General features: G+C 69.8%; 90 protein-coding genes (1 of these 90 running past the window's edge). 43 read left to right on the top strand and 47 right to left on the bottom strand.

Going from position 1 to position 92782, the window contains the following annotated elements:
• Positions 1-274: sugar transferase (locus ASF20_RS08660; protein WP_200927202.1), on the top strand; the 274-nt coding region annotated here is incomplete at its 5' end.
• 139 nt (positions 275-413) lie between these two features.
• On the opposite strand, the gene ASF20_RS08655 is transcribed toward ASF20_RS08660, so the two are convergent.
• Both ASF20_RS08655 and ASF20_RS23925 read right to left on the bottom strand, forming a co-directional pair.
• The gene (locus ASF20_RS08655; RefSeq protein WP_056272996.1) at positions 414-638 is read right to left on the bottom strand and encodes a hypothetical protein; all 225 of its coding nucleotides are present in this window, start codon (positions 636-638) and stop codon (positions 414-416) included.
• Between the two features lie 26 nt (positions 639-664).
• Entirely contained in the window at positions 665-805 is a 141-nt protein-coding gene (locus ASF20_RS23925) for a hypothetical protein (RefSeq protein ID WP_156647996.1), read from the bottom strand.
• Positions 806-1010: 205 nt separating this feature from the next.
• Here ASF20_RS23925 and ASF20_RS08650 point away from each other — a divergent pair, with 205 nt between their 5' ends.
• Together ASF20_RS08650 and mutS are read left to right on the top strand one after the other, a co-directional pair.
• Complete coding sequence (locus tag ASF20_RS08650) at positions 1011-1304, top strand: hypothetical protein (RefSeq protein ID WP_056273737.1); 294 nt, start codon at positions 1011-1013, stop codon at positions 1302-1304.
• A 160-nt stretch (positions 1305-1464) separates the two neighbouring features.
• The gene (gene mutS / locus ASF20_RS08645) at positions 1465-4218 is read left to right on the top strand and encodes a DNA mismatch repair protein MutS (RefSeq protein WP_056272995.1); all 2754 of its coding nucleotides are present in this window, start codon (positions 1465-1467) and stop codon (positions 4216-4218) included.
• A 91-nt stretch (positions 4219-4309) separates the two neighbouring features.
• Here the strand turns inward: mutS and ASF20_RS08640 are convergent, their stop codons facing one another.
• On the bottom strand, positions 4310-4840 hold the full coding sequence (locus ASF20_RS08640; RefSeq protein ID WP_056272992.1) for a TIGR02281 family clan AA aspartic protease: 531 nt from the start codon (positions 4838-4840) through the stop codon (positions 4310-4312).
• Positions 4841-5554: 714 nt separating this feature from the next.
• On the opposite strand from ASF20_RS08640, the gene ASF20_RS08635 reads away from it, so the two are divergent.
• The 5 genes from ASF20_RS08635 (at position 5555) to ASF20_RS08615 (ending at position 9914) form a co-directional block, all read left to right on the top strand.
• The gene (locus ASF20_RS08635) at positions 5555-5782 is read left to right on the top strand and encodes a hypothetical protein (RefSeq protein WP_056272990.1); all 228 of its coding nucleotides are present in this window, start codon (positions 5555-5557) and stop codon (positions 5780-5782) included.
• A gap of 459 nt (positions 5783-6241) precedes the next feature.
• The gene (locus tag ASF20_RS08630) at positions 6242-6934 is read left to right on the top strand and encodes a 50S ribosomal protein L25/general stress protein Ctc (protein WP_056210838.1); all 693 of its coding nucleotides are present in this window, start codon (positions 6242-6244) and stop codon (positions 6932-6934) included.
• 126 nt (positions 6935-7060) lie between these two features.
• Positions 7061-7669, top strand: a complete 609-nt coding sequence (gene pth, locus ASF20_RS08625) for an aminoacyl-tRNA hydrolase (protein WP_056210839.1) — start codon at positions 7061-7063, stop codon at positions 7667-7669.
• Between the two features lie 67 nt (positions 7670-7736).
• On the top strand, positions 7737-8834 hold the full coding sequence (gene ychF / locus ASF20_RS08620; RefSeq protein ID WP_056272986.1) for a redox-regulated ATPase YchF: 1098 nt from the start codon (positions 7737-7739) through the stop codon (positions 8832-8834).
• 84 nt (positions 8835-8918) lie between these two features.
• A complete protein-coding gene (locus ASF20_RS08615) occupies positions 8919-9914 on the top strand; it encodes a MaoC family dehydratase (RefSeq protein WP_056272983.1) in 996 nt (331 codons plus the stop codon).
• A 4-nt stretch (positions 9915-9918) separates the two neighbouring features.
• Here ASF20_RS08615 and mtnA read toward each other — a convergent pair whose 3' ends face one another.
• From mtnA to ASF20_RS08595, 4 genes are all read right to left on the bottom strand, one after another.
• Positions 9919-11016, bottom strand: coding sequence for an S-methyl-5-thioribose-1-phosphate isomerase (gene mtnA / locus ASF20_RS08610; RefSeq protein WP_056272980.1), 1098 nt, complete (start codon positions 11014-11016; stop codon positions 9919-9921).
• 118 nt (positions 11017-11134) lie between these two features.
• Entirely contained in the window at positions 11135-12727 is a 1593-nt protein-coding gene (gene serA / locus ASF20_RS08605) for a phosphoglycerate dehydrogenase (RefSeq protein ID WP_056272978.1), read from the bottom strand.
• A gap of 107 nt (positions 12728-12834) precedes the next feature.
• On the bottom strand, positions 12835-14013 hold the full coding sequence (locus ASF20_RS08600; protein ID WP_056272975.1) for a phosphoserine transaminase: 1179 nt from the start codon (positions 14011-14013) through the stop codon (positions 12835-12837).
• 148 nt (positions 14014-14161) lie between these two features.
• A complete protein-coding gene (locus ASF20_RS08595) occupies positions 14162-15055 on the bottom strand; it encodes a LysR family transcriptional regulator (RefSeq protein WP_056272972.1) in 894 nt (297 codons plus the stop codon).
• A gap of 148 nt (positions 15056-15203) precedes the next feature.
• On the opposite strand from ASF20_RS08595, the gene dctA reads away from it, so the two are divergent.
• Positions 15204-16538 (top strand): C4-dicarboxylate transporter DctA, encoded by a 1335-nt coding sequence (gene dctA, locus ASF20_RS08590; RefSeq protein ID WP_056272970.1) that lies wholly within the window; start codon positions 15204-15206, stop codon positions 16536-16538.
• A gap of 59 nt (positions 16539-16597) precedes the next feature.
• A complete protein-coding gene (locus ASF20_RS08585; protein ID WP_056272967.1) occupies positions 16598-17761 on the top strand; it encodes a mandelate racemase/muconate lactonizing enzyme family protein in 1164 nt (387 codons plus the stop codon).
• Positions 17762-17815: 54 nt separating this feature from the next.
• Here the strand turns inward: ASF20_RS08585 and ASF20_RS08580 are convergent, their stop codons facing one another.
• Entirely contained in the window at positions 17816-18571 is a 756-nt protein-coding gene (locus tag ASF20_RS08580) for a dienelactone hydrolase family protein (protein ID WP_056272964.1), read from the bottom strand.
• A 74-nt stretch (positions 18572-18645) separates the two neighbouring features.
• The gene (gene trmD / locus ASF20_RS08575) at positions 18646-19347 is read right to left on the bottom strand and encodes a tRNA (guanosine(37)-N1)-methyltransferase TrmD (RefSeq protein ID WP_056210863.1); all 702 of its coding nucleotides are present in this window, start codon (positions 19345-19347) and stop codon (positions 18646-18648) included.
• Between the two features lie 71 nt (positions 19348-19418).
• Here trmD and ASF20_RS08570 point away from each other — a divergent pair, with 71 nt between their 5' ends.
• Entirely contained in the window at positions 19419-20231 is an 813-nt protein-coding gene (locus ASF20_RS08570) for a methyltransferase domain-containing protein (RefSeq protein ID WP_082501237.1), read from the top strand.
• Between the two features lie 20 nt (positions 20232-20251).
• Here the strand turns inward: ASF20_RS08570 and ASF20_RS08565 are convergent, their stop codons facing one another.
• The 3 genes from ASF20_RS08565 to ASF20_RS08555 all read right to left on the bottom strand — a co-directional run bounded on the left by ASF20_RS08565 (position 20252) and on the right by ASF20_RS08555 (position 22487).
• Complete coding sequence (locus tag ASF20_RS08565; RefSeq protein ID WP_056273731.1) at positions 20252-20773, bottom strand: hypothetical protein; 522 nt, start codon at positions 20771-20773, stop codon at positions 20252-20254.
• Positions 20774-20983: 210 nt separating this feature from the next.
• Positions 20984-22018 (bottom strand): Atu2307/SP_0267 family LLM class monooxygenase, encoded by a 1035-nt coding sequence (locus ASF20_RS08560; RefSeq protein ID WP_056272960.1) that lies wholly within the window; start codon positions 22016-22018, stop codon positions 20984-20986.
• Between the two features lie 67 nt (positions 22019-22085).
• Entirely contained in the window at positions 22086-22487 is a 402-nt protein-coding gene (locus ASF20_RS08555; RefSeq protein ID WP_056272958.1) for a DoxX family protein, read from the bottom strand.
• 125 nt (positions 22488-22612) lie between these two features.
• Here ASF20_RS08555 and ASF20_RS08550 point away from each other — a divergent pair, with 125 nt between their 5' ends.
• The 3 genes from ASF20_RS08550 to ASF20_RS08540 all read left to right on the top strand — a co-directional run bounded on the left by ASF20_RS08550 (position 22613) and on the right by ASF20_RS08540 (position 27420).
• Positions 22613-23515, top strand: a complete 903-nt coding sequence (locus ASF20_RS08550; RefSeq protein ID WP_056272956.1) for a LysR family transcriptional regulator — start codon at positions 22613-22615, stop codon at positions 23513-23515.
• A 206-nt stretch (positions 23516-23721) separates the two neighbouring features.
• Positions 23722-25413 carry a methyl-accepting chemotaxis protein gene (locus tag ASF20_RS08545; RefSeq protein ID WP_056272952.1) on the top strand — a complete coding sequence of 564 codons (1692 nt, stop codon included), beginning with the start codon at positions 23722-23724 and terminating at the stop codon, positions 25411-25413.
• A 459-nt stretch (positions 25414-25872) separates the two neighbouring features.
• Positions 25873-27420: a sensor domain-containing diguanylate cyclase gene (locus tag ASF20_RS08540; protein WP_056272949.1), complete on the top strand. Its 1548-nt coding sequence runs from the start codon at positions 25873-25875 to the stop codon at positions 27418-27420.
• Between the two features lie 118 nt (positions 27421-27538).
• Here ASF20_RS08540 and rimM read toward each other — a convergent pair whose 3' ends face one another.
• The 4 genes from rimM to ASF20_RS08520 all read right to left on the bottom strand — a co-directional run bounded on the left by rimM (position 27539) and on the right by ASF20_RS08520 (position 30528).
• On the bottom strand, positions 27539-28225 hold the full coding sequence (rimM, locus tag ASF20_RS08535) for a ribosome maturation factor RimM (protein ID WP_056210876.1): 687 nt from the start codon (positions 28223-28225) through the stop codon (positions 27539-27541).
• 10 nt (positions 28226-28235) lie between these two features.
• Positions 28236-28598, bottom strand: a complete 363-nt coding sequence (rpsP, locus tag ASF20_RS08530; protein WP_055957770.1) for a 30S ribosomal protein S16 — start codon at positions 28596-28598, stop codon at positions 28236-28238.
• Positions 28599-28702: 104 nt separating this feature from the next.
• The gene (ffh, locus tag ASF20_RS08525; RefSeq protein WP_056272946.1) at positions 28703-30265 is read right to left on the bottom strand and encodes a signal recognition particle protein; all 1563 of its coding nucleotides are present in this window, start codon (positions 30263-30265) and stop codon (positions 28703-28705) included.
• Between the two features lie 38 nt (positions 30266-30303).
• Entirely contained in the window at positions 30304-30528 is a 225-nt protein-coding gene (locus tag ASF20_RS08520; protein ID WP_056210880.1) for a hypothetical protein, read from the bottom strand.
• 253 nt (positions 30529-30781) lie between these two features.
• Here ASF20_RS08520 and ASF20_RS25270 point away from each other — a divergent pair, with 253 nt between their 5' ends.
• Positions 30782-30904 carry a hypothetical protein gene (locus ASF20_RS25270; RefSeq protein WP_274534705.1) on the top strand — a complete coding sequence of 41 codons (123 nt, stop codon included), beginning with the start codon at positions 30782-30784 and terminating at the stop codon, positions 30902-30904.
• A 14-nt stretch (positions 30905-30918) separates the two neighbouring features.
• Here the strand turns inward: ASF20_RS25270 and ASF20_RS08515 are convergent, their stop codons facing one another.
• The 7 genes from ASF20_RS08515 to ASF20_RS08485 form a co-directional block, all read right to left on the bottom strand.
• Positions 30919-32001, bottom strand: a complete 1083-nt coding sequence (locus ASF20_RS08515) for an SAM-dependent methyltransferase (protein ID WP_056272943.1) — start codon at positions 31999-32001, stop codon at positions 30919-30921.
• The gene (gene lgt, locus ASF20_RS08510; protein ID WP_056211418.1) at positions 31998-32894 is read right to left on the bottom strand and encodes a prolipoprotein diacylglyceryl transferase; all 897 of its coding nucleotides are present in this window, start codon (positions 32892-32894) and stop codon (positions 31998-32000) included. Before lgt ends, ASF20_RS08515 begins: the two co-directional genes overlap by 4 nt.
• Before the next feature lie 145 nt (positions 32895-33039).
• Positions 33040-35190, bottom strand: coding sequence for a methyl-accepting chemotaxis protein (locus tag ASF20_RS08505; protein WP_056272941.1), 2151 nt, complete (start codon positions 35188-35190; stop codon positions 33040-33042).
• Between the two features lie 220 nt (positions 35191-35410).
• On the bottom strand, positions 35411-36973 hold the full coding sequence (ilvA, locus tag ASF20_RS08500; RefSeq protein ID WP_082501235.1) for a threonine ammonia-lyase, biosynthetic: 1563 nt from the start codon (positions 36971-36973) through the stop codon (positions 35411-35413).
• 96 nt (positions 36974-37069) lie between these two features.
• Positions 37070-37417: a diacylglycerol kinase gene (locus ASF20_RS08495; RefSeq protein WP_056273729.1), complete on the bottom strand. Its 348-nt coding sequence runs from the start codon at positions 37415-37417 to the stop codon at positions 37070-37072.
• Positions 37418-37431: 14 nt separating this feature from the next.
• Entirely contained in the window at positions 37432-38481 is a 1050-nt protein-coding gene (locus ASF20_RS08490) for an AbrB family transcriptional regulator (RefSeq protein ID WP_056272936.1), read from the bottom strand.
• Positions 38482-38529: 48 nt separating this feature from the next.
• Entirely contained in the window at positions 38530-39504 is a 975-nt protein-coding gene (locus tag ASF20_RS08485) for a LysR substrate-binding domain-containing protein (protein ID WP_056272934.1), read from the bottom strand.
• 150 nt (positions 39505-39654) lie between these two features.
• On the opposite strand from ASF20_RS08485, the gene ASF20_RS08480 reads away from it, so the two are divergent.
• Both ASF20_RS08480 and ASF20_RS08475 read left to right on the top strand, forming a co-directional pair.
• Positions 39655-41244, top strand: a complete 1590-nt coding sequence (locus ASF20_RS08480) for a catalase (protein ID WP_056272931.1) — start codon at positions 39655-39657, stop codon at positions 41242-41244.
• Positions 41245-41685: 441 nt separating this feature from the next.
• A complete protein-coding gene (locus ASF20_RS08475; protein ID WP_156647995.1) occupies positions 41686-43638 on the top strand; it encodes an EAL domain-containing protein in 1953 nt (650 codons plus the stop codon).
• Between the two features lie 94 nt (positions 43639-43732).
• Here ASF20_RS08475 and rplS read toward each other — a convergent pair whose 3' ends face one another.
• Positions 43733-44188, bottom strand: a complete 456-nt coding sequence (gene rplS / locus ASF20_RS08470; RefSeq protein ID WP_056210896.1) for a 50S ribosomal protein L19 — start codon at positions 44186-44188, stop codon at positions 43733-43735.
• A 268-nt stretch (positions 44189-44456) separates the two neighbouring features.
• On the opposite strand from rplS, the gene ASF20_RS08465 reads away from it, so the two are divergent.
• The 10 genes from ASF20_RS08465 (at position 44457) to ASF20_RS08420 (ending at position 54479) form a co-directional block, all read left to right on the top strand.
• The gene (locus ASF20_RS08465) at positions 44457-45023 is read left to right on the top strand and encodes a NifU family protein (protein WP_056272925.1); all 567 of its coding nucleotides are present in this window, start codon (positions 44457-44459) and stop codon (positions 45021-45023) included.
• Between the two features lie 159 nt (positions 45024-45182).
• Positions 45183-45860 carry a tRNA (adenosine(37)-N6)-threonylcarbamoyltransferase complex dimerization subunit type 1 TsaB gene (tsaB, locus tag ASF20_RS08460; RefSeq protein ID WP_056210900.1) on the top strand — a complete coding sequence of 226 codons (678 nt, stop codon included), beginning with the start codon at positions 45183-45185 and terminating at the stop codon, positions 45858-45860.
• Complete coding sequence (locus tag ASF20_RS08455) at positions 45857-46378, top strand: GNAT family N-acetyltransferase (RefSeq protein WP_056272923.1); 522 nt, start codon at positions 45857-45859, stop codon at positions 46376-46378. Before tsaB ends, ASF20_RS08455 begins: the two co-directional genes overlap by 4 nt.
• A gap of 27 nt (positions 46379-46405) precedes the next feature.
• The gene (locus ASF20_RS08450; RefSeq protein ID WP_082501234.1) at positions 46406-47338 is read left to right on the top strand and encodes a lysophospholipid acyltransferase family protein; all 933 of its coding nucleotides are present in this window, start codon (positions 46406-46408) and stop codon (positions 47336-47338) included.
• Positions 47335-48675: a tRNA (N6-isopentenyl adenosine(37)-C2)-methylthiotransferase MiaB gene (gene miaB / locus ASF20_RS08445; protein ID WP_056272920.1), complete on the top strand. Its 1341-nt coding sequence runs from the start codon at positions 47335-47337 to the stop codon at positions 48673-48675. The genes ASF20_RS08450 and miaB overlap by 4 nt, the downstream gene beginning before the upstream one ends.
• Before the next feature lie 147 nt (positions 48676-48822).
• Entirely contained in the window at positions 48823-49932 is a 1110-nt protein-coding gene (locus tag ASF20_RS08440; RefSeq protein ID WP_156648017.1) for a PhoH family protein, read from the top strand.
• A complete protein-coding gene (gene ybeY / locus ASF20_RS08435; RefSeq protein WP_056272914.1) occupies positions 49929-50471 on the top strand; it encodes an rRNA maturation RNase YbeY in 543 nt (180 codons plus the stop codon). Before ASF20_RS08440 ends, ybeY begins: the two co-directional genes overlap by 4 nt.
• Positions 50472-50507: 36 nt before the next feature.
• Positions 50508-51620: a hemolysin family protein gene (locus tag ASF20_RS08430; protein ID WP_056272911.1), complete on the top strand. Its 1113-nt coding sequence runs from the start codon at positions 50508-50510 to the stop codon at positions 51618-51620.
• A 10-nt stretch (positions 51621-51630) separates the two neighbouring features.
• Positions 51631-53307 (top strand): apolipoprotein N-acyltransferase, encoded by a 1677-nt coding sequence (lnt, locus tag ASF20_RS08425; protein ID WP_056272910.1) that lies wholly within the window; start codon positions 51631-51633, stop codon positions 53305-53307.
• Complete coding sequence (locus ASF20_RS08420) at positions 53304-54479, top strand: MFS transporter (protein ID WP_244476359.1); 1176 nt, start codon at positions 53304-53306, stop codon at positions 54477-54479. Before lnt ends, ASF20_RS08420 begins: the two co-directional genes overlap by 4 nt.
• Before the next feature lie 121 nt (positions 54480-54600).
• Here ASF20_RS08420 and ASF20_RS08415 read toward each other — a convergent pair whose 3' ends face one another.
• Positions 54601-56667 carry a protein meaA gene (locus ASF20_RS08415; RefSeq protein WP_056272906.1) on the bottom strand — a complete coding sequence of 689 codons (2067 nt, stop codon included), beginning with the start codon at positions 56665-56667 and terminating at the stop codon, positions 54601-54603.
• Between the two features lie 596 nt (positions 56668-57263).
• On the opposite strand from ASF20_RS08415, the gene ccrA reads away from it, so the two are divergent.
• A complete protein-coding gene (gene ccrA, locus ASF20_RS08410) occupies positions 57264-58541 on the top strand; it encodes a crotonyl-CoA carboxylase/reductase (protein ID WP_056210916.1) in 1278 nt (425 codons plus the stop codon).
• A 54-nt stretch (positions 58542-58595) separates the two neighbouring features.
• On the opposite strand, the gene ASF20_RS24590 is transcribed toward ccrA, so the two are convergent.
• Positions 58596-58763, bottom strand: a complete 168-nt coding sequence (locus ASF20_RS24590) for a hypothetical protein (protein WP_200917632.1) — start codon at positions 58761-58763, stop codon at positions 58596-58598.
• Between the two features lie 177 nt (positions 58764-58940).
• On the opposite strand from ASF20_RS24590, the gene leuD reads away from it, so the two are divergent.
• From leuD to ASF20_RS08390, 4 genes are all read left to right on the top strand, one after another.
• Positions 58941-59543, top strand: coding sequence for a 3-isopropylmalate dehydratase small subunit (leuD, locus tag ASF20_RS08405; RefSeq protein WP_056272904.1), 603 nt, complete (start codon positions 58941-58943; stop codon positions 59541-59543).
• Positions 59544-59714: 171 nt separating this feature from the next.
• Positions 59715-60920: a lytic murein transglycosylase gene (locus tag ASF20_RS08400; RefSeq protein ID WP_082501232.1), complete on the top strand. Its 1206-nt coding sequence runs from the start codon at positions 59715-59717 to the stop codon at positions 60918-60920.
• Positions 60917-61303, top strand: coding sequence for a RidA family protein (locus ASF20_RS08395; RefSeq protein ID WP_056272901.1), 387 nt, complete (start codon positions 60917-60919; stop codon positions 61301-61303). Before ASF20_RS08400 ends, ASF20_RS08395 begins: the two co-directional genes overlap by 4 nt.
• Positions 61304-61317: 14 nt before the next feature.
• A complete protein-coding gene (locus ASF20_RS08390; protein WP_056272899.1) occupies positions 61318-62241 on the top strand; it encodes an NAD-dependent epimerase/dehydratase family protein in 924 nt (307 codons plus the stop codon).
• 61 nt (positions 62242-62302) lie between these two features.
• Here the strand turns inward: ASF20_RS08390 and ASF20_RS08385 are convergent, their stop codons facing one another.
• The 4 genes from ASF20_RS08385 to ASF20_RS08370 all read right to left on the bottom strand — a co-directional run bounded on the left by ASF20_RS08385 (position 62303) and on the right by ASF20_RS08370 (position 65558).
• The gene (locus ASF20_RS08385) at positions 62303-62638 is read right to left on the bottom strand and encodes a hypothetical protein (protein ID WP_056378374.1); all 336 of its coding nucleotides are present in this window, start codon (positions 62636-62638) and stop codon (positions 62303-62305) included.
• Positions 62639-62748: 110 nt separating this feature from the next.
• Positions 62749-63591, bottom strand: coding sequence for a DUF1206 domain-containing protein (locus ASF20_RS08380; RefSeq protein WP_056272893.1), 843 nt, complete (start codon positions 63589-63591; stop codon positions 62749-62751).
• Between the two features lie 24 nt (positions 63592-63615).
• Positions 63616-63960 (bottom strand): hypothetical protein, encoded by a 345-nt coding sequence (locus tag ASF20_RS08375; protein ID WP_056210929.1) that lies wholly within the window; start codon positions 63958-63960, stop codon positions 63616-63618.
• A 152-nt stretch (positions 63961-64112) separates the two neighbouring features.
• Positions 64113-65558: a homospermidine synthase gene (locus tag ASF20_RS08370; RefSeq protein ID WP_056272890.1), complete on the bottom strand. Its 1446-nt coding sequence runs from the start codon at positions 65556-65558 to the stop codon at positions 64113-64115.
• 320 nt (positions 65559-65878) lie between these two features.
• On the opposite strand from ASF20_RS08370, the gene ASF20_RS24585 reads away from it, so the two are divergent.
• Positions 65879-66055: a hypothetical protein gene (locus ASF20_RS24585; protein WP_200917634.1), complete on the top strand. Its 177-nt coding sequence runs from the start codon at positions 65879-65881 to the stop codon at positions 66053-66055.
• Between the two features lie 24 nt (positions 66056-66079).
• On the opposite strand, the gene ASF20_RS08365 is transcribed toward ASF20_RS24585, so the two are convergent.
• The gene (locus tag ASF20_RS08365) at positions 66080-66649 is read right to left on the bottom strand and encodes an N-acetyltransferase (RefSeq protein ID WP_056273719.1); all 570 of its coding nucleotides are present in this window, start codon (positions 66647-66649) and stop codon (positions 66080-66082) included.
• A gap of 155 nt (positions 66650-66804) precedes the next feature.
• Complete coding sequence (locus ASF20_RS08360; protein WP_056272887.1) at positions 66805-67971, bottom strand: type III PLP-dependent enzyme; 1167 nt, start codon at positions 67969-67971, stop codon at positions 66805-66807.
• 675 nt (positions 67972-68646) lie between these two features.
• On the opposite strand from ASF20_RS08360, the gene ASF20_RS24895 reads away from it, so the two are divergent.
• Both ASF20_RS24895 and ASF20_RS24890 read left to right on the top strand, forming a co-directional pair.
• Positions 68647-70221, top strand: a complete 1575-nt coding sequence (locus ASF20_RS24895; RefSeq protein ID WP_056272884.1) for a glucan biosynthesis protein G — start codon at positions 68647-68649, stop codon at positions 70219-70221.
• A complete protein-coding gene (locus tag ASF20_RS24890) occupies positions 70218-70712 on the top strand; it encodes an N-acetyltransferase (protein ID WP_056272881.1) in 495 nt (164 codons plus the stop codon). Before ASF20_RS24895 ends, ASF20_RS24890 begins: the two co-directional genes overlap by 4 nt.
• 66 nt (positions 70713-70778) lie before the next feature.
• Here ASF20_RS24890 and ASF20_RS08345 read toward each other — a convergent pair whose 3' ends face one another.
• Both ASF20_RS08345 and ASF20_RS08340 read right to left on the bottom strand, forming a co-directional pair.
• Positions 70779-71018 carry a hypothetical protein gene (locus ASF20_RS08345; RefSeq protein WP_056211425.1) on the bottom strand — a complete coding sequence of 80 codons (240 nt, stop codon included), beginning with the start codon at positions 71016-71018 and terminating at the stop codon, positions 70779-70781.
• Between the two features lie 140 nt (positions 71019-71158).
• Entirely contained in the window at positions 71159-72037 is an 879-nt protein-coding gene (locus ASF20_RS08340) for an SDR family oxidoreductase (RefSeq protein WP_056272879.1), read from the bottom strand.
• Positions 72038-72144: 107 nt separating this feature from the next.
• Here ASF20_RS08340 and ASF20_RS08335 point away from each other — a divergent pair, with 107 nt between their 5' ends.
• On the top strand, positions 72145-72543 hold the full coding sequence (locus ASF20_RS08335; protein ID WP_056272876.1) for a helix-turn-helix domain-containing protein: 399 nt from the start codon (positions 72145-72147) through the stop codon (positions 72541-72543).
• Between the two features lie 18 nt (positions 72544-72561).
• On the opposite strand, the gene glyS is transcribed toward ASF20_RS08335, so the two are convergent.
• On the bottom strand, positions 72562-74700 hold the full coding sequence (gene glyS, locus ASF20_RS08330; RefSeq protein ID WP_056272874.1) for a glycine--tRNA ligase subunit beta: 2139 nt from the start codon (positions 74698-74700) through the stop codon (positions 72562-72564).
• Between the two features lie 60 nt (positions 74701-74760).
• Positions 74761-75690 carry a glycine--tRNA ligase subunit alpha gene (locus ASF20_RS08325; protein ID WP_056272868.1) on the bottom strand — a complete coding sequence of 310 codons (930 nt, stop codon included), beginning with the start codon at positions 75688-75690 and terminating at the stop codon, positions 74761-74763.
• 212 nt (positions 75691-75902) lie between these two features.
• Here ASF20_RS08325 and ASF20_RS08320 point away from each other — a divergent pair, with 212 nt between their 5' ends.
• On the top strand, positions 75903-76142 hold the full coding sequence (locus ASF20_RS08320; protein ID WP_056272867.1) for a hypothetical protein: 240 nt from the start codon (positions 75903-75905) through the stop codon (positions 76140-76142).
• 20 nt (positions 76143-76162) lie between these two features.
• On the opposite strand, the gene ASF20_RS08315 is transcribed toward ASF20_RS08320, so the two are convergent.
• Positions 76163-77017, bottom strand: a complete 855-nt coding sequence (locus ASF20_RS08315; protein ID WP_056272864.1) for a S49 family peptidase — start codon at positions 77015-77017, stop codon at positions 76163-76165.
• Between the two features lie 191 nt (positions 77018-77208).
• Between ASF20_RS08315 and ASF20_RS08310 the strand changes: the two genes are divergently transcribed.
• Positions 77209-77499: a twin-arginine translocation (Tat) gene (locus tag ASF20_RS08310; protein ID WP_200927201.1), complete on the top strand. Its 291-nt coding sequence runs from the start codon at positions 77209-77211 to the stop codon at positions 77497-77499.
• 9 nt (positions 77500-77508) lie between these two features.
• Here the strand turns inward: ASF20_RS08310 and ASF20_RS08305 are convergent, their stop codons facing one another.
• Together ASF20_RS08305 and ASF20_RS08300 are read right to left on the bottom strand one after the other, a co-directional pair.
• Positions 77509-78279, bottom strand: coding sequence for a methyltransferase (locus ASF20_RS08305; protein ID WP_056272862.1), 771 nt, complete (start codon positions 78277-78279; stop codon positions 77509-77511).
• A complete protein-coding gene (locus ASF20_RS08300) occupies positions 78272-78496 on the bottom strand; it encodes a DUF2007 domain-containing protein (RefSeq protein ID WP_056272859.1) in 225 nt (74 codons plus the stop codon). The genes ASF20_RS08305 and ASF20_RS08300 overlap by 8 nt, the downstream gene beginning before the upstream one ends.
• Before the next feature lie 159 nt (positions 78497-78655).
• Here ASF20_RS08300 and ASF20_RS08295 point away from each other — a divergent pair, with 159 nt between their 5' ends.
• Positions 78656-79675: a polyprenyl synthetase family protein gene (locus tag ASF20_RS08295; protein WP_056210957.1), complete on the top strand. Its 1020-nt coding sequence runs from the start codon at positions 78656-78658 to the stop codon at positions 79673-79675.
• 24 nt (positions 79676-79699) lie between these two features.
• Here ASF20_RS08295 and ASF20_RS08290 read toward each other — a convergent pair whose 3' ends face one another.
• The 4 genes from ASF20_RS08290 to ASF20_RS08275 all read right to left on the bottom strand — a co-directional run bounded on the left by ASF20_RS08290 (position 79700) and on the right by ASF20_RS08275 (position 86107).
• On the bottom strand, positions 79700-81352 hold the full coding sequence (locus ASF20_RS08290) for an EAL domain-containing protein (protein ID WP_082501231.1): 1653 nt from the start codon (positions 81350-81352) through the stop codon (positions 79700-79702).
• 117 nt (positions 81353-81469) lie between these two features.
• Positions 81470-82345: a 4-(cytidine 5'-diphospho)-2-C-methyl-D-erythritol kinase gene (locus ASF20_RS08285; RefSeq protein WP_056273711.1), complete on the bottom strand. Its 876-nt coding sequence runs from the start codon at positions 82343-82345 to the stop codon at positions 81470-81472.
• 81 nt (positions 82346-82426) lie between these two features.
• Complete coding sequence (locus ASF20_RS08280; protein ID WP_056272856.1) at positions 82427-84280, bottom strand: tetratricopeptide repeat protein; 1854 nt, start codon at positions 84278-84280, stop codon at positions 82427-82429.
• A 165-nt stretch (positions 84281-84445) separates the two neighbouring features.
• Positions 84446-86107: an electron transfer flavoprotein-ubiquinone oxidoreductase gene (locus ASF20_RS08275; protein ID WP_056210961.1), complete on the bottom strand. Its 1662-nt coding sequence runs from the start codon at positions 86105-86107 to the stop codon at positions 84446-84448.
• Between the two features lie 238 nt (positions 86108-86345).
• Between ASF20_RS08275 and ASF20_RS08270 the strand changes: the two genes are divergently transcribed.
• From ASF20_RS08270 to moaB, 3 genes are all read left to right on the top strand, one after another.
• The gene (locus tag ASF20_RS08270; protein WP_056272854.1) at positions 86346-87239 is read left to right on the top strand and encodes a uracil-DNA glycosylase; all 894 of its coding nucleotides are present in this window, start codon (positions 86346-86348) and stop codon (positions 87237-87239) included.
• A 103-nt stretch (positions 87240-87342) separates the two neighbouring features.
• Positions 87343-88254, top strand: a complete 912-nt coding sequence (locus ASF20_RS08265; protein WP_056272852.1) for a neutral zinc metallopeptidase — start codon at positions 87343-87345, stop codon at positions 88252-88254.
• Between the two features lie 85 nt (positions 88255-88339).
• Positions 88340-88897 (top strand): molybdenum cofactor biosynthesis protein B, encoded by a 558-nt coding sequence (moaB, locus tag ASF20_RS08260; protein ID WP_056272850.1) that lies wholly within the window; start codon positions 88340-88342, stop codon positions 88895-88897.
• A 30-nt stretch (positions 88898-88927) separates the two neighbouring features.
• Here moaB and ASF20_RS08255 read toward each other — a convergent pair whose 3' ends face one another.
• Positions 88928-89449: a hypothetical protein gene (locus ASF20_RS08255; RefSeq protein WP_056272847.1), complete on the bottom strand. Its 522-nt coding sequence runs from the start codon at positions 89447-89449 to the stop codon at positions 88928-88930.
• A gap of 169 nt (positions 89450-89618) precedes the next feature.
• Between ASF20_RS08255 and ASF20_RS08250 the strand changes: the two genes are divergently transcribed.
• Positions 89619-90743, top strand: coding sequence for a PA0069 family radical SAM protein (locus ASF20_RS08250; RefSeq protein WP_056272845.1), 1125 nt, complete (start codon positions 89619-89621; stop codon positions 90741-90743).
• Here ASF20_RS08250 and ASF20_RS08245 read toward each other — a convergent pair.
• The 3 genes from ASF20_RS08245 to ASF20_RS08235 form a co-directional block, all read right to left on the bottom strand.
• Complete coding sequence (locus tag ASF20_RS08245) at positions 90709-91338, bottom strand: ribonuclease HII (protein ID WP_056272842.1); 630 nt, start codon at positions 91336-91338, stop codon at positions 90709-90711. The two genes, ASF20_RS08250 and ASF20_RS08245, sit on opposite strands and share 35 nt — an antisense overlap.
• A 64-nt stretch (positions 91339-91402) precedes the next feature.
• Complete coding sequence (locus ASF20_RS08240) at positions 91403-92473, bottom strand: glycosyltransferase family 1 protein (protein WP_056272839.1); 1071 nt, start codon at positions 92471-92473, stop codon at positions 91403-91405.
• Positions 92470-92782, bottom strand: partial view of a UDP-2,3-diacylglucosamine diphosphatase gene (locus tag ASF20_RS08235; RefSeq protein WP_056272837.1) — the 3' portion only. Its footprint extends 509 nt past the window's final position; 313 of the gene's 822 nt are visible here — the last part of the coding sequence; its start codon lies beyond the right edge, outside the window; it ends in the stop codon at positions 92470-92472. Before ASF20_RS08235 ends, ASF20_RS08240 begins: the two co-directional genes overlap by 4 nt.

The raw sequence follows: 92782 nt of genomic DNA, 5'->3' as shown, positions 1-92782 counted from the left end.
GGCCCTGGTCGGCCCGCGCCCCCATGCCCTGGCCCACGACCTCTACTACGGCGCCGAGATCCCAACCTACCGCCACCGCTTCGCCGTCAAGCCCGGCATCACCGGCTGGGCCCAGATCAACGGATCGCGCGGGCCCACCCCCACCCTGGCCGACATGCAGCGCCGCGCCGCCCTCGACCTCTGGTACATCGAGAACCAGAGCCTGCGCCTCGACCTCCAGATCCTCCTGCGCACCGTCCTGGCCGAAATCACCCGCCGCACCAACGCCTTCTGAGGCTCACTTCCTCTGTCCGTAGTCTAGCGAGATAAATTTTTGTGCTCGCCCGATACCGATCCCTCGCATCACCCAACGAGCGTGCCGGCCCGTCCCGGGGGTAGGACAAAGCGAAGATCCAGGGATCCGATCTGGCGACCTACGAGGTGAGCGGATTGAAGTGATGAAAGATGCGATGTCGGTCCGTCTCCAGGATTCCATGATCCCGCCGGATCGACCAGACGATCAACCCTTGATTCAAGAATTCGCACGCGACGCGTAAGGCCTCCTCTTCGCCTCGTATGGCGAGATAGACATGCGGCATAATATCCTCCTTGGATAAGCCTGCTTCGACCGGTTCGCTCCAATGGACGGTCCAGGACATCGCCTACTCCTAAAACAAGCCCAATTTTACAGCTGAACGTTCAAGCGGGGATCGGCGAAACGTCGACGGTGGCGTTGCTTCAACAGCGAGTCGGCATCACGCAGCACCGGCACGCGCGCAATGAAGGCGCCAATCGCCGGTGGGACCCGGACAGCGTTCTTTTCCATGAACCTGTCCGGATCTGCCGTCGAAGAGCAATGCATCTGAAGACTGCTCGCTGAGCTGCCCCGCACGCGGGCTTCCATTGTCTCTTTCATCCCAGCAAATCTTCGGAAAGAATGGCATCTTCGATGCCCACGAATGGGAACGGATTCACTTGGAAGGACTTGTTCGCTGGATGCGCAACGGGCGCGTCGACGGAAGATGGAACTCATGACGAAACTTGCGATCGCTCTGGCTGCCAGCACTCTCCTCGGCGCCATCGGACTGACGTCAGCGTCGGCCGCTCCCGTGATGCCAGCGCCTGCCCTTGCCGTCGCCGGTGATCAAGCGGTCGATCAGGTCGCTTATCGCCGTCACCACCGCGGCATGCGCCATCACCGTCATCACCGCCGCATGCACCGCATGCCGCGCTCTCGGATGATGAGCGATCCGAATTCCCGCAATCCGTCGCAGCCCGGCTATCAGCAGCAGAAGGGCAACACCTCAGGCGGCCCGCGCTACTGATCATCGGCGTCGGTCACAGCAGTCCGGTTGATCGTAGGGCCGTCGTGCAGAGCACGTCGGCCCTTTTCACATTCCCCAGCCCTGGCGCTTTTCTGCTTCTCCCCAGGCGAGACGCATCCTCGCGCTGATTCTCCGACGGCCGCTCTGCTATACTGAGCCCATGTCACAGCGCATCGCCCGCTCCGTTGCCACGTCCGGTTCCACTCCCTCGGATTACGCGACCAGTGCGGCCGTCCTTGAGACGGCTGGCGCCACCCCGATGATGGCGCAGTATATCGAGATCAAGGCCGCTAACACCGATTGCCTCCTGTTTTATCGGATGGGCGATTTCTACGAACTGTTCTTCGAGGATGCGGAGATCGCATCCCGCGCCTTAGGGATCGTGCTCACCAAACGGGGGAAGCACGGCGGGACCGACATCCCCATGTGCGGCGTGCCGGTGGATCGTGCCGACGACTACCTCAGCCGCCTCATCGCGCTCGGCCATCGTGTTGCGGTCTGTGCGCAGACGGAAGATCCCGCCGAAGCGAAGAAGCGGGGTCCAAAATCCGTCGTTCGGCGCGAAGTGGTCCGACTTGTCACGCCCGGGACCATCACCGAGGATCGCCTCCTCGATCCGGCTCGTGCGAATATCCTGCTCGCGATCGCCCGTCGTAAGGCGGGTGAAACGGCCTCCGTCTATGGTCTTGCAGCCGTGGACATCTCGACGGGGCGCTTCTCCCTGAGCGAGGTGGCGTCCGGCGAACTCGATTCCGCGATCGCCCGGCACGATCCGCGCGAGATCGTGCTGTCGGAAACCATTCACGCCGATCCGGCGCTCGCCCGGTTGTGGCGCGAATGCTCGGCCCCCGTAACGCCGTTGGCCCAGGCTGAACTCGAACTCTCCGCGGCCGAGCGGCGGCTCAAGGCGCAATTCGGGGTTTCGACTCTGGAAGGTTTCGGCCAGTTCGGGCGGGCCGAGATCGCCGCCGCAGGGGCGGCACTGCTTTACATCGAGCGCACACAGGTCGGTGCGCGTCCGACCCTGTCACCGCCGACTCGAGAGAGTTCCGCCGCGACCCTCTCCATCGATGCATCCACTCGTGCCAATCTCGAACTGACCCGAACCCTATCCGGTGAGCGTAAGGGAAGCCTGCTGGACGCCATCGACCGGACTGTCTCCGCGGGTGGGGCCCGCCTTCTTGCGGAGCACCTCGCCGGCCCCCTGACTGATCTCGAGGCGATCCGGCACCGCCACGCAGCTGTGGAGTTCCTGGTCGATGATGCGCCTACCCGCGCCGCCTTCCGCGACGGCCTCGCAAGAGCGCCGGATCTCGCCCGAGCCCTCTCGCGTCTTGCCTTAGGACGGGGCGGCCCACGTGACCTCGCGGCTCTCCGTGATGGTCTCGACGCGGCGCAGGATCTCGCCAATCGATGTGGGAGCCTGGTGCGTCTGCCGGAGGATCTCTTGGCGGTCGCGACCTGCCTTGCTGCCGTGGACCGCGCCCTGGTGTCGGAACTTCGTGCGGCGCTGGCCGACGACCTCCCCCTGAAGCGTCAAGATGGGGGGTTCGTACGCCACGGCTACGATTCGGAGATCGACGAAAGCCGACTGCTCGGCCAGGATTCACGAAAGGTCATCGCTGCCCTGCAGGCGCGTTACGCCGAGGAGACTGGCTGTCGTACCCTTCGGATCAAACACAACAACATGCTCGGCTACTACATCGAGGTGCCGCAGGGGGTGGGCGAGGCCTGCCTCAAAGGTGTAATGCGCGAGACCTTCATCCATCGCCAGACCATGGTCGATGCGATGCGCTTCACAAGTGTCGAACTCGGCCAGCTCGAAAGTCGGATCTCGGGTGCATCCGACCGGGCACTGGCCTTGGAAAACGCCGTGTTCGATGCCCTCGCCGGACGAGTCCTGATGCAGGCAACCGCTATTGCTGAAGTAGCCGAGGCCCTCGCGCGGCTCGATGTGGCCGCGTCGCACGCCGAACTCGCGGTCGAGCGCGACTGGCGCCGCCCTCTTGTCGATGAAAGCTACGCCTTCGTGGTGGAAGGAGGACGCCATCCCGTGGTGGAGGCGGCGCTCCACCGCTCCGGGGCTCCCTTCATCGCCAACGATTGCGATCTGTCGGGGGAGGGGCGCGGGCGCATCCGCCTGGTGACGGGTCCCAATATGGGCGGCAAGTCGACTTTCCTGCGTCAGAACGCGCTGATTGCCGTCCTGGCGCAGATCGGCGCGTTCGTGCCGGCGGCGCGCGTTCGCCTCGGCGTCGTCGATCGGCTGTTCTCCCGCGTTGGTGCCGCTGACGACCTCGCCCGAGGGCAATCGACCTTCATGGTCGAGATGGTCGAGACCGCTGCGATCCTGAATCAGGCGACCCGTCGCTCCCTCGTGATCTTGGACGAGATCGGTCGCGGCACCGCGACCTTCGATGGCCTCTCCATCGCCTGGGCCTGCCTTGAGCACCTGCACGAGCAGAATGGCGGCCGCGCCCTGTTCGCGACCCACTTCCACGAGCTTACCGCCCTTGGACAGCGCCTTTCCCACCTCGACAACGCGACTCTCCGGGTGGCCGAGCACAAGGGCGAAGTCGTCTTCCTGCATGAAGTGGTGCCGGGCGTGGCCGAGCGCTCCTACGGGTTGCAGGTGGCACGGCTGGCAGGCCTTCCGGCCGGCGTGATCGCCCGCGCGGGTTCGATCCTAAAGCATCTCGAGAAAGCCGAGCGCGACCGACCCTCAAGGCCCCGCATCGACGACTTGCCGCTCTTTGCCAATCTGGCGCCGCCGCCAATGCCGGAGCCGGTCTCCGAAGCGCCCGACGACACCCTGCGCCTCGCCCTCGAAGCCATCGATCCGGACGCGCTAACGCCACGCGAGGCCCTGGAGGCCCTGTACAGGCTCAAAGCTGTGGTCAGCCAGCGCCATTGAGGACGTCTCGGATGGTCTCAGGTGCCGACGACTGGGCCCACGGGCGGGGCCTGATCGTTGACACCTTGGACCCGATGGGACGTCGACAGGGTCACCCCCGCAGGGTGAGGCGGCCTCCATTCATACTGAACTCGTTCAAGCGCTTCAGAAAGGACATGCCGAGGAGGCTGGTGGACAGGCGCCCGCGAGGCATGACCATGCCGTTGACCCCTTGAACGGTGATGGTGCCGATCCGTATTTCGGGAATGCGCACCGGCGCCGCCAGGATGGTACCGTTGGCAGTCTGGACCGGTACGCGGAAATCGTGTTCGCCGACCCGCAAGCCCGCGCGCTCTGCATCCTCGTAAGTGAAGGCGCAGGCTGTTGCACCGGTATCGACCAACATGCGCAGACGCTTCCCGTCGATCACCGCATCGGTCGAGAAGTGTCCTTGCGCATCGGAGAAGAGCGTCAGGGTGCTCGGGCCGCCTCGCACCGATGCGCCCATGGCGCGCTCGCCCAGCGGCGTGGCAATGATGGCAGTCTCCGGGGCCGGCGGACGTTGGAATCGCTCTGCTAGCCCGATGCCCCAGATTGCGGCGGCTGCCGTCACTCCGAGCGCCCATACGATCGGTCGCGTCATAGCACCCATTCCTTCCTCGATGCGGAAGAATAGATCCGCCAGGGTGAACGAGCCGTCGGTTCGGGGTGGGAATCTTCTCGTGATTCGCTGTGACCAAGGCTTATGGTTTCAGAGTCGCTGACGGGATCGATTGATGAGATCGCGCTGCGGCACCGCAATTGCTGACCCTGGATGTCGGCAACCTCGGATAGAAAGGTGTCCTACCCAACGTTGGCAAGTTGCTCGGCGCAGGCCGCCTGCTGGGCCGCGAAGTTCAAACACGCCTACTCTACTGTCGCGGCGATGGCGGGGCTTAATTGGGGTGAACGCGTCGCTTGGGCTGATGCTGCCGAACTGCACACCGATGAAGCCTGGAGCCAAACCTTCGAAACGTGGAATCGGGGCGCGGCCGAGACCTTCCCCGCGACAGAGCGCGTCGCTGCCCGCACCACGGGTGCCCGGGTACTATCTTTCTCCCCGGGCGGGATTGTCGCCGTGAGCAAGCCTGCTGGCTCCGTCTGCGGTCAAGCGAACCACACCCCTCAAAGGCTTGGGTGCACGGCTTGACGCCGGTGGCGCCGACTGAAGGGGACGCGGCCAGCCATACGCATTACCCTCTCATTGATTTCATCGATATCAATTATTAAAATCATCTGTTTGAATGATGGTGCGGTGCAAATACATTGCGATCACCGGACGAGGCATGGACCTCCGGTGAAAAGAAGGAAACCTGTCATGACCAGCCGTATCTTGATTCTCGCGACCCTCGCAACGGCCAGCCTTGCCAATACTGCGATGGCGGACGACCGTACATTCCTTATGCCGCCGCTGTATCGCGAGCAGGCCCGCGCAACGGCCACCGTGCGTCCCGCTTCCGAGTTGACGACGACGCCTTCCCTGACCCCACGCGTGCCTGCCACCCGGCGGGTCATTGCCGAGACCGCTGACGTGTCCGTTCGTTAAGACGACCGCCCCGTGCGTCAGGGCAGTATCTCTCCGATCCGCGCTCCAGTGGGACGTTTCCCATTGGAGCGTTTTCGTCAATGCCTCGTGGCCGAAAGCGAAAGATCTCTCAAATCATCCGATCTAAATTATCCGATCTTTAGATTCGATCAGTAAGATAGCGCGCTCGTGTCTCGGGCCGGGCTCGCCTAGCTGCACGCCGAGATATCGTCAGCCAGGCTTCGGTCCACGATGCGGATCCGGGTCGGATGGATCGCCTTGGGGCGATCGGCTCGCGACCAAATGACCGCGTCCGGACGACGCCTCGGTTGCGCCGCGCGTTACTTGCGGGTATAGGCCGCGCCAGCGCCCGCCAGACACCCTTGGAGGCACGGGCGCTTCGGGGATCGGGGCATGGCCGTCCGTTTCGGGCGGCCTTTCGCGTTTTCCCGAGATTTTCATTTTCAAAAGGATCACGCCATGAGCGCAGTCAAGACGCTTGAGGCCGTGGCACGCGACCGGGTCGGCAAGGGGGCCGCCCGGGCCGTTCGTCGCCAGGGTCAAGTTCCCGCCGTCATCTATGGTGGCGGTCAGGCTCCGCAGTCCATCGCCGTCGACCTGGTCCGCGTCCGCACGCTGATCTACGCTGGTGGCTTCAAGACCACCCTGTTCGAGATCAATGCGGGCGGCAAGAAGACTCGCGCAATCCCGCGCGACTTCCACCTGGATCCGGTGTCCGGCGTGCCGATCCACGTCGATTTTTTGCGCGTCGTCGCCGGCCAGTCGATCACGGTCGAGGTCCCGGTCCACTTCCTGAACGAGGACGCGGCCCCCGGCATCAAGCAGAAGGGCGGCACGCTCAACGTCGTGCTTCACACGCTTGCGCTCGAGGTTGCGCCCGACGCGATCCCGGATGCCATCGAGATCGATCTAACCGGCCGTGATATCGGCGATGCCATCCACATCACCGACGTGAAGCTGCCGTCCGGCGCCACCTTCACCGGTGAGCCCGACGCCACCGTCGCCAACATCGTGCCGCCGACCGTGCTTGGCGCCGAGGTCGAGGCCGAAGAGGCCGCGATCGCCGAGGCGCAGTCCGCCGAGGCCGCCGAGGAGAAGGCCGAAGAAGAGGCCACCGAGGAGGCCGGCGAGGACGAGAAGAAGGAGGATTGAGCCTGGGGCGCAAGCCCTGTCTCACCCCATCCCTGCGGGTGCCCCGGCCATCAGGCCGGGGCATCTCCGTTTCCGGGGACGCCCGCGGCGTTCCGATGCGAAAACCTGTCTGGATCGATTCGCGCAATGCGCCTGATCGTCGGCCTCGGCAATCCCGGCCCACGCTACGCCAGGAACCGCCACAATATCGGCTTCCTCGCCGTGGACGAGATTGCGCGCGTGCACCGCGCCGGACCGTGGCGCCAAAAGTTCCAGGGGGAGATCGCCGAAGTGGCCCTCGGGTCCGAGCGGGCGATCCTGCTGAAGCCGCAGACCTTCATGAACGAATCCGGTCGTGCCGTGCAGGAAGCGCAGCGCTTCTACAAGATCGCCCTCTCTGACGTCATCGTCTTGCACGACGAACTGGATCTCGCCCCGGCCAAGCTGCGGGTGAAGACGGGGGGGGGCAATGCCGGCCACAATGGGCTGCGCTCGATCACGGCGCAATGCGGCAACGATTACCGCCGGGTCCGCCTCGGTATCGGACATCCAGGGGACAAGGCTCTGGTGCACGCCTACGTGCTGAATAACTTCGGCAAGGCGGAGGAGGCTTGGGTCGACGACCTCTGCCGGGCCATCGCCGACCATGCGCCCCTGCTGGCCGGTGGCGAGGATGCGAGCTTTCAGAACAAGGTCCACCTCGCCATGGCGGGGCGCGGCTGGGACGACGTCAAACAGGTCAACGCGCGCGATTGACCGCAGCGGTGACATCGGATTTCACGCGGGCAGCTTTTCAGCGGACCCGCGAACGGACAGGTGACCCATGGGCTTCAAATGCGGCATCGTCGGCCTGCCGAACGTCGGCAAGTCGACCCTTTTCAATGCGCTGACGCAGACGGCGGCGGCGCAGGCGGCGAACTATCCCTTCTGCACGATCGAGCCGAATGTCGGCGAGGTGGCGGTGCCGGATCCGCGTCTCGACGATCTCGCCAGGATCGCAGCCTCGAAGGAAATCATTCCGACCCGGCTCACGTTCGTGGATATCGCCGGCCTCGTGCGCGGCGCCTCGAAGGGCGAAGGCCTGGGGAACCAGTTCCTCGCCAACATCCGCGAGGTCGACGCCATCGCGCATGTGGTCCGCTGCTTCACCGACGGCGACGTGACGCATGTCGAGGGCAAGGTCGACCCAGCGGCCGACATCGAGACGATCGAGACCGAGCTGATGCTCGCCGACCTCGACAGCCTCGAGAAGCGCGTCATCGCTCTCGAGAAGAAGGCCAAGGGCGCCGACAAGGAGGCCAAGGAGACCCTCGATCTCGTCCAGCGTGCCCTGCCGCTGCTGCGCGAAGGCAAGCCCGCGCGCCTCGTGCAGCGTAAGCCCGAGGAGGAGCACCTGTTCCAGAGCCTCGGCTTAATGACGGCGAAACCCGTCCTCTATGTCTGCAACGTCGATGAAGGCGATGCCGACAAGGGCAACGCCTACTCGGATGCCGTGATGGCCCGCGCCAAGGCGGAAGACGCCAAGGCGGTCGTTGTCTCCGCCAAGATCGAGAGCGAGATCGCCGTGATGCCGCTCGGCGACCAGGGCGATTTCCTAGAGGCTGTCGGTCTCGCCGAGCCCGGCCTGAACCGTGTCATCCGCGCCGGCTACGAGCTTCTCGGCCTCATCACCTACTTCACGGTGGGGCCCAAGGAAGCGCGCGCCTGGACCATCGAAAAAGGCACCCGGGCTCCCGCCGCCGCCGGCGTGATCCATACGGACTTCGAGAAGGGGTTCATCCGCGCCGAGACCATCGCCTTCCACGATTATACGAGCCTGAAGGGTGAGGCCGGCGCCAAGGAGGCCGGCAAGTTCCGCCTCGAAGGCAAGGAATACGTGGTGCAGGACGGCGACGTGCTGCATTTCCGCTTCGCCAACTGATCTGACACGGGCGAGGGCGGCCTCGCTCCCGCATCGGCGGGCCGTCCCTCGGCCCGTCGAGTTCCAGCGCCTGAAAGGATCCGCATGACCGGCATCACCTTCGAGGACTTCACGCCCGGTAGGGTGATCGAGGGTGGTCCGCTGACGGTGACGCAAGCCGAGATCATTGCCTTCGCTCAGGAATTCGACCCGCAACCGTTCCACCTCGACCCGGAGGCCGCCAAGGAAACCTTCGTCGGTCAGCTGATCGGCTCCGGCTGGCAGACCGCCGGCTTCGGGATGCGTCTCCTGCAGAAGCATGTCTTCCGCGGCGCTACCTCGATGGGCTCGCCCGGGATTAACGAGCTGCGCTGGCTCCGGCCGGTGCTGCCGGGCGATCGCCTGAGCATCTCGGTCCGGGTCGACACCTGCCGGGCCTCGAACTCGAAGCCGGACCGCGGCTTCGTCGGTTTCGCGATGACCGTCCTGAACGGGGATGGCGAGCGCGTGATGACACAGATCTTCACGGTGATGTTTCCGCGGCGCGGCGTAGCCTCCTTGCCGCCGCGGGCCGTATCGCCTGCGGACGCCGTGCCGTCCGCAGAGCCCGACGATGCCGAACAGCTCCACTTCCTCGAAGCGACACCCATCGGTGCCGTGCGGGATCTCGGCGGCCACAACTTCACGCCGGAGGCGGTCATGGCCTTCGCGCAAGCCTACGACCCGCAGGCGTTCCATCTCGACCCGGAGGCCGCTCAGCACACCCATTTCGGCGCGCTCTGCGCCTCCGGTTGGCATACCGCTGCCGCTTGGATGAAACGTCTCCACATCACCCGCGGCCGCGACATCGCCCATACGGCGAAGACCGGTCCGGTCCCGCAACTCGGTCCCTCACCGGGCTTTCGCGACATGCGCTGGCTGGCGCCGGTCTATGCCGGCGACACGATCCGATACAGCTGTACCCTGATCGACAAGCGCGAGACCGCGTCGCGCCCCGGCTGGGGCCTCGCCTCCCACCAGAACACTGGTGTGAACCAGCGCGGCGAGAAAGTCTTCGCCTTCACTGGCTCTGTGTTCTGGCAATGGGCATCCGACGCCTGAGGCGTCAGGCGGCCTTGCGCCGTTCCGGGTAAAGGCCGAGAAGCCCCTCGGCATCGGCCGCGGCGACGCCGCGCTCCGTGATGAGACCGGTGACGAGGCGTGCCGGCGTCACGTCGAAGGCGGGGTTCGCCACAGGGCTTCCCGGCGAGACAACTTCGACGGTGGCGAAGCCGCCATCGGCCAGACGCCCGGTGAGATGCGTGACCTCGCGTCCGTCGCGCTCCTCGATGGGGATCTCGCGCACGCCGTCGTCCAGGGTCCAATCGATCGTCGAGAAGGGCAGGGCGGCGTAGAACGGCACCTGGTTGTCGCTGGCGGCCAGCGCCTTCAGGTAGGTGCCGATCTTGTTGCAGACGTCACCCGAGGCCGTGGTACGATCAGAGCCGACGATGCAGACGTCGACGGCACCGTGCTGCATGAGGTGACCGCCGGCATTGTCGGCGATGACGGTGTGCGGGACGCCGTGCGCGTTGAGCTCGAACGCCGTCAGGGCCGCGCCCTGGTTCCGAGGGCGGGTCTCGTCCACGAAAACGTGGACCGGCACGCCGGCATCGTGCGCCACGTAGATGGGTGCCAGGGCCGTTCCCCAATCCACTGTCGCGAGCCAGCCGGCGTTGCAGTGGGTCAGTACGTTGATGGTCCGATTCTTTTGTCGATGCAGGTCGCTCAGGATCTGTGCACCATGGACGCCGATGGCGTGGCAACTCTCCACGTCCTCCTCGGCGATGCGGCCGGCCTCCGCGTAGGCGAAGGCTGCGCGCTCGGCCGCCGGCACCGTGCGAAGCTTGGCGGCGACACGGTCGAGGGCCCAGCGCAGGTTGATTGCGGTCGGCCGCGTGGCGGCGAGGATCGCCACGGCCCGGTCGAGCCCGGCTTCGGAGGCATCCGCGCGCAGGCCGAGCGCGAGCCCATAGGCGGCCGTGACACCGATGAGCGGTGCGCCGCGCACGACCATGGTGCGGATCGCCACCGCGGCCTCGTCCAGGGTGGACAGCGTCTTCAGCTCGAAGGCGAAGGGCAGGCGGGTCTGGTCGATCACTGCTACGGAGGCGCCGTCCTCTGCGGGGAAGATGGTGCGGTAGGGCTTGCCGTCGATCTTCATGGGGGGATCCGGATGCTGGCGGTTTCGAGGCCGAGAAGCCTCGTCGTTGGACGGCGTTTACGTCAGAATGCGGTCGGGAGGCCAGCTTGCGGCCCGATCTGTCGAGACCGCAAAATTCTCAGAACCGCAGCGGCCGCACCCGCTTCACCTGTGGGATCGCGGCGATGCTAGCCAGAACGTCCGTCGAGACCGGCGCATCGACGGCGCAGAAACAGATGGCATTGCCGCCCATCCCATCGCGTCCGAGGGCGAACGTCGCCACGTTGACGCCGGCTGCGCCGAGCGCGCTGCCGAAGCGTCCGATGAAGCCCGGCTGGTCGTGATTGCGCACGTACAGCATGTGCTCTGCGAAGGCGGAATCGATCGGAATGGAGCGGATCTCGATCATGCGCGGCTTGCCGTCGTGGAAGACCGTGCCGGCGGCATCGCGGGGCATGTCCTCGGCCTCGACGGTGATGCGGATCACCGATCCGAAATCGGGTGCCCCGCCGGCGCGGGTGACCTCCTCGACACGGATGCCGCGCTCGCGCGCCACCGCCGGGGCGGAGATCATGTTGATGCCCGACAGGACGGGGCGGAGCACGCCGGTGACGGCGGCCGCCGTGAGTGCGCGGGTGTTCATCGCCGCTACCGCGCCTTCATACGTCACCCGGATGCCGTGGATCGGCGCGTCGGTGAGCTGGCCCAGGAACGAGCCGAGGTTCTCGGCCAGCTCCACGAAGGGTCTCAGGCGCGGCGCCTCGTCGGCCGAGATCGACGGCGTGTTGACGGCGTTCACGACGGCGCCCTGCAGGAGGTAGTCCGCCATCTGCTCCGCGATCTGCAGGGCGACGTTCTCCTGCGCCTCCTTCGTCGCGGCGCCGAGATGGGGCGTGCAGACCACGTTCGGATGCCCGAAGAGCGGGTTCTCGTAAGCCGGCTCGGTCGCGAACACGTCGAAGGCGGCGCCCCCGACCCGGCCGGACTCGAGGGCAGCGCGCAGTGCGACCTCGTCGACCAGGCCACCGCGGGCACAGTTGATGATGCGGACGCCCGGCTTCGTCCGCGCCAGGGCGTCGGCCGAGAGGATGTTCCGGGTCCGCTCGGTCAGGGGGACGTGCAGGCTGATCAGGTCGGCCCGCATGAGAAGCGCGTCGAGTTCGCGCTTCTCGACGCCGATCTCGGCGGCGCGCTCCGGCGTGAGGTAGGGATCGTAGGCGATCACCTTGAGCTTGAGACCGATCGCCCGGTCGGCGACGACGGCGCCGATGTTGCCGCAGCCGATGATCCCCAGGGTCTTGCCCGTCAGCTCCGTGCCCATGAAGCGGGCCTTCTCCCAGCGGCCGGCCTGAGTCGAGGCGTCGGCCTGCGGGATCTGCCGGGCGAGGGCGAACATCATCGCGATGGCGTGCTCGGCGGTGGTGATCGCGTTGCCGAAGGGGGTGTTCATCACGATGACGCCGCGGGCGGTGGCCGCCGCCACGTCGACGTTGTCGACCCCGATTCCGGCGCGCCCGACCACCTTCAGACGGTCGGCCCGCGCCAGCAGCTTGGCCGTGACCCTGGTGGTGGAGCGGATCGCGAGACCGTCATAGGCACCGATCAGGGCGGCGCAGGCGTCGCGATCCCGGCCGAGCTCGGGCCGGAAGTCGACGTCGAGGCCGCGGTCGCGCAGGCGCTGCACGGCGGCTTCGGAGAGGGCGTCGGAGATGAGCACCTTGGGCGCGGGCATGGCGGTGTCCGGCTCGGGCGGGGGAGGACCGACGCGCAACGGGGCCGGACAGCGGCTCCGTCGCGCGCACGGTATACGACGCGGGTGACGTCGAGGTCGCGCGGGCGTCAGGCGGCCCGGGCGAGCTTCGCCTTCTCGGACGCGAAGGCCCAGTCGAGCCACGGGGTCAGGGCCTCGAGGTCCGCGGACTCGACCGTGCCGCCGCACCAGATCCTGAGGCCGGCCGGAGCATCCCGGTAGGCGCCGATGTCGAAGGCGATGCCCTCGCGGTCCAGGGTGTCGGCGATGCCCTTGGCGACCGCACCGACGACGGCGTCGCCCATGGCGAGGATGCCCGGGTCGGTGAGGACGAGGCAGATCCCGGTGTTGCTGTAGGTGCCGGGATCGGCCGCGAGGTGGCCGATCCAGGGCGTCCGCGCCACCCAGTCGTGGATGACCCGGGCGTTGGCGTCGGCCCGGGCGTGCAGCGCCGGCAGGCCGCCGATGCGCGCGGCCCATTTCAGGGTATCGAGGTAATCCTCGACCGCCAGCATCGAGGGCGTGTTGATGGTGTCGCCCTTGAAGATGCCCTCGATCAGCTTGCCGTCCTTGGCCAGGCGGAAGACCTTCGGGACCGGCCAGGCGGGGACGTTCGCTTCGATGCGGGCGACGGCGCGGGGCGAGAGCACGATCATGCCGTGCGCGGCCTCGCCGCCCATGACCTTCTGCCAGGAGAAGGTGACGACATCGAGCTTGGCCCAGTCCAGCGGCATCGCGAAGGCCGCCGAGGTGGCGTCGCAGATGGTGACGCCCTCGCGGTCGGCGGCGATCCAGTCGCCGTTGGGCACGCGGACGCCGGCGGCGGTGCCGTTCCAGGTGAAGATGACGTCGTTGCGTCGGGTGTCGACGGCCGACAGGTCGGGCAGGACGCCGTAATCGCCGACATGCACCCGCGGCGCGATCTTCAGTTCCTTCAGGGCGTCGGTGACCCATTCGAGGCCGAAGGCCTCCCAGGCGACGACCTCGACGGTCTTCGGGCCCAGCATCGACCACATCGCCATCTCGACGGCGCCGGTGTCGGAGGCCGGCACGATGCCGATCCGGTAATCGGCCGGCACCTGCAGGACGCTGCGGGTGAGGTCGATGGCCTCCTTGAGCTTGGCCTTGCCGATGGCCGAGCGGTGCGAGCGGCCCAGCGGCGCGTCGGCCAGGGCCTCGAGGCTCCAGCCCGGACGCTTGGTGCAGGGGCCGGAGGAGAAATTCGGCACGCGGGGGCGCGTGGCGGGTCGGTTGGTCACGTGCGTCATCCTTCCAGATGAGAGCTCCTCGTTGGGGAGGAGTGGCCCGCCGACGCCAATGGACCCGCGCCGCACGGGACGCAAGCGGTCGTCCGCCCGGCCGGGATCGGACCGCACACGAGCCGGGGCGAAACGGGTCTCCCGATGACGGCGCGGGTCACGTGTCGCGGAGATAGGCCCAGAGCGCGTCGGCGGCGTGGTTGCGGCACTCCGGCGATCGGAACAGCCGGATCTCGATGGGCACGTCGAAGGGGTCGGGCCCGGCGCGCCGGAGGCGGCCGCGGGCCTGGTCCTCGGCCGCCACCGTCTGCGGCAGCCAGGCGACGCCGTGGCCTTCGCGCGCCATGGTCGTCAGCGTCGCGGCGAGGTGCGAGGTGAAGCGGGTCGCGAGGTGGAGCGACGCGTCCGTCCGGCAGCTCGCGAGGATGCGCCCGAGGCCCGAGGCCTGACTGTAGGCCAGGTAGGGGATCGGGTCGTCGGGCGATCCGGGCAGCGACCAGGTGCCCGCGCCGCCCGGGGCCGGCGCGCAGAGCGGAACGAGGAGGTCGTGCCCGACCCGCACGCTCTTGAACCGGTCCGGATCGAAGCGCGTCGGCGCATCCGCGTGGAAGTGGCAGAGCAGGAAGTGGACCTCGCCCGACAGCATGATCTGCTCGCAGGCTTCCATGCTGTCCGAGACGAGGTTCAGGGTCCCGAGCATCCGGGACTGCATGATCTGCCGGACCCAGCCCGGGAAGAACGTGAAGGACAGGGCGTGCGTCGCCGCGATCGACAGCGTCGCGGTGTCCTGGGCGCCGACCCCCTGCGCCTCCCGCCGCGCCCGCTCGAGGCTCCGCAGCAGGTCCTGGGCCGCCGGCTGGAAGTGGAGTCCGGCCGGCGTCAGCGTCGCCCCCTGCGCCCCGCGCAGGAACAGGGGCGTACCGACCCAGTCCTCCAGGGCCCGGATGCGGCGGCTGAAGGCGGGCTGCGTCACGCTCCGCGCCTCGGCCGCGCGCGAGAACGTCTTCTGCTCGGCCAGCGCGAGGAAGTCCTTCAGCCAGTCCAGGTCCATCCGCCCGTCCGATGCCGTCCCTGCATAGCGCGAACCGAACATGGCATTGGCCGAGCGCGGCTGTCCAGGCGTAAGCAAAACGCCAAGCCCCACAAGAGGGATCACCGAGGAAACTGCCCAGAACGTGGTAGATGAGAGGAAACAGAGCATGAAGTCATGGCTCGGCAGGCTCTATGTTCAGGTCTTCATTGCGATCGTCTTGGGTGGTCTCGTCGGCGTCTTGCTGCCGGAGGTCGCCGTGACGCTCCAGCCCCTGGCCGACGGCTTCATCAAGCTGATCAAGATGCTGCTCGCGCCGGTCATCTTCGGCACCATCGTCGTCGGCATCGCCAAGATGGGCAACATGAAGGAGGTCGGGCGCATCGGCGTGCGGGCGCTCGTCTACTTCGAGGTCGTCTCGACGCTCGCCCTCGTCATCGGCCTCGTCGTGGTCAACCTGATGCAGCCGGGCGTGGGCATGAACATCGACGCCAGCCACATCGACGGCAGCGCCATCGCCGCCTACGCCAAGCGGGCCGAGGCGCAGCCGGGCTTCGTCGGCTTCCTGATGGACATCATCCCCACCACCATCGTGGATGCCTTCGCCAAGGGCGCCATGCTGCAGATCATCCTGATCTCGCTGCTGCTCGGCCTCGCCCTGGTCCAGGCCGGCGAGCGCGGCAAGCCGGTGGTCGCCGTCATCGACAGCCTGCTCGACGCGCTGTTCCGCGTCGTCGCCATGGTGATGCGGCTGGCCCCCATCGGGGCCGGGGCGGGGGTCGCCTTCACCATCGGCAAGTACGGGTTCGGCACCGTCTGGTCGCTCGCCTACCTGATGCTCGGCGTCTACGCCACGTCGATCCTGTTCGTCGTGCTGGTGCTCGGCTCGGTCTGCGCCTGGACCGGGTTCTCCCTCGCCAAGGTGCTGAGCTACTTCAAGGACGAGATCCTCATCACCTTCGGGACCTGCTCCACCGAGGCCGTCATGCCGCGCATGATGGCCAAGCTGGAACGGCTGGGCTGCGAGAAATCCGTCGTCGGCCTGGTGCTGCCCACGGGCTACACCTTCAACGCGGACGGCACCTGCATCTACCTGACCATGGCGGCGATCTTCGTGGCGCAGGCCACCAACACGCCGCTGGGCCTCGGCGACCAGCTCGTCGTCCTCGGGGTGCTGCTCCTGACCTCGAAAGGCTCCGCGGGCGTGGCCGGGGCCGGGTTCGTCACCCTCGCCGCCACCCTGTCGAGCCTCCACACCGTCCCGGTCGCCGGCCTCGTGCTCCTGCTCGGCGTCGACCGCTTCATGAACGAGGCGCGGGCGGTCACCAACCTCATCGGCAACGCGGTGGCCACCATCGCGATCGCCCAGTGGGAGGGCGCCTTCGATCGCGGCAGGGCCGAGGAGGCCTACCGCAACCGGGCCGCCATCGCCGCCGCCGACGTCGTTCCGGCCGAGACCCGGCCGGGACCCGATCGGGCATTGCCCGCCGCGCTCGCCTCCTGAGGCCGCGCCCCCGTCACCCCACCCATTTCCCTCCGTCCAGTGAACCCAGGAGAGTCCCCATGCGCATCGTCGACGTCTGCGAGGTCACCAAGCCGATCGCCTCGCCCATCCGCAACGCCTACATCGACTTCTCGAAGATGACCGCCAGCCTCGTCGCCGTCGTCACCGACGTCGAGCGCGACGGCCGCCGGGTGGTGGGCTACGGCTTCAACTCGAACGGCCGCTACGGCCAGGGCGGCCTCATCCGCGAGCGCTTCCGCAACCGCCTCCTGGAAGCCGACCCCAAGAGCGTGCTGAACGCGGCCGGCGACAACCTCGACCCGCACAAGCTCTGGGCGGCGATGATGACCAACGAGAAGCCCGGCGGCCACGGCGAGCGCTCGGTGGCGGTGGGCACCCTCGACATGGCGATCTGGGACGCGACCGCCAAGATCGCCGGCAAGCCGCTGTTCCGGATGCTCGCCGAGCAGAAGGGCATCGAGGCCGACCCGCGCGTCTTCGTCTACGCGGCGGGCGGCTACTACTATCCGGGCAAGGACGACACCCAGCTGCGCGCCGAGATGCGCAGCTACATCGACCGCGGCTACACCGTGGTGAAGATGAAGATCGGCGGCGTTCCGATCGCGGAGGACCAGCGCCGCATCGAGGCGGTGCTCGCGGAGATCGGCTCGGCCGCGCAGCTCGCCGTCGACGTGAACGGGCGCTTCGACCTCGAGACCGCCATCGCCTACGCCAAGATGCTCCGCCAGTACCCGCTGTTCTGGTACGAGGAGATCGGCGATCCCCTCGACTACGCCCTGCAGGCGGCGATGTCGGAGTTCTATCCGGGTCCGATGGCCACGGGCGAGAACCTGTTCTCGCATCAGGACGCCCGCAACCTCCTGCGCTACGGCGGCATGCGCCCGGACCGCGACTGGCTGCAGTTCGACTGCGCCCTGTCCTACGGCCTGGTGGAGTACCTGCGCACCCTCGACGTGCTGGAGCAGTTCGGCTGGTCGCCGAAGCGCTGCATCCCGCATGGTGGGCACCAGATGTCACTCAACATCGCGGCGGGCCTCGGCCTCGGCGGAAACGAGAGCTATCCGGACCTGTTCCAGCCCTATGGCGGCTTCCCGGACGGGGTGCGGGTCGAGGCCGGGCACATCGTCATGCCCGAGCTTCCCGGCATCGGCTTCGAGGGCAAGTCGGACCTCATCGCGGTGATGCGCGACCTCGCCGCCTGAAGCGGTCGCGTGGGCCGTGCGGGACGGCGGTGTCCCGCGCGGTCCGCGCACGCCTCATGCGCCCGCGCGGGGGCCGTCCGGCAGGGTTCGGCTGAACAGGGCAAGCAGCGCGTCCCATCCCTGCGCGGCGGCCTCGGCGTCGTAGACGGGGAAGTCCGGCATCATCCAGCCGTGGGCGGCCGGGTAGATCCGGGTAGTGTACCGGACGCCCGCCTGCGTCAGGGCCTCCTCCAGGCGCTCGGCCATCGCGGGCGGGTAGCTGCCATCGTTCTCGGCCGCCGCGATGGTGACCTCCGCCCGCAGCTTCGCGACGAACCGGTGCGGGCTCGTCGGTGCGTCGGTGGCGAGGTTGCCGCCGTGGAAGCTGGCCACCGCCGCGAAGCGATCCGGGTTCCGCCCCGCCGCGGCCAGCGCCACGCCGCCACCCATGCAGAAGCCCACGGCACCGACGGTCGCGCCCGCGACGTCGGCGCGCGTATCGAGATAGGCCAGGATCGCGTCCGTATCCCTCGCCGCCTTCTGGGGATCGGTCGTGGCCATCAGCGGGCCGAGGGTTGCGCGGAAGTCGCTGGCGAAGACCTCCCGCGGCACGAAGGGGCCGTAGGGCCCGTAGCGGTAGAAGAGATCCGGCAGGGCGACGACGTAGCCGGCCTCGGACAGGTGCCGGGCCATGTCGCGCATCGCAGGCCGGATTCCCCCGGCATCCATGTAGAGGATCACCGCCGGCCACGGCCCGTGGCCGGGGGGCACCAGGACGTCCATCGGGCAATCCCCGTCGGGCGTCCGGATCGTTACGCGCTCGTTCGGCATCGGCCTCTCCCGGTTCGGATCCCGGCGACTATGCCCGGTGCGGGTGGCGGGGCAACCCGGCCGGAGGCGACGCGTCAGTCCTCGCGGGAGCGTAGCAGGTCGGGTCGGCGCTCCTGGGTGAGGCGCAGGGCCTCGGCCCGGCGCCATCGCGCGATGGCGCCGTGGTTGCCGCCGGTGAGGACGTCCGGGATCGCCCGGCCCTCCCAGTCCCGGGGGCGGGTGTAGTGCGGGTATTCGAGATGGCCCGTCTCGAAGCTCTCCTCCTCGCCGGAGGCGAGCTTGCCCATCACGCCGGGCAGGAGGCGCACGCAGGCGTCGAGCACCACAAGGGCGGCGATCTCGCCGCCGGAGAGGATGTAGTCGCCGATGGAGACCTCCTCGAGGCCGCGCCCGGCGATCACGCGCTCGTCCACGCCCTCGAAGCGGCCGCAGACGACGAGCACGCCGGGCCCCGCGCTCAAGGACCGGACGCGCGCCTGCGTGAGAGGCCGGCCCCGTGGGCTCATCAGGAGCCGGGGCCGGGGATCGTCGGGCGCGCCCGCCGCATCGATGGCGGCGGCGAGGACGTCGCAGCGCAGCACCATGCCGGCGCCGCCCCCGGCGGGGGTGTCGTCCACCGCCCGGTGCCGGCCTAGGCCGTGCTCGCGGATGTCGCGGGCCTCCAGGCTCCAGGTGCCCCGCGCCAGCGCATCCCCGGACAGGGACACCCCGAGCGGCCCCGGAAACATCTCCGGATAGAGGGTGAGGACGGTGGCGTTCCAGGGACTGGCGGTCATGGTGCTTACTGGCGCGCGGAGGCGCGCCGGGTCAACGTGGCACCGATCCGGCGGCGGCGGGTTAAGCCTGCATGGCCGCTTCCCCCTCGCTCCGTCCCCGGCTCCTCGTTGCCCTCGTCCGGACCGTCACCCTGGCGCTGGCCCTGACGGGGTTCGGCCTGTTGCGGCCCGTCCGGGCGGCCGAGCCCCTGGCTCCGGCGGGTACGCCCGCCGCGGCCTTCCCGAAGCCCGACCGGCCGGTGGCCGAGATCGTCGCCCCGCTCTGGGCCTCGGAGGCGCAGCGCGATTCGGTCGACGAGGTCGGGCAGGTGATGCGGCTCATGGGCATCGCGGCCGGCCAGAGTGTCGCCGATATCGGCGCGGGCAGCGGCTACTACACGGTGCGGATGGCCGAGCGGGTCGGTCCCCAGGGACACGTCTACGCCGAGGACGTGACGCCGCGCTACCTGGTAGGGCTGGAGGGGCGCATCGCCAAGAGCGCGCTCACCAACGTCACGGTGGTGCGTGGCGAGCCGCACGATCCACGCCTGCCGCCGGCCTCCCTCGACGCCGCCGTGCTGGTCCACATGTACCACGAGATCGCCCAGCCCTTCGGCCTGCTCCACAACCTCGCGCCGATGATGAAGCCGGGCGGCCGGATCGGGATCGTCGACGCCGACGACGTGCCCTCGCGGCACGGCACGCCGCCGGCGCTGCTCGCCTGCGAATTGACGGCCGCCGGATACCGTCAGACCGGCTTCTCGGTGCTGGAGGGCGGCGTCGGCTACCTCGCGATCTTCGCGGCGCCCGCCGCCGCCGAGCGGCCGAATCCGGGTGCCATCCGGCCCTGCCGGGACGAGACCACCCGGGGCGGCAGAGACGGGGCGGCCCAGCGCGCGCGGTGAGCGCCCGGGCGACGCCGCCGTCAGGCGCTGGTGTCGAGAACCAGGGCCGACGACGCGCTGCTGGTGCGGTTGGTTCCGTTGGCGCCGTAGGCGGACCCGGCGGCCTGGACGCTCTGCAGCTGCTTGATGAAGCTGCTCAGGAGGTCGCTGACCGAGGCGCGCGTGGCGGAGCCGTTCGTCGTGCCGTCATCCGAACCGGACGCCGCGCCGTCCGGCGGCGGACCTGGGGGCGGGCCGCCCGCCTCGCGCGCACCGTCGGCCTGCGACGCGCGCGTGCTCTGCCCGCCGCTGGCGAAGAGGGATTTCAGCGCGCCCGCCTGATCGTCCGTGAGGGTGCCGGCGCTGACCTGATCCGCGATCAGTCCGTCGATCCGGTCCGTCAGGGAGGCCGGATCGCGCGCTGTCGCCGCTCCCCCGGCGGCCTTTCCGCTCGACGACGCGGACAAACCCGTGTCGATCGCGGTGAGGGCCGAGGTGAGGGCGGTGGCGTCCGTGCCGCTCAGGGCGCCGGCGGACAGTTCGCTGGAGATGGTCGACGCCATCTGCTCCTTCATCGCCCCGTGAGGGCGCGGTGGCGGCCGCGGGGCGAAAACCGGGGAGGCCGCGGAGGCGATGGTGCTCATGGGGGCGCACGGGGGTTCGGGGCACCGGGAAAGCCCGGCCGTCGATACGTGGGAAATATACCCACGCGACTCTTAACGGCCGGTTATCCGGGTTTCACGATTCGGCGAGGCGGTGACGGGGCGGGAGCGTCAGGCGGCCGCCGTCAGCCGCGGCTTCACCTCGGTGCCCAGCAGGGCGATGGAGCGCTGCATCGCCTCCGGCTCCTGCATCGCCGAGCTCATCTGGAAGGTGAGGCGGGACAGGCCGCCGAGGACGGCGTCGGCGGCCCGCACCTTCGCGGCGACCGTCTCCGGGGCGCCGATGAGGTAGGACCCGCCGGGCCCGCACATGGCGGCGAACTGCTCCTCGAGGCCGGAACTCGGCCAGCCGCGTTCGGCCCCGATCTTGCCGAACATCGCGGCCCAGCCCGGATAGAACGCCTCCCGGGCCGCGCGGTCGGTGTCGGCGACGAAGCCGATGGCGTGGACGCCGACCTTCAGGGTCTCGGGGGCGTGCCCGGCTCGGCGGCCGGCCTCGCGGTAGAGCTCCACCAGGGGCCGGAAGCGCTCGAAGCGGCCGCCGATGATCGCCACCATCAGGGGCAGGCCGAGGGTGCCGGCGCGGGCGAAGGAGGCCGGCGTCCCGCCCACGCCGACCCAGATCGGGAGGCGCTCCTGGTGCGGGCGCGGGTAGACGCCCTGTCCGGTGAGCGGGGGGCGGAAGCGGCCCCGCCAAGTGACGTGGGTCTGCGCGCGCAGGGCGAGCAGCAGCTCGAGCTTCTCCGCGAACAGGGCGTCGTAGTCCTCGGCCGCGAAGCCGAACAGCGGGTAGGCCTCGCCGAAGGAGCCCCGTCCGACCACCATCTCGGCGCGGCCCCGGGCGATCAGGTCGAGGGTGGCGAAGTCCTGGAAGACCCGCACCGGATCGGCCGCGCTCAGCACGGTCACGGCGCTGGTCAGGCGGATGCGACGGGTGCGGGCAGCCGCGGCCGCCAGGATGACGGCGGGGGCGGCGTCGAGGAACTCCGCCCGGTGATGCTCGCCGATGCCGAACACGTCGAGGCCGGAGCGGTCGGCGGCTTTGACCTCGTCGAGCAGGCGTTCCATGCGCTCGGCCGCCGAGAGGGTCCGGCCCGTCTTCGGATCGGGGAGGGTGACGGCGAAGCTGTCGATGCCGATGTCCATGGTGGGGTTTCTCGCGGGCGGGGGCGACGTGACGCGGGGGCGACGGGCAGCGAAGGGTTTCCGCCGATCAGCGCCGCAGGCCCAGGACCGAGCGGGTCTGGTCCCGGCGCAGCCAGGCCAGGGTCGCGGTCAGGACGAGGAGCACCGCGGCCGGGGCGGCGGGCGTGGGCAGGACGACCAGGTGGGCGATCACGGCGCCCACCATGGTGGCGGCGAGCCAGAGGGCGGCGAGGCCCGCGAAGCCCGGGATCAGCAGGGCGACGGCGCCGGCGACCTCCACGAGGCTGGTGACGATCCGGAACCACTGGCCGACGCCGATGAGGTCGTAGACCTGCACCATCATCGGCGCGCTGGCGAGCTTGGCGCCGCCCGCCGCGAGGAAGACGAGGGCGAGGAGACCCTGCAGCGCCCAGGCCGAGACGGTGCGGGCGCGCGTGGGAGCGGGAGAGGCGGTGAGGGCGAGGGTCATGGGGGATCATCCGGGTCTGCGATCGCCGGGGCCGGAGCGGCTCGGCTGTGAGTCCCGATCTAGGTGGTGGCCTTCTCTCAGCGAAGCCTCTATCATTCGATGCGTCCCATCACCCAGGCAGATGGATGCTCGACCCGCTCACCCTCGATCAGCTCCGCACCTTCGTGGCCGCCGTGGACACCGGCAGCTTCTCGGCCGCCGGACGCAAGCTCGGACGCGCGCAGTCCCTGGTGAGCCAGTCCCTGGCCAACCTGGAAGCGCAGTCGGGGGTGAAGCTGTTCGACCGCGCCAGCCGGTACCCGGTGCTGACCGAGGCCGGGCGCGTGCTCCTGGCCCATGCGCGCGCCACGGTGGCGGCCGCCGAGACCTTCAAGGCGCAGGCCCGCGACCTCGCCGGCGGCCTGGAGCCGGAGGTGAGCATCGTCCTCGACGTGCTGTTTCCGATCCAGGTGGTGACGCAGGCGGTCGCGGCCTTCCAGCCGGCCTTCCCCGAGACGCCCCTGCGCATTCAGGTCGAGACCCTGGGGGCGGTGATCGCGCCGGTCCTCGACGGACGCTGCGCCTTCGCGGTGGCGGGGGCGACGCCCCTGTTGCCTCCCGAACTTGCCCGCGAGCCCCTGCGGCAGATCGAACTCGTGATGGTCGCGGCGCCCGCTCACCCGCTCGCCCGCCGGACCGGCCCGATCGCCACCGCCGACCTCGCCGAACAGGTCCAGCTCGTTCTGACCGACCGCAGCGACCTGACCAAGGGGCGGGAATTCGGCGTGTTCTCGCCGCGCACCTGGCGGCTCGCCGACCTCGGATCGAAGCACGCCTTCCTGCGCTCCGGCCTCGGTTGGGGCGGCATGCCCCTGGACGTGGTGGCCGAGGATCTCGCCAACGGTCAGCTCGTGCGCCTCGACGTCGCCGCCCTGCCGAAGGGCGGTCTGTTCCTGCCGATGTGGGCCGTCTACCCGATGGAGCGTCCGCCGGGCCCGGCCGGCCGCTGGCTCATCGGCCAGCTCCGCGACGTCTCCCCGGGCGCCTGATCCGGGGCAGGCGAGTGGGCCTCGGCCGCGCTCGCGCCGAGCTGGATCGGGGATGATCCGCGGCTTCGAGCGGTCTCGGATCGATCCGCACCACCGGGCTTCTCGAAATGACGGGTTTCAGTTCATCTAGAAGACGAAATCCTCCGCAATCTCCATCAAACTTTAATCGGCGTGCTGGATCTTGACCGAAAAATCGGGGTGCTCCCATGTCATTTTTATCCAGGGTCAAGATTTTACCGAAGCTGGGAGCCATCGTAGCGCTCATCGCCCTAATGGTCGGCGTCTGTGTCTGGTTCGCTCAGGGGCGCATGACGGAGATCGACGATGCCTATAGTCTGTTCATCTCGCGCGATGCCAAGGGTGCGGCGACCGCCCGCCGGGTGAACCGGCTCGTTTTCGAGATGAATTACTGGGTCTACCGGGTCATCGCGGAAACCGACGACGCCCAGATGAAGGCGGCCAATGACGGATTCGAGGCCACGCTCGCGCCGATGCGCCAGGCCCTCGCCGACCTGCGTCTGCAGGCCCCGTCCTTCGGCACCCGCGTCGAGGCGCAGACCGCGCGCGTCGAGCGGTTCGTGCAAGACGTGTCCGAGGTCCGCCGGCTGGGGACGGCGAACCGGAACGCGGAGGCCATCGTTCTGGTGCACCGCGCCATCGACCCGACCTTCGCCCTCATGGTCCAGGAAGGCAGCCAGCTCGGCGAGGACATCGCCGCGTCGATGGAGAAGGGCTCGGCCGATTTGACCGCCCAGACCAATGCCACCCGCCACAGCCTGATCCTGTTCAGCACCCTCGGCATGCTCGCCGGCCTCCTGACCGCCGCCTTCGTGGGCATCCTGGGGATCACCCGGCCGCTGGCCAGCCTGGTCGGCGTTCTCGAGCGCATGGCGCAGGGCTCCTTCGAGGCGACGATCCCGGAGGCGTGCCGCGGCGACGAGGTCGGCGCGGTCGCCCGCGCGGTTGAGGGCATCAAGACGATGGTGGCGCAGAAGGCGGCCGAGCAGGCCGAGATCCGCCGCATCGCCGACGCGGCCGCGGTGACGGAACGCAGGCGCACGATGATCGAGCTTGCGGACGACTTCGAGCGCGCCGTGGGCGGCATCGTCGGTCTCGTCTCGTCCTCGGCGACGGAGTTGCAGGCGACGGCCCAGCAGATGACTGCGACGGCCCAGGAGACGGCGGCCCAGTCCAGCCAGGTCGCGGCGGCGGCCGAGGAGGCCGCGTCGAACGTCGGCACCGTGGCGGCCGCCGCCGAGGAACTCGGCTCCTCGGTCCAGGAAATCGGCCGACAGGTTCAGGGCTCGGCGGGGCTCGCGCAGGCGGCCGTCGGCGAGGCGGATCAGACGGGCCAGCTCGTCCAGGCCCTGCGGACCACCTCGGCCCGAATCGGCGACATGGTCGGGCTGATCTCGAACATCGCCGGGCAGACCAACCTGCTGGCACTGAACGCCACCATCGAGGCGGCGCGGGCCGGCGAAGCGGGGCGGGGTTTCGCGGTGGTTGCCACGGAGGTCAAGGAGCTGGCCGGGCAGACCGCCCGGGCGACGGAGGAGATCGCGCGCCAGATCGGCGAGATCCAGGGCGTCACCGACCAGGCGGTCTCCGCGATCGGGGGCATCACCGGCCGGATCCGCGAGATCGACGGAATGGCGAGCGGCATCGCCGCGGCGGTCGAGCAGCAGGGGGCCGCCACCCAGGAGATCGTGCGCAACGTCGCCCAGGCGGCCCAGGGCACGAGCGAGGTCACCGGCAACATCTCGGGCGTGGCCAGGGCCTCGGAGGAGACCGGTGCGGCGGCCACGCAGGTGCTCGCCTCGGCCTCCGAGCTGTCGCGCCAGTCCGAGCACCTCGGCGCCGAGGTGAGCCGGTTCCTCTCGGGCGTCCGCGCCGCCTGAGACCCCGTTCGGTGAATGGCCTCGGGTGGCTCGGTCGGATCAGGACCCCTCTTCCGTGCGGGCGAGGGCCGGGGTGAGGGGCATGCCCCATCCGACGCGGTTCCACACTCCACCCCGTCCCTCTCCGTCCTGGAGAGGGGACCCTCGCGTGACAGGTGCCGTCGGACTCGACCGGAGCGGGCATGCGGCAGCCCAGGCGGGGCCTGATTCGGCCGGGGCCATGCCCTTCCTCCGGGTCGGATCGCCGCGTCATGTGACCCGAAAAGGTGCCCCACCGGGCCCCCCAGGCCGCGGAACCGCCCGGCGGCTCCCGGCCTCGGCGTCCCGAAGTGGTTTGCTGAGACAAATGGGCTCCGGCGTCACCGCGTCGGTTTCCGGCTTGGGGACCGACAAGCTCTGCTTAGGACTTTCCGTGGCATCTGAGTCCGGAATGCACAACCGGAGGTTTCGGAGTCGCCGATGCGGATGCTGCCGGATCTCACGAGCCGCCTGAGCGCGGCGCGAGCCTGGATCGGACTCGGCGTCCTGGCGCCTCTCGGCCTCCTCGTGGTGTCCGGCCTGATGCTGGTCGATCTGCGCAACGATGCCTGGGACAAGGCCGCGCAGACGTCCCGCAACCTGCTTCAGGTCATCGAACGCGACATCGCGCGCAACGTCGAGATCGTCGACCTCTCCCTGCGCGGCGCCGTCGACAACCTCGCGGCGCCGGGCTTCTCGGCCGTGAGTCCGGCCCTGCGCCAGCTCATCCTCTTCGACCGGGCCGTCACGGCACGGGACATGGGGGTCTTCCTCGTGGTCGACGAGAACGGCGACACCGTCTACGACGCGAACGCGGTCCCGGCCCGGCCCCTGAACAACGCCGACCGCAGCTATTTCCGCGCCCATCGCGACCGGCCCGACCTCGGCCTGTTCATCAGCGAGCCCATGACCTCTCGGATGCTCGGCGTCCCCATCATCGTGCTCAGTCGCCGGATCAACAAGCCGGACGGCAGCTTCGGGGGCGTGGTCCAGGCCTCCCTGAAGCTCACCTATTTCAGCCGCCTGTTCGCCAATCTCGCCCTCGGCGCCAAGGGCGCGATCAACCTCTACGCCCGAGACGGGCGGCGCATCATGCGGCACCCCTTCTTCGAAGGCGCGATTGGGGACAGCGTCGCGGCCTCGCCGTCCTTTCAGCGCTTCGTGCGGGAGGGCAGCGGCAGCTTCCTCGGCAGCGCCGTCCGCAGCAGCGAGCCGCGCCACCACACCTTCACGCGGATCGGCGACCTCCCCCTGATCCTCGCCGTGACCCTGGCGCCCGACGAGATCGATGCCGAGTGGCGCGCCAAGGCGCTGGTGATCGGCAGCATCGTGTCGATCCTGTGCGGGCTCTGCGCCGGCCTTTCGCTGCTCTTCGGGCGCGAGCTCCGGCACCGGGGACGGATGCAGGTGGAACTGGCGCGCCTCTCCCTCACCGATCCGCTGACCGGCCTGCCGAACCGGCGCCGCTTCGAGGAGGCCCTGGCGGATGTCGAACGGTCGGGTCGCTCCGGCGGCGCGCCGTTCTCCCTGCTGGTCATCGACGCCGATCACTTCAAGGCCGTGAACGACCGCCACGGACACGCCGTCGGGGACGAGGTCCTGCAGGGATTGGCGCGCTGCCTCCTGGCGAGTGCGCGCCACCCGGGCGATCTCGTCTGCCGGGTGGGCGGCGAGGAGTTCGTGATGCTGCTCGCCGGAACGGACGGGGCGGGCGCCCAGCGGGTGGCCGAGGCCGTCCATGCCGAAGTCCGCCGCCTCGGGCTTCCCGCCGCCGGCATCCCGGCGGGCGCCCTGACGGTGAGCATCGGCCTGGCCAGCACCGCGTCGGTCCGCGCGGGGGCGAGAGGGGCCAGAGAGCTCTACCGCGTCGCCGACGCGGCGCTCTACGCCGCGAAGGGGAGTGGTCGCAACCGGACCTGCATCGGTCCGCCGTGGAGCGCGTGCGCACCGGGCGAGGGGGCACCGGGCGCGCAGGCCGACGCCGCCTGAGGGCCGTGTGCGTCGCGCGGCCGGGTGCGGAGATCGCAGGCGGAGGACTCTTTCCCGTCCGGGGAAGAGGGATTTCGGCAATCGGCGGCGTCGGCGCGATCGCGCGGCCGCCTTCCCCTCAGGCGGGCTCGTCCGGGGGGCGCGGCTGGGCCGGGGCGAACAGGTCCTCCGGCGGATCGACCACGACGCGGCCGCCGGCGATGTCGAGCTCGGGCACGAAGATTTTGGTGAAGGGAAGGAGGGCGGTGGCGCCGCCCAGGGCCGGCTTGATCTCCAGGAGATCGCCGCCGCCGTAGTTCGGCACGTCCGCGACGGTGCCCAGGACCGTGCCCTGCGTGTCGACCACCGCGAGGCCGACGAGGTCGGCGGTGAAGAATTCGTCCGCGTCCGACACGGTGCCGAGACGCTCGCGCGGCAGGTACAGGGCGAGGCGGTTGAGGCCTTCCGCGCCGGTGCGGTCGCCGACGCCCTTCACCCGCACGACCAGCAGGTCGGGGGAGGCGCCGCCGGCCTGCCGGACGTCCGTGAGTTCGACGCGGCGGCCGTCGGCGCCGATCAGCGGCCCGTAGGACGCGATCGCCTGCGGGTCGCCGGTGTAGGATTTCAGCCGGACCTCGCCGTTGAGCCCGTGCGCCCGCCCGAACTCGCCCATCTGGACGAGGCTCGGGTCGGTGGGCGGCAGGGGCGCGTCGGCCTCGGGCCGCGGCCGGTGGGCCGAGGTGGCCGCCGCGCTGCCGATGCGGCCGGGCCGCGCACGGCGCCCGCCGTCACCGTGGGTCGATGTGCCTCCGGGACGACGGGCCATGCGGGGGACCTCAGGCCGCGGCGTCTTCGGCCGGGGCGGCGGCCTTCTCGGCACGCTTGGCGGCACGCTCCTTGGCCTTCTCGCCCGGCTCGGCCTTCTGCGGGTTGTTGCGCGCGGGGCGCTTGGCGAGGCCGGCGGCGTCGAGGAAGCGCAGGACGCGGTCGGTGGGCTGGGCGCCCTTGGCGAGCCAGGCCTGGATCTTGTCGGCCTCGAGCACGATGCGGGCCGGATCGTCCTTGGCCTTCATCGGGTCGTAGACGCCGACCTTGTCGATGAAGCGGCCGTCGCGGGGGGCGCGGGCGTCGGCGACGACGATGCGGTAGTACGGGCGCTTCTTGGCGCCGCCACGGGTGAGACGGATCTTGAGGGACATGGTTCTACTCCAAAGGTCGGTGTGTCGTGTGAGGGCGAGGCGCGCGTAGCGAATGGCGAGTCCGTGGGCGCGAACCCGACTCGCTATGCGCTACGCCCCCGTCGCTACTTCTTCTTCCCGAAGGGGAATCCGCCGAGACCCGGCAGGCCGCCGGGGCCCTTGGGACCCCCGAGCCCGGGCAGGCCCGGCATCTTGCCCCCGAGGCCCGGAGGCATCGGGGGGAGCTTGCCGCCGAGCTGCTTCTGCATGTCGGCGATCATTTCCGGCGTCGGCTCCGGCATGCCGGGGGGCAGGCCGGGCATGCCGCCCGGCATTCCACCACCCCCCATGCCGAACATCGAGCCCAGGGCCTGGCCGATGCCGCGCTTGCCCGAGCCCATCGCCTTCATCATGTCGGCCATGGTCCGGTGCATCTTGAGGAGCTTGTTGAGCTCCTCCACCTTCGTCCCCGAGCCCGCCGCGATGCGCTTCTTGCGGGAATTCTTGAGGATGTCGGGATTCTTCCGCTCCTGGGCGGTCATCGACGAGATGATGGCCCGCTGGCGCTTGAACATCTTCTCGTCGAGGTTGGCGTTCTCGACCTGCTTCTTCATCTGGCCCATGCCGGGAAGCATGCCCATCAGGCCGCCGATGCCGCCCATCTTCTCCATCTGGGCGAGCTGCATCGACAGGTCGTCGAGGTCGAACTTGCCCTTGCGCATCTTCTCCGCGGTGCGGAGCGCCTGCTCGTGGTCGATGGTCTCGGCCGCCTTCTCGACGAGGGAGACGATGTCGCCCATGCCGAGGATGCGGTTGGCGACGCGGGAGGGGTGGAACTCCTCCAGGGCGTCGACCTTCTCGCCGGTGCCGACGAGCTTGATCGGCTTGCCGGTGACGGCGCGCATCGACAGGGCCGCGCCGCCGCGAGAATCGCCGTCCATGCGGGTCAGCACGATGCCGGTGACGCCGAGGCGCTCGTCGAAGGCGCGGGCGGTGTTGACCGCGTCCTGGCCGGTGAGGGCGTCGGCGACGAGGAGCACCTCGTGCGGGTTGGTGGCGGCCTTGACCTCGGCCGCCTCCGCCATCAGCGCCTCGTCGAGGGTGATGCGACCGGCGGTGTCGAGCATGACCACGTCGAAGCCGCCGAGGCGGGCCGCGTCCATGGCGCGCCGGGCGATCTGAACCGCCGACTGGCCGGCGACGATCGGCAGGCTCTCGACCTCGACCTGCTTGGCCAGGATCGCGAGCTGCTCCATGGCGGCCGGGCGGCGGGTGTCGAGGGAGGCCAGCAGCACCCGGCGCTTGTCGCGGGCGACCAGCCGGCGGGCGATCTTGGCGGTGGTGGTGGTCTTGCCCGAGCCCTGCAGGCCGACCATCAGGATGGCGACGGGGGCCGGGGCGTTGAGATCGATGATGCCGGCTTCCGAGCCCAGCATCGCCACGAGTTCGTCGTTGACGATCTTGACGACCATCTGGCCGGGGGTGACCGACTTGAGGACGACGGCGCCGACGGCCTTCTCGCGCACCTTCTCAATGAAGCCGCGTACCACCTCGAGGGCGACGTCGGCCTCCAGCAGGGCGCGCCGGACCTCGCGCAGGGCGGCGGTGACGTCGGCCTCGGTGAGGGCGCCGCGGCGCGTGAGGCCGGAGAGGATTCCGGAGAGGCGATCGGACAGGCCTTCGAACATGCGTCAGGCTCCCTGGACCGGCATCGTCGTCGGACCGGTCACTGGTTGACGCCCGCGCTCTCGGCCCGGCGCGCCTGGAGCGCGTCCTCGAAGCCGCGGATCGCCTGGGCGAACTTGTCCCGGCAGCCCGGGTCGCAGAAGCCCACCACCGCGCCGTTGTAGAGGGTGAGCGAATCGGCCGCGATCGGCTTGCCCGACCACGGGCAGGTGTCGTTCACCGCATCCTCGATGCGCAGGGTCGTGTTCGCGGCAGCGTTGGGCATCGGGACTCGCGACGACGGTGTGGCCGGGGCCGACGCCCTGTCCCCAACGCGAAACCCGCCCGAGGGCGCATCGCGCTGTCGGGCGTTGACCTCCGGCCTCGCGGGGCCGGTCGGCGTTCGTGATGACGATCAGACCGTCGAATGAATAGGGAGGCGGTTAGTCCGACGGCGGGCCGGAGTCAAGTTTTGCGGTTGATGGGCACGGCCTGCACGGGCATCCTGCCGCTCCGACACGCGGCGCGGGTTCGTCGGCATGGGGAGTCCCGCCATCGAGGGTTCGGCCATGGACGCCCACACCCTGACCCTGCTGCTGTTCCCACTCGGCGCCCTGGCGCTGGGCCTCGGGACCCTGTGGTTCGCCCGCCGCGCCCACTGAGCCGACCTGTCCGATCAGCGCCCCGCCGGCGGAAGCCCCGGCAGCGCCGCGAGCGTCGCGTCCGAGAACGCCATCGCCTTGAACAGGCTGCCCATGCCGCGCCGGGACGGGTCGGTCAGGCGGGTCGCCGCCGCCGTGATGGCCTCGCGCTGCGCCTCGCTCGCGGTCCGGCCCAGCCCCTCGGCGCGCTCGCGCAGGCCCAGCGCCAGAAGGAAGTCGCGCTGGTCCACGGGGCCGTGCAGGATCGCCCCTTCGCCGGTGGCGGCCCGGCCGAGGGCGGTGAAATCCACGTGGGTGGTCAGGTCGGCCTCGCCGGGGGCGGCCAGCGGCGGAACGAAGGCGTGGCCGCGCACGGCCTGGAGCGAATCGCCGAAGCCCGGCCGGACGTGGCCGTAATCCACGAGGAGGACGGCGCCCCGGTGGGCGACCACGCGGCGGGCGAGGCCGCGCACGGCGTCCAGGGCGGCGCTCGGCAGGGTCATCAGGACGCCGGTGGGGCCGCTCGCGGCGATGCGCGTGTCGGGCTCCGCCGCCAGGCCGAAGGCGAGGGCGCTGCCGTCCGGCGAGAGGCCGACGAGGCGCTCGAACCAGCCGCGCTCGGCCCGCTGGAACTGGCGGACGGGGAGGGCGTCGAAGAACTCATTGGCGATCACGAGGGTCGGGCCGTGCGGCAGGGTGTCGAGGGATTCGTGCCAGGTCGGGGCCGCCCCCGACAGGCGGGATTCCTGCTCGCCCCGGAGCACCGGGCTCGTCTCCACGAGGTGCAGGGCCGGGCGCAGGGCCGGCGCGGCGCGGGACAGCGCCCGCAGGGCGTCCTGCATCAGGGTGCCGCGACCGGGGCCGAGCTCCACCAGGGCGAGGTCGGGGGGAGCGCCCATCGCCTCCCAGGTCGCCGCGATCCAGATCCCGATCAGCTCGCCGAACATCTGGCTGATCTCGGGGGCGGTGACGAAATCGCCCCGCGCCCCGAGGGGGTCGCGGGTGCGGTAGTAGCCATGCACCGGATGTCCGAGGCAGAGGGTCATGTAGCGGTCGAGTCCGATCGGACCCGAGGCCAGGATCTCGTCGCGGATCGCGGCGAAGAGCGGGCTCGTCACGCCGGATCGACCTTCGCGGGCGACGCCGCCCCGTCCTCGATCGCCACGCGCGGGCGGGTGGTGCCGCGCAGGGCCAGGACGATGGCGGCGAGGCCGACGAGCGCCATCGGCACGCAGAGCACCATGCCCATGGTGATGCCGCCGGTGGACCAGGTCTCGGTGCCGAACAGGTAGCCGAGCTGGCGGTCGGGCTCGCGGAAGAACTCGCAGAACGTGCGCGCGACGGCGTAGCCGAGGACGAAGATGCCGCCCATGAGGCCGGGCCTGCGGAAACCGCGGGCCCGCACCGCGATCATCATCACCACGAACAGGAGAGCGCCCTCGGTGGCCGCCTCGTAGAGCTGGCTCGGGTGCCGGGGCAGGGGGCCGCCGGTGGGAAACACGATGGCGTAGGGAAAGTCCGGGGCGATGCGGCCCCAGAGCTCGCCGTTCACGAAGTTGGCGATCCGCCCGAAGAACAGCCCGATCGGCACCACGACGGCGGCGAGGTCGAGGAGGGTGAGGGCCTGAAGCTTCCGGGAGCGGGCGAACAGCACCATGGCCAGCACGGCGCCGAGGAAGCCGCCGTGGAACGACATGCCGCCGTTGCGGATGGCCAGGATCTCGATGGGGTCGGCGATGTAGAGCGGCAGGTTGTAGAACAGCACGTAGCCGATGCGGCCGCCCAGCACGACGCCCAGCGCCACCCAGACGATGAGGTCGTCGATGTCGTTCAGGCTCGGGCGGCGCACCACGCCCCAGTAGCGGTCCGCCGCCACCAGCCGGCGGGCATAGTACCAGCCGCCCAGCAGGCCGACGATGTAGGCGAGGGCGTACCACTTGATGGTGATCGGCCCGATCGCCACCGCCACCGGATCGATGGCGGGGAAGGGCAGGGCGAAGAGCGGCGGCATCGAGGCGGTGTCCCGGTTGAACCGCGGCATTGGGCCCGAGCCCGCCCGGGGGTCAACCCCGCCGCGGACATGGCCGGCCCCGCCGCCCGCCCTGTAACCAAGCCTCCCCGATCACCTCCCGGCGGTCCGCCGCCGGCCGCCGCGATCAGGCGGCCCGGACGGTGGCGAGGAAGCTCGCCACTTCCGTGCGCAGCTGCTCGGACTGCCGCGAGAGGTCCGCGGAGGCCCGCTGCACCTGGTCCGCCGTCGCGCCGGCCTCGGCGGCCGAGCGGGCCACCGCCTCGATGTCCTGGCTCATGGCACCGGTGCCCGAGGAGGCCTGGCCCATGTTGCGCACGATCTCCTGGGTCGTCACGCCCTGCTCCTCCACCGCGGCGGCGATGCTGCTGGTGACGAAGCTCATGCCCTCGATCCGCGTGACGATGCTGCGGATCGCCCCGGTGGCGCCGGTGGTGGCCGAGCGGATGGCATCGACCTGCTCGGCGATCTCCGTGGTGGCGCGGCTGGTCTGCTCGGCGAGGTTCTTCACCTCCGCGGCGACGACCGCGAAGCCGCGGCCCGCCTCGCCGGCCCGCGCCGCCTCGATGGTGGCGTTCAGGGCCAGCAGGTTGGTCTGGCTGGCGATCTGCGAGACGAGGCCGACCACGTCGCCGATCCGGGTCGCGGCCTCGGACAGGGTCTGCATGGTGGCGGCGGTGCGGCCGGCCTCGTCCACGGCCTGGGCCGACATGGTCGCGGCCTGTTCGACCTGGCGGCCGATCTCGCCGACCGTGGCGCCGAGCTCCTCGGCCGCCACCGCCACGGCGTTGACGTTGCCCGCGGTCTCCTGCGCGGTGGCCGCCACGGAAGTCGAGCGCCGGGCCGTGCCGGCCACCGCCTCGGTCATGCCGGTGGCGGCGCCCTGCAGGTCGCCGGAGGCCTGCGAAACCGTGCCGACGATGCCGCCCACGGAGCGCTCGAAGCGGTCCGCAAGGTCGCGGAGCAGGGTCCGCCGCTCCGTCTCCTCCCGCAGGCGCGCCGCCTCGGTGGTCTTCAGCTGCTGCGCGGCCTCCTCCAGGGAGATGTCGCGGATGGTGACGACGGCCCGGGCGATGTCGCCGATCTCGTCGGCACGCCGGCTGCCCGGCACCTCGGCCAGGGATTCGCGCCGGGCCAGCGCCTGCAGGGCCCGGGTCAGCGCGCCGAGGGGACCCACGATGGTGCGGGCGAAGAGGAGGCCGAGGATCGCCGTGGCGGCGAGGACGGCGAGGGCCGTGACCGCCAGGGCCCGGGTGAGGGTGCCCACCGCCGTGAGGGTCTCGTCCTCGGCCTGCTCGGCCAGGATCGTCCAGGGGGCGCCGAGCACCGAGACCTTGGCGGTCGCCACCATCCGACGGTCGCTCCCGTTGGCGTAGGTGAAGGGGTGCTCGCTGGCGAGCTCCGCTTTGTCGAGGCCGAGGTCGGTCGCGGGCTTGCCGGCCGTGACGGCCGGGGACAGGGGCGGGTTGGACCGCAGGGCGCCGTCTGCGCCCACCGCCAGGATCTGGCCGGTCTCGCCGAGGCCGGCGCGGTCCGCGAGGGTGCGATCGAACAGGGCGGGGGTCAGGCGCAGGAGGACGAAGCCGATGCGCGCGGCCTCCTGGCCGGTGCCCATGGCGACGTTGGCGCGGCGGGCGATGGCCCGGCCGATGAAGGCCGACGGGACGGCCTCCGCCGGATAGGCGGCGTAGTCCTCGTACAGCGTCGCGTCGGAATCGGCGCTCTTCAGGCGCGCCACCAGGCGGGCGAGGCCGGTCGAGGCCAGCGCGGGCTCGGACAGGGCCTGGCCGAAATCGGCGCCCTTGGTGGTGGTGTAGACGACGCGCCCGTCCTCGGACACGAAGACGAGATCGGCGTAGCCCGGGCGCTCGAGGAGCTTGCGGGCGACCTCCTGCACCTTGGCGTGGCGGCGCCCGTACATCGTGCCCGAAGCCTCCGCCCCGAGGCGCGCCTCGAGGTTCGCGCCACCCGTATAAGTCCGGACGAGCCCGGCGAAGTCGGGCTTGGCGGGGTCGAGAGCTTCGGCCAGATCGCCGAAGTTGCCGCCGACCTGCGGATTGCCCGCCACCGTGACGAGGTCTCCGCCGATCCGTTCGGCGATCAGCTCGATCCCCGCCTTCCGGGCCGAGGCGGCGAACTGGAGGCGCTCCCGGGCCGCGTCGACCAGGCCGGAGCGGGCGCTGTACCAGCTCAGCCCGCCCATCACCGTGGCGCTGACGAGGGCCAGACCGACGGTGATCGCGGGCAGACGAAAGTTGAGGCTGGTCAAACGTGCCATGGGATACGCCCGAAGAGGAAGTGCGGACGTCGTTGCTACGGAGAAATGTTGAATTAAAACTTTCGTTCGGGACAATCTGGCAGCGTATCCAGAATTCCAGTCCGTGCGCAACAACCGCCCGGCGCTTGTCAAGTCTTGTGGCTGCGCGGACGAAGGGACGTGCGGGCGATCGACACCTCGTTCACCACTGCCCCTGATCCGGCGATGCCGCCAGCCTGCTTCAGGCCGCAGCGCCGGCCATGCCCTGGCCGTCGTCCAGGAACATCCGGTAGGCCGGGTTGTCGGTCTCGTCGACGCACGGGTAGTGCAGGGCCTCGATCGCCGCATCGAAGCGGGCGCGCTCGGCCGGCGGTACGTCGATGCCGGCGAGAACCCGGCCGTAATCGGCGCCATGGTTGCGGTAGTGGAACAGCGTGATGGCGAAGCCGTCGCCCAGAACGTCGAGGAACTTCATCAGCGCCCCCGGCCGCTCGGGAAACTGGAAGCGGTAGAGCCGCTCGTCGGCGAGGCCCGTGGCGCGTCCGCCCACCATGTAGCGGATGTGGACCTTGGCCATCTCGTTGTCGCTCATGTCGACGGTGCGGTAGCCGGCGGCCTTCAGCGAATCGATGAGGGCATGCTTCTCCCGCAGGCCGCCGGCGAGGTTGATGCCCACGAAGATCTGCGCGTCGGCGCCGGCGGCGTAGCGGTAGTTGAATTCGGTGATCGCCCGGGGGCCGAGGGTCTGGATGAAGGCGCGATAGGCGCCCGCCCGCTCGGGGATGGTGACGCCGAGCAGGACCTCGCGCTGCTCGCCGAGCTCGGCGCGCTCGGCGATGTGGCGCAGGCGGTCGAAGTTGAGGTTCGCCCCGCTGGAGATCGCCACCAGGGTGCCGGTGCCGCCCTCCTGCCGGGCGGCGTAGGCCTTGGCGCCGGCCAGGGCCAGGGCGCCGGAGGGCTCCGAGATGGCGCGGGTGTCGTCGAAGATGTCCTTCACCGCCGCGCACATGGCGTCGGTGTCGACGGTGATGACCTCGTCGAGGTACTCGCGGCAGAGCCGGAAGGTCTCGGCGCCGGCCTCGCGCACGGCGACGCCGTCCGCGAACAGGCCGACCGTGGGCAGCACCACGCGTTTCCCGGCGGCCAGCGCCGCGGCCATGCAGGCGGCATCGTCCGGCTCGACGCCGATGACCTTGGTTTCGGGCCGCAGGTATTTCACGAAGGTGGCGACGCCCGCCGCGAGGCCGCCGCCCCCGACGGGCACGAAGATCGCCTCGATCGGCCCGGAATGCTGGGTCAGGATCTCCATCCCGATGGTGCCCTGGCCGGCGATCACGTCGGGATCGTCGAAGGGATGCAGGAAGGTCAGGCCGTCGCGCGCCTCAAGCTCCCGGGCATGGCCCAGGGCCTCGTCGAAGGCATCGCCGAACAGGATGACCTCGGCCCCGCGCGCCCGGCAGGCGTCGACCTTGATCGCCGGGGTGGTGCGCGGCATCACGATCACGGCGCGGACATTCAGGCGGGCGGCCGCCAGGGCCACGCCCTGCGCATGGTTGCCGGCCGAGGCGCAGACGACGCCCTTGGCCAGCAGCTCGGGGGCCAGGCCCGACATCTTGTTGTAGGCGCCCCGCAGCTTGAACGAGAAGACCGGCTGCAGGTCCTCGCGCTTCAGGAGCACCGGGCGGGCGAGGCGCGCCGACATGCGCGGCATCGGGTCCAGTGGGCTCTCGATGGCGACGTCGTAGACGCGGGCGGTGAGGATCTTGCGGATGTAGTCGGTCAAGGAGACACGGGCTCCGGCAATGGTGCGGCGCGAGGGGACTCGCCCCGCACATAGGCGCTCGGCGCATGAGAAGCGAGCGAGGCGCTGTCGCGGGTGGCTGAGCGGGAACGCTCGCCGTCAGGCGAGCCGCTCGATCAGGGCCGCGATCCAGACCAGGGCCGCGATCCCCTGGGCGGAGAAGGTCCCGGCCGAGGCGAGATCCTTGACGATGCCGATCTTCGGGTGCCGGGCCGGGTGGAGGTGGTCGCAGAGCTTCTCCACCGCGGTGTTCAGGAACTCGGCGGTGAGCATCAGGAGCAGGCTCGCCACCAGGGCGACCCGGACCCAGAGGCCCGACCCGAGGAGGAGGGCCAGGGGAACCCCGAGGGCGAGGAGCGCGAGTTCCAGGCGCACCGCCCGCTCGGTCCGGGCGCCGTGCACGAGGCCGTGCCAGGAATTCAGGAAGGCGAGGTAGAGGGCGTGCATGTCCGGGCGCTGTCTCAGGGCGCCGCCGGAGCGCCGCGGGCGATCCACTTCGCCACGATCGGCCCCGTCACCAGCACCACGAACAGCCGGAGGGTCTGCACCGCCAGCACGAAGGAGACGTCGACCTTCGAGCCGACCGCGATGATGGCCACCGAATCGAGACCGCCCGGGCTGGTGGCGAGGTAGGCGGTGAGGAAGTCGACGGGCAGCAGGAAGGTCAGGCCGTAGGCCCAGCCGCCGCACAGGGCGATCACGCCGAGGGTGGCCACGACGATGCCCGGCATGGCGCTGAGCGTCTCGCGCAGGGTCTCGCGCCGGAAGCGCAGGCCGACATACCAGCCGATGGTGGCGTAGGCGAGGTCGAGGATCGGCATCGGCAGGGCCATGGAGACCAGGCCGCAGGCGTGCAGGGCGGCGCCGAGCAGCATCGGCCCGGTCAAGGCGAAGGCCGGAAGGTGCAGGAGCTTGGCGAGGCCGGCGCCGCAGGCGGCGACCGCCAGGGTCGCCAGGAGGGCGAGCGGGGCCACCGTGACGGGATCGGAGGCCGGGACCACGTCGGAGACGTTGGTGAGCAGGCGCGCCATGACGGAGGCCGAGAGCACCACGGCGACCACGCGCACGTACTGCATGAAGGCGACGAGGCGCGGATCGGCGCCGTATTCCTCCGACATCGCCACCATGGCGGCGGCGCCGCCGGGCGACGAGCCCCAGGCGGCGGTCGACCCCGGCAGGATGCGCAGGCGGGTCAGGGCCCAGCCGACCGCCCCGCCGACCAGGACGGTGACGAGCACCACCGCGAGGATGAGGAAGCCGTCATCCACCACGGTGCCGACGATCTCGGCCGTCACCGTGTGGGCGACGAGGCAGCCGATCATCGCCTGGGCGGCCTGGAAGCCGGATTTCGGCACCGACAGGTTCGCGCCCCCGACCCCGAAGGCGATCGCCGCCACCATCGGCCCGAGCAGGAGGGCCGCCGGGAAATGCGCGCGGTCGAGGCCGTAGGCCAGCAGGCCGGAGGCGCCGAGGAGGGCCGCCCAACGGCCGATGAAGCGCAGTGAGAGCACGGTGATGCCGGGAATGGGCCGGGCAGGGAACGCCCGTCGCGCCGGGCGCTACACCGGATCGCTCACGCTGTCACGGCGCCCGGCGCGCGGACGGGGCATGCCGTCGTCCCGGCAGGCCGTGGTGCCCGCCGGCGCGTGGGCCCGGAAGAACGCCGCCAGGTGCGCGAGGCCGTCGGCCCGCGGATCGCTGGTGCGCCAGGCCAGGGCGACGGTGCGCCCCGGCCCGTCCACGTCGAAGCTGCGGGTCACCGTGAGGCCGCTGGGATCGGGACCGGAGGGCACCGCCAGGGCCGGGAGCAGGGTGTAGCCCGCCCCCGCCGCCACCATCGAGCGCAGGGTCTCCAGGCTGGTGGCGTGGCGCCCGGCGGCCGAGCCGGCCCCGCAGGCCGCCACGGTCTGGTCGCGCAGGCAGTTGCCCTCGTCGAGGAGGAGCAGGTCGGGGCCGGCGATGTCGGTGGCGCGCAGGGCGCCGCCGCGGGCGAGGGGATGCTCGGCCGGGCAGGCGAGCTGGAACGGTTCGACGAAGAGGGGCGACACCGTGAGCCCGGATGCCGGCACCGGCAGGGAGATCAGGGCGGCGTCGATGCGCCCGTTGTGCAGCCCTTCGAGGATCTCGGCCGTGCGCGCCTCGCTCAGGGCGAGGGCGAGGAGCGGGAAGTCCTGGCGCAGGGTCCGCAGGATCAGGGGAAACAGGTAGGGCCCGAGGGTCTGGATCGCCGCCAGGACGAGGCGGCCGGTGAGCGGCGCGCCGCGCCCCTCGCTCGCCAGCACGAGGAGGCGCTGGGCCTCCGCCATGACGATACGGGCCTGCCGCACGATGGTCTGCCCGGCCGGTGTCAGCATCACCCGGCGGTTGCCGCGCTCGAACAGGGCGAGGCCGAGGAGGTCCTCCAGCTTGCGGACCTGGACGCTGAGGGTCGGCTGGCTGACGTTGCAGCGCTCGGCAGCCCGGCCGAAATGCATCTCCTCCGCCACGGCGACGACGTATTCGAGATCCCGCAGGGACAGGCCGGACATATTCATAGGCTGTGACTATCATCGCGTTCGCCACGATGCATTAGCCAAATCGCTCGCGGCGGGCCATAACGCTGTCTCAGAACCATTCCAGGTTTTCAGCCAAGGTCTGGATGCGGCCACCGCCGCGTCGATCTGTTCCGAACGAGAGAGCACCGCATGAGCGATCAGCGCCCGATTCTCACCACCCGCCAAGGCCACCCGGTTCGCGACAACCAGAGCACCCGGACGGTGGGCGAGCGCGGCCCGGCGACCCTCGAGAACTACCAGTTCATCGAGAAGATCACCCATTTCGACCGGGAGCGGATTCCGGAGCGCGTGGTCCACGCCCGCGGCGCCGGCGCCCACGGCTACTTCGAGGCGTATGGCAAGATCGGCAACGAGCCCGCCTCCAAGTACACCCGCGCCCGCGTCCTGAACGAGACCGGCGTGAAGACCCCGATGTTCGTGCGCTTCTCCACCGTCGCCGGCGCCAAGGAGTCGCCCGAGACCGAGCGCGACCCGCGCGGCTTCGCGGTGAAGTTCAAGACCGTCGACGGCAACTGGGACCTGGTGGGCAACAACCTCAAGGTCTTCTTCATCCGCGACGCGATCAAGTTCCCCGACATGATCCACGCGTTCAAGCCGGACCCGGTGACCAACCGCCAGGAGGCGTGGCGCTTCTTCGACTTCGTGGCGCAGCACCCCGAAGCCATCCACATGGTGACGCACCTGAAGTCGCCCTGGGGCATCCCCGCCAACTATCGCGAGATGGAGGGCTCGGGCGTCAACACCTACAAGCTGGTCAACGACCAGGGCGAAGCGGTGCTGTGCAAGTTCCACTGGGAGCCCAAGCAGGGCATCCGCAACCTGACCTCGGCCCAGGCGTCCGAGATCCAGGCCAAGGATGTCGGCCACGCCACCCGTGACCTCTACGACAACATCAAGGCCGGCAACTTCCCCGAGTGGGAGTTCTGCGTGCAGATCATGCCCGACGGCCCGAACGACCACCTGTCGTTCGATCCCCTCGACGACACCAAGCTCTGGCCGGTGGAGGACTTCCCCCTGTTGCCGGTGGGCCGCATGGTGCTGGATCGCGTGCCGGACAACTTCTTCGCGGAAGTCGAGCAGTCGGCCTTCGGCACGGGCGTCCTCGTGGACGGCATCGACTTCTCGGACGACAAGATGCTCCAGGGGCGCACGCTGTCCTACTCGGACACGCAGCGCTACCGCGTCGGCGCCAACTACCTGCAGCTGCCGATCAACGCCCCGCAGCCGGGCGTGAAGGTCTATTCGAACCAGCGCGACGGCCAGATGACCTACGGCGTCGACGGCACGGGTCCGAACCGCCACATCAACTACGAGCCTTCGACCCTGGCCGAGGGTCTGCGGGAGGCTCCCAAGCCCGCCAAGGACTACCACCAGCCGGTCCAGGGCAACCTCGGTCGCTACCAGACCTCGCGCACCGAGGACGACTACACCCAGGCCGGCGTGCGCTACCGCTCGTTCCAGGATTGGGAGCGCGACGACCTGATCGCCAACCTCGTCGGCGACATGAAGCAGTGCCCGGAGCCGATTCAGCTGCGGATGGTCTGGCACTTCCTCCATGCGGATGAGGATTACGGCCGCCGCGTCGCCGAGGGTGCGGGCATCGACCTGGAGAAGGCCCGTGCCCTGCCGCCGCTGCCGGGCCGCGCGGCTCCGGGCCAGCGCCTCCAGGCCGAGACCTATACCGACGGCAGCCAGGCCCACAGCATCGCCGCCGAATAGACCGACCTCCCCATAACGAAGACAGATCGAGTCCCGCAGGGTCAAGCGACCCTGCGGGACTTTTTCGTTGGTCGGTCCCCTGTGCACGGCAGGTCCAGGGCGGATCGGAAGGAGCCCTCAACGGAGGGGTCGACGCGACGACATCCATCGGGACGCGAGGCGAATACATCGCGCGACGGTCGCGAACCTCGGGATCCGTCTTCTGGGAACGCTGAGCACTGACGCTTGTCGGGCAGTCTATTCGGCGGCTCTTATTGTGATGATCGAAGGTGTTTCCAGAAGTGAGCACGATATGTTTACAGATCGGGTCGCTAAATGCCAGGCATGAGGAAGTTTCAGGCTATTGCGGCGCGGGACTAGAGATCGGCATTGATCGCGAACCAGAAAAACTCCGTCGAAACGATCATCGAGCGCGATCGGGCGCGCGCGGTTCTGCGGGGCATGCCCGCGACGCTGATCGCGAACGTTCTGGTCTCGGTGTCCCTCGGCGGAATGATGTGGGACCTCGTGCCGCGTGGGCTCATCCTCGCCTTCGTCGGCCTCAACGGTCTGCTCAATCTCGCCCGCGCTCTGATCGCCGCCCGATGGCTGAAGCGGGACCACGCCACGCGGCACCCGGGCCGGATCCTGGCCTTTGCGTGGATCGGGGCCCTGTTCTCGGGCCTGTGCTGGGCGGTGGCCCTGATCGGCCTCGCCTGGAACGGACAGACCCAGTCCGTCGCGATCGCCCTGGCCTTCTGGAGCCTGAACGTCGGGGTCATCCAGAGCAAGGTGTCCCGCGCGCCCGCCATCGCCTTCATGCTTCCGAGCCTCACGATCCTGACGGTCCTGTTCCTCGTCGAGGACGCGCCGAGCTCGCCGTTCATCGCCGCGAACCTGATCGTCCTCGCGGTGCTGATGATCCGCAACGCGACCGATCAGGAGATGCATTACCTGCGGTCGAGCCGCCTGAAGCTGGAAGCCACGGAGTTGGCCGCATCGCTGAAGGCCGCCAACATCGCGGCGGAACAGGCCCTGCGCCGGGTGGAATACGCGGCGACCCACGATCACCTGACCGGCCTGCTCAACCGGGCCGCCTACCAGACAGCCTTCGAGGCGTGGTTGAGGGACGGGGCGGCGCATGGGAAAGGATTTTCGGTTCTGCTGATCGATCTCGACCGCTTCAAGGTCATCAACGACACCTTCGGGCATGCCGTGGGCGACGAGGTCCTGGCGGAGGCGGGCGCACGCCTGAGGCGGATTCTCGGAGAGGATGCCGTGGTGGCCCGCCTCGGCGGCGACGAGTTCGCAGCCCTGATCCCCAACCGGTCCGGGAAGGAGGACGGGCCGAGGCTGGCGGGGGAGATCGTGGCGCAGCTCGCCGTCCTCGTCACGGGATCCGGCCGCACCCTGCAGGCCGGGGCCAGCGTCGGCATCGCCCGGTATCCGGGTGACGCCCACACCCTTGCCGACCTGCAGTGCCAGGCCGATCTCGCCCTCTATGCCGCCAAGACGGCGGGACGCGGCACCTGGCGCCCCTTCCACGCGAGCATGGGCGCGCAGCTGAAGGCCCGCCACGTCATCGAGCGGGATCTCCCCGAGGCGCTGGAGAGCGGCGCGGTCCAGGCCTGGTTCCAGCCGCAGCTCGACTGCGAAACCGGGCGCGTCATGGGCGTCGAGGCGCTCCTGCGCTGGAAGCATCCGGCGCTGGGCTGGATCTCTCCCCCGGACGCGATCGCCGCCGCCGCCGCCACCCGTCGATCGCAGGCCCTGACCCGGACCATCCTGCGGCAGGCCTGCCGCATGGCGCAGGTTCTCGACGCGAACGGGCACGAGTCCGTCGTGGTCTCGGTCAACGTCTCGCCCAACGAGTTCGGGGCCTATCCGATCGCCGATATGGTGGCGGCCGAACTGACCGGGCACGGCCTCTCCGCCGCCCGGATCGCCCTCGAGATCACCGAGGAGGCGGTCTACTCGAACGAGCGCGGCGGCAAGGACGTCGACGCCCTGATCGACATGGGGGTGGGCATCATCGTGGACGATTTCGGGGTGGCCTACTCGTCGGTCGGGTCGCTGCGCGACCTGCGCTTCGACGGCCTGAAGGTCGACCGGAGCTTCATCCAGGGGATCGTCGACAGTCCCCGGGACCGCGTGCTCCTGGAGGCCATCCTGGCCTTCGCCCGCACCCTCGGGGTGACGGTCCTGGCGGAGGGGGTGGAGACGAACGCGCAGTTCCAGCTGCTGCGCCAGCTCGGATGCCCGGCCGTACAGGGCTACCACTTCGCCCGGGCCATGCCGTCGACGCAGACCCTGGCCTGGATCACCGAGAACGATCTCACCGCGCGCATCGCCCGGCAGGGCTGGGCGGCCGGCGGTTGGACGATCGCGGCGCACCCCGCGGTCGCGCAGGCCTGATCGCCGAAACCGAAAAAAGGCCCGCTCGATCGCTCGAGCGGGCCTGATGGCGGGGGCGGGGGCGCAATGCGCCGCCCGGGTCTCACCCCAAATCTTACTCGGCGGCGGTCTTCGCGGCGCTCTTGGCGGCCTTCTCGGCCTTGCGGGCGTCCTTGTTCGCCTTCGAGGCATCGGCCTTGGCGGCCTTCTCGGCGGGGCGGTCGGCGCGCTCGACGATGCGGGCGGACTTCCCGCGACGGTCGCGCAGGTAGTACAGCTTCGCGCGACGCACCTTGCCGCGACGGACGACGGCAATCGAATCGATCAGCGGCGAGTAGAGCGGAAACACGCGCTCGACGCCCTCGCCGTAGGAGATCTTGCGGACGGTGAAGCTCTCGTTGAGGCCGCCGCCGGAGCGGCCGATGCACACGCCCTCGTAGGCCTGCACGCGGGTGCGCTCGCCTTCCTTCACCTTGACGTTCACGGTCACCGTGTCGCCGGGCTGGAAATCGGGGATGGTCTTGCCGAGCGAAGCGATCTGCTCCTGCTCCAGCTGCTGGATGATGTTCATGGTCAAGTTCCTGCCGGTGCGCGCCCGAGGCCCCCGGATGGGACCGCGTGCGTCAGGATTTCGGCATCCTGTTTTGAGTTGAGGCGGGCCTTACACGAGGTGCGCCCCCTTGTCCAATGGCCGGTGGATGCCCCCCCGCGCGGGCGGCGTGGCGCGGACGCGGTTGAGAAAATCCCGCGCGCGGTCCACATGGAGAGAGCGGCGGGGACGTCCGCCGCCATTCCCGGCCGGCCTTGAACCGGCGCAGCGGACGAGGATCCTGTCCACCATGTTCATCCAGACCGAAGCCACCCCGAACCCCGCCACCCTGAAGTTCCTGCCCGGCCGGGTCGTCCTGCCCGAGGGCACCTTCGAGGCGCGCGATTCCGTGGCCGCCGCCCGCTCGCCCCTGGCGAGCCGGCTCTTCGACGTGCCCGGCGTCTCGGGCGTCTATCTCGGTCACGACTTCATCTCGGTCACCAAGGCCGAGGACGACAACCTCTGGCCGCAGGTGAAGCCGGCTGTTCTCGGCGCCATCATGGAGCATTTCCAGTCCGGCGCCCCGCCCCTGGCCGAGGGCCACGTCGCCGGCAGCGACGACGCCGAGGAGTTCTTCGACCCGGCCGACCTCGAGACCGTCGAGACGATCAAGGACTTGCTCGAGACCCGCGTGCGCCCCGCCGTGGCCAGCGATGGCGGCGACATCACCTTCCGGGGCTACAAGGAAGGCGTGGTCTACCTGGAGATGAAGGGCGCCTGCTCGGGCTGCCCGTCTTCCACCGCGACCCTGCGCAACGGCGTGCAGAACCTGTTCCGCCACTTCCTGCCGGAGATCCGCGAAGTCCAGGCGATCTGAGGCCCGACATTCCGGCGGGCCGACGCAAAGCCGCAACAGGTTCGCCCGAATTTCTCCACGATGGCCGCTCCGCCCTGACGGAGCGGCCGTTTTTGTCTTAAAGTCGTGGCCCCGGACGCCTTCGCGCGGTCCGGGGGTGTGGCACGATCGGGAGTGAGTTTGCGTATCCTCGCCATCGACACGGCGCTCGACGCCTGTTCCGTCTGCATCGCCTCGGATTCGACCGACGATCTCCTCGCGCACGAGTCGATGGTCCTCGGCCGCGGCCATGCGGAGGCGCTGCTGCCGATGATCGAGCGGGTCGTCGCCCGGGCCGAGGGCGGCTTCGAGGCCCTGGACCGCGTCGCCGTGACGGTCGGGCCGGGCAGCTACACGGGCCTGCGGGTGGGGCTCTCGGCCGCCCGGGCCGTGGGGCTGGCCACCGGCATCCCCGTGGTCGGCGTCACGACCCTGTCGGCCCTGCTGGCGCCCCTGCTCGCCCAGAACGGCGAGGGCCTGATCGTGGCCGCGATCGATGCCCGGCACGGATCGGTCTACCTTCAGGCGATGAGCATGACGGACGGGATCGTCGTGCCGCCGAGCCACCTCCCGGTGACCGAGGCGGCGGCGATGCTCGACGGCGTCGTCACCCTCGTCGGCTCCGGCGCGCCCCTGGTCGCCCAGGCGGCGAAGGCCCGGGGCCTCGACGTGGCGGTCGCCGGCACCGGCGCGGCCGAGATCGCCTGGGTCGCCTCGCTCGGCATGCTGGCGGACCCCGCCCAGGCGCTGGCGCGTCCCCTCTACCTCCGCGGTCCCGACGCCCAGCCGCAAGACCACGCGAGGCTCGCCCGCCGATGACCCGTTCGCTGACGCCGTTCTGGCCCTTCGAGATCTGGTCCGCCTGGTGGGAAGCCTGGGGCACGGCGCCCTACGTCACGCTGCTGCGGGATTCCGGCCAGGCGCGGGCCCTGGCGCGCATCCACGCCACCGCCTTCGCGCGGCCCTGGGACGCGTACGAGTTCGAGCGTATGCTGTGCGAGCGCTCGACCGAGGCGCATGCCCTGTGGAAGAACGGTGCGATCCAGGGCTTCGTCCTGTCGCGCCGGGTGGCCGACGAGGCCGAGATCCTCACCGTCGTGCTGGCGCCCGCCGCCCGCGGCGGCGGCCTCTCGCACAAGCTCGTCGCCGCCCATCTCGAGCACCTCGTTCAGTCCGGCGTCCGGACGGTCCATCTCGAGGTCGACGAGGGCAACGCGCCGGCCCTGAAGCTCTACGCGCGCCACGGCTTCCGGCAGGTGGGCGAGCGGACGGGGTACTACACCCGGGCCGACGGAACCCGCGCGACGGCCCTGACCATGACGGCGGTGCTGGCGTGACGCCACCCGGCGCGCGCTAGCCAGCCGATGTCCCGCCTCGGCGCGTATTGCCGCCTGGCGCTCTGCGCCGTGGCCTTCCTCGTCATCGTGGGGCCTCACCTCCTCAGCCTGCGCTTTGGACGCGGCCGGATCGCGGCCTGGATGCCGGTGCTGTTCCACCAGGTGTTCGTCGCCCTGTTCGGCCTGCGGGTGACCCAGAGCGGCTCGCCGCCGGCGGCGGGCGAACCGGCGCTCGTGCTGGCGAACCACGTCTCCTGGCTCGACATCATCGTCCTGGGCTCCCTGCGGCCGCTGTCCTTCGTGGCGAAGTCCGAGATCGCCGGCTGGCCCGTCATCGGGACCCTGGCGCGGCTGCAGCGCACGGTGTTCATCGACCGGGCGCGCCGGGCCGACACCGCCGCCGTCAACGCCACGGTGGCGCAGCGCCTCGGCCGCGGCGACCTCATCGTGCTCTTCGCGGAGGGCACCACCGGGGACGGCACCCGGCTGCTGCCGTTCCGCTCCTCGCTGGTCGGCGCCGCCCGCGCGGCGGTCGCCGGGGAGGGCCCCGCCCGCATCCGGGTCCAGCCGCTCGCCATCACCTATCCCCGCCGCAACGGCCTGCCGCTCGTCCGCCATCAGCGCCCGGAGGTGGCCTGGTACGGGGACATGGAGCTGGCGCCCCATCTCGCCGCCTTCTTCGACGGCGGCCCCATCGACGTCCACGTGGTCTGGGGCGCGCCGATCGCCGTCGAGGCCGGCACGGATCGCAAGCGCGCCACCGCCCTGGCGGAGGCCTCGGTGCGCGCCGCACTCCAGCGCGGCGTCACCGGCCGGCCACCCCTGGGGCCGGTCTGGTCGGGTCCCCGGATACGCCCCGGCATCAAGGATGGCGCATCGCAGGGGCGAGGGATCGCGACGCCGCAGACGAACCGTGCTATGCGCGGCGCGGAAGTGCTGTCACCGGAATCGGACCGTTGAAGAAAGCCTACGTCAAATCCTACGGCTGCCAGATGAACGCCTACGACGCCGCCCGGATGGCGGACGTGCTGGGTGCCGAGGGCTATGCGGCGACCGACGCGGTGGAGGAGGCGGACGTCGTCATCCTGAACACCTGCCACATCCGCGAAAAGGCCGCCGACAAGGTCTATTCCGAGCTCGGCCGGCTGCGGGTGCTCAAGGGTGAGCGGGCCGAGGCCGGGCACGAGACCCGGATCGTCGTCGCCGGCTGCGTCGCCCAGGCGGAAGGGGCCGAGATCCTGGCCCGCGCCCCCACCGTCGACGTGGTGGTCGGCCCGCAGAACTATCACCGCCTGCCGGACCTGCTGGCGCGCTCGGCCACGAAGCGCGTGGTCGACACTGAGTTTCCGGTCGAGGACAAGTTCGACCACCTGCCGGCCCGCCGCACCCACGGGGTCACGGCCTTCCTCACCGTGCAGGAGGGCTGCGACAAGTTCTGCGCCTTCTGCGTCGTGCCCTATACCCGCGGCGCCGAGGTCTCGCGTTCCGTGGACGCGATCCTGGCCGAGGCCGAGAAGCTGGTGCGCGGCGGCGTCCGCGAGATCACCCTCATCGGTCAGAACGTGAACGCCTATCATGGCCTGGGCCAGGACGGCGGGAGCGCGACCCTGCCGGCGCTGATGCGCGCCCTGGAGCGCCTCCCGGGCCTCCTGCGCCTGCGCTACACCACCAGCCATCCCAACGACATGGACGACGACCTCATCGCCGCCCACGGCATCCTGCCGGCCCTGATGCCCTACCTGCACCTGCCGGTGCAGTCGGGCTCCGACCGGGTGCTCAAGGCGATGAATCGCAAGCATACCGGCGACGCCTATCGCCGAATCATCGAGCGCGTGCGCGCGGCCCGGCCCGATATCGCCCTGTCCTCCGACTTCATCGTCGGCTTCCCCGGTGAGACGGACGCCGAGTTCGAGGACACGATGCGGCTGGTGCGTGAGATCAGCTTCGCCAGCGCCTTCTCCTTCAAGTACAGCCCGCGCCCCGGTACCCCGGCGGCCGACAGCGCCGATGCCGTGCCGGAAGCCGTGAAGTCCGAGCGCCTCGCCGCGCTCCAGGCCCTCCTCGACGCGCAGCGCCACGCCTTCAACGCGGCCGCGGTGGGGCACGTGGTCGAGGTGCTGGTGGAGAAGGCCGGACGCCATCCCGGCCAGGTCGCCGGCAAGACGCCCCATCTCCTGCCGGTCCAGTTCGACGCGCCGGCCTCCACCATCGGCACCGTCGTTCCGGTGCGGGTGATCCGCGCCGGCTCGAACAGCCTGTTCGGCGAGGCCCTCGGCGGCACGGCGGCGGCGGCTTGAGGGCGCGTTCCGGCCCCGTCGGTCGATACGCCGCGCCGATCCGCCCCTGTCCGGCGCGCCCCGGGCGACCATCTCGGAATCGTCTGCGATGCGATGCGGCCTCGGACGGTCGGCGCGGACCTCCTGTAATGAATGAAGGACGACGGCGTGCCGGGATCTGAAGGGTCGAGTGGACGCGGTGGCGCGTTGCGCGGGCGCGGCCCGGCGGCGCGGATCGAGGGCCTGGTCGAGACCGAGGAGGTCTCCCTGACCTTCGACGACAATCGACTCGCGAGCCTGGTCTTCGGCCAGTACGACCAGAACGTCGCGCATATCGAACGGCGCCTGGCCGTGACCGCCACCGCGCTCGGTAACCACCTCGTGGTCAAGGGCGGCGTCGAGGCGGCCGAGAAGGCCCGCAAGGTGTTTGAGCGGCTCTATGCCCGGGTGAAGGCGAGCGGCCTGCCCCTGACCCTCGGCGACGTGGACGGGGCGATCCACGAGACGACGCAGCAGGGCAACCTGTTCCCGGCGGCGGAGGTCAGCGCCGAGCCCGACCGAGCCGTGTTCGACCAGCTCGCCACCCGCAAGCGCGGCGCGGTGCGTGCCCGCAACGCAGCGCAGGACGCCTACATCAAGGCCCTGCGCAGCCACGAGCTCGTCTTCGCCGAAGGGCCGGCCGGCACCGGCAAGACCTGGCTCGCCGTGGGCTACGCCGTGTCGCTGCTGGAACAGGGGCACGTGGAGCGCCTGATCCTGTCGCGCCCCGCCGTGGAGGCCGGCGAGCGTCTCGGCTTTCTCCCCGGCGACATGCGCGAGAAGGTCGACCCGTACCTGCGGCCGATCTACGACGCCCTCTACGACTTCATGGAGGCCCGCCACGTCGACCGCGGCCTGCAGACCGGCGTCATCGAGATCGCGCCCCTCGCCTTCATGCGCGGCCGCACCCTGACCAACGCCGTGGTGCTCCTCGACGAGGCGCAGAACACCACGTCCATGCAGATGAAGATGTTTCTCACCCGCCTCGGTGAGAATTCCCGCATGATCATCACCGGCGATCCGAGCCAGATCGACCTGCCGCCGGGCCAGAAATCCGGCCTCGTCGAGGCGGTGCGCGTCCTCGACGGCGTCGAGGGCATCGGCCGCATCACCTTCCGGGACGTCGACGTGGTGCGCCACGACCTCGTGCGCCGCATCGTCACCGCCTACGAGACCGCGGCCCACGGGGAGGGCGACGCCGACCGCCAGACGGTCTCGCGCCGGAGGCCGCTGTCGTGAGCGCCGGCCCCGCCGGCGAGGCGGAGATCGACGTCGCGATCGAGGACCCGCGCTGGGAGAGCGTCGCGCCCGACCTCGAAGCCTTCGTGATTCGGGCCGTCGAGGCCGGCCTCGCCGTGGCCCCCGCGCCGCCCGAGGGGCCGGTCGAGATCAGCATCCTGCTGGCCACCGACGCGGTGGTTCAGGACCTGAACCGGACCTGGCGCGGCAAGGACAAGCCCACCAACGTGCTGTCCTTCCCGGCGCCGGCGCAACCCGCCCATGCGGGCATGCCAGTGCCCCTGGGCGACGTGGTTCTTGCGTATGACACGATGCTGCGCGAAAGTGCGGAGCAATCGAAGCCGCTCAGCGATCATCTGGCCCATCTCCTCGTCCATGGCACCCTTCACCTCCTTGGTCAGGACCACGAGACCGGCGAGGCGGATGCCGACGCGATGGAAGCCCTGGAGGTCGCGGCCCTCCGTACCCTCGGCGTGCCCGATCCCTATGCGCCCGACCCCTCTTCGGCAGAACCGCCTGCCGAGCGAGCGGCCCCGTGAGCGGCGATCCCGCCTGACACTCCAGATCAGAGAGACATGACAAACGATCGAAGTCGCGGCGCGGCCCAGGCCGCGCCCAGTTCCGGCGACGGTGAGAGCCAGGCCCGCGAGCCCTGGTACGACCGCCTTTTGCACGTCTTCCACCTTCGTCCACGCGATTCGCTGCGCGACGACATCGAGGACGCGCTGGCCGAGCCCGACACCGGCGAGAACGCGTTCTCGCCCCTCGAACGCGCCATGCTCAAGAACGTCCTCGGCCTGCACAAGGTGCGGGTCGACGACGTGATGATCCCCCGGGCCGACATCGTCGCGGTGTCGATGGAGACCAGCCTCGGCGATCTCCTGAAGCTTTTCCGCACGGCCGGGCATTCGCGCCTGCCGGTCTACGGCGAGACCCTCGACGACCCCCGCGGCATGGTCCACATCCGCGACTTCGTCGACCACATCGCGGCCCGGGCCGAGGCCGGCAGCCGTCGCACGCCGCCCGCGGCCCCGGCGACCGAGGGCGAGGCCGCCCCCGTGCTGCCGCCCCGGGCGCGGCGGGGCGCGCGGGCCCTGCGCACCCTCAACCTCGCCAATGTCGACCTTTCGGCCACCCTGGCCGCCACCCGCATCCAGCGCCCCGTGCTGTTCGTGCCGCCCTCGATGCCGGCCATCGACCTTCTGGTGCGGATGCAGGCGACCCGCACCCACATGGCCCTCGTCATCGATGAGTACGGCGGCACCGACGGCCTGATCTCGATCGAGGATCTGATCGAGGTGGTGGTGGGCGACATCGAGGACGAGCACGACGTCGCCGAGGGACACCTCGTCCAGCGCGTCGACGGGGAGGGCGAAGTCTTCGTGGCCGATGCCCGGGCCGGCCTCGCCGAGGTCTCGGCCGCGAGCGGTGTCGACCTCGTAGCGGCCGTCGGGGAGATGGCCGAGGAGATCGACACCATCGGCGGTCTGATCGTGACCCTCGCCGGGCGGGTGCCCTCCAGGGGCGAGCTCATCAGCGGGCCGGGCGATCTCGAATTCGAGGTGCTCGACGCCGATCCGCGCCGGGTGAAGCGCCTGCGCCTGCAGCGCGGCGACGCCCGCATCACCGCGGTGGTGCCCCTGGCGCTGCCCGCCCCGAAGCCCGCGCCCGAATCGCCGGCCGCGTGACGGAGTCGGCATGACCTCGATCCTCGCGGACCGCGCCGGGCGCGGTCCGGCGACGGGACCGCTTGCCGCCCTGGCCCAGTGGGTCATGCTGACCGCCGGCTGGCGCCGCCTCGCCGTCGCGATGGCCTCCGGCGCGCTGGGCGCCCTCGCCATGCCGCCCTTCGGGCTGTTCCCCGCCCTCGTGGTCTCCCTGAGCGTCGCCGTCTGGCTCGTCGACGGAGCTGCCACGGGGCGCCGGGCCACCCGCGGCGCGGTTCTCGCGAGCGCAGTGATCGGCTGGGCCTGGGGCTTCGGCTACCTCACCGCCGGCCTGTGGTGGCTCGGCTCCGCTTTCCTGGTGGAGGCCGAGGAATTCCTCTGGGCCCTGCCCCTCGGCGTCGTCGGCCTGCCGGCGGTGCTCGCCCTGTTCTACGCCTTCGGCTTCGCGCTGGCCCGCCTGCTCTGGTCGCGGGGGGCGCTGCGCCTCGTCAGCCTCGCGCTCGGCCTCTCCGCCTGCGAGTGGCTGCGCGGGCATCTCTTCACCGGCTTCCCCTGGAACACCTTGGGCATGGCGCTCGGCCAGAACCTCTGGCTGATGCAGGGCGCGGCCGTGGTCGGCCTCTACGGCCTGACCGTCCTGGCGATCCTCGTCGCGGCCGCGCCCGCGACCCTGGCGGTCGCCGAGACGTGGCGCGGCCGCTTCGTTCCCCTCGGCCTCGCCGCTCTCGCCCTCGCGGGGCTCGCGGGTTTCGGCGCCCGGCGGGTGCCGGCCGCCGCGGATCCGGTGGTCCAGGGCGTGCGCCTGCGCCTCGTCCAGCCGAACCTGAACCAGGACGCCAAGTTCCGGCCCGAGAACCGTCAGGACATCCTCGACCGCTACCTCGAGCTCAGCGACCGCGCCGCCGCGCCCGACCGCACCGGCATCGCCGACGTCACCCACGTGATCTGGCCGGAATCCGCCTTCCCGTTCCTGATCCAGCGCGACCCCGAGGCCCTGGCCCGGATCGCCGCCGCGTTCCCGCCGGGCAAGCAGCTCATCACCGGCGCGGCCCGGGCCGAGGTGCCGGTGGGCGACGAGCGACCGCGCTTCTTCAACAGCATCCTGACGCTCTCCGCCGGACCGAAATTCGGCGATATCTACGACAAGGTTCATCTGGTCCCCTTCGGCGAGTACCTGCCGGGCCCCCTCGACGCGACCCTGCGCGCCCTGCACATCCGGCAGTTCGTCTCGATTCCGGGGGGCTTCACGGCGGGTGACCGGGCGACCCAGCGGATCATGACCGTGCCGGGCCTGCCGCCGGTGGCGGCGACGATCTGCTACGAGGCGATCTTTCCGGGGGCGATCGTGCCCGGCGCGACGGCGAACGGTCCGCCGCCGGTGCCGGGGCTGATCCTCAACCTCACCAACGACGCCTGGTTCGGCGACACGCCGGGGCCGCGCCAGCACCTCGCCCAGGCGCGTCTGCGCGCCGTGGAGGAAGGGCTCCCCCTGGTCCGCGACGCCAATACCGGCATCTCGGCCGTGATCGACGCCCATGGCCGGATCACCGCCAGCCTGCCGCTGGGCGTCGAGGGCGTCCTCGACGCCGATCTTCCGGCGCGCCTGCCGGGCCGGACCTTCTATGCCCGCCTCGGCGACCTGCCCTTCGGACTAGTCTGGGTCGGATGCTTCCTGACCCTCCTGGCGGCACGGCGGCGAAGCGCGTGAAGACCACCCTGCGGATCACGGCCCGCCCGATCCTGCTCGGTCTCGGCATCATGCTGGTCGCCTTCAACATGCGTCCGGCCCTGACGACCGTCGGCCCGCTCCTCGAGCGCATCCGGGCCGAAACGGCCCTGAGTGCGGCCGGGGCGGCGCTGCTCACCACGCTACCGGTGCTCTGCATCGGCCTCGCCTGCACCCTCGGCCCCTGGGTGATGCGGCGCCTCGGCTCCGATCGCGGCGTGCTCCTCGCCGTGGCGGTGGTCGCCCTCGGCTCCGGCCTGCGCGGCCTCGGGGGGCTGGGACCGCTCTTCATTGGCGCCTGCCTCGCCGCCCTTGGGATCGGTCTCTCGGGCGTGCTGCTGCCGGGCCTGTTCAAGCGCGACTTCCCGGGCCTGACGGGCGTCGTCACCGGTCTCTACACCATGGTGCTCTGCCTCGGCGCCGCGGCGGGCGCAGGCCTGTCGGTGCCCCTCGCCGACGGGCTCGGCGGCTGGCCCGCCGCGCTCGCCCTCTGGGGTGTACCCGCCCTGGCGGCCACCCTCGCCTGGGCCCCCTTCGCCCGGGCACCCGAGACCGCCCCCGGCGCGGCGCGGCGGATCTCCCTATGGCGCGATCGTCTCGCGTGGCAGGTCACCGGCTTCATGGGCCTGCAATCGTCGCTGGCCTACATCATGTTCGGCTGGCTGCCCCTGGTGCTGCACGATCGGGGGCTCAGCGCGGTGGAAGCGGGCTTCGTGTCCTCGCTGATGAGCATCGGGCAGGCGCCGGCCGCGCTCCTGGTGCCGTCCTTCGCGGCCCGGGTCCGCGATCAGCGGGGCTTCGCGGCGGGCCTGCTCGCCCTCTGCGTGCTGGCCCTCGTCGCCCTGGTCTACGGCCCGCTCGCCTGGGCCCTGCCGATCGGGATGCTGCTCGGAGCCGGCCTCGGCGGCCTTTTCGGCCTCGGCCTCACGATCATCGTCCTGCGCGCCCGCGATCCGGCCACCGCCGGCAGCCTCGCGGCGATGTCCCAGAGCGTCGGCTATACGGTGGCGTCCCTCGGGCCCTTGAGCTTCGGGCTGGCGCACGATCTGACGGGCACCTGGGCCGCCTCGACGGCCCTGTTCTGCACCATCGCGGCCGGCGCCTTCCTGTGCAGCCTGGGCGCGGGGCGCGACCGCTACGTGGGCAAGGCCTGACGGGCGGAGGGCCGACCGCCGTCGCCCCGCGACGCCGGGAGCGATCACGCTCCCATCCGGGCGCGCCCGGAGCGCGACGCCCTCTGCGTCATGCAGGACGGCGTCGCGTGAGCGTGGTTCGTCAGAACACCTTTTCAGACGTGTCGCCGCGCGGGGTCGCGCCCGCGATGCCGGCCTTGGCATCGGCCTGCTCGGCGGCGCGCTTGTCGAGTGCGCGCTCCACCACCTTGGCGATGCCCACCATGATGGTGTCGAGGACGTAGTCCTTCGGGGTGTAGACCGCCGTGACGCCCATGTTCTTGAGCACCAGTTCGTCGTCGGGCGAGATGATGCCGCCGACCACCAGCGGGATGTGGTCGAGGCCGGCCTCGCGCATCTTGGCCCGGACGTCCCGCACCAGCGGCACGTGGCTGCCCGAGAGGATGGACAGGCCGACCACGTGGGCACCGGTCGACTTGGCCTTGGCGACGATCTCGGCCGGGGTCTGGCGGATGCCGTCGTAGGTCACGTCGAAGCCGACGTCGCGGGCGCGCAGCGCGATCTGCTCGGCGCCGTTGGAATGGCCGTCGAGGCCGGGCTTGCCGACCACCAGCTTCGGGGTCTCGCCGAGACGCTCGCCGAGATCGGCGATCAGGAGCTTGGCGTCCTGGGCCGCCCCCGAGGAGATGGTCTCCAGGGTGACGCCGGTGGGGGCGCGGTACTCGCCGAAGACCTGGCGCAGGCGCTCGCCCCACTCGCCGGTGGTGACGCCGGCCTTCGCCGCCGCGATCGAGACCGGCATGATGTTGGCGCCCGAGCGCGCCGCAGCCTCGAGCGCGTCGAGGGCGGTCTCCACCGCCTTGCCGTCGCGCTTGGACCGCCACTCGCGGATGCGCTGCTCGGCCTCCATCTCCACCGTCTCGGAGACGGTGAAGATCGCGCCCTCGCCGGCGGTGAGGGGCGAGGGTTCGCCGGCCTGGAACTTGTTCACGCCGACCACGACCTGATCGCCGGCCTCGATGGCCGAGATGCGCCGGGCGTTGGATTCCACCAGGGCGCGCTTGAGGGCGCCGGTCTCAACCGCCGCCACGGCGCCACCGATGCCGCCGATCTCTTCGAGAGCCTGACGGGTCTCGGCCTTCAGGGCCTCGACCTTGGCGTCGATGACCTTCGAGCCGTCGAAGATGTCGTCGTATTCCAGGAGGTCGGTCTCGAAGGCGAGGATCTGCTGCATGCGCATCGACCATTGCTGGTCCCAGGGGCGCGGCAGGCCGAGGGCCTCGTTCCAGGCCGGCAGCTGCACGGCGCGGGCGCGCGCCCGCTTCGACAGGGTCACGGCGAGCATCTCGATGAGGATGCGGTGGACGTTGTTCTCGGGCTGCTGCTCGGTCAGTCCGAGCGAGTTCACCTGAACGCCGTAGCGGAAGATCCGCTTCTTCGGATCGGTGATGCCGTAGCGCTCCTGGGCGATCTCATCCCAAAGCTCGGAGAACGCCCGCATCTTGCAGATCTCGGTGACGAACCGCATGCCCGCGTTCACGAAGAACGAGATCCGGCTGAACACGTCGGCGAAGCTGGCCTCGTCGAAATCGGGGTCGTCGCGCACGGTGTCGAGCACCGCGATGGCGATGGCGAGCGCGTAGGACAGTTCCTGCACCGGCGTCGCCCCGGCCTCCTGCAGATGGTAGGAGCAGACGTTCATCGGGTTCCACTTCGGCACTTCCTTGGTCGTGAACAGAATCACGTCCTTGGTCAGCCGGAGGGACGGCGCGGGCGGGAACACGTAGGTGCCCCGCGAGAGGTATTCCTTGATGATGTCGTTCTGGGTGGTGCCCTGAAGCCCTGCGAACGGCGCGCCCTGCTCCTCGGCTACCGCGAGATAGAGCGACAGCAGCCACGGCGCCGTGGCGTTGATCGTCATCGAGGTGTTCATCTGCTGCAGCGGAATCTGGTCGAACAGGGTCCGCATGTCGCCGAGATGCGCGATCGACACGCCGACCTTGCCGACTTCCCCCCGGGCGAGCTCGTGGTCGGGGTCGTAGCCGGTCTGGGTCGGCAGATCGAAGGCCACCGAGAGGCCGGTCTGTCCCTTGGCCAGGTTGCCGCGATAGAGCGCGTTCGACTCCTTGGCATTGGAATGGCCCGCATAGGTGCGGATGATCCACGGCTTGTCGCGCTTGGTCTCGGCGACCGCTGCCTGTCCGCTCATCCCGGAACACTCCCTCAAGACTGAATTTGATGTGATCTCAAATTGCATTTGACTGCTGTCGATCACTTGCGGCGCACCCTAGCGAAGCGCGTTCGCCACGTCATCAGCACCAAAGACCATCCGCGGCAGCCCAGGTCTGCGCGGTCTCGTCGACGCCCTCGAACTCACGGAAACGTGCCGCCCATTGGGGGGACCGTGCGGTCCAACCCTGGTGCCGCAGCCCGGCCTTCCGGGGACGGTCCCAGCGACCTGTGGACAACTTCGCAAAGCTGGGTGGGTCGGGTAGCCCCGTCGCACATCCGCGAATTGGACATTGGTACAAGCCAGCGTCGGGCCGTATCGCGGCGCTGCCGCGGGCGGCAGATCGTCGGGAGGTGGGCCACGGGCAGATAAGCCTGTGTACGAAGGGCGCTAAAGGCCCGGTGCATCACGAGAATATTGAATACAGGATGCCGTCGGCTCAAGAAGCGGCCTCTTCTTGTGGGCGTGAAGGTTTCTTGGCCTCAGCCGAAAAGATTCTTGGCGGTTCGGGCTCTTGGACGGCTCTCGGTTCGCCGATATAGCGAGCAGCACAAGAAGTGACGGGGAGAGCCAAGATGGCCGCGAGCGCTGCGTCGAGCACGACGGAACTGAAGGACCTGTACGAGATGGGCGAAGTGCCGCCCCTCGGACACGTGCCGGCGAAGATGTACGCCTGGGCGATCCGGCGCGAGCGGCACGGGCCGCCCGAGCAGTCGCACCAGCTCGAGGTTCTGCCCGTCTGGGAGATCGGCGACGACGAGGTCCTGGTCTACGTCATGGCCGCCGGCGTGAACTACAACGGCGTCTGGGCGGGCCTCGGCGAGCCGATCTCGCCCTTCGACGTGCACAAGGGCGAGTACCACATCGCCGGCTCGGACGCCTCCGGCATCGTCTGGAAGGTCGGCGCCAAGGTGAAGCGCTGGAAGGTCGGCGACGAGGTCATCGTCCACTGCAACCGCGACGACGGCGACGACGAGGAGTGCAACGGCGGCGACCCGATGTTCTCCCCATCCCAGCGCATCTGGGGTTACGAGACCGGCGACGGCTCCTTCGCCCAGTTCTGCCGGGTGCAGTCGCGCCAGCTCATGGTGCGCCCCAAGCACCTGACCTGGGAGGAGGCGGCCTGCTACACGCTGACCCTCGCCACCGCCTACCGGATGCTGTTCGGTCACGCCCCGCATACCGTGCGCCCGGGCCAGAACGTCCTGGTCTGGGGCGCCTCGGGCGGTCTCGGCGTGTTCGCCGTGCAGCTCTGCGCCGCCTCGGGCGCCAACGCCATCGCGGTGATCTCCGACGATTCCAAGCGCGACTACGTCATGAGCCTGGGCGCCAAGGGCGTGATCAACCGCAAGGAATTCGACTGCTGGGGCCAGCTGCCGAAGGTTAACTCGCCTGAGTACAACACCTGGCTCAAGGAAGCCCGCAAGTTCGGCAAGGCGATCTGGGACATCACCGGCAAGGGCAACGACGTCGACATCGTGTTCGAGCATCCGGGCGAGTCGACCTTCCCGGTCTCGACCCTGGTGGCCAAGCGCGGCGGCATGATCGTGTTCTGTGCCGGCACCACGGGCTTCAACATCACCTTCGACGCCCGCTACGTCTGGATGCGCCAGAAGCGCATCCAGGGCTCGCACTTCGCCCACCTGAAGCAGGCCTCGGCCGCCAACCAGTTCGTCCTCGACCAGCGCATCGACCCGTGCATGAGCGAGGTCTTCCCCTGGGAGAAGATCCCCCAGGCCCACACCAAGATGTGGAAGAACCAGCACGCCCCGGGCAACATGGCCTGCCTTGTCAACGCGCCCCGCGCCGGCCTGCGCACGGTCGAGGACGTGATCGAGGCCGGAAAGCGCTAGGCGGCGGAAGCCGTCACGGCCTGCCCGTTTCGGCGGGCGGGCTCGGAGCGACCCTCACCTGCCCTTCTCGGAGGGCAGGTGTTTTGCGTATTCCTCACGCTCTTCCTTCTGCTTGATCAGGTCCGCGTAGGCTTGGCGCATCTCGGGCGACACTGTCACCGAACGCGCTTTCTCCTTCTTGCGCTTGGGCGCTTTCTTGAACTGGTTGGTGGTCTCGGTCATCGCCGCCCCTCGTGTCGTGCCGAACAGGGAGCATACGCGCGATGCGCGACGATCGCGAGACGCGCGGACGCCGTCTTTCAGGGGCGCCCCCTGGCTGTTAGATATCGCCCAAGCGCGACGCCCCGACCGTTCCTGGGAGAGGCCGCCGCGCATCGCGAGACCACGGCTACCGGCATCATGGAAAAATTCACCACCCTGGAGGGCGTCGCGGCGCCCATGCGGATCATCAACGTCGACACCGACCGGATCATCCCGAAGCAGTATCTCAAGACCATCAAGCGCACCGGCCTCGGCAAGGGCCTGTTCTCGGAAATGCGCTACCACGACGACGGCTCCGAGAACCCGGATTTCGTCCTGAACAAGCCGGCCTACCGCAACGCCAGGATCCTCGTGGTCGGCGACAATTTCGGCTGCGGCTCGTCGCGCGAGCACGCGCCCTGGGCCCTGACCGATTTCGGCATCCGTTGCGTCATCTCCACGAGTTTCGCCGACATCTTCTTCAACAACTGCGCCAAGAACGGCATTCTGGCGATCACGGTCTCGCCGGAAGACCTGGAGAAGCTGTTCGAGGATGCGGAGCGTGGCTCCAACGCGACCCTGTCGGTGGATCTCGAGGCCCAGACCATCAAGGGGCCCGACGGCGGCACCCTGCACTTCGACATCGATCCCGGCCGCAAGGAGAGCCTCCTGAACGGCCTCGACGAGATCGGCCTGACCCTGAAGCGGGCGCCCGCCATCGACGCCTACGAAGAGAAGCTCGCCGCGCGCGGCTTCGCCTGAATTCGGGCGAACCCGGCCCTCCGCTCGATCGCAGCGCGGTTGGGCTCGGGGTGGCCGGGTCCGGAGGGCGACCGCCCCGGAGCATTCCGCTCCGGCCTCAACCGTTCGTTAACCCTGGTATCGCCTGAATCGGCGATCACAGTTTCGACGAACGCATTGGCGGAGAACACGATGGCATTCGGCCGATCGGGTAAGACGGCGACCCTCTCCTGCGGAGCGGCCGCGGCCCTCCTGGCGATCTGCGCCCCGGCCCGGGCCGACTTCCAGGATTGCCTCGGCAGCCTGCAGGCGCAGGCCGCCGCGCAGGGCATCTCGGCCCAGACCTTCCGGGCGGCGACGGCCGGGATCACCTACGACGAGAAGGTGCTGGAACTCTCTCAGGCTCAGCCCGAGTTCAAGACGCCGATCTGGGACTACATGGCCGCCCTCGTGGACGAGGAGCGCGTCGACGACGGCAAGGCCGCCATGCGCCAGCACGCGCAGGCCTTGGCCAATGCGGAGGCTCGCTACGGCGTCGACCGGCACACCATCGCGGCGGTCTGGGGCGTCGAGTCGAACTTCGGGAAGAACCTCGGCAAGATGCCGCTGGTGCAGTCCTTCGCCACCCTGATCTGCGCCAATCATCGCCGGAAGGAGTTCTTCAAGGGCGAGCTGATGGCGACCCTGAAGATCATCGAGCGCGGCGATATCGATCCCTCCCGGTTGAACGGCTCCTGGGCCGGCGCCTTCGGGCAGACCCAGTTCATGCCCACAACCTATCAGCGCCTCGCCGTCGACGGGGACGGCGACGGGCGCCGCGACCTCGTCGATTCGGTGCCGGACGCGGTCGCCTCCACGGCGAACTTCCTGCGCGTGGCCAAGTGGAACAACGGCCAGCCCTGGGGTTACGAGGTGAAGGTGCCGCGCGGCTTCAGTGCCGGCGCGGCGGGGCGTAAGAACAAGAAGGCAATCGCCCACTGGGCCTCCCTCGGCGTCACCCGCATCGACGGCCGTCCACTCTCGGGCGAGGGACCTGCCGGTATCCTGCTTCCGGCCGGCATCGACGGACCGGCCTTCCTGGTGACGAAGAACTTCGACGCGCTCTATTCCTACAACGCCGCCGAATCCTACGGCCTCGCAATCGCGGTGCTTTCCGACCGCCTCCGCGGTCGCGGCGGCATCCAGGCCGACTGGCCCACCGACGATCCGCCGCTGTCGCGGGCCGAGCGCCGCGACCTGCAGGCCCGCCTGACCAAGCGCGGCTTCGACGTCGGCGAGCCGGACGGCAAGGTCGGGTCCAAGACCCGCGACGCCATCAAGGAGGTCGAGCGCAGCCTCGGCATGCCGCCCACCGGCCGGCCAGGGGCCAAGGTTCTGGAGGCGCTGCGACGCGGATGAGCACACGGCGCCTGATCGACTCCGGCTCGCCCTTCGAGTCGGCCTACGGCTATTCCCGCGTCGTGGTGCAAGGCGGCTTCATCTTCGTGGCCGACACCACCGGCTACGACTATGCCACGATGACGATGCCGGTCTCGGCGGCCGACCAGGCCGAGGCCTGCTGGCGCACCATCGGCGACGTCCTGGGGCAGGCCGGGGCCGGGCTCGCGGACATCGTGCGGGCTACCCACTACGTGACGGATCGAACGGAGGCCGAGGCGGTACTCGGGGTCTGCGGCCGGATCCTGGCCGAGATCCGGGCCGCCGCCACGATCGTGGTCGTCGCCGGCCCGCTGCGTCCCGAGATGAAGGTCGAGATCGAGGTCACGGCGCTGCTGCCGTAGGAGGGGTTCGTCCCATGGGTGGGCCGCTGATCGCACTCACCGGCGCCACGGGCTTCATCGGGCGGCACCTGCTGCGAAGCCTGTCGCAGCGCGGCTTTCGGGTGCGCATCCTGCTCCGTCGGCCTGTCGAGGTCGCGGAGGGCGCGAGCAGCGCCGTCGTCGGCGACCTGACCCGGCCGATGAACATGGCCGCGGCCCTCGCAGGCGTCGACGCGGTGGTGCATTCCGCCGGATTGTCGCTGACCATGTCGGGCACGCCCGAGGACGATTTCCGGTCGTCCAATACGGAAGCGACCCTGCGGCTCGCCGAGGCCGCGGTTCGCGCCCGGGTCCAACGCTTCGTCTTCCTGTCCTCGATCCGGGCGCAGACCGGGATCTCGGCGGCCGGGATCGTGACGGAGTCCGATCTGGCCGCCCCGACCGACGCCTACGGGCGCTCGAAGCTCGCGGCCGAGGCGGCCCTGGCCGAGACGGGGCTCGATTGGGTCGCCCTGCGCCCCGTGCTGGTCTATGGCGCCGGCGTGAAGGGCAACGTCGCGACCCTTCTGCAACTGGCGCGCTCCGCCATGCCGCTGCCCCTCGCCAGCCTCAGGGGCCGCCGCTCCCTCGTCTCGGTGGAATCGCTGGCGCAGGCGGTTGCCGTGGCGCTCGAAGCGCCCGGTCCCTTGCGTCGCCCGCTCATCGTGGCCGAGCCCGACCCGCTGACGCCGGGCGAGATGGTCACGGCGTTGCGGGCCGGCTTCGGACGAGGCGCCGGCCTTCTGCCGACGCCGTCCGTGTTGCTGGGGCTCGCCTGTCGGATGGCCGGACACGAGGCGGCCTATGCCCGCCTCTCGACCAGCCTCGTCGCGCGCGCGGATGGATTGGCCTCGCTGGGATGGAGGCCGGAGGGCACAGCGCGGGACGGTCTGGAACGCTTCGCCCGCAGCCAGACATGACGAAGGCCCGGGATCGCCTGCCGGGCCTCGACCGATGCGAAGTTTTTCGCGGTCTGCCGGCTCAGCGGCGGACGTCGAGCACGTCGCCGGACCGGCTGTCGAGAACGACGGAGATGTCGTCGCCCCGGCGGTCCGAACCGCGGACGATCAGGCGCGGGCCGCGGCGGTCGACGCCGTCGACATCCACCAGACCCTCGCGGCGGGCGATGCGGGCAGCCTCACCGCGCGTCAGCTCGCTGCGCGGCGGGCCGCGATCGTCGTAGCCGCGGCGGTAGCCCGGATCGACCTGGACGCCGCCGGGACCGATGGAGATGCCCTGGGCGAAAGCGGGAGCGGCGGACAGGCCAAGGCCCAGGGCCACGAGGCTGCCAACCAGGCGCGTCGAACAAATTCGCATGATGTCTTCCCCTCTCTGACAGGCGCGCCGCCTCGATCCATTGCCGGCGCTGCGCATCCTTCAGTTTGGGGCCTCAATCGACGCGGGTCTGAATTTGTTCCTGAGCAGCATCAGCGTACCGCGCGAATCGCTGCGGCCACGGCGTCGTCGGTCTGGTCGATGTCCGGCGCGTCGATGTGGCGGAAGCGCGCCTGGATGAGGCCGAAAGCGCCGAAGGCGAAGTGGCCCGCGGCCACGATGGCGAGCAGCACCCAGCCATAGGGTTGCGCGCGCAAAGCCGCGAAGGCGCCGGCCAGACCCTTGACCTCCGAAGAAGCCTGATACCAGGCCGCCGCGATGAAGAACCCGCCGATGATCAGGAAGGCGAAGCCCCGGGCGGCGTACCCGAACTGGCCCACGGGCTTGGCCCAGCGGCAATGGTCGGCATCGAGCTTCAGGCGATCGGTGACGTCGCCCTTGAACGCCTTGACCAGGAAGGCGACACCGCCCCCCATCACCCCGAGGCCGATCAGGCCCACGAGCCACAGGCCGAAGGGCTTGGCCAGAAGCCAGGCCGTCCAATCCTGGGCGGCGTCGCCGCCCCCGCGCCCGAGGCCGAGGGCGAGGCTCGCGGCTGTGATGGCGAGGCCGGTATAGATCGCGGCGCTCAGGAGATGGGCGAGCCGGACGGTCAGGCCCTTCAGCGAGGTCCCGCGCCGGTCGGCATCGGTGAGGCCCTCGATGAAGCGCCAGACGGCGAATCCCAGCAGCCCGGCCGCGATCAAACCGACGAGCACCACGCCGAACGGTCCGGCGAGGACCCAGCGGAGCGCACTCTCGCTGTCGCCGGCACGGCCGCCCTGGCCGATGGCGGCCAGCACGGCCAGCCCCCCGACGATGCAGTAGACGATGCCGCGGGCGCCGTAGCCGAATCGAGCGACGCGCTCGATGGTGTTGTGTCCGAGGGTGAGCAAGGCGTTTCCCGGGGTCGCGCGACGTTATCCGTCGGAGGAACGCACAGCCTTGCCGGATAGTGCCACGTAGAACCCGAGACCGTCGCCGGCCGGGAGGGTCTGCAGGCGATCGACGAGGCCCTTGCGCTTCGCGTCGAGGAGCAGGCGCCCGATCGGCTGGAACAGGGTTTCGCCCCCGCCCTCCGGCGGTGGAGCCAGGCGGATCGCCACCGTCTTGCCCTTCCCGAAGCGACTGCGTTCCAGCATGTCCGCGAGGGAGGCCTCCGCGGTCGGACGATTGGTCTCGCGCAGGTCGAGGACCGATTCCGCATCGGTCACCCCGAGCGAACCGCGCAGCTTGTTGGCGTAGAAATCTTCGAAGTGGGGCACCGGGCGGCTCAGTCCTGGCTGGAGACGAAGATGGCGCGCCTCGCAGCGCAACGCCATCGTAGCCGTCCGTCAGTCCCGGGCACAACGGGCTTCGATGCATCGCTCGCGTCCCCGGCGCGGAAGCCGTGCCGGGGACGCGACGACAGGGTGGCTCAGCCGTGCACGAGCACGTTGCGGAACTGCCAGGGATCGCTGGTGTCGATGTCCTCGGGGAACAAGCCCGGGCGGCCGGTCAGCGGGGTCCAGTCGGTGTAGACCCCGACGACGGGGCCGAGATACGGCGTCTGCACCTCGAGGCAGCGCCGGAAGTCCATCTCGTCGGCCTCGACGATGCCGGCCTCCGGGTTCTCCAGGGCCCAGACCATGCCGGCGAGCACCGCCGAGGTGACCTGCAGGCCCGTGGCGTTCTGGTAGGGGGCGATGCGCCGGGTCTCCTCGATGGAGAGCTGCGAGCCGTACCAGTAGGCGTTCTTGGCGTGGCCGTAGAGGAGGACGCCGAGCTCGTCGATGCCGTCCACGATCTCGGTCTCGTCGAGGATGTGGTGCTGCTCCTGCACCTTGCCGCCGTTCCCGAACATCTCGTGAAGCGACAGGACCGCGTCGTTGGCCGGGTGATAGGCGTAGTGGCAGGTCGGGCGGTAGGCGGCGCGCTCGCCCTCCAGCACCGTGTAGTAGTCGGAGATCGAGACGGCCTCGTTGTGGGTCACGAGGAAGCCGAACTGCGACTGGGCGGTCGGCGTCCAGGAGCGCACGCGGGTGTCGGCGCCGGGCTGGAGCAGGTAGATCGCGCAGCGCGACCCCTTCTCCTGCTCACGGGCGTTCTCCGGCTTCCAGGTCTCGTGGGTGCCCCAGCCGAGCTCGGCCGGCTGGTTGCCCTCGGAGACGAAGCCCTCCACCGACCAGGTGTTGACGAAGACGCCCATGGGCTTGGCCGACTTGGCGCGCTGGGTGTCGCGTTCGGCGATGTGGACGCCCTTGACGCCGACCTCGCGCATGAGCGCGGCCCAACCGGCGCGGTCCTTCGGCTCGGAGATCTTCAGCCCGAGATCGCCGGCGACGTTGAGGAGGGCCTGCTTCACGAACCACGACACCATGCCGGGATTGGCGCCGCAGCACGACACGGCGGTGATGCCGCCGGGGCTCGCGGTGCGGGCGTCCAGGATCTCCTGGCGCAGAGCGTAGTTGGTGCGGTCGCCCTGGCTCTTGGTCTTGTCGAAGTAGAAGCCCGGCCAGGGCTCCGCCACGGTGTCGATGTAGAAGGCGCCGAGTTCGCGGCACAGCTCCATGATCGCCCGCGACGAGGTGTCGACCGAGAGGTTCACACAGAAGCCCTGGCCGCCGCCCTCGGTAAGCAGGGGCGTCAGGATCTCGCGGTAGTTCTCCTTGGTCAGCGCGACCTGCTCGAAGCGCAGGCCGTGCTGATCGGCCAGGGCCTTGTGCGCGTCGGACGGCTCGATGACCGTGAAGCGGGCCTTGTCGTAGGCGAAGTGTCGCTCGATCAGCGGCAGCGTGCCGCGTCCGATGGAGCCGAAGCCGATCATCACGATGGGGCCGGTGATGCGGCCGTGGACGGGCCAGGTGGTGGCGGCTTCGGTCATGGGCGTGATGTCCTTCTCAGAGACGTGTCGTTTTCAGTCGTCGCACGGCGACCGCATGCCTTAGGCGGCGCAAATGACGAACAAGCGACGGGCTCAGTGACGTTTGCGGCTCCGGCGGTCAACCGCCAGGACGCGACCGCGTCATGCGCCATGCACCAAGTCTTACGGAAGATTGAAGGGGCGCATGCCCTGCACGCAGGGCGACATCCCATCTCGGCGCATTGCGAGCGCGGTTCCACCAACCGATATTGCACTGCAACAGAACAAGAGCGACCCTAGACGAGGAAGCGTCCGCCCCTTCGACGCCACGGACATCTGCCATGCTCGCACTCATCGCCTCGCGCCTCGCCGCTCCGGTCGACGAGCCCATCGACCGCGATCCCGGCATCATCACGCTCGCCGCCTCGCTGCTTCGCGCGGTGACGCGTCGCCACGAGGCCGCCTTTCAGCGCCGCTGCGACCTCGCTGCCAAGACCGACTATCACACTGCGATCTAACCGGCGGCTGCGCCGGAACGGCCGTTAGGCGACCCGTCGTCGGGACTCCGCGCCGATCTCGGCCACCGCCGGCCCCAGGGGGATGGGGGCCGCCTGATCCCAGGCGCCCGAAGCCCGCAGGATGCCCCGTGCGCCGGCCAGCGCGCCGGGACGCAGTTCCAGGCCGAGGAAGCGCTCGCGCGCGAACGGACCGGGCATGAACAGCCCCTCCGCACGCTCCGCCGAGAATCCGAAGCGCGCATAGTATGGCGCGTCCCCCATCAGCAGCACCGCGCCATGCCCGAGACGCTCCGCGCGACGCAGGGCCGCCCGCATGAGGATCGATCCGAGGCCGAGCCCCTGGATCGCCGGGTCGACCGCCAACGGCCCGAGCAGCAGGGCCGGACGCCGGGAACCCGCCTCAACATGCCAGAGACGGCAGGTGCCGACGACGCGACCGTCCTGCTCGGCGGCGAGGGCGAGGCCCTCCGCAGGAAGCCGACCCTCACGCAGGCGCTCGGACGTCTTCAGGCGGCGTGCCTCGCCGAAGCAGGCGTCGAGGAGGTGCTCGCGGGCGACGACGTCGCCTTCCACTTCATCACGGATCTGGACCAAGGCCACACCCCTCCCGAACGTTGGGCAGGCGACAGGACAAATCCGTTCAGGCTGCGGCCGGGGCCGCCGGCCTGAACGGGACGGGCGTGGAGAGTTTCAACGCCGGGCGTCCCCATGGGGAATGCCCGGCATTCGCGTCATGACCGTGAAGGCGTTTAGATGACGTATTGCTGAAGGGGCGGGAAACCGTTGAAGGCGACCGCCGCGTAGGTCGTGGTGTAGGCGCCGGCCCCCTCGATCAGCACCTTGTCGCCGATGGAGAGCGACACCGGCAGCGGGTAGGGCACCTTCTCGTAGAGCACGTCCGCCGAGTCGCAGGTCGGGCCGGCGAGTACGCAGGGCGCCATGCGGTCCTCGTCATGCTCGGTGCGGATCGCGTAGCGGATCGACTCGTCCATGGTCTCGGCCAGGCCGCCGAACTTGCCGATGTCGAGGTAGACCCAGCGCACCTCGTCCTCGGCGTCGGACTTCTTCGAGACCAGCACCACCTCGGCTTCGATCACGCCGGCATTGCCGACCATGCCGCGACCCGGCTCGATGATGGTCTCCGGCATGTGGTTGCCGAAATGCTTGGTCAGGGCGCGGAAGATCGCGTCGCCGTACGATTCCACGCCCGGGACCGCCTTGAGGTACTTGGTCGGGAAGCCGCCACCGAGATTGACCATCGACAGGCTGATGCCGCGCAGGGCACACTCCTCGAAGATCGCGGCGGCGGAGGCGAGCGCGCCGTCCCAGGCATCGGTGTTGCCCTGCTGCGAGCCGACGTGAAACGAGACGCCATAGGCCGTGAGACCCTGGCGGTGGGCGTGCTCCAGCACGTCGACGGCCATCTCCGGCACGCAGCCGAACTTGCGCGACAGCGGCCATTCGGCCCCGGCCCCGTCGCAGAGGATGCGGCAGAACACCTGCACATCGGCAGCCGCGACGCCCGCGGCCTCGGCGGCCCGGGCGATCTTCTCGACCTCGGCCTGGCAATCGACGGCGAAGAGGCGCACGCCGAGCTTGAGCGCGCGGGTGATGCAGCGCTCCTTCTTGATGGTGTTGCCGAAGGAGACGCGGTCGGCGGTGGCACCGGCGGCGAGCGCCATCTCCACCTCGACCACCGAGGCCGTGTCGAAGCAGGAGCCCATCTCGGCGAGGAGGCGCAGGACCTCGGGGGCCGGGTTCGCCTTCACGGCGTAGAATACCCGGGTGTCCGGCAGGGCACGGGCGAACGCGGTGTAGTTGTCGCGCACGACCTCGAGGTCGAGCACCATCACCGGGCCCTCGTCCTGGCCCATGTCGCGGCGTGCGCGGAGGAAATCGCGGATACGATCGGTCATGGTCGTTCCAACCCACAGGTTCGCGGCCGCCCTCAAGGGGCGCGCTGTCGAATGTCAGGACGACGTGAGCCGTCCGGCGTCTGGGGGCGCTGCGTCGCGACGCACCGCATGCTTTGGAGACACGCGAAGCGCAGCGGGCGCGAGAGCACCCGGAAGCTGCCTTGGATTGGAAGGGAGGACCCCCACCGCACGCCGGGCAAAGAGAAACAAGCCTCTTCGGTGCCGGCCTTTGGAGGGCCGACGAGACCAAAAAAGCCCGTTCGTCGTTGCTTTAAGCTGCGTCCCCCGTGGAGAGCGGGGTTCGCCGGTTTCGCCTCCGGCTGCCGGTTGTTGTCGGGGTCCGGTGTTGCCACCTGGATGCCGGCCGGAGGGAATCCACCCTGTCGACCATCGATCCTTTAAGACCCCTGGCGGCTGTCCGGCAGTTGGCCGGATGCCCACCAACCGACACGCGGCCACAGGCACGTGCGAAATTGGGCAAGGCGCATATACGGTCAGGGTGTTCTCCCCACAAGGGAAAACCGCGATCTTTCACCCGAAACCGGGTTGTCTTCCTGGGCTGTTGCAGAAACGCCGCGGACACCGCCGTCCGGCCGACGATGGGCCCTTCCCAAGCCCGTGCGGACGGGCCATCAAGCGCACGGTTTTCCCACAGGCGCACCGGATCGCAGGACGATGTCAAAACCCAACCGGCGCAGAATCGTGCAGGGACTCGCGGCCACGACTCTCCTGGCAGCAACCGGGGAGGCGCGGGCCCAACGCCGCGAGGGGCGCCCGGAGACCCCGTTCGGCTTCGCCGACGTGGAGCGCCGGGCGCAGGACCTGGCCAAGGTCGCCCATGATCCGCGCGTCCCGGCCCTGCCGGCACCGATCGCCAAGCTCGACTACGACGCCTGGCGCGACATCCGCTTCAAGCCCGACAAGGCCTTCCTCGGGGAGGGGAGCCCGTTCCGGCTCCAGCTCTTCCATCTCGGCTTCCTCTACACCCGTCCGGTGACGGTGAACCTCGTGCGCGGTGGCGTGGCGACGCCGATCCCCTACCAGTCGAGCCTCTACGACATGGGGCGCACCAAGCTCGACAAGGCGTTGCCGGTCGATCTCGGCTTCGCCGGTCTGCGCATCCATGCGGCGCTGAACAAGCCGAACCTGCTCGACGAGCTCGTCGTCTTCCTCGGGGCCAGCTACTATCGCTTCCTCGGACGCGATCAGCTCTACGGGCTTTCGGCCCGGGGGCTGGCGGTCAACGTCGAGGGGCAGGGCGGTCCGGAGGAGTTTCCGGTGTTCCGCGAGTTCTGGGTGGGCGCGCCGGAGAAAGCCGACGATGCCCTGACGCTCTACGCGCTCCTCGACAGCCCGTCGCTCACCGGCGCCTACCAGTTCACCGTGACGCCGGGTGACGAGACCAGCGTGGCGGTGCGCGCCACCCTGATCCCGCGGGTCGACCTCGCGACGGTGGGCCTGGCACCGCTCACCTCGATGTTCTTCATCGGCGAGAACGACCGCCGCCACGCCGACGATTACCGGCCGGAGCTTCACGACTCCGACGGGCTTCAGATCGCGGCGGGCAGCGGGGAATGGCTGTGGCGCCCGCTGCACAATCCGCGCGACCGGCGCATCTCCAGCTTCATCGACCGCGACCCGAAGGGCTTCGGGCTGATGCAGCGCGATCGGACCTTCGAGACCTACCAGGACCTCGAAGCCTCCTACGACCGCCGGCCCGGCTATTTCGTGGAACCGGACGGCCCCTGGGGGGAGGGCGCGGTGATGTTGATGGAGCTGCCCACCGACACCGAGACCAACGACAACGTCGTCGCGTGCTGGCGGCCGGCGAACCCCTATCCGGCGGGCACGCCGGTCCCAATGTCCTACCGGGTTCGCGCCGTCGGCGGCGCCCCCCTCCATCCGGGGGGGCGCGTGATCAACACGTTCAGCGTCGCCCCGGTGGCCAGCGGCACCGCCAAGGCCGAAGAGGCCAAGGGCGGCCTGACGCGGCGCTTCCTCGTGGATTTCGCCGGCGGCGACCTCGACTACTATCGCGCCGATCCGAGCCGGGTGGAGGTGGTGGCCAGCACCTCCACCGGCCACATCACGCACAGTTCGGTGACGCCGAACCCGCATATCCGCGGCCTGCGGGCCGCTCTCGACGTGACCCTGGAGGCGCCGGGCCAGGCGACGGACCTGCGCGTCTTCCTGCGGGCCTCCGGCCGTGCCCTGTCGGAAACCTGGGTCTATCCCTGGACGGCCCGGTGAGGGCGCCCTCGATCCAGCCCGATCCGGCGCCGGTGGTGGAGATCCGCCCCGCGACCCTGGCCGACCTCGACGCCCTGGTGGCCCTCGAACACGCCGCCTTCGCCAGCGACCGTGCCGAGCGGCGGGCGATCCGCCACGCGATTCGCTCGGCCAGCATGTCGCTTCTCGTCGCCCTCACCCACGACGCGGCGGGGCAGGCGACCCTTGTGGGCTCCGCCACCCTGGAGCGCCGACGCGGCAGCCGCAGCGCTCGCCTCTCCTCCATCGCCGTGTCCCCGGCGCGGGCCGGTCTCGGGCTCGGCAGCCTCGTCCTCGATGCCGCCGAAGCGGATGCGCGCTCTCATGGCTGCGCACGCCTGCGCCTCGAGGTCCGAGCCGACAACGGTGCCGGAATCCGGCTCTACGAACGGCGGGGCTACACGCGCTTCGCCGCCATCCCGGATTACTACGAGGATGGCATGGAAGCCTGGCGCTACGAAAAGATCCTCTGAAACGCGAAAGCCCGCCCCGGTTGGACCGGAGCGGGCGTTGCAGCCATCCGAACTCGGACGCTGGGTTCAGTCGCAGCTCTCCTTGGTGACCGTCTTGCGGTCGCCGAGATCGTTCTCCTTGGTCACGGTCTTCGAGGAGCACCCGTCGCTGGATTCCCGGCGCTCGACCGTGCGGCTCTCGGTGGACGGACGGTCGACAACGACGGTGTCGGGCGCATCGCGGCGGATGACCGTGGTCTCCGCCTGCACGGCCGAAGCGCCGAACAGCGTTGCCAGGGTGAGGGCGGCGATGATGGGGTTGCGCATGAACATCTCCCTTGAGGAAAATCTGCAGCCCCAACGGCGTTCATCCAGAAACCGTTCCGCTTGTTGGGTGGCGGACCAGCCGAAATCTTCTGGATCTCGTCCCCTCGGTGAACGATGCCCTGCCGACTTCGTCCGAGACCTTACGCGAGGGCCCCGGCGACGACGCTGGCGTAGGGCGTCGTCGGCCGGCCGATCAGGTCACGCAGGGCGTGGCCGTCGTCGAACAGGGCACCTTGGGCGGCGCCGGCATCGGAATCCGCGAGGAGGCGCGCGACCCCTTCCGGTAGGCCCGCCGCGAGGAGGGCCGCCGCGTAATCCGCGGGCGGCAGATCCTGGTAGCGGAGCGGCCGGCCGGAGGCCCGCGCGGCTTCCGCCGCGAAGTCGGGCAGGGTGTAGGCCTCGTCTCCCGCCAATTCGTAGATGCGCCCGGCTGCTTGGTCACCGGTGAGCACCGCGGCGGCGGCCTCGGCGTAGTCGGCACGGGCGGCGCTGGAGATCCGTCCCGTCCCGGCGCTTCCGAGCAGGACGCCGTGCGCGAGGGCCGACGGCAGGGACGCCGTATAGTTCTCGGTGTACCAGCCATTGCGCAGGATGATGGCGGGCAGGCCGGACTCCGTAAGGATCGCCTCGGTGGCGCGATGCTCCTCGGCAAGTCCGAGCGGCGAGGTGTCTGCGTGCAGCAGGCTGGTATAGGCGATCAGACCAACGCGCGCCCGGGCGGCGGCCGCGATGACGTTCCGGTGCTGGGTCACGCGCTGACCGATCTCGCTGGAGGAGATCAGCAGCAGCCGTTCGATTTCCGCGAAGGCCTCCGCGAGGGTTTCCGGGCGGGCGTAGTCGGCCACGCGCACCGCGATACCCTGTGCGCGAAGGTCCTGCGCCGCCGGGCCTTCGCCCTGCCGGACGCCGGCGACGATCCGGGCGGCGGGGACCCGCCGCAGAAGGGCCGCGATCACGAGCCGTCCGAGTTGGCCGGTGGCTCCAGTGACGAACAGTCTCGATGACGGAATCTGGGACATGTCGGGCTGCCTCGTGGTTCTGACTCTCCACAAGGTCTATAAAAGAGACCGACAGGCCCCGTAAGGCGGCAGGTTTCTGAACCCTGGTTACCCGGAGGGAACCGCCCATGACCGATGGCCCTGATCTCGCGGAGCGGTTCGCGGCTTGGCAGGATCTCGGCTTCGACCCGCATCACTGCCCGGTCCGCGACGTGCTGAGTCACCTCGGGGACAAGTGGACGACCCTCATCATCGCGTCCCTTGCCGGCGGCACCCGCCGGTTCGGCGCCATCCACCGGGTGATCCCCGACATCTCGAAGCGGATGCTGACGCAGACCCTGCGCGACCTGGAGCGCGACGGTCTCGTCACACGGCACGTGTTTCCCACGAGCCCACCCAGCGTCGAATACAGCCTGACGCCCCTGGGCGGTTCGTTGCTCCGGCCCCTCGCCGGGCTGGTGGACTGGGCGGAGCGGAATCACCCCGCCATCCGCGCGGCCCGGATACAGTTCCAAGCCGAGCCGTGAGGGGCTAAATCCGGCCGCTCAGCCCTCGATGCGCGAGAAGTCCGCGACCTCGCGGGTCGCCGCCCGCAAGGCGTTGAGCAGGGCGAGGCGGTTCTCGCGCAGGGCCGGCTCATCGGCATTCACCGTGACCCGCTCGAAGAACGCATCCACCGGAGCGCGCAGCGTGGAGAGAGCCTGCATGGCCCCGGCGAAATCCTCCGCCGCCACCGCCGCCGACGCGGTGTCCCGCGCCGCCGCCAAGGCTTCGGCGAGGGCCCGCTCCTCCGGCTCGCCACGGGCGGCCAGGGCCGTGTCGGGGGCAGCGTCGTAGGCGCGTCCGTCCTTCTTCTCTTCAATGCGCAGGATGTTGGCGGCGCGCTTGTAGCCGGCCAGCAGATTCCGGCCGTCGTCGGTCTCGAGGAAGCTGCCCAGGGCCTCGACACGACGGACCACCATCAGCAGATCGTCCTGGCCCGGCAAGGCGAAGACGGCGTCGATGAGGTCGTGGCGGGCGCCCTTGTCGCGCAGGTAGACCTTCAGGCGATCGGCGAAGAAAGCGAGGAGGCTCGCGGCATCCGCGCCAGCGGCGCTCGCAGGCGCGTCTTCCTTCGCCGGGTTGCCGTAGTTCGCATGGCCGTCGGCAGCGGCTTGATAGCCGTCGCGAAGCAGCGACAGCTTGACGGTGTTCTCGATGAGCAGCCGGATCACTCCGAGCGCCGCGCGGCGTAGGGCGTAGGGGTCCTTGCTGCCCGTCGGCTTCTCGTCGATGGACCAGAACCCCACCAGGGTGTCGAGCTTGTCGGCGAGCGCCACGGCCACGGCGACGGCATCGGTGGGGACCCGGTCGGAAGGGCCGACCGGCTTGTAGTGGTCCTCGATCGCCGCTGCGACGCTCGAAGGTTCGCCCTGCAGTGCCGCATACTTGCGCCCCATCAGACCCTGAAGCTCGGGAAACTCGCCGACCATCTCGGTGACGAGGTCGGCTTTGGCGAGCGTCGCGGCACGCTCGGCCTGGTCCGGGTCGGCGCCGACCAGAGGTGCCAGCTCGCGGGCCAGGGCCGCGATGCGCTGCACGCGCGCGCCCTGCGTGCCGAGCTTCTCGTGGAACACGATGCTGTCGAGCTTCGGCAGCCGGTCCTCGAGGCGGATCGCCTTGTCGGTCTCCCAGAAGAACTTGGCGTCCGACAGCCGGGCGCGCACCACCCGCTCGTTGCCGGCAGTTATGGCGAGGCCACCGTCACTGGCGACCAGATTCGAGGTCAGGACGAAGGCCGGCGCGAGGGTGTCGGTGCCGGCTTGGCGCAGGACGAAGCACTTCTGGTTGGCCCGGATGGTGGCGCGGATGGCCTCGGCAGGGATGTCGAGGAAGGCCTCGTCGAAGGAGCCCACCAGCACCACGGGCCATTCGACGAGGCCGGCGACCTCCTCCAGCAGCCCCTCGTCCTCCACCAGTTCGAGGCCCCGCGCGAAGGCGAGGTCGCGGGCGTCGTGCAGGATGATGTCCTTGCGCCGCTCCACGTCGAGCACGACCTTCGCGCGCTCCAGGGCCTGCACGTAATCGTCGAAGCGCCGGACCTCGATGGCCTCCGGCGCCAGGAATCGGTGTCCGTAGGTCGTGGCTCCGGCAACGATGCCGTCCACCGCGAACGGCACCACGTCCGGCGTCTCGGTCTCCGGTCCGAAGGTGGCCACGATGGACTGGAGCGGACGCACCCAACGGAGGGCGCCCGGTTGTGCCGAGGCCTTGCCCCAGCGCATCGATTTCGGCCACGGGAAGTCGCGGATGATCTGCGGCAGGATCTCGGCGAGGACGTCGAGGGTCTCGCGCCCGGGCCGCTCGATCACCGCGACGTAGAATTCGCCCTTCTTCGGGTCGGTGACGATGGTCGCCTGATCGAGGCTCGCCAGCCCAGCGCTCTTCAGGAAGCCCAGGACCGCGCCCTCCGGTGCCCCGACCCGGGGCCCTTTGCGCTCCTCGCGCACGTCTTGGCCGCGCGGCGGCAGGCCGGCCACGTGCAGCGCCAGCCGGCGCGGCGTGGCGAAGGCCTTGGCGCCCTCGTAGAGGAAGCCGCGCTCCACGAGGGCGTCGGTGACGAGCTTCTTCAGGTCGTCGGCCGCCCGCCGCTGCATGCGGGCGGGAATCTCTTCGGAGCGCAGTTCGAGGAGGAGGTCGGGCATGGGATCAGGCGGCGTCCAGGTAATGGTGTTCGGGGTGACGGGCGCGGTCGGCGTTGCGGATCACACCGCGCCACCACCCGCCGTGCGCAGGTACGCCGCCCCGCAGGCCTTCGCGAGTTCGCGCACCCGCAGGATGTAGCTCTGGCGCTCGGTCACCGAGATGACGCCCCGGGCGTCGAGCAGGTTGAAGACGTGGCTCGCCTTGATGCACTGGTCGTAGGCCGGCTGCGCCATCCGGTGCTGGCCGGTCTCGTCTTCCGGCGCACCGGCGTCGAGATAGGTCCGGCAGGCCTTTTCCGCGTCGGTGAACTGGCGAAACAGCATGGCGGTGTCCGCCGCCTCGAAGTTGTGGCGGGAATATTCCTGCTCGGACTGGAGAAAGACGTCGCCGTACGACACCCGATCCTCGCCCGTCCCACCATTGAAATTCAGGTCGTAGACGTTCTCGACGCCCTGGACGTACATTGCCAGCCGCTCAAGCCCGTAGGTGAGTTCGCCCGCCACGGGGGCGCACTCGAAGCCGGCGACCTGCTGGAAATAGGTGAACTGGCTCACCTCCATGCCGTCGCACCAGCACTCCCAGCCGAGGCCCCAGGCCCCGAGGGTCGGGCTCTCCCAGTCGTCCTCGACGAAGCGGATGTCGTGCAGCTTCAAGTCGACCCCGATGGCGTCGAGGGAAGCGAGGTAGAGCTCCTGGAGGTTGGGCGGGTTCGGCTTCAGGATCACCTGGAACTGGTAATAGTGCTGCAGCCGGTTCGGGTTCTCGCCGTAGCGGCCATCTTTCGGCCGCCGCGAGGGCTGGACATAGGCGGCCTTCCAGGGCTTCGGGCCGAGCGCCCGCAGGGTCGTCGCCGGGTGGAAGGTACCGGCACCGACTTCCATGTCGTAGGGCTGCAGGATCACGCAGCCCTGCGCCGCCCAGAATCGCTGCAGGGTCAGGATCAGGCCCTGGAACGAGGTTTTGGGCGCGAGATCGACGGCGCTCGACATGGGTTTTCCGGTCCGTGGAGGGGCGGCCAGCGTTTAAGAGGCGGCCCGGTCGTGTCAAGCGACGGCACCGCACCATGGGCGTGCGTCGCCACACACAATTCGGCCACGATTCGCCTTAGCGGTGGAACGGTCTCGCTTGCTGCCAAGTTTATTCGGCAATCAAGGGGTTCTCACCGTCCTCAAGGGCGGTCGACAATTTGGAACATCGCGCCATGCGCTCGTCCTTCACAGTCTTCGCCGCCCTCGTCGCAGCATCCCTGGTGGCCACCCCGCTGGTGATCACGGCGTCGAACGCGCTCGCCACGGCGGAGTATTCGGATACGGTCACGATGCCCGCCGCCGTGACGCCGATCGAGGTCGCGGCCGTACCGGCCCCCGCCGTTGCCGAGCCCTGCGCCCGGAAGGTCCGGGTGGTCTATGCCGGTTACGGCACCGAGAGCTGCAAGCGCTGAAAGTTGCAAACGCTGAGATCCTACAAGCCGTAGCGGGCGAAGGCCGCGCGATCCTCGATCGCTGCCAGGACTTCGCCCGCGACGCTGCTGCCGGGCGCCGAGCGCCGCAACAGGCGGGCGACGAGCGAGCCCTTCTTCTCGGCGATGAAGACGAGATCGACCTTGTCGCCGTAGCGTGCCCGCAGGGTCGAGCGGGCATCCCCCAGGCCGTCGACGAGACCCAGCGGTAGCGCCTGCTGGCCGGTCCAGACAGCCCCCGTGAACAGGTTTTCGCCATTAGGCGCGAGCTTCGGGCGGCGGGCGCCGACGAGGGCCGTGAACAGGGCCTGCACGTCCGTCTGGATGGCCTTGAGACGCGCCACGTCGGCCGGATCCTCCGGACGGAACGGGTCGAGCATCCCTTTGGCCTCGCCCTGGGTGTGCACCCGGCGATCGATGCCGATGCGCTCGATCAGCCGGTCGAATCCGAACCCGGCCGAGACGACGCCGATCGATCCGACCAGCGACATCGGATCGGCGATGATCTCGTCGGCCGCGCAGGCGATCATGTAGCCGCCGGACGCCGCCACATCCTCCACAAAGGCCAGGACCGGGAGCTTCTTCTCGACCGCCAGGGCGCGGATGCGCTGATGGATCAGGTGCGATTGCGCCGGAGCGCCGCCGGGTGAGTTGATGACCAGCGCGACGGCGGCGATGCCGGGCGTCGCGAAGGCGCGATCGAGGCTGCTCGCGAGACTGCCGATCGACAGTCCGGCGCGGAACGGCGACACGGCGCCGATCGCCCCGCTGAGCCGCAGGACGGCGACGCGCGGCTCCGCACGGCGCCAGCGTCGGGGAAGCAGCGCGCGCAGGGGACCAGGCAGGGAAACGGGCATGCGGCCTCGACTCGGATCGGAGGAGCGGAAGGGTGTTGCGCGTCGGCCACGGAGGGCAGGGTCGCTCGAGCGGTGAGGTGGGGCGGGGCGAACCCTTTTGCCAGCGTCGCCGTTGTCGCCTCACGCCGCCGCATCGTGGCGGCCCGCGCGCCTCCCGGGGAGGCCCGCGCAGCAGCGAAGGAGACGCGACCATGCGCATGATGCGTTGGATGGCCCTGGCACTCGGCATGCTGGCCGGTGCGATGGGATTTGGAGCGACGGCGACCGCCGCGCCGATGCCCGTGGCGGGTATCGAGGCCGGTGCGCAGGCCCCCCTGGTGGCGCAGGCCCGGTGGCACGGACATCGGCGTCATTGGCATCACCGCCGGCACTGGCACCATCGCCACCACGGGTATCGCCGCCACCATTGGCGCCGGCACCACGGCTGGGGCCACCGCCATCACGGCTGGCATCGGCCTTATCGGGTCCGGACGTTCTACTGAGCGCGCCCCTCAGGGGACCTCGACGCCGGCATCGACCCACCCGCGACCCTCGTGAAGGGCCGCGGCGTGCGGGGTGAAGCGGCCCTCGTCGTCATGAAGGACGACGGGCGGCAGGAGCCGCAGCGGAGCCCGGCTTCCCTTCACGCCGCTCACGAGGATGCGGATCGCCGGCTGATTCCGCTTGGCGTGGACCGGCCGGATCGCCAGCGCGCCGAAGCGGCCGCGGGCGGCGTCGAGGCAGGCGGGGAGGTGATCCGCCCGGTGGATCAGGCCGAGCCGACCTTGTGGGCGGAGCAGATCGACGCAGCTGCGCATCCAGGCCTCGATCCCGCCGTCCGAAAAGGTATGCGCGCTGGCTTTGCCGGTCACGGGGGAGGGCCGGTGTCGTCCGAGCTCGAAGTAGGGCGGGTTCGTCAGGAGGAGGTCGGCGAGGCCGGGCGTCAGGCCATCGGCTTGCCGACGCAGTCCGGGCGCCAGCACGTCCGCCTCGATGACCGTCGTGCGGTTTACCAAGCCATTCGCCTCTGCGTTGCACCGGGCGTAAGCCGCCAGGTCCGGGTCGCGTTCCACCAGCACCACGCGGCAGTCGGGGCTCCGCAGGGCCACCGCGAGGCCCACCGCACCGCTCGCCGCCCCGACGTCGCAGACGACCGCACCGGACTCGGGTGCCAGGAGCCCCGCCAGAAGGACCGCGTCCGTGCCGGCCCGATGCGCGCCGCGCGGCGGCTGGATCAGGCGAAGCCGACCGCCGAGCCAGAGATCGGCCCCGGGCTCAGGCATCCCGCAACTCGTGGGCGAGGCCCGCATCCGTGAGCAGGCGGCGCGCCTGCATCGCCTGATCCCGCGGCACCAGAAGACGCCGCGCGAAGGCGCCGATGGAGCCTTCGAGAAAGCTCATGTGCTGGTCGGCGACGAGGGCCGGAATGGCTGCGGCCTCCAGGATCGACTGGGCGAACCCGATCAGGACCACGTCGTTGCTGCGAATGAGTTCGGTCATACACGCTCTCCCCGGCGCCATCCCGGGCACCGCCCCTGGATGTATAGCTTGCGGCATGGTGCGTGTTGCAGCGCCTCCGGGCGCATGCGATGGGGTGTCACGGACGCGGTCGATTGGATCGCGCCGCGTTGGCGTAGGGAAGCGGGAGGCCTCAAGGTCTTGGGCGTCGTAGTTCCGATCGATGAGAGAAGTCCCGATCCCGAGGCGAGCCTGGCCGACCTCGTCGCCCTGGTGTCCGGTGGGATGGAGCGCGTCAACGCGACGATCCTGTCCCGCACCGGATCCGACGTCCAGATGATTCCCGAAGTCGCCAACCACCTGATCTCCTCGGGCGGCAAGCGCCTTCGGCCGATCCTCACGCTCGCGACCGCCGATCTCTGCCACTATGTCGGCGACGGTGCGGTGAAGCTCGCCGCCAGCGTCGAGTTCATGCATACCGCAACCCTCCTGCACGACGATGTGGTCGACGGCAGCGACATGCGTCGCGGCAAGGTGGCGGCCCGCATTAAGTGGGGGAACGAGGCCAGCGTCCTGGTGGGCGATTTCCTCCTCGGCCAAGCCTTCCGCATGATGGTGGAGGTCGGATCGCTGAAGGCCCTCGACATCCTGTCGGCGGCGGCCACCATCATCGCCGAGGGCGAGGTGATGCAGCTCACCGCGGCGAAGAACACAGAAACGAGCGAGGCCGAGTATCTCGCGGTGATCAGCGCCAAGACGGCGGAGTTGTTCGCCGCCGCCTGCGAGGTCGGTCCGGTCCTGGCTGAGCGCGACGCCGCCGAGCAGGCGGCCTGTCGCGCCTACGGCATGAACCTCGGCATCGCCTTCCAGCTCATCGACGACGTCCTCGATTACGGCGGCACCAGCGATACCCTGGGCAAGAATGTCGGCGACGATTTTCGCGAGGGCAAGATCACGCTGCCCATCGTCCTGGCGGTGCGTCGTGCCACGGGTAGCGAGCGCGGCTTCTGGAAGCGGACGCTCGAACTCGGCGAGGTCACGGACAACGATCTCGAAACAGCGCGCGCCATCCTGCGGCGTCACGGCGCCCTGGAGGAAACGATGGCGCGCGCCCGCCTGTACGGCGACCGGGCCCGGGATGCCCTGAAGACGTTCCCGCCGAGCCCGATGAAGCACGCCCTGCTGCAGGTCGTCGACTTCTGCATCGCCCGGGCGCACTGAGCGTCCCGGCGCAGCGTCGGATCGTCAGGCTGCCGCCTGGCGCATGACCGGCGGCAGAGCGAGGGCCACGCGCTCGCAATCGGTGACCTCGGACGTTTCGGCCGGGGACGGCGCGATCACGATCCGGCCCGCGTCGTCGGACCATTGCGTGAGAAGACCGTCGGTGGTGGCCTTGTCCATGGGCCGCCCGAAGAGGTAGCCCTGGCCGTAGGTGCACCCCTGGCCGGCAAGCCAATCGACGCTGGTCCCGCTCTCGATGCCCTCGGCCGTAGTGAGAAGGCCGAGGCTGGAGCCCAGGGCGATGATCGCATCCACGAGCTTGGCGCGCTCGCTGCTCAGCCGCATCGATTCCACGTAGCTGCGGTCGATCTTCAGCTTGTCGAACTGCAGTTCGCGCAGATGGTAGAGGCTGGAATATCCGGTCCCGAAATCGTCGAGGGCGATGCGGACGCCAAAGCTCTGGAGCGACTTCAGGGCGGTCCGCGCCGCTTCGAGATCGTTGACCAGGGCCGTCTCGGTGATCTCGATCTCCAGGCGTCCCGGTGCGAACCCCGTCTCCGTCAGGATGCCGAGGATCTGCTCGGGCAGGTGCGGATCGCGCAGCTGCAGCGGTGAGATATTGATCGCCAGCTGGAGATGGGCCGGCCAGAGCCGAGCGTCCCGGCAGGCCCTGCGCATCAGCGACCAGGTGAGTTCGGCGATCAGACCGGTCTCCTCGGCCAGGCTGATGAAATCGGCCGGGGTCAGGACGCCCAGCCGGGGATGATTCCAGCGGGCCAGCACCTCGAACCCGATGAGATCGCGGCCGGGCAGCGACACCACCGGCTGGTAGAACGGCTCGATCTCGCCCTGCTCGATGCCGACCCGCAATTCCCCTTCGAGCCGGGCGCGTGCCTTCAGGGCCTGACCCATGTCGAGATGGAAGAACCGGTAGGTCCCGCGCCCATCCCGCTTGCCCTGGTACATGGCGACATCGGCGGCGTGCAGCAGCGCCTCGGCGGTGCGGCTCTCCTCCGTCGCCGTCGCGATTCCAATGGTGGCTCCGATCTCAAGACGGCTTTGGGTCCAGGCGATCGGCTGAGAGAGCGAGGCGATGATGCCCTGCGCGAGCCGCGCCAGAGCTTCCGGATCGCTGTCGGTGTCGAGAAGAAGAGCGAACTCATCGCCCCCGAGGCGCGCGACGAGGCTCTGGGGCGGCGCGAGGGCCCGCAGGCGATCGGCGATGACGCATAGGACGGCGTCACCCGCGGCATGACCATGGACGTCGTTCACCGGCTTGAAGCGGTCGAGGTCGATCAGCATTACGGCGACCCGCGGGAGACCGGTGGCCACGCGGATGCGCGCCGCGAGGGTTTCGCCGAACAGCCGGCGATTGGCGAGACCCGTCATCGCATCGTGGCGTGCGACGGCCTCGGCATGCGCCTCGGCCCCGTCCCGATCCTGCATCGCCTTGCGCAGCTTGAACGACTTGCGGATGGCCGCCACGACCACGCCCAGGCTCATGCAGAGGGACAGCATCAGCAGATCCTGAAGCTGATGCGTCCGGGTCGCGTCGATGAGAACCGTGAAGAACCCCAGCTGAGTGCCGACGATCCAGATGCAGGAGCCGATCATCATCAGGCACAGGAGTTCTCGGAGCTCGCCCTCTCCCCACGAGTTGTTTTTTTGGTCGGGCATGCACCGCTCCTTGCGCGCGCCGATCCTGCAGCCTCAAACCTTGAGCGAGCGTAAAGCTGACGTCTGAAGTCGGCGCCGTTGCACGGAAAGTTGCTATCCCACCAAGAGGGCGAATGCTTAGCGCAGCATCGCTGCCGTGACCCACCAGCCTGGATGAACTGCCGCGATGCTGCGTGCGGCGCGGGCCGCCTCGGACCGATGCCCGAAAATCCCGAACACCGTCGCGCCGGACCCCGACATCCGCGCCAAGCGGCATCCGGAGGCGGCCCGCAGGGCCCCGAGCGCCACGTCGATCACCGGGGCGAGGCTCCGCGCCGGGGTTTCGAGGTCGTTGCGGGCAGGGGTGATCGCGCGCAGGAGGGCCTCCGCCCCGAGACCGGGGGCGATGACGGGATGCGCGCCGGTGCCGTGGCGATCGCCGACCGCGAGCCCGAGCGCGCGGAACACCGGCGCAGTCTCGACCGGGACGCCCGGATTGATGAGGACCGCCGGCAGCGGGGTCATATCCAGGGCGGGTCCGACGGCCTCGCCAGCGCCCGCCATCATGCGGGCGCTTGGGACGAGACAGACCGGGACATCGGCGCCGGTGGCACGGGCGGCCGCGACCAGGTCCGGATCGTCGGGGGCGATGTCGTTCAGGCGGCCCAGAAGGCGCAGGGCCGCCGCGGCGTCGGAGGAGCCGCCGCCGATACCTGCGGCGACGGGCAGGCGCTTCACGAGATGGAAGCTGCCCTGGCGGAGACCGGGCCGAAGGCGGGCGAGATGACGCGCCGCGCGGATGACGAGGTTGTCGTCGAGGGGGCCGGCCGGGCGGGCCGTCGGCCCCGAAACGGTCAGCGCCAGGTCGGGACCCGGCTCCAGGCTGAGCGTGTCGCCTGCGCCGGTGAAGACCACGAGACTTTCGAGCTCGTGATAGCCGTCGCCGGCCCGGCGGCCGAGGACGTGAAGGGTGAGGTTGATCTTCGCCGGAGCGCGGGTGACGAGGAGGGGCACGGACACTCGGGGCTCATGGGTCGGGCAATCGCGGGGCCGGTCTGGCCTCGCGACGCGCGTTCCGTCAAGCCTTCGGGCCGATCAACCGCCGCTCTTCTTGTCGGCCGCGCCCGGGGGCTCGTTCGGGGCCGGGGCGCCCTTCGGCAGCTCGGGGTTCACCTTGCTCTCGGGCGGATTCTCGGCGGTGGCGGCGGGCTTCTCGAGTTCCGGCAAGCCGTCCTTGAGCTTGGCATTGATCTTCTCGAGGTCGTCCGGCTCTGGGTTCAGGTCCTTGGCGTGCTGCCATTGAAACTTGCCCTCCAGGCGACGCCCAGCGCGCCAGTAGGCGTCGCCCAGGTGGTCGTTGATGGTCGGATCGCCGGGCTTCAGCTCGATCGCCTTTTCCAGCTCGCGCACCGCATCGTCCCAGCGGCCGAGGCGGAAATAGGCCCAACCCAAGCTGTCGATGATCATGCCGTCGCGCGGAGCCGCATCGACGGCCTGCTTCAGCATCGTGAAGGCCTCGTCGATGTTCATGTTCTGATCGACCCAGGAATAGGCCAGGTAGTTCAGCACCTGGGCCCGGGCGCCGGGCTGGCTCGCGGGAACCAGCTCAAGGGCCTTCTTCAGGTCGGCCTCGGCCTTCGGCCACTGCTTGGCGCGCTCGTAGGCGGTTCCCCGGAAGTAGAACGTCGTCCAATAGTTCGCGGCCGGCTTGTCGCCGATCAGCGCGATGGCACGGCTGTAGGTCTCCGCCGCCTCCTCGTACTTCTTGCGCGAACGCTGGACGTTGCCGAGCGCCGTGACGACGTCGATGTCGTCCGGATGCGCCTTCATCGCGGCATCAAGATGGGCGATGGCCTCGTCGCCCTTGCCCATCTGCTCCAGGTTCAGTCCGACCTGGACATCGGCATTGAGGCGCAGGGGCGAGGTGGTGGGGATCTGCGAATAGGCCTCGTTGGCCCGCTCGGTCTGCTTCATCCGGTCGAGGATGTCGGCAAGGGTGAGCCGCGCGAGGGCGTGCTCGGGGGCGAGGTAGAGGGCGAGGCGCAGATAGACCACCGCCGGCAGTTCGTCGCCCTGGGTCGAGCCGGCCGAGCCGAGACCGTACAGCACCTCGCCCGCGCCCTCCTGCGCCGAGTTGACGAGGCGGCTGAGGGGTTTGCCCTCCTTCAGCTTGGTCAGGGCATCGCGCACGATGGGGTGGCGCGGCAGCAGCTTGTCAAACTCGGTATAGGCCTGGATCGCGAGGTCGGTGCGGCCGGCCTGGGCCTCGAAGCGCGCATAGGCGTCGACGATGCGCAGGGTGTTGCGGTCGGCGTCGTAGGCGGCCTTAAGGCGGCGCTCGGCTTCAGCCTGATCGCCGACGAGGCTGGCGATCAGCCCGGCATGGAAGTCGCGGAAGGTGTTGTAGTAGCGTTCGCCCTTGAGCTTGTTGATGGTCTCCAGCGCGCGCTTGCCGTCGTTGGCCCCGGCGAAGGCCCACGCGGTGAGCAGCGTCCCGGTCAGGTCGGCGGCGGCCCCCCGGCCGCTGCGCGCGAAGTTCTGGCGGGCCTGGGCGAACTGTCCCGCCTTGATCTGGCGCACGCCGAGGGCGAGCTGGGCGAGACCGTTCGATCCGTCGCGGCTGGTCAGGCGTTCGGCGGCCCGGAAGGCGTCCGGCAGGGAGCCGTCGGCGAGCAGCGACACGAAGGCGCGCTCCAGCAGCTCGGCGTTGCGGGGATCGGCTTTCACGGCCTCGCGGTAGTAGCTCGCGGCGGCTGCGGTGTCCTTGGAGGCACCGGCGATGTAGGCCGAGAGGAAGTTGCCCTCCAGCGACTCCGCGGGCTCGTACTCGGAGATCGGAGCGGATTCCCGCGGCTGAGCCGCGTAGGCCGCCGGCGAGTTCGCGAGGCAGACGGCGAGGGCCGAGAGGACCCGGCGGCCGGTCCGGCTGATTTTGGCTGTTCCGTTCATGGGCACCGATCACGGCTCCTGCGCACCAGCCATCTCGGTGGCCGGGCTCGTTCGGGGCGGGACACTGGACTCTTACCGCCATCCTCGCAAGGCATAAGGATGGCGGCACCTGCGCCCGCCATCCCCCCTCATTCGACCGTGATCCGGGCGGCAGAGCGGGCCCCCTCACATGTTCGGGTAGTTCGGCCCGCCCGGTCCTTCCGGGGTCTCCCAGTTGATGTTCTGGTTCGGATCCTTGATGTCGCAGGTCTTGCAGTGGACGCAGTTCTGGGCGTTGATCTGGTAGCGTACGCCGTCGCTGGCGCCGGCATCCTCCACCCATTCGTAGACGCCCGCCGGACAGTAGCGGGCCGACGGGCCACCGTAGACGTCGTGCTCGGAGGCCTTCTGCAGCTCCATGTTTCGCACCTTGAGGTGGGCCGGCTGGTCCTCCTCGTGGTTGGTGTTAGACAGGTAGACCGAGGAGAGTCGGTCGAAGGTCAGCTTGCCGTCGGGCTTGGGATAGACGATCGGCTTCACCTCGCTCAACGGCTTCAGCGTCGCGTGGTCCGGCTTCCCGTGGCGCAGCGTTCCGAAGGGCGAGGCGTCCAGGATGGTGTTCGACCACATGTCGAGCCCGCCGAGGCCGACGCCGACGAGCGTGCCGTACTTCGACCAGAGCGGCTTGACGTTGCGCACGCGCTTCAGGTCCTGGCCGATGGCGCTGTCGCGCCAGCCGTTCTCGTAGGTCTCGAGCTCGTCGCCCTGCCGGCCGGATTCGAGTGCCTGCGCCAGGGCCTCGGCCGCCTGCATGCCGGAGAGGACCGCATTGTGCGAGCCCTTGATGCGGGGCACGTTCACAAAGCCGGCGGAGTCGCCCACGAGGCAGCCGCCCGGGAACACGAGCTTCGGCACCGATTGCCAGCCGCCCTCCATGATGGCGCGCGCGCCGTAGCCGATGCGCTTGGCCCCGTCGAAGGTCTCGGCGATCATCGGGTGGGTCTTGAAGCGCTGGAACTCCTCGAACGGCGACAGGGTCGGATTCTCGTAGTTCAGGTGCGTGACGAAGCCGACCGAGAGCAGGCCGTCGTCGAAATGGTAGAGCCAAGAGCCGCCGCCGGCCTTGTTCGGCAGGGGCCAGCCCATGGTGTGCTGCACGAGGCCGGCCTGGAACTTGTCAGGGGCGAGCTGCCAGAGTTCCTTGACGCCGAGGCCGTACTTCTGGTGGTCGCTGTAAGCGTTGAGCTTGAAGCGATCGATCACCGTCTTGGTCAGCGATCCGCGCGCGCCCTCACCGAAGACCGTGTACTTGGCCCGCAACTCCATGCCGCGGGTGTAGTCGTCGCGCGGCTCACCGGACTTGCCGATGCCGAGGTCGCCCGTGGCGACGCCCACGACGACGCCGGATTCGTCGTAAAGCACCTCGGATGCCGGGAAGCCCGGGTAGATCTCGACGCCGAGCTCCTCGGCCTTGGCGCCGAGATACTTCGTCACGTTCGAGAGCGAGCCCACGAAGTTGCCGTGGTTCGACATCAGCTTGGGGAAGAACAGGTTCGGCATGGTGAGGCCGCTGTTCTTGGTCAGGAACATGAACTCGTCGCGCGCGACCGCCGTCTTGAGCGGGCGCGCCTCGTCCTGGCGCCAGCCGGGCAGCAGGCCGTCGAGGCCCGAGGGATCGATCACCGCGCCCGACAGGATGTGGGCACCGACTTCTGAGCCCTTCTCCACCACGACGATGCTGGCATCGGCGGACAACTGCTTGAGGCGGATGGCGGTCGCGAGCCCGGCCGGCCCGGCCCCCACGATGACCACGTCGAATTCCATCGCCTCGCGTTCGGGCAGCGCCATCCGTCATCCTCCTGTGAGGCCCTGCTCTGCCGCGGGGCCCTCGTCATTCGTCCCGATCGTCCGTCTACGGACCGACGATCCCGTGTCCGGCGATCACTCTCAACCCATTCCAACCTGAGAACGCAAGCGGCGCCAAGGTCTCGGGGGCAGCGGGTGACGATGTCGCGCGGTTCAAAAGGCAGTGCGCAGCGTCGCATGCCCGGTTGTCCACAACTGCGAGAGGCGCCACATCGGGATCATGAGTCAGAGCGACGACCGACAGCGGGATCTCATCGCCAGCCTCGATTTTCACGTCGAAGCCGGACTCGACCTCTTCCTCGACGAGGCGCCCCACGATCGCTTCTCGGAGGCCGAGGCGCCCGAGCCGATGACGGCGCCTCCCGCACGGCCCGCGCCTCTGCGCGACGCACCGGCCCCGTCGCGCCCACCCTTGCCCGGCGCCGGCATGGTCCTGGCCGATTTGCCCCAGCGCGGCGCGGCCCCGCCGCCGGCCCGGACCTTCGGCCAGTCGGCCGCGTCCAAGCCTGGGGAGGCGGCCGGCGATGCCCGTGCGCGGGCCCGCGACGTGCAGAGCCTCGACGAGCTGGAGGCGCTGCTCGCCGGCTTCGATGGTTGCCCGCTGAAATTCACCGCCAAGAACCTCGTCTTCGCCGACGGCAATCCGGCGGCAAAGCTGATGTTCATCGGCGAGGCCCCGGGGGCCGACGAGGACCGCGTCGGCAAACCCTTCATGGGCCGTTCGGGCAAGCTTCTCGACCGCATGATGGCGGCCATCGGCCTCGACCGGACGAACGCTTACGTCACCAACATCGTCCCGTGGCGGCCGCCGGGGAACCGCAACCCGACCCCGCAGGAGGTCTCGATCTGCAGGCCGTTCATCGAACGGCAGATCGAACTCGCCGATCCGGACCTCATCGTCTGCCTCGGCAGCCCGGCCACGCAGGCGATCACCGGCACCAAGGACGGCATCTTGAAGGCGCGCGGTCGCTTCTACCCCTACCGCGTCGGGAGCCGCGAGATCCGTGCCCTGGCGACGCTGCATCCGGCCTATCTCCTGCGCCAGCCGCTGCAGAAGCGCCTCGCCTGGCGGGACTTCCGGACCTTGCGCGCCGCCCTCGACGGGAAGGCCTGAGCCCGCTCGGGCCGGCGCCCAAGCGGAACCGTATCCCGTAGCTGCGACTTACTTCACGCGGCCGTGTGTGACGCCGCGTGGCCGGACAGGGTGTAACGAGATCATGCGCTGGGAAGATTTCCGCTCGTCGGACAATGTCGAGGATCGGCGCGGCGAAGGTGGTGGCGGTGGTGGGTTCGGCTTTCCCGGCGGCGGAGCCGGTGGCCTTGGCATCGGCACCATCGTGATCCTGTGCATCATCGGCTGGGTCACGGGCATCAACCCGGCGGTCCTGATCGGCGGTGCCGAGCAGATGTCCGGCGGAGGACGCCCGCGCCAGGAGCAGGTCGACCCCCAGACCCAGGCCCAGCGCAAGACCAAGCCGACGGACGAGAGCGGGCGCTTCGCCGCCGCGATCCTCGGCAACACCGAGGACGTGTGGAAGGAGGTCCTGCCGAACCAGACGGGCCGCCAGTACCGCCCGACCGCGATGGTGCTCTACACCGGCGGCACCCGCAGCGGCTGCGGCTCGGCCCAGGCCGCCATGGGGCCGTTCTACTGTCCGATCGACAAGAAGGTCTATCTCGACACTTCGTTCTTCAAGGAGATGGAGCAGAAGTTCGGCGTGAAGGGCGACTTTGCCTACGCCTACGTCATCGCCCATGAGGTTGGCCACCACGTGCAGGACGAACTCGGCATTCTTGGCAAGGTCCAGGGCCGCCAGCAGAACGCGTCGAGCAAGACCGAGGCGAACCAGCTGTCCGTGCGCACCGAGCTCATGGCCGACTGCCTCGCGGGCGTCTGGGCCAAGAATTCCAACGACAAGTATAACGCTCTGGAGCAGGGCGACATCGAAGAGGCGATGCAGGCGGCGAGCGCCATCGGTGACGACAAGCTTCAGAAGCAGTCGCAGGGGTATGCCGTGCCGGATTCCTTCACGCACGGCTCATCCGAGCAGCGGATGCGCTGGTTCATGACCGGCTATCGCAGCGGACAGACGAAATCCTGCGACACGTTCCGGGCCGCGCGGAACTGAGCTGCAGCCGGCGCGCTGTCGGGGGGCGGGACTTTCGCGTAGGATCGGTCCTGTCCCGCCCGCGTTCGGTTGAAGGCATTCCAAGATGGTCGCATCCGACAAGACCCGCAGCTTCATCCCGCTGGCCATCGCGGTCCTCACGGTATCGGACACCCGCAGCGAGGGGGACGACCGCTCCGGCAACACCCTCGTCGAGCGCCTCACGGCAGCGGGGCACACCCTGGCCGCCCGCGCCATCGTCCCCGACGAGGTCGAGGCGATCCGCGGACAGGTCGATCGCTGGAGCCGTGACCCGGCCGTCGACGTGGTCATCACCACGGGCGGCACCGGTTTCACGGGTCGCGACGTGACGCCCGAGGCAATCGAGCCCCTGTTCGAGAAGCGCATGGATGGTTTCTCGGCCGTCTTCCACCGCATTTCCTACGACAAGATCGGAACCTCGACCTTGCAGTCACGCGCCACGGCGGGCGTCGCGAACGCGACCTACATCTTCGTTCTGCCCGGCTCTCCCGGCGCCTGCCGCGACGCTTGGGACGGCATCCTGGCCGCGCAGCTCGACTACCGCCATCGGCCCTGCAACTTCGTCGAGATCATGCCCCGCCTGGACGAGCACCTGCGTCGCGGCGCTTCGATCTCGGTGTAGGCGGGACGGTCGACCCGCGATCCGCGGCGATTACGCCCGGTCGAGGCGCGCCGCGAGCGGACGGGCCTTCAAACGGCGGTTGAATTTCGGGCCCGCCAGCAGGCGTTCGCGGCGCACCAGATCGCCTGGGCGTGGAGCGTTCACGCCGATGACGCGCTCCCCTCCGGCGGCCAGGCGTGCCGGCAGGCCGGTATGGGGGCGGCGCAAGCGGGCCAAAGACACCTCCGGGCGGGCCGTCCCGATGAAGCGGTCCAGAAGACGGATCCAACCCTCGGCGGGAACATCGCCGGCCTCGAGACACAGCACCCAGTCCCGGCGCGCGATCTTCGCACCGGCCGACCAGGGCGACGACCCACGACCACGCAGAACGACCGTCGCGCCGGTCGCCTCGGCCACGGCCTCGATCATCGCATTCGCGACCGGCACGACGATCACCGCGTCACCGACGAGTCCCGCCGCAACTCCGGCGACCAGCGCGCCTAGCGTATCGGCGAGATGATCGACGGAATCGGGGTCGGCAGGCCGCGCCACGGAGATGAGAGCCGAAAGCATGCGCGCGCATACCGTATTTTCGCGTAGCGCCAAGCCACATCGCGGCGACGCAGAGGACGCAAATGGGTGGAAACGCGACACGACACGCGTTCTGCCTGAAATTTTTGCAGCGCCCCGAGCATTTGTTCATGATACGTTCTCGTCCGATCCCAATGGATGAACCTCGCCCATGCCAGCAGACGCCACTCGCCCATCGTCCGCCGGCCCCGCGGCTGCGCGACGCCTCGGCGAGACCACACCGCAGCCGATGGGGCGGCGGGGCCGGGGTGCCACGGCCAATCCGAGCGGACGGTACGAGGCGGCCCGACGGGAAACCTTCGACGACGGCTGGTCCGGCAACGAGGAGGCGGTCCCCGTCCGGACCGAGGTGCGGCCGGAGCATGCCCGCACGCTGATCACCCGCAACACCTCGCCCGACATCTCGTTCGATCGCTCGATCAATCCCTACCGCGGCTGCGAGCACGGCTGCGTCTACTGCTTCGCCCGTCCGAACCACGCCTATGTCGGCCTCTCACCGGGCCTCGACTTCGAGACCAAGCTGTTCCGGAAGGTGGGTGCCGGCGCTCTGCTCAAAGCGGAGTTGTCGGTACCGGGCTACCGTCCCGCCACCATGGCCCTGGGCACCGCCACCGATCCCTACCAGCCGATCGAACGGGAGCATCGCGTAACCCGCGCGGTGCTGGAGGTCCTGGCGCGGTTCCGCCACCCGGTCGGCATCGTGACGAAATCGAATCTCGTCGTGCGCGATCTCGACCTCCTCACCGACCTCGCGCGCAACGGTCTCGTGAAGGTCGCGATCTCGGTGACCACCCTCGATCCAGTCCTGGCACGCCGGCTGGAGCCCCGCGCGCCGCATCCGCAAAAGCGCCTGGACGCGATTGCCCGCCTGAGCGCCGCGGGCATTCCCGTGATGGTCATCGCCGCGCCGATCTTCCCTTCGTTGAACGACCACGAGCTCGAGGCGATCCTCGCCCGGGCCCGGGCGCTCGGCGCCGTGGAGGCGAGCCACGTACTCCTGCGCCTGCCGCTCGAACTCGATGACCTGGTGAACGACTGGTTCGCCGAGCATTACCCAGGTCGCCAGCGCCACGTCATGTCGCTGGTCCGCGCCGCGCGGGGCGGAAAGGCCTATGACGCCGCTTTCGGCACGCGGATGACCGGCACCGGCGCCTATGCCGACCTGATCCGCCAGCGCATGCGGCTCGCCCGGCAGCGCCTCGGCTATCCCGAAGTCCGTCGTCGCCTGCGCGTCGATCTGTTTAGGGTTCCGCGCGACCAGTTGAGCCTGTTCTGAGATCGTAGGCGCGCGTGAAGCTGAGCCGATGATGGGGCGAGCGGCCGCGGTGTGCGAGGCCGGCGAGATGGGTGCGCGTGCCGTAGCCGACGTTGCTCGCCCAGCCGTAGTCCGGGTAGCGCCCGGCCAGCCGACGCATCAATGCGTCGCGCAGGGTCTTGGCCACGATGGAGGCGGCGGCGATCTGCGGCACCAGCCGGTCGCCGCCCACTACGGCGCGGCCGGGGAGGGCGAGTCCCGGAATCGTGTCGCGGCCGTCGACCCAGACCGGTGCGTCGAGATGCAGGCCGAGGACCGCGCGCTGCATGGCGTCGAGGGTGGCGGCGCGGACGTTGATCCGATCCACCAGCGCGCGCGATCCGGCCGCCACCGCGACGCGGGCCCACGCCCGGATGAGTGGAGTCAACGCCTCGCGCTCGGCCGCCTTCAGGCGCTTGCTGTCGTCGAGACGCGCCAGAAGCTCGGGCGGGAATGCAGCCGGCGCGAACCACACCGCCGCGACGATCACCGGGCCGCAGAGGGCCCCCCGCCCAACCTCGTCGCAGCCGATCACGGCCGGGTAGGTCTCCGCCAGGCGCGGGTCGAAGGGCGGCATCGGCAGGGTCCGGGCAGGGGGCTGATCCCTTCCCCTAGCGTGCGCGGTCAGTCGGGTCCACGCGTCAGCCGAGTTCGACGATGCCCCGCGATGGCGTGCCCGCGGCCCGTACCCGGACGGACGTGCTGCCATGGGCTTGAGCGATGTTGTCGTAGAACTGCCGCGCGCTCTCGGCCCAGGTGTACCGCAGGGCTTCGCTGCGGCAACGCTCCCGCGGAATTGCCAAGGCGGCCAGGGCGGCCGCACGCAAGTCGTGATCGAGGACGCCGGCACCGGTCCGGCCGATGACGTCGAGGGGCCCGGTGACGGGATAGGCGGCCACGGGGACGCCACAGGCGAGGGCTTCGAGAAGCACGATTCCGAAGGTGTCGGTCAGGCTCGGAAACACGAAGACGTCGGCAGCGGCGTAGAGGGCGGCGAGGGCGGCGCCGGTGCGGATGCCGAGAAAGCGGGCCGCCGGCGCAATCCCCGCGAGGCGCGCCCGATCCGGGCCGTCGCCGACGACGACCTTCGTTCCAGGCAGATCGAGGCGCAGGAACGCCTCGAGGTTCTTCTCCACCGCGAGCCGTCCCACCGAGAGGAAGATCGGCCGCGGCAGCCCGGCAAGGTCCGGCGCATCCGGCGGGCGAGGCCGGAACAGCTCGGTGTCGACGCCGCGCGTCCAGCGCATCAGGTTGGTGAAGCCGCGCGCGTGGAGGTCGCGCTCCAGGGAGGAGGTCGAGACCATGGTGCCGTTGGCCGCGCCATGGAACCGGCGCAGCCAGGCATAGCTCCAGGTTTCGGGCACGGGGGCCCGGGCGGAGAGGTATTCCGGGAAGCGGGTGTGATAGCTCGTGGTGAACGGACGGCCATGGGCGAGGCAGTATCGCCGCGTGGCATAGCCCACGGTCCCTTCCGTGGAGATGTGGACGTGGGTGGGCTGCAGATCGTCCCAGAGGCGTGCCACGTGCCGCTTGGTGGCGTAGGCGACCCGAATCTCGGGATAGCCCGGCAGGGGGAGGGAGGCGAAGTCCTGGTGGGTCAGGAACACCGGGTCGAAGCCGTAGGCAGCCCCCGCCGCGGCCATGTTCTCCAGGGAGCGGACCACGCCGTTGACTTGCGGATGCCAGGCATCCGTCGCGATGAGGAGCCTCACGCGACCGCCCGGGCTCCGTCGGGCCGCGTGCGTCCGACGAGATCGGTCAGCCCGGCGCGGGCCCTCAGCAGGCTCGGATAGTGCAACACCTCCATGGAGCCGTCGTAGTGCTCGACGATGGCGGTGCAGGATTCCACCCAGTCGCCGGTGTTCAGGTAGGTGAGACCGTTGATCTGCCGGTTGGCCGCGTGGTGGATGTGGCCGCAGATCACCCCGTCGGCCCCGACGCGCTTGGCCTCGGCGCTGAGCAATTCCTCGAACTTGCCGATGAAGTTGACGGCGTTCTTGACCTTCAGCTTGGCCCAGGCG

The sequence above is a fragment of the Methylobacterium sp. Leaf88 genome (assembly GCF_001422795.1).
GTDB lineage: Bacteria > Pseudomonadota > Alphaproteobacteria > Rhizobiales > Beijerinckiaceae > Methylobacterium.
This window is presented reverse-complemented; position numbering and strand designations above follow the sequence as displayed.

What these genes read in the sequence shown, in the direction of transcription:
- ASF20_RS08655 (WP_056272996.1), bottom strand. Translation starts at nt 638, where the DNA reads ATGTCCTGGACCGTCCATTGGAGCGAACCGGTCGAAGCAGGCTTATCC.
- ASF20_RS23925 (WP_156647996.1), bottom strand. Translation starts at nt 805, where the DNA reads ATGGAAAAGAACGCTGTCCGGGTCCCACCGGCGATTGGCGCCTTCATT.
- ASF20_RS08650 (WP_056273737.1), top strand. Translation starts at nt 1,011, where the DNA reads ATGACGAAACTTGCGATCGCTCTGGCTGCCAGCACTCTCCTCGGCGCC.
- mutS (WP_056272995.1), top strand. Translation starts at nt 1,465, where the DNA reads ATGTCACAGCGCATCGCCCGCTCCGTTGCCACGTCCGGTTCCACTCCC.
- ASF20_RS08640 (WP_056272992.1), bottom strand. Translation starts at nt 4,840, where the DNA reads ATGACGCGACCGATCGTATGGGCGCTCGGAGTGACGGCAGCCGCCGCA.
- ASF20_RS08635 (WP_056272990.1), top strand. Translation starts at nt 5,555, where the DNA reads ATGACCAGCCGTATCTTGATTCTCGCGACCCTCGCAACGGCCAGCCTT.
- ASF20_RS08630 (WP_056210838.1), top strand. Translation starts at nt 6,242, where the DNA reads ATGAGCGCAGTCAAGACGCTTGAGGCCGTGGCACGCGACCGGGTCGGC.
- pth (WP_056210839.1), top strand. Translation starts at nt 7,061, where the DNA reads ATGCGCCTGATCGTCGGCCTCGGCAATCCCGGCCCACGCTACGCCAGG.
- ychF (WP_056272986.1), top strand. Translation starts at nt 7,737, where the DNA reads ATGGGCTTCAAATGCGGCATCGTCGGCCTGCCGAACGTCGGCAAGTCG.
- ASF20_RS08615 (WP_056272983.1), top strand. Translation starts at nt 8,919, where the DNA reads ATGACCGGCATCACCTTCGAGGACTTCACGCCCGGTAGGGTGATCGAG.
- mtnA (WP_056272980.1), bottom strand. Translation starts at nt 11,016, where the DNA reads ATGAAGATCGACGGCAAGCCCTACCGCACCATCTTCCCCGCAGAGGAC.
- serA (WP_056272978.1), bottom strand. Translation starts at nt 12,727, where the DNA reads ATGCCCGCGCCCAAGGTGCTCATCTCCGACGCCCTCTCCGAAGCCGCC.
- ASF20_RS08600 (WP_056272975.1), bottom strand. Translation starts at nt 14,013, where the DNA reads ATGACGCACGTGACCAACCGACCCGCCACGCGCCCCCGCGTGCCGAAT.
- ASF20_RS08595 (WP_056272972.1), bottom strand. Translation starts at nt 15,055, where the DNA reads ATGGACCTGGACTGGCTGAAGGACTTCCTCGCGCTGGCCGAGCAGAAG.
- dctA (WP_056272970.1), top strand. Translation starts at nt 15,204, where the DNA reads ATGAAGTCATGGCTCGGCAGGCTCTATGTTCAGGTCTTCATTGCGATC.
- ASF20_RS08585 (WP_056272967.1), top strand. Translation starts at nt 16,598, where the DNA reads ATGCGCATCGTCGACGTCTGCGAGGTCACCAAGCCGATCGCCTCGCCC.
- ASF20_RS08580 (WP_056272964.1), bottom strand. Translation starts at nt 18,571, where the DNA reads ATGCCGAACGAGCGCGTAACGATCCGGACGCCCGACGGGGATTGCCCG.
- trmD (WP_056210863.1), bottom strand. Translation starts at nt 19,347, where the DNA reads ATGACCGCCAGTCCCTGGAACGCCACCGTCCTCACCCTCTATCCGGAG.
- ASF20_RS08570 (WP_082501237.1), top strand. Translation starts at nt 19,419, where the DNA reads ATGGCCGCTTCCCCCTCGCTCCGTCCCCGGCTCCTCGTTGCCCTCGTC.
- ASF20_RS08565 (WP_056273731.1), bottom strand. Translation starts at nt 20,773, where the DNA reads ATGGCGTCGACCATCTCCAGCGAACTGTCCGCCGGCGCCCTGAGCGGC.
- ASF20_RS08560 (WP_056272960.1), bottom strand. Translation starts at nt 22,018, where the DNA reads ATGGACATCGGCATCGACAGCTTCGCCGTCACCCTCCCCGATCCGAAG.
- ASF20_RS08555 (WP_056272958.1), bottom strand. Translation starts at nt 22,487, where the DNA reads ATGACCCTCGCCCTCACCGCCTCTCCCGCTCCCACGCGCGCCCGCACC.
- ASF20_RS08550 (WP_056272956.1), top strand. Translation starts at nt 22,613, where the DNA reads ATGCTCGACCCGCTCACCCTCGATCAGCTCCGCACCTTCGTGGCCGCC.
- ASF20_RS08545 (WP_056272952.1), top strand. Translation starts at nt 23,722, where the DNA reads ATGTCATTTTTATCCAGGGTCAAGATTTTACCGAAGCTGGGAGCCATC.
- ASF20_RS08540 (WP_056272949.1), top strand. Translation starts at nt 25,873, where the DNA reads ATGCGGATGCTGCCGGATCTCACGAGCCGCCTGAGCGCGGCGCGAGCC.
- rimM (WP_056210876.1), bottom strand. Translation starts at nt 28,225, where the DNA reads ATGGCCCGTCGTCCCGGAGGCACATCGACCCACGGTGACGGCGGGCGC.
- rpsP (WP_055957770.1), bottom strand. Translation starts at nt 28,598, where the DNA reads ATGTCCCTCAAGATCCGTCTCACCCGTGGCGGCGCCAAGAAGCGCCCG.
- ffh (WP_056272946.1), bottom strand. Translation starts at nt 30,265, where the DNA reads ATGTTCGAAGGCCTGTCCGATCGCCTCTCCGGAATCCTCTCCGGCCTC.
- ASF20_RS08520 (WP_056210880.1), bottom strand. Translation starts at nt 30,528, where the DNA reads ATGCCCAACGCTGCCGCGAACACGACCCTGCGCATCGAGGATGCGGTG.
- ASF20_RS25270 (WP_274534705.1), top strand. Translation starts at nt 30,782, where the DNA reads ATGGGGAGTCCCGCCATCGAGGGTTCGGCCATGGACGCCCACACCCTG.
- lgt (WP_056211418.1), bottom strand. Translation starts at nt 32,894, where the DNA reads ATGCCGCCGCTCTTCGCCCTGCCCTTCCCCGCCATCGATCCGGTGGCG.
- ASF20_RS08505 (WP_056272941.1), bottom strand. Translation starts at nt 35,190, where the DNA reads ATGGCACGTTTGACCAGCCTCAACTTTCGTCTGCCCGCGATCACCGTC.
- ASF20_RS08495 (WP_056273729.1), bottom strand. Translation starts at nt 37,417, where the DNA reads ATGCACGCCCTCTACCTCGCCTTCCTGAATTCCTGGCACGGCCTCGTG.
- ASF20_RS08485 (WP_056272934.1), bottom strand. Translation starts at nt 39,504, where the DNA reads ATGAATATGTCCGGCCTGTCCCTGCGGGATCTCGAATACGTCGTCGCC.
- ASF20_RS08480 (WP_056272931.1), top strand. Translation starts at nt 39,655, where the DNA reads ATGAGCGATCAGCGCCCGATTCTCACCACCCGCCAAGGCCACCCGGTT.
- ASF20_RS08475 (WP_156647995.1), top strand. Translation starts at nt 41,686, where the DNA reads ATGCCCGCGACGCTGATCGCGAACGTTCTGGTCTCGGTGTCCCTCGGC.
- rplS (WP_056210896.1), bottom strand. Translation starts at nt 44,188, where the DNA reads ATGAACATCATCCAGCAGCTGGAGCAGGAGCAGATCGCTTCGCTCGGC.
- ASF20_RS08465 (WP_056272925.1), top strand. Translation starts at nt 44,457, where the DNA reads ATGTTCATCCAGACCGAAGCCACCCCGAACCCCGCCACCCTGAAGTTC.
- ASF20_RS08455 (WP_056272923.1), top strand. Translation starts at nt 45,857, where the DNA reads ATGACCCGTTCGCTGACGCCGTTCTGGCCCTTCGAGATCTGGTCCGCC.
- ASF20_RS08450 (WP_082501234.1), top strand. Translation starts at nt 46,406, where the DNA reads ATGTCCCGCCTCGGCGCGTATTGCCGCCTGGCGCTCTGCGCCGTGGCC.
- ASF20_RS08430 (WP_056272911.1), top strand. Translation starts at nt 50,508, where the DNA reads ATGACAAACGATCGAAGTCGCGGCGCGGCCCAGGCCGCGCCCAGTTCC.
- lnt (WP_056272910.1), top strand. Translation starts at nt 51,631, where the DNA reads ATGACCTCGATCCTCGCGGACCGCGCCGGGCGCGGTCCGGCGACGGGA.
- ASF20_RS08415 (WP_056272906.1), bottom strand. Translation starts at nt 56,667, where the DNA reads ATGAGCGGACAGGCAGCGGTCGCCGAGACCAAGCGCGACAAGCCGTGG.
- ccrA (WP_056210916.1), top strand. Translation starts at nt 57,264, where the DNA reads ATGGCCGCGAGCGCTGCGTCGAGCACGACGGAACTGAAGGACCTGTAC.
- ASF20_RS24590 (WP_200917632.1), bottom strand. Translation starts at nt 58,763, where the DNA reads ATGACCGAGACCACCAACCAGTTCAAGAAAGCGCCCAAGCGCAAGAAG.
- leuD (WP_056272904.1), top strand. Translation starts at nt 58,941, where the DNA reads ATGGAAAAATTCACCACCCTGGAGGGCGTCGCGGCGCCCATGCGGATC.
- ASF20_RS08400 (WP_082501232.1), top strand. Translation starts at nt 59,715, where the DNA reads ATGGCATTCGGCCGATCGGGTAAGACGGCGACCCTCTCCTGCGGAGCG.
- ASF20_RS08395 (WP_056272901.1), top strand. Translation starts at nt 60,917, where the DNA reads ATGAGCACACGGCGCCTGATCGACTCCGGCTCGCCCTTCGAGTCGGCC.
- ASF20_RS08390 (WP_056272899.1), top strand. Translation starts at nt 61,318, where the DNA reads ATGGGTGGGCCGCTGATCGCACTCACCGGCGCCACGGGCTTCATCGGG.
- ASF20_RS08385 (WP_056378374.1), bottom strand. Translation starts at nt 62,638, where the DNA reads ATGCGAATTTGTTCGACGCGCCTGGTTGGCAGCCTCGTGGCCCTGGGC.
- ASF20_RS08370 (WP_056272890.1), bottom strand. Translation starts at nt 65,558, where the DNA reads ATGACCGAAGCCGCCACCACCTGGCCCGTCCACGGCCGCATCACCGGC.
- ASF20_RS24585 (WP_200917634.1), top strand. Translation starts at nt 65,879, where the DNA reads ATGCTCGCACTCATCGCCTCGCGCCTCGCCGCTCCGGTCGACGAGCCC.
- ASF20_RS08360 (WP_056272887.1), bottom strand. Translation starts at nt 67,971, where the DNA reads ATGACCGATCGTATCCGCGATTTCCTCCGCGCACGCCGCGACATGGGC.
- ASF20_RS24895 (WP_056272884.1), top strand. Translation starts at nt 68,647, where the DNA reads ATGTCAAAACCCAACCGGCGCAGAATCGTGCAGGGACTCGCGGCCACG.
- ASF20_RS08345 (WP_056211425.1), bottom strand. Translation starts at nt 71,018, where the DNA reads ATGCGCAACCCCATCATCGCCGCCCTCACCCTGGCAACGCTGTTCGGC.
- ASF20_RS08340 (WP_056272879.1), bottom strand. Translation starts at nt 72,037, where the DNA reads ATGTCCCAGATTCCGTCATCGAGACTGTTCGTCACTGGAGCCACCGGC.
- ASF20_RS08335 (WP_056272876.1), top strand. Translation starts at nt 72,145, where the DNA reads ATGACCGATGGCCCTGATCTCGCGGAGCGGTTCGCGGCTTGGCAGGAT.
- glyS (WP_056272874.1), bottom strand. Translation starts at nt 74,700, where the DNA reads ATGCCCGACCTCCTCCTCGAACTGCGCTCCGAAGAGATTCCCGCCCGC.
- ASF20_RS08325 (WP_056272868.1), bottom strand. Translation starts at nt 75,690, where the DNA reads ATGTCGAGCGCCGTCGATCTCGCGCCCAAAACCTCGTTCCAGGGCCTG.
- ASF20_RS08320 (WP_056272867.1), top strand. Translation starts at nt 75,903, where the DNA reads ATGCGCTCGTCCTTCACAGTCTTCGCCGCCCTCGTCGCAGCATCCCTG.
- ASF20_RS08315 (WP_056272864.1), bottom strand. Translation starts at nt 77,017, where the DNA reads ATGCCCGTTTCCCTGCCTGGTCCCCTGCGCGCGCTGCTTCCCCGACGC.
- ASF20_RS08310 (WP_200927201.1), top strand. Translation starts at nt 77,209, where the DNA reads ATGCGCATGATGCGTTGGATGGCCCTGGCACTCGGCATGCTGGCCGGT.
- ASF20_RS08305 (WP_056272862.1), bottom strand. Translation starts at nt 78,279, where the DNA reads ATGCCTGAGCCCGGGGCCGATCTCTGGCTCGGCGGTCGGCTTCGCCTG.
- ASF20_RS08300 (WP_056272859.1), bottom strand. Translation starts at nt 78,496, where the DNA reads ATGACCGAACTCATTCGCAGCAACGACGTGGTCCTGATCGGGTTCGCC.
- ASF20_RS08290 (WP_082501231.1), bottom strand. Translation starts at nt 81,352, where the DNA reads ATGCCCGACCAAAAAAACAACTCGTGGGGAGAGGGCGAGCTCCGAGAA.
- ASF20_RS08280 (WP_056272856.1), bottom strand. Translation starts at nt 84,280, where the DNA reads ATGAACGGAACAGCCAAAATCAGCCGGACCGGCCGCCGGGTCCTCTCG.
- ASF20_RS08275 (WP_056210961.1), bottom strand. Translation starts at nt 86,107, where the DNA reads ATGGCGCTGCCCGAACGCGAGGCGATGGAATTCGACGTGGTCATCGTG.
- ASF20_RS08270 (WP_056272854.1), top strand. Translation starts at nt 86,346, where the DNA reads ATGAGTCAGAGCGACGACCGACAGCGGGATCTCATCGCCAGCCTCGAT.
- ASF20_RS08265 (WP_056272852.1), top strand. Translation starts at nt 87,343, where the DNA reads ATGCGCTGGGAAGATTTCCGCTCGTCGGACAATGTCGAGGATCGGCGC.
- moaB (WP_056272850.1), top strand. Translation starts at nt 88,340, where the DNA reads ATGGTCGCATCCGACAAGACCCGCAGCTTCATCCCGCTGGCCATCGCG.
- ASF20_RS08255 (WP_056272847.1), bottom strand. Translation starts at nt 89,449, where the DNA reads ATGCTTTCGGCTCTCATCTCCGTGGCGCGGCCTGCCGACCCCGATTCC.
- ASF20_RS08250 (WP_056272845.1), top strand. Translation starts at nt 89,619, where the DNA reads ATGCCAGCAGACGCCACTCGCCCATCGTCCGCCGGCCCCGCGGCTGCG.
- ASF20_RS08245 (WP_056272842.1), bottom strand. Translation starts at nt 91,338, where the DNA reads ATGCCGCCCTTCGACCCGCGCCTGGCGGAGACCTACCCGGCCGTGATC.